Here is a 115343-nt window from a genome sequence, read left to right as displayed (position 1 = left end):
TCCAGAATCAGCTCGCCGGTCTCCTGGTTATCACGGAAGATGGCGCAGCTATGAAGGATTTTATCAACCAAAGTAGTTTTACCGTGGTCAACGTGTGCTATAATAGCAATATTACGAATTTGATTTTGCATGAAATATGCCTCTTGAATTTTGCGCAAAGATACGTTTAATTTATGGCAATTAAAAGCATTCTCAGCTTTTTACAATACTTTGAATATTAGCTATAAATGAGCATGTTAAAGTATCATTATCATATAATAAACAGTTGTAAACTTACCCGCTAAATGCCCAGCACAAAAACTTAGGCATTGCCTTAGCCCAGGTAGCTGCATTGTGTTCGCCGCCCACCATTTCGAGGTATTGAATATCGCTGGGGCGCATGTACCCCTTAGCCTCCAATTCTTTTACGAAATCTATAGTATCGTCAATCGAGTCAATAATGCCGTTTTTGTTGCGGTCGGCTGTTTCATCAAGCGTACCGGTCTGTAACCAAAATTTAAGCTCAGGCTTATTTGCTGATTCGCGGACCATTTGATGCGCTATGCGGTCCATATCGGTATAACCGTCAGCCAGATCCTTACTGCGCCACCAGAACGAGCCGGAGAATACGCCCACTTTATTAAAAACATCTGCACGGTTCCAGGCAATATCAAATGCAGATAACCCGCCAAGCGAAAAACCCGCATAAGCCGTTGTTTTAAACGCCTGCAGGCCAGTTTCCAGGTAAATAGCCGGCAAAAGCTCTTCCACAATAAACCGGGCATATAAACCCGCTTTTGAGCCTCGCATTTTAAAATCAGGCTGGTCTGCCACACCATATTCTTGAATGCGCTCTTCGCCGGCATGTATGGCTACTACCAGTAAGGGATCAATGCCACTGCGTTCGTATTGAAATTCAAGGATTTCTTTCAGCTTTAAATTCCCAGCATCCTGTCCGTCATTCAACAAGAGCAGGCTTTGCGGCGCAATATCATCAGTTGAGTAAAGGGTGCATTTCACTTCGCGGTTAAGCAAAGCCGAGGCTATATGGAGGCTGGTTTCGGTAACGGTCATGGTTTCGGGCCAGGCAGTATACATATTCAATTAATTAATGGGGTTACAAAAGTACGTGCTTTTAACACTTATACACAATTATTACGCTTATTGTTGCCCAAATCAAACAATCGGCCTATCTTACAACTTAAATAATTATAGCTTAACTAAAATTGACTGAACAATATCACCGCTGGTACTCACAAACCCTTAATCAGGACATGGAAATGCTGGTGTTTGGCACCCGTGGCTATCCGGTTATCCTGTTTCCAACCTCAATGGGCCGCTATTATCAGAACAAAGATTATGGCCTGATTGACAGCGCACGCTGGTTTATAGACAATGGCCTGGTGAAAATTTACTGCCCCGACGCTATAGACCTGCAAAGCTGGTACAATAAGGGCATTCATCCGGCCGACCGCGCCCGCAACCATGCCCGGTACGACCAGATGTTACACAACGAAGTAGTGCCCTGGGCTATGCACGAAACCGGTATAGGCAAGGTGTGCGTAGCGGGTTGCAGCTTTGGTGGCTACCACGCAGCCAATTATGCCTTTAAACACCCTGAACGAGTTGACCACATGTTTAGCATGGGTGGTGCTTTCGACATCAGGATGTTTACCGATGGGTATTATGACGATAACATCTTTTACAATAATCCGGTAGATTACCTGCCAGGCAGTAACCATCAAGACCTATGGCGTATGAACATTATTCTGGGTACGTCAGACCGTGATATCTGCAAAGAGTATAACTACCAGCTTTCAAATATTCTAAATCAAAAACACATTAATCACTGGCTGGATGTAAGACCATTTGCCGAGCACGACTGGCCCATCTGGAAAGAAATGTTTCCGCATTATTTATCAACCATAAGTTAATAGCGATACTAGAATAAGAGCCAGCGTCAAGATTTAAAACAGGTTTAAAAAACAGAAAGCTTACAGCATAAAACCTACAACTAAATATTAACAACAACTAAACACAACCTACACTTATGAAAAAAATAGGCATTTTATTTGGACAGGAGAACACCTTTCCACAGGCTTTTGTAGATCGCATAAATGAAAAAGGCATAAAAGATATCAGCGCCGAGTTTGTGCGCATTGATAAGGTAATGCAAGGCGAGCCGCTTGATTATGCGGTAATAATTGACCGCATATCGCAAGATGTGCCGTTTTACCGGGCGGCGCTTAAAAATGCGGCTATATCAGGCACTGCCGTTATCAATAACCCGTTCTGGTGGAGCGCTGATGAAAAGTTTTTTAATAATGCACTGGCGGTAAAGCTGGGCATTCCTGTTCCTAAAACCGTATTACTCCCTTCGCGCGATCATCCTAAAGGAACTAATGATCAATCCTTCCGTAACCTGGCCTACCCGTTAGACTGGGATGCCATATTTAACTATGTAGGCTTCCCGGCATACATGAAACCGTTTGACGGTGGCGGCTGGCGCGATGTTTACAAGATTAGTGACAAAGAAGACCTATGGACTAAGTTTGAAGGTACCGGCGAACTGGTGATGCTGTTACAGGAAGAGATTATTTTTGATGATTATTTCCGTTGCTACTGCATTGGCGGTAAGCACGTACGTATTATGCAATATGAGCCACGCAACCCGCATCACCTGCGTTATGAGCATGGCAAAGCCCCGGCTGATAAAAAACTGCTGGCCACTATTGAAGAGTACGTGCTAAAACTAAATCAATATTTAGGCTACGATTTTAATACCGTGGAGTTTGCCGTACGCGATGGCATCCCCTACGCTATTGATTTTTGCAACCCGGCGCCAGATGCCGACGTGAACAGTGTAGGCCAGGAAAACTTTGACTGGGTGGTTGAAACGGCTGCCACTTATGCTATTGAGCGTGCACAACAACAGAAAAACGGTGTAGACAATTTAACTTGGGGCCAATATTTAAAAGGAGCCGTGAACCAAACACCTTTAGTAGCGGCTTCAGCAACAAAAACTAAAACAGCAAAAGCGGCAGCCGCAGCCCCGGCAGCGCCAAGTTTAGGCACTATTGACCATGCTATAACTGATGAAGGCGCAATAACCGAAGCGGCTAAACCTAAAAAAGCCAAAGCTGCTGCCGCGCCTAAAGCAGCTGTACAAACTGCAAAGCCGGCTGCACCTGCCAAGGAAGCAGCAACTAAGGTAAAAGCAATTAAGGAACCGGTTACAAAGGCAGAGCCTGTAAAGGAAAAGGGCAAAAAGGCCAAGAAAAAAGATTAAATGGATACTGCATTAACCGACGGTGATAAAAAGTTAATAAGTGACGTAGAGCAATATGGGTTCCATATTGTTCACGTCCTTGCTGATAACGGCCTGCCTGGCTTTGGCTTTTCTGTCGGTTTGTTTCACAACTTTAAACACCCGGAGATCATCATTATAGGCCTGCAGCAAGAATTAATTCATTCGCTCATTAACGATATGGGAGAAGCCATTAAAAGTGGAAAAGTTTTTGATGCGTACTCCTATTCGCCGGATATACTGGAAGGCTTTGAGTGCTATTTTATCCCTATTGATCAATGTAATTACCGAGACTATTTAGGTTATGCACACTGGTTTTATAAAAACGATGAGTTTCCGGTGTTACAGTGTATTTATCCAACAGTAAAGGGCATTTACCCTTGGCAAAGTGATTGGCCTCAGAGAATAAAGCATATACAACCCATATTAGGACCACTAAATTTTTAAGCTATGAATGAGTTTACCATTGGGGTTGAGGAAGAGTTTATGGTGATAGACCCGGTTAGTCGGGAACTAAAATCGCATGAACAAAAGATTGTAGACGGTGCCCAGCGCATTCACGAAGACCAGGTAAAGGCAGAAATGCACCAGGCTGTAGTGGAAGTAGGCACGCATATTTGCCGCAACACCGAGGAGGCACGTAAAGAGGTGAGCAAACTACGTCTTACGGTGGCCCAACTGGCAGGTGATATGGGTTTGCGTATAGGTGCGGCCGGCACGCATCCTTTTTCGCACTGGGCGGGCCAGCTTATTACTGAACATCCAAGATATAACGAAATTGTAGACGAACTGCAGGATGCCGCCCGCTCGAACCTTATTTTTGGTTTACATGTGCATGTGGGCATCCAATCGCGGGAGATGGCCATACATATTGCCAACCAGGTACGCTACTTTTTGCCACACGTTTTCGCCATGAGCGCCAATTCACCCTTTTGGGAAGGGCGTAATACCGGTTATAAATCATACCGTACCAAGGTGTTTGATAAGTTTCCGCGTACCGGCATACCCGACGCTTTTAGCAGTATTGAGGAGTACGACAATTACATTAAGCTGCTGGTAAAAACCAACTGCATTGATAACGCCAAAAAGATCTGGTGGGATATCCGGGTACATCCATTCTATGAAACTATTGAGTTCAGGATATGTGATTGTCCTATGCTGGTTGATGAGACAATTGCCTTTACCGCAATTTTTCAGGCATTGTGTGCCAAGCTGTACAAGCTGCGGTTGCAAAACATGAAGTTTATCACCTATCCTCGTGCCCTCATTAATGAAAATAAATGGCGCGCCGCACGTTATGGCATTGATGGCAAACTGATAGATTTTGGCAAGCAACAAGAAGTAAACACCCGTGCACTGATACTGGAACTGTTAGATTTTGTGGATGATGTAGTGGATGATTTAGGATGCCGCGATGATTTGCAATACATACACCAGATACTGGAACACGGTACCGGAGCCGACCGCCAGTTGGCTGTTTATCAGCAAAAAGGTAACTTTGTAGACGTGGTAGATTATATTACCTCGCAAACATTAAAAGGGATTTGAGCAACGTGATGACAGATACAACATCCATAAAAGTAGCTATACTCGATTTATATGCAGGTCACCCTAACCAGGGCATGCGCTGTTTTCAGGATATATTAGTACGGTATAAGACCGACGGTCAGTTAAACCTGAGCTACCAGGTATTTGACGTCCGCGGAGCTAATGAGGTACCTGGTACCGAGTTTGATATCTATATATCAAGCGGCGGTCCGGGTAGCCCTATTGATAGCGAAGGGTCTGACTGGGAAAACAACTATTTTAAATTGATTGATGCTATTGACAAGCACAATCAAACTACCGATGGAGCCAAAAAGCATGTGCTTTTCGTTTGTCACTCGTTCCAGTTAATGTGCCGCCGCTGGCAACTGGGCGAGGTGAATTTGCGCCATTCACCATCATTTGGCGCATTACCAGTGCATTTAACACCCAGCGGACATAGCGAAGCTATTTTCGAAGACCTGAGCGACCCATTCTATGCAGTTGATTCCCGCTCATGGCAGGTAATTAACCCTGATGAAAACCGTTTTAAAGAGACTGGAGCAACGCTCATTGCTATTGAAAAAGAACGGCCTTATGTAGAATATCCGCGTGCTATGATGGCTATACGTTTCAACGAATACTTTGTAGGCACGCAATTTCACCCCGAGGCTGATGCCATAGGCATGAAAGAGTATTTAATTACCGACGAGAAAAAGAAAGAGGTAATAGATGAACACGGCGAAACCAAGTATCATGAGATGATTGAACGCCTGGAAGACCCGGACAAGATCATGCACACGCAAAATACCATTATACCTAACTTTTTACATGAGGCCATACTGAGTTTGCAGGAAGCATAGGCGGATAAGGAGTATGATTCACAAATGTAAGTCTGAACTTGCTTGAAAACTTTAAGTGCTAAGTCGTCGAACTACTTTTAAAAAACATCTCTATGGAAAAATCCGCCCGCAGCAAATTCAACGCTAACTTCAGCACCGAAAAATATCAGCAGTTTTTACAGCTGCTCAATAAAGACCTGCCTGCTGATGTGGCATTCCGCGTGGCAGAAACGCCTATCTTTTTAACGACCGAATTTAAAGAGAAGCTGCTAGCCGCTGGTAACAATATCCTGCAAACTATATTGCAACCAGGTTTTAAAGAACTAACCGAGCGTGCAATTCCGCAAAAATGGAAAGTAGCTAATGAGAATGATCATCCTCATTTCATTGCCTTAGATTTTGGCGTTTGTAAAGATGAAGCCGGCAACATCGTACCTAAGCTTATAGAATTGCAAGGCTTTCCATCTCTATACGGTTTCCAGGTTAAGCTGGGTGATACTTACAGCCAGGCTTATGATATTGCCGATGACTGGACAATCTACTTCAACAACCTGGGTAAACAGGATTATACAGACTTATTGAGAGAAACCATATTGGGGCCCTACCAGCCTCACGAAGTTGTATTGATGGATGTGAATGCTCTCGAACAAAAAACATCGGTCGACTTTTATATTACGCAGCAATACCTGGGCATTCCCATCGTATCGTTAGGCGATATAAAGCAAAAAGGCAATCAGTTATTTTATGAGGCCAACGGTGAAGATAAATTAATTAAGCGCATATACAATCGCCTTATATTTGACGAGATTGAAACAGAAGGTACGCCTTTTGATGGGTATGTTGATTTGCGACAAACGCTCGATGTGGAATGGGTAACCCACCCTAACTGGTTCTATCGCATTAGTAAGTTTACCATGCCCTACTTAAAAGGAGATGCGATACCTAAAACGTTCTTTTTGCATGAGTTAGCGGCCATACCCGCCGATTTGGAAAACTATGTTCTTAAACCCTTATTCTCCTTTGCCGGCCAGGGCGTAATTATTGATGTTACCGCTACGGACGTTGAAAGCATTAAGGACCCGGAGAACTGGATATTGCAAGAAAAAGTACACTATAAACCTGTGGTTGAAGCGCCCGACGGTGGCGTAAAGGCCGAGATTCGGCTGCTATACCTTTGGCCAGACGGTGATGATGAACCAACTCTGGCTATAAACCTTGCACGCTTAAGCCGTGGCAAAATGATTGGTGTACGCTACAATAAAGATTTCGACTGGGTGGGCGGTACTACTGCTTTCTTTCCTAAATAAGCATTACTTATTAGGTGCGGCTAATACTATTGCATTGGTTTTTACGTGTATATGATATAACAATCTGTATTTTTGCACTATGAGTTTTCAAACCATCATCATTATATTACTTTTTGCGGCCGCTGTGGTTTATGTGGGCCGTATGGTATATAAAAGTCTTTATACTAAAAAAGGCTGTGGTTCAAACTGTAAATGCGGGGTCGATTTTTCGAACGTTAATCCCGACAAACTGGGTTCTTAAACGCTAAAGCTCCTTTTAACAAGTTTATTCATTAAAACCGTTAGTTTTGTTCTGCGAAACGTACTAACTGCTGATGGCTCATAAACAAATTTTTCAAGCTGATAATCCTAAACGTTGGAATAGCTTTAAATGGCTTAGCCGAGTGCTGCTGTTTATTTTAGTAAGCGGCGTAGTAGGCGCTGCAATTACTGTTACGTCAAAGCAGTATCCCGAGCTTCCCAACCTTACGCCAACACCTAAAAAGCTAACCAAAGCCGAGTTAAACAAGCTCAAGCGATCAACCGAATACCGCGATTTTACGGTTCAGAAAGCTCAGATACAGGAGATCAGGCGGGCATTACACTTGCATCAGCTTAAACATCCAAATAACGCTTTCCGGATTAACGTAGGCTTTTATCACGCCTGGGAACCACAGGCCTATACCTCGCTGGTTGATAACATAGGCAAACTGGACATGGTAGTGAGCGAAGGCTTTGCCATTACTCCTGGTGAAGACACCATTACCGTGCGTATGGACACCGGCCTGGTAAACCTGAATAAACGCCATCATAAACCCGTTGTCATAACACTTACCAATTATATTAATTACAACAATGTAAGCGGCGGTTTCGATAGTAAGGACGTTAACCGCATAGTTGGCAACCCTAAGCTGCGTACAGCATTCATTAACAACATTGCCGAAAGCTTAACCAAATACAAGCTTAAAGGCCTTAACTTGAGCTTTGACGACATAAAAGATCGTAACCGGCCGGCATACCGTGCATTTCAGCAGGAGCTTTACAGCACATTGCACACCCAGGGCTTTCTGTTAACCCAAAATGTGGTGCCCGAAGATGACGAGTTTGACTTGAAGTTTTTACAAAAAGTGAACGATTACCTTTTTGTAATGGCTATTGACCAGCATAACGATGCCAGTAACGCAGGCGATATTTCGCACCAGCATTGGGTGGAGCAAATACTGGATAAAGTATGTGAGCAGGTACCCAGCGAGAAGGTTATTTTGACGGTGGCAGGCGGCGGTTTTGACTGGGCCGAACATAATTACGGCACCTCAGTAGGCTACCAGGAGGCTGTAAGTACCGCTCAGGAACACAACAGCAAAATTAATTACAACCCCGAGTCTGCCAACTTGAACTTTTCTTACCGTGGGTCAGACTCTTTGATGCACACCGTATACTTTGCCGATGCTGCCACCAATTTCAACATCATCCGCATGGCCGATGATTGGGCTACCGGCGGCGTGGCCTTATGGCGGCTCGGAACTGAAGACCCGCGCTTGTGGTCATTTTTCCAAAAGAACTTATCTACCGATTCTTTACGCAAAACGGGTATCGATATAAAAAAACTCACCAAAGTAGGCTTAAATAAAAAGGTTGATTACACCGGCGAGGGTGAGGTGCTATACCTTATATCTGAACCTAAAACGGGCAAAATTGATGTAAAGTTCGATCCTAAAACTTTCACCATCACCAACCAGACTTATATAGAGCTGCCTACCAAATATGTGATCAGGCGGTATGGCTATGCGCCAAAAAAGGTGGTTCTTACGTTTGATGATGGTCCGGATCCTACCTATACACCGCAAATACTGGACATACTAAAGAAAGAAAAAGTACCGGCTTCGTTTTTTGTGGTGGGTGCTATGGTTGAAAAAAACATGCCTCTGCTGCGTCGCATTTACAATGAAGGCTATGAGATTGGCAACCACACCTTCTTTCACCCCGATATCTCCAAAATCCCTCTCCAACGCGTAAGTCTGGAGTTAAATGCCACCCGCAAGCTTATTGAATCCATAACCGGGCACAGTACCGTGCTTTTCAGGGCGCCGTTTAATGCTGATGCCGAGCCGCAAACACTTGACGAGATCATTCCGGTGGCGCAAAGCAAAAAAGAGAATTACATTAACATAGGCGAGTTTATTGATCCGCACGACTGGGAACCCGGCGTAACAGCCGACAGTATTGTAGCCCGTACCATTAAACAATCTGGAAACGGCTCCATGATATTGCTACACGATGCCGGCGGCGATTCGCGCGAGGAAACGGTTAAGGCATTGCCGCGCATTATCCAATACTTTAAAAGCAAGGGTTATGAGTTTACCACCATTGCCGATGTATTAAACAAGAGCAAGGATGAACTGATGCCGCCTGTAACGGACGATGCCAACAGCGGCATCACCGGCGGATTGTATGATCTGTTTAACTCGGGCTTATTTTATGGCAACTGGTTTTTACTGTACCTGTTCCTTACCGCTATATTTTTAGCGGTAGGCCGAATTATACTTATAGGCATATTGGCCGTTAGGCAGTTTGCCCTGAATAAAAAAGCGCCTGATCATGATGTGGATGTAAGCGCCCTGCCGCCGGTAAGTATTATTGTGCCTGCTTACAATGAGGAGGTAACAGCGGTTAAAACTATACAAAGCCTGATGCAGCTGGAGTATCCGAAAATGGAAATACTTTTTGTGGACGATGGCTCTAAAGACCGGACGTTTGAAGTGGTGAGCACCGCCTATCAAAATCATGATATGGTTAAGATACTAACCAAACCTAACGGCGGCAAAGCATCGGCCCTGAACTTTGGTATTGCTCAGGCAAAGTATAATTATGTAGTGTGTATTGATGCTGATACTTTACTGAAGAACGACGCCATTATACACCTGATGGCTTACTTTACCGATGAGGAGATTGGCGCAGTAGCCGGTACGGTTAAAGTGGGTAACGAGACCAACCTTATTACACGCTGGCAGTCTATTGAATATATTACGGCGCAAAATATGGACCGCCGTGCTTTTGATTTACTCAACAGCATTACGGTGGTACCGGGAGCCATTGGGGCATTCCGGAAAGAGGCTATTTTTGAAGCAGGCGGCTTTACTACCGATACTTTGGCCGAAGATTGCGATTTAACAATGCGCATACTCAAGCTGGGCTATGTTATTCGTAATGCTGGTGAGGCTATTGCTTATACCGAAGCGCCCGAAACAGTGCACATGCTGATGAAACAACGTTTTAGATGGAGTTATGGCGTGATGCAAAGCTTCTGGAAAAACCGCGATGCCTTATTTAACCGCAAGTACAAATTTTTTGGCATGGTGGGTATGCCTAACATCCTTATTTTTCAGATCATACTGCCATTGTTCTCACCACTGGCCGATTTAATGATGATTGGCGGCTTTTTCAGCGACCATCCCGAAAAGATTTTTGCGTTCTACCTGGCGTTTATCGTTATCGATCTTTTAGTAGCGGTTATTGCTTTCCGTATGGAAAAAGAGAGTTACCGCAAATTAATCTACATTATTCCGCAGCGCTTTGCCTGGCGGCAATTGATGTACTACATCTTGTTCAAGTCTCTACGCCACGCCCTCAAAGGCCAGCACAGCGGCTGGGGTAATTTGAAAAGAACGGGCAATGTAAAGGTGTAAAGTAGAAAGTAAAGGGTATCGAATGAGGAGTAAGATTATTGTATTAATTACCTATAAGCAGTCAAATGCATGAGTTTCACATGCAAGTTCAATAAGACGTATTGTTTAAAGATCGATCAATCAAGTGCTTTCATCTTTAATCAACTTAAAGAAAAAATCGAAGCAAGCAAACTAAAGAGTTGGATAAATTTCGACTTGATAGACTATAAGCTCTTTAACATTGAGAACACATCAATAATTATCAATCGTTCTGCAGGCAAGATAAGCGCACTTAATGGCATAGGTTTGATAATAATTTCTATTGAAAATAGGGATAAAACAAACGTTGCTTGTATAGAATTGCAGCCCTATGGCGAAGCGCTAAATGTGATACTCGGTTTTCAATTAACCTTAGCTATTTTATGTTCAATTGTAGCTGCTAGTTGCGCTCCTTCTAAATATATTTAATTATCACACCCGTTGTTGCGCTACTAGTAGGATTTGTTAGCTACTTAAACATTCTGTTTTGCAGATACCGATTGGAATGGTATGCCGAAGATGCATTGTTAGATTTAGATGTAAAAATCAATGCGGTTCATGCACCATAACAAAACGAGCCCACCACCTAGCTCGTTATGTGAACCAATAATCAAGGATCGCAACAAGACGGTCCATATTCTTTACTCAGTGCAAAGCTACTTTTCTATCAAACAAACCGCATAGGCTACTACACCTTCTCCGCGGCCTATGAAACCCATTTGCTCATTAGTGGTAGCTTTAATGGAGATATCATCTTCGCTGATGCCTGCCGCCTGGGCAATGTTTGCTTTCATGGCGGGTATGTGCGGGTTTATTTTAGGCGCTTCGAGGCATATCATGGCATCGATATTACCTACGTTCCAGCCCTTCTCTTGCAAGAGTTTTATAACATGTTGTAGTAAAATAAGGCTGCTTATGCCCCGCCAGCGTTCATCTTTATTACTAAAGTGATACCCGATATCGCGCAGGTTGGCTGCGCCCAGTAAAGCATCACAAATGGCGTGCACCATAACGTCAGCATCAGAATGCCCAAAAGCACCCGAATGGTGCGGCAGGGTAACTCCACCCATCACAAAGGGATGGTCTTCTTTCATCTGGTGTACATCAAAACCAAAGCCTATACGTATCTTACTCATAAGTATTATTTACCGCCAAAGGTAGCACTTAGTGTAAAACGGAGGGTATTAGCCAACGGACTTTTTTGCTGTGTAGCCAGCAGGTATGCTAAGTCGAGGTTAAAAATGTTGTATTTGAAACCGGCGCCCAGCGTAGCATACTGACGATCGCCTTTAGATGGATTCTCGTAAAAATAGCCCGCCCTGAAAAATATTTGCTTATTGTAGCCATATTCAGCACCTGCAGCATAGCTTATCTCTTTCAGTTCTTCGCCAAAACCGCCCGGCGCATCGGCAAACGAGCCAAATATGCCTGCAGGGATGGAGCGGTCGTCGTCATAGCCTTGTATCACATTGCCTTTATTATCGCGTATGGGTGGTGTAGGCACCATTAGCTTATTAATATCAAGCGTAAGTGTAAAGTGACTGTTGTTCTCTAAAAACCAGGTATCGGCCACGCCCAACCTTAAATTGGCGGGCAGAAAATAGCTTTGCCCATTTGTAGAAAAACTCATTTTAGTGCCGAGGTTGGAAGCTGTTGCACCGAATGATAATTGTGCCTGCTTACCAAACTGAATGGTTTGCTTGGTGTAATAAGCCGAAACATCAGCAGCTACCGCATTCCCCGCCTTGGTTTGCTGTCCGTTAACAACCGCGCCGTTGGTTAGCCCCGAATGGATGTACCTGGCAGTTAAAGCTAATGAAAAATTTTGCCCAAACTTGCGTGCAAACGAACCATCTATAGAAAACTCATTTGGGCTGTAAGTTCCCTGATCGGTTTGGCCGGCATCTATAAGTTGTATGCTGCCTAAATTAAAGTAGCGTAATGAAAGGCCGATTGCATTACGGTCGTCCAGTTTGCGGGCATAACTCAGGTAAGCTAAATTAACGTCAGATACGAGTCTGCGTAACCATGGACTATAAGAAAGCGCAACATTATCCCGGCCTTCAATAAAGGCCAGTTTTGAGGGGTTCCAGTAGTTGGCATTAACATCGGGAGATAAAGCTACGCCGGCATCTCCCATGGCACCAGAGCGCGAATCTGGCGCTATGGTTAAAAAAGGAACAGCTGTGATGAGTCCATTTGTACTGCTGCCATTTGTTGTTGTGCTGTTATTTACCGTTCCCTGTGCCATTACAGCCGCGGGCACTATGCAACAGGACAGTAATAAAGTGTAAAACTTTAAAAATTTCATTACTACAAATAAGCTGTTAATTTTTCTAAAAAACTACGATTTATACTCTACCATGGTATAAAAGTTTTAATTTAGCACACCGCCACTTTTTTCATATTAAGTGTAACTTATAGAACTTGTTAGCCGTTAAACAGGCTAAACTACAACTTAACGTTATCGGCAGTTTTTCGAATTAAATTACTGTTTAAAGAAATTTTGTATTTTTATATTCAAATTTTTAAATATGATTAAGCATTTTACTAAATCTGCTTTACTATTGGGATGTGTGGGATTGTTATTAGGCAGTTGCAGTAAACCAATGCGTTCGCAAAAAACCGGCGTTGTTTACAATAACAAAGACAATGGCGGTTACATGCGTTTCCAACAAACGCATCCGGCTCCCGGACCAGGGCTGATAGCTATTGAAGGCGGTACGTTCGTATTAGGTGGCAGCGCCGATCAGGATGTAACTTTCGATTACAATAACACACGTCGTCGTGTAACTATCGCTTCGTTTTATATGGACGAAAGCGAAGTATCTAACCAAGACTGGCTGGATTATCTTCATTACATTAGCATTACCTACTCTGGTGACAGAGAGCTATATTATAATGCGGTACCTGATACGCTGGTATGGCGCAGACCTTTGTCATATAACGAACCTTACGTAGATAATTACCTGAGGCACCCGGCTTTTCAGGACTACCCGGTTGTGGGCGTTACCTGGGAGCAAGCTCAAGAGTATTGTGTTTTCCGGACTAACCAGATAAACGAAAACATTTTACGCGAGACTGGTCGCTTAGCATCATGGAAAGATGCCGCTACAGGCGGCAAAGGCGACCAGCCATTTGATACAGACATTTACCTGAACAACCAATACAATGGCAAAGACGGTAAAAATGCCATGAAAAACCTTAACCCGAGTGCTAAAGCTGGTGGTACTGGCAAAGCTACCCGACCTGTACGTATGGAAGATGGTATTTTGAAACCAGCTTACCGTTTACCTACAGAAGCGGAATGGGAATATGCTGCATTGGGTTTAGCTGGCAACACTGAGTTTGAAAACATTGAAGACGGCAAAATATATCCGTGGAATGGCATGGGTGTACGCTCGGCAAAAAAACGCACCCGTGGTATGATTATGGCTAACTTTAAACGTGGCGAGGGTGACAACATGGGTGTAGGCGGTTCCTTGAATGATAAAGCCGACATTACTGCTCCGGTACGTTCTTATCAGCCTAATGATTTTGGTTTGTATAACATGGCCGGTAATGTTAACGAATGGACTAACGATACTTACCGCCAAATGACGTTTGAGGACGTTGAAGATTTTAACCCGTTCCGTGGTAACGAGTATACTAACAAACGCCTTGCCGATGCCGAAAAAGGTATTTATGCAAAAGACAAATATGGCCGCGTAATTAAGGATGCTGCTAAATCGAACAAAAAACTACCTTGGAACGAGTTTATTGCTCAGCAACAAGGACAAAAACCAGCAACTACTGTTGGCACACCAAGCGGTGTACCTGTTGGCGCTGCTACCGCTTCAATAGCCGGCAAGCCATTTAAAGCAGATCAACGCGGCTTTGCCGACTCAACTGATAACAGTTTGTATGGTGTAACTACTTTGGTGAACGATCACTCTAAGGTTTACAAAGGTGGTTCATGGAATGACCGCGCTATGTGGTTAAACCCAGCTACCCGCCGCTTTATGGACCAAGGCGATGCCAGCGCCGAAGTTGGTTTCCGCTGCGCCATGAGCATGGTTGGCGCTCCAGAAATTAACCCTAATGGTAAAACACACTTCAGTGTTAAAAAACCTAAAAACTATAATCCAAAGAAATAAGGATGTAATAAAATGAAAAAGCCCGTTGCCAAAAGCAACGGGCTTTTTTTGTGGGTGAAAAACAAAGTTGACTTAAATGTTTCTTTCATACACCAACTCGCTCCAAATAAAATGCTATAAATTAGTACCTAAGCAAGCTCTTCAACCCCCTTTTACGCTATACCAACTTGCAATATGCAAGCATCTGCCGCTGCACCACTTTGGTGTCCTTAATAGCATCGTATTGTTAGGCAATGTTAGATGGGTTATTGCGATGAATAATACTTGTAAGAGCGCTCAAACAACAAAAGCGGGATGCTACGTAATAACATCCCGCTTTTGCCATTCATATAAGTGTGTATTTACTTATTTACTGTAGTGTGGCTAAATAGAATCCTAAAATCGTTTCCACTATCATTATACAACTGTAGCGAAACATCTGTGCTATCCCAGGGCACATCAACCATAGCTTTAGCAAACGGGCCAAAGGCATTGGTATTTGCATTAAACCCTTTAAATTCTGCAGCTTTTAATGTTATGTTACCATACTGTATAACCGTCGGGCTATTATCTATAGTCTTGTAAACATAGCGCTCAATGTATATATTCTTATAATTTATTAAGGTTTGAGGCAAGAACAGCTCATAATAAGGATCGGAAGGCAGTACAGCTACTGCAAATTTAACACCGTAATTCTGGCTTATAAAAAACAGGTTGGGCTTCCATGTATCGGCAAGCTTACCGGTTGGCGCAACCAGGCTGGTGCTTACTGCTGTATTCAAGTTAGTTTCATAACGGTACATGCGGGCAGGGTCTGTTGCCGATGTTGGTGCCATGTAAACCTTAAAGTTAGTTTGCCAGGTACCGGCGTAAACACCGTTTAAAGGCAAAATATAAAAGGTACCGCCTTTGGTAGCCTTTTTACGTATAATAGTGGTGCCGTTTGTAAATACAGCTACAACCGAATCGGTTGTATTAATATCAAGGCTGGTTTTAGGGAATGCAATGGTAACCTGGTTAGAATTTTCGGTGCTGCCACCTGTGCCGGGTTTAGTACCGGTGCCGGTTGTATCCGGCGTAATGTCATTATCTTCATAAGTACGGCATGATGACACAGCCATCACACTCAACACCAACAGCAAAAAAAGAGGGCGGGTAAAAATCTTCATATCAATACATTACAGCAAATTATGCAAATTTAAGCATTGCATTTTACTGTAGCACAATTAATTACATTTAACTATTGGGTTAATGCATATTGCACTAAGTTGGCACCCATCTTTAAAGCTTTTAAGCGTACTTCCTGGCTATCACCAGCATAAGTACCCAGGTCTTCCCACCCATTGCCTAAATCGCACTCCACATCATAAAAGCAAACCAAACGCCCCTTGTAAATCAGGCCGAAACCTTGCGGGCGCTTACTGTCATGCTCATGTATTTTAGGCAAGCCGGCAGGAAAATCAAATTTCTGATGGTATATAGGATGATTGAATGGTAATTCTACAAAATTAAGTTCAGGAAAAACCTTCTTCATTTCGGGGCGAATAAACTTATCTAACCCATAATTATCGCATATGTGCAAAAACCCGCCACCGGTTAAATACTGCCGCAAGTTACGCACATCATGTTCAGAAAAGATAACATTACCGTGGCCGGTCATAAACACAAAGGGGTAATTAAACAGCTCGGCGCTCCCTGCTTCTACGGTTTCATCCTCAACCTTAAAATTGGTTTTTAAATTTTGGTTACAAAACCTAATGAGGTTGGGTAATGCTGTACGGTCGCCGTACCAATCACCGCCGCCATTGTATTTAAGGCGCGCCAAGGTGTAAGTAGGCACCTGCCTGTAACTGCTTAGCAACAGGGGTATAAACAGTAGAAACAGTGCTTTAATTTTCATCAATTGACAGCTTTGAAACACCGCTATAAGTATAATACGCTACCACGTAACATTACTTGTTAGCGTACCTTACCAATTGTTTACCTGTTCAAAAAATTAACCTCAAAACAGGCTTCCAGCGCAGCTGTTTCGGTACGCAGGCGGCTTTCGCCTAAAGTTATGGGTTTGAAGCCGCTTTGCAAAGCATCGGCAATTTCTTTTTCGGTAAAATCGCCCTCCGGTCCAATCAGTATGAGGCAATGGCCCTGTAGCTGCAATTGAGCAGCCAGGCTTACCTTATCCTCGCCGGGCAGGCAGTGTGCTATAAACTTTTGTCCGTTGAAGGGGATACTCAATAACTTAGCCAGCGGCTGTATAGGATATAATTTGGGGTGGTAAGCTTTAATAGATTGCTTTACAGCGGAGGTAATGATCTTGTCTAACCGTTCAACTTTAGCTTCCTTACGTTCTGAGCGCTGGCATAGAATGAGCGACACTTCATCAATACCTATCTCGGTAGCTTTTTCCAGAAACCATTCCAGCCGCTCTATATTTTTGGTAGGTGCAACAGCAATATGTAGGTAATGGTTGCGCTTACCAAACGCTTGTTGCGCCTCTGTGATAACCAGTAATGTTTTTTTAGGATGCGGGTCAATAATTCGTGCAGTATAAAAACCGCCCCTACCATCAACCAGTTGAATGCTATCATCTTGTTCCAGCCGCAGCACACGTATACAGTGCTTACTTTCCTCCTCGCTTAAGGTATAATGTGAAGCACCTTCGGGTAAATCAGGCGTGTAAAAGATTTGCATAAGCAGCGAGGCTTAATTAAGGTCTGATACGTCTTCCTCGTTCAGCAGGAGTTCCAGCTTAACCGATTCAATATTTTGGTCAGACTTTTTGAGTACTGTAATGTTGTAACCGTTTGATTCGCGCTGTTCGCCAACCTCAGGTATCTTGCCAAAAATTTCGCTTACCCAGCCCGATACGGTATCAAAATCGCCATCCTCTGGCAAATCATGAGGTAAATGTTCATTTACGTCGTAAATAGAAGCTACAGCGTTAACAATGAACTCACGGTCATTTACTTTGTCAACAATTGGCTTTTCCTCGTCAAACTCGTCCTGAATCTCGCCAACCAGTTCCTCCACAATATCTTCAAGCGTTACCATACCAGCGGTACCGCCAAACTCATCCAGCACAATAGCGATCTGGATACGTTTTTGCTGCAGTTCGGCCATCAGATCGTTGATCTTCTTGGTTTCGGGGATGAAGTACGGCTTGCGGATAATATCCTTCAGCTCAAAATCTATTTTACGGGCCAGTAAAGGCAAAATATCTTTCGCATGTACAATACCGATGATCTTGTCGACCGTATCGTCATATACCGGCATACGCGAGTAGCCTTCGGTGACCAAGCAGTCTAACAAATCCTGCGGCGAAGAGCTGATATCGATACCTGATATTTTGGTACGAGGCACCATGATGTTCTTGACCACACGCTCGTTAAAATCAAATACGTTTTTAATGAGCTCATGCTCGTTCGAATCCAGTGCACCACTTTCTTTGCCCTGTTCCAGCAAGTACTGTAATTCTTCGGAGCTATGGTGTGATTCATCGCCGTGAACGGCGGTAACACCAAAAAGCTTCAGAATAAAGTTAGCAAAGCTGTTCAGCACCCAGATAGCCGGGCGAAATACAACAAAAAAGAATCTTAGGGGATAAGACACCGTCATTGCTGTTCGTACAGAACGCTGTATGGCCAGTGTTTTAGGAGCCAGCTCACCAAATACAATATGCAATATGGTAATGGTGATAAAGGCTACTACGTGGCTAATGTTAATAATAAGGCTTGATTCGATTACTAAACCAAATGCTTTGAATAAATTAAGCATGAGTTTACTAACCACCTCTTCGCCTGCCCAACCTAAGCCAAGTGAAGCAATGGTAATACCCAGCTGCGTAGCAGCCAGGTAACCATCTAAATTATGCATAATACCACGGGCAACTTTAGCCATCCGGCTACCGGCCTTTGCCTGAATTTCAATTTGCGAACCGCGAACACGCACGATGGCAAATTCGGCGGCTACGAAAAAACCGTTCAGCAAAACCAAAAATATGGTTAAGAAGATATGAAAACCGTTTATGTCTAAATCAGGGCCCATGTATTATTTTTGGTCAGGGAACGTCGTCTGGTACAATTCCAAACTTTCGTTAATCACCTTAAGTGCATAAGGCTTACCCATTAAATGCTCAATTGTTACGTTCTTGCCTTCCAGCTTTTTGTAATCCTGAAAGAAACGCACTATTTCTTTCATGGCATGCGGCGGCAACTCATTAAGATCGTTAATGTAATTTACCGACATATCGTTTTTAGCAACAGCAATAATCTTATCGTCTTGCTCGCCATTGTCAACCATGTGCATTACGCCAATAACCTTGGCTTCGATTAATGACATCGGGAACACGTCAACAGAGCACAAAACCAATATATCCAACGGATCTTTATCGTCACAATAAGTTTGCGGGATAAAACCATAATTGGCCGGATACATTACAGATGAAAATAACACGCGATCCAGTCTTAATAAACCTGAATCTTTATCAATTTCATATTTAGCTTTTGAACCTTTTGGGATCTCGATGATGGCATTAACTATGTCCGGAAGATTTTCGCCCGGACTAACCTGATGCCAGGGATGTTGTGTACTCATGTAAAATTGTAAGAATATGTATAAAATTATTGTTCGTCAATTTTGTTTGTTGCTTTACCTCTTTTAAGGAAAGCAATAATAAGCGGCACACTGGTAACTACAATTAATGCAATTACAATATACTGCAAATAATCTTTTAGTCCGGGATATTTCCGACCTAAAAAAAAGCCTGATAATGTTAGTGTTGCAACCCAGGCAATACTGCCCACAAAGTTATATAAACTAAACTTCTTAAAATCAACCTTTACAACACCGGCAAAGATAGGCGCAAAAGTTCTGATTATAGGGAAGAATCTGCCTAAAACGAGGGCCATGCCGCCGTATTTCTGGTAGAACTCCTCGGCCATTACAATATAGCGCTTTTTGAAGAATAAGGATTCCTTACGATTCTCCATCAGCGGACCGGTGCGGTAGCCAAACCAGTAACCAGTGTAATTGCCCAATACGCCAGCTGCCATTAGCGATAATACCAGCGTATAGATATTAACATCAAGCAAGCCGGTTGCACAAAGCAGGCCAGCCATAAACAGCAGGTAGTCGCCCGGAAGGAAGAATCCGAAGAACAACCCGGTCTCAGCATACACTACCACCAGCAATAAGTAAAAGCCTCCTTTACTGATGATGGATTGTGCATCCGTTAAATTCTGCAGATGTTCCCAGAAGTTTTCCATTCACGATATTTGTAAAACTACAAATATTACAGCAATTTGTAATGCGAGATACAAACTATATCAAGTTTGATATAAGTGCAGGGTATATACCAATAATCAATGTAACCACGGCCGAAAAGCCCAAAACTATTTGATAATAGCCCGGAACAACCAGTTCATCGTGTTCGGCTGTACGAAAGTACATGGCAATAATTACCCTGAAATAGTAGTAAATACTAATAATGGCATTGATGACCGCAATAATAACCAGCCATACCTGGTAACGCGCCATAGCACCATAAAACATTAAGAACTTCCCAATAAAACCAGCAGTAAGCGGAATACCCGCCAATGACAGCATAGCAATAGTAAGTACAGCAGCCAGGAAAGGATTGCGTTTACCCAGGCCATTAAAGCACTCAAAGCTATCACTACCTAATTGCTGTTGCACCAGCAACAACACACCAAACGCAATAATGGAAGCAATGGAGTAGGCTGTGGCATACATAAATATAGCGTTGCCCGAGCCTGCACTTAAGGCCACTATGGCAAACAACAGGTAACCTGCATGTGAGATACTCGAAAAGGCAAGCATACGTTTAAAGCTGTGCTGGTACAGCGCTGTAAGGTTGCCAATAAATAACGTTAAAATGGTTATAGCGAGCAAAGTTGGCATCCAGAAATCGGCCAGCGGTGCAAAGCTGGCGGCAAACAAGCGTAGGAATGCGGCGAAGCCGGCAGTTTTTACAACTGTCGACATGAAAGCGGTGATAAGCGTTGGCGATCCTTCGTAAACATCGGGCGTCCAGAAGTGGAAAGGTGCCGCACCTACTTTAAAGCATAGGCCAATAATCATTAAGATAATACCGGTATGAAATAACGGGTTGACACCACGGGGATGCGCTAAGGCCCAGTCGCGAATGGCCTCCAGGTTGAACGAACCTGTAGCACCATAAATTAACGCTATGCCGAACAGTAAAAAGCCGGTTGAAAAGGCACCCATCAAAAAGTATTTCAATGACGCTTCGTTTGAGGCAAAGCTCTTTTTATCGATACCGGCCAGGATGTACAAGCTTACTGACATAATTTCGATACCAATAAACAGCATGCTTAAGTTATAGTATGATACCATAACGATAATACCCGCCAGCGAAAACAGCATAATGGCAAAGTATTCGGCTACATGCTCGCTTATTTTTTCAAAATAGCCTTTTGATAACATCAATATTAGCAGTGTTGATACAATTGCCGTTGCCGAAAATGCTACCGAAAAGTTATCAAACAGCATCATATCATGATAAATAGGCACCGCACCGTTGTTCCACTGCATTACAGCCGATGCCAGCGCCAGCAGTAAACCCACTATAGTAACCGGCAGCAGCAACTTATTGGCTTTATACAAGCCTAAGTACAACAGCACTATGGGTAATACAGCTATGATGATTAACGTAGTCATTATTTCAAGTTTCTTATATCTAAAAAATTCGTTTCAAAAAGCCTGTTAAGACCTTTGAAGTTTATTTTCCTAATTTGTGTAAAAGAGCTTCGCTTATCTTACCGTTAACGGTATTCATCAGGTTGGTAACTGCCGCTTCAGACAGATGCAACACCGGTTGCGGATATACACCAATGGCAATAATTAAAGCGCAAATAATGCCCAGCACAATTTTCTCGCTTAGCGTAATATCGGTAAAGGTGGCGGTTAATGCATTGGTTTCGCCCTGCATTACGTTTTTGTACATCCTTAGCATATAAACGGCACCCAGTATAATGGTTAAGCCGGCTACTATGCCCATCCACATGTTATAGCGGTAAACACCGTTCAATAACAGGAACTCGCCAATAAAACCATTGGTTAAAGGCAGCGCTACAGATGCCAGCACAATAATTAAGAAAGCTATAGCAAACTTAGGGGCCACTTTTGATAAACCACCCAGCTCGGTAACATCGCGGGTTTTTAACTGGCGGCTAATGATGTCCCAAATGAAGAACAAACCTACAACCTCAATACCGTGGTTCAGCATTTGTATCATGGCACCTTGCAAGCCTTGTATGTTCCAGGCCAATAATCCGGCAGCTATCAACCCTACGTGCGCAATAGAAGAGTAAGCAATTAAACGCTTACCATCGCGCTGTCTGAAAGCAATGATGGAAGCATATACAATACCGGCAATAGCTAACCAAAGTGGGTTGTTCTGCCACTCGTAAAAGCCAACCGGCGCAATAGGAATCATCCAGCGAATGGCGCCGTATACGCCCATCTTTAACATAATACCAGATAAAAGCATACTGCCCGCCGATGGTGCCTCGGTATAGGTATCGGGCTGCCAGGTATGCAGCGGAAAAATAGGCATCTTAATAGCGAAGGCCAGTAAAAACGCGCCGAATATCCACGACTGCTGCTCGGCATTCAGTTTAAGCTCGTAAAACTTAAAAATATCAAAAGTGCGGTCAGGCGTTTGCAGGTACAGATAAATAATGGCCAGCAACATAAACAATGAACCGGCAAAAGTATAAATGAAGAATTTAAGTGTAACCTTAATGCGGTTTTCGCCGCCCCACATACCGCATATAAAGTAAATAGGTATTAAAGCAACCTCCCACCCTATGTAAAACATAAAGCCATCAAGCGCGGTAAACACCATGAGCAAGCCAAACTGCATAAACATAATTAAGGCGTAGAATGCAGAGGCGTTTTTATAATCGTGCTTAAAGGTGCTTGTAATAATGAAGGGAACCAGCAACACCGTTAATATAACCGGAATAATATTGATACCATCAATACCCGCGGTAAAGTATATGCCCAGTTTAGGTATCCACGCAAAATCGGTAACAAATTGTAGGCTGGCATCGGGCGTATACTGCGTTACGAAATAGGCACCCAAAGCCAGTTCGGCCACTGAAAAAAACAAGGCAGCATTTTTGGCAGCATTGCCTTTTATAAACAAAAGCGCCAGGGCTGCCAGTAAGGGTAAAAGGAGTAAAAAACTAACCGTCATTGTATGTGCAGTAAACGCTAACTTAAATTTTTATTAAACTGTATATCAGTACGGCAATAATGCCTATTACCATCATAAATAGATAGAACCCAACATTACCGGTTTGCAATAAGCGCAAGCCACGGCCGGCCTCAATTGGCCCTTGCCCTAAACCGTTAACAATACCATCTATACCCAATTTATCAACTACCTTATAAAAGAATACTGATAATGCATCAAGTGGCTTACGGATGATAGCATCATACAGCTCATCAATATAAAACTTGTTATAAGATAATTTCACCAATGCAGGGCGCTCTTGGCTATCCGGAACCGGAATATCGGCTTGTTTAACGTATTTAACGAAAGCGTAAATAAGCGCTAATACAGCAACTCCTACCGATATGGCCATTAACATATACTCTGTATTAGGTGCGATAAAAAGCTTGCCGGTGTGCGTAGCCGATGCGCTCAGCACAGGCTCCAGCCAGTGATCTAACCAGTGATGGCCGCCCAAAGCATGTGGTACACCCATAAATCCACCTACTGTTGAAAGTATGGCCAGCACAATCAGTGGAATTGTCATACTGGGTGGAGATTCATGTAAATGATGCTCCTGCTCGTGCGTACCGCGGAAACTTCCCCAAAATGTAAGGAACATTAAACGGAACATGTAGAAGGAGGTGAGCATAGCGCCTAAAACACCCAGTATATATAATAGCGGACTGTGCATATAAGCCTCAGCCAAAATTTCGTCCTTTGAGAAGAACCCTGCAAACGGTGGAATGCCAGATATAGCCAGCGTTCCAATAAGCATGGTGGTAAAAGTAATGGTAAGCTTGCCTTTTAATCCGCCCATGTTGCGCATATCCTGCTCGCCACTTACCGCGTGGATAACCGAACCGGCACCCAAAAACAATAGGGCCTTAAAAAAGGCATGCGTTAAAACGTGGAAAAAAGCACCTGTATAAGCGCCAACACCGAGCCCTAAAAACATATAGCCCAGCTGCGATACAGTTGAGTAAGCCAGTACCTTTTTAATATCGTTTTGAGTGAGCGCTATTAAAGCAGCCAGTAATATAGTGGCAACACCTATTATCGCAATAACGGTTTGCGTAGCAAGCGCTAAAGTGAACAGGATATTAGAGCGGGCAATCATGTATATACCGGCGGTAACCATGGTAGCTGCGTGTATTAATGCCGATACCGGGGTAGGGCCGGCCATTGCATCGGGCAGCCAGGTAAAAAGGGGTATTTGTGCCGATTTACCGGTAGCGCCTACAAACAGTAACAGGGTAATTAAAACCAGGGTGGTATCGCCGCTTCGCATAGTAGCCGCTTTGCTGAATACGTCGGCATAAGTAATGCTGCCAAAGGTATTCAGGATGATGAACACAGCAATCAGGAAACCCAGATCGCCAATGCGGTTCATTACAAATGCCTTTTTGGCGGCATCGGCATAGCTTGGATTGCTGTACCAAAAACCAATGAGCAGGTAAGAGCAAAGCCCCACGCCTTCCCAACCTATAAACATAATAATGTAATTGGAACCCATTACGAGCAGGAGCATGAAAAACACGAATAGGTTAAGGTAAGCAAAGAATTTACCGAACCCTGCATCATGACTCATATAACCTATAGAATATAAATGAATCAGAAAACCGATACCAGTAATGATGAGCAGCATGATGGAGCTCAACTGATCGATCAGGAATGAAAACGGCACATGCAGGTTACCTACTTTAATCCAGTCGAACAGGGTAACGTTGATTGGTACGCCGGTTGACTTGATTTGTAAAAATGCGCCAACGCTTAAAGCAAATGATAATAGCACCATTAAACTGGCTAAACCGCCAATAATGCTTTTTGATAAGGTATTGCGGCCTAATCCGTTAATTACGAAGCCTGCCAGCGGCAGCAGCGGAATAAGCCAGATGTATTTATCCATATTTTTATCTCTGTGGCCAATGGCCAGTATCCTGTGTTCTGATGAATTATTGGTCTTCTTAATGTTGCAACCGGCATCTCAGTACCGGCTACCGGGCATTACCATTTCAACCTGTTCAATATATCTACGTCGATAGAGTTGGTGTTGCGGTGTATCATAACGATGATGGCCAAACCAATAGCAATTTCGGCAGCGGCCAGCGCCATAATGAAAAACACGAATACCTGCCCGTTAGGATCATTGCTGTAAACCGAAAATACAGTAAGCAACAGGTTAACGGCATTCAGCATCAGCTCAACCGACATAAATACCACAATAGCGTTACGGCGTATTAAAACGCCTACCACACCAATTGAAAATATTATAGCGCTTAACAAAATATAATGATTAAGCGGAACGACCTTCACAGCCTGGAGAAAACTTTCCATTAAACGATAGCTTTAGGTTTAGTGTCTTTAGTGGCCAGCAAAACAGCGCCCACCATAGCCGATAACAGCAGGATAGACGATACCTCAAATGGCAACAGAAATTCGTTGAACAGCACCTTGCCCAGGTTTTGTACCGAGCCCAGGTTTACATTTTGCAATACCACCGGCTGCGATTTGGCGAGCACCTTTATAGCAGCAACCAAAGTAACCAGTAAAGCGCCACCACCTATTACGCCGGCAAGCTTTACGTAAATACTTTTGGTTGGCTCGGTATCCTTGTTAAGGTTAAGCATCATCATTACAAACAGGAATAACACCAGGATGGCGCCCATATAAACAATAAAGTTTACGATAGCCAAAAACTGCGCGTTAAGAATGATGTAATGAATGGTAAATGTAAAAAAGGTAATAATGAGGTACAGCACACTGTGCACCGGGTTTTTTGCAAAAATAACCAGCAGTGAAAACAGTATGGATAAAAATGCGATAAAGTAAAATATACTCATATGGCTTGTAAACAGAAATACCTTTGCCGGTACTGGTTGGTAGCCCGCAAAGGTATCATTCTTTTTTATTGGTTTAAAGGTGGCTCAACTAATTTGTCTTTACCGTATATAAAGTCTTTTCTTAAAAAATCAGTTGGTACAATATCGCCATCGAGGTAAATAGCCTCTTTAGGGCAAGCTTCTTCGCACAGGCCGCAAAAAATACAACGCAGCATATTAATTTCATATACAGCTGCATATTTCTCCTCGCGGTACAAGTGTTCCTCACCTTTTTGGCGTTCACCGGCGGTCATGGTAATGGCTTCGGCCGGGCATGACAGGGCGCATAAACCACAGGCTGTACAGCGTTCCTTACCGTCCTCGTCGCGCTTTAAAGAGTGCAGGCCACGAAAGTTTTCAGAAAATTCCCGCTTTTGTTCGGGGTAACGAATGGTTACATCTTTCTTGAAAAAGTGTTTCATGGTGATGCTAAGCCCCTGGGCTATAGCGGGCAGGTAAGCCCTTTCCCAAAAATTGAGGGGTTTTACCTCCAGTACTTTTCGCTTATTACTTAATGGTTCCATTTATAAGGGTTAAGCAAACTTTTGAATTAATATAGATATAACACCGGTTAATACGATGTTGGCAATAGCCAACGGTATCAGTTTTTTCCAGCCCAGGTGCATTAACTGGTCATAACGGAAACGCGGGATGGTCCAGCGCACCCACATGAAAAAGAAGATAAAGGCAAATATTTTGGCAAATAGTACCACTACACCTAAAATTGGCGCCCAGGTTGGTCCTAACAAATTAGCCATGTAATCCATACCCGGATAGTTGTAGCCGCCAAAATAAAGCGTAGCCATTACAGCTGAGGATACAAACATGTTGATATACTCGGCAAACAGGTAAAAGCCCAATTTCATGGATGAATACTCGGTATGGTACCCCCCCACCAGCTCGGTTTCGCACTCAGGCAAATCAAACGGACTGCGGTTGGTTTCGGCAAAGGCACACACCATAAATATTAAAAAGCCAAGCGGTTGGTAAAGCACATTCCAGTGCCAGCCATGTTGCTGTTCGGCTATTTCTTTTAAGCTTAGTGTACCGGTCAGCATCAGCAGGGCAATTATGGAAAGGCCCATCGAAATTTCGTAGCTGATGTTTTGTGATGCGGCACGGATAGCGCCAAGTAATGAATATTTATTGTTAGATGCCCAGCCACCAATCATGATACCGTACACACCTAAGGATACAACACCGAAAATGTACAGGATACCCACGTTAATATCGGTAACCTGCAAATCGATAGTGCGACCGGCAATAACCATTTGCGGCCCCCACGGAATAACCGCAGAACCGATACAGGCCGTCATAATGGCCAGTGACGGACCAACCACAAACAAAAAGCCACTGGCCCGAGTTGGTATGATCTCTTCTTTCATGAACATTTTGGCACCATCGGCCAAAGGTTGCAGCATACCAAACGGGCCGGCACGGTTAGGGCCTACCCTGTCTTGTAAAAAGGCTGCTATTTTACGCTCGGCATAAGTAGAATACATGGCCACTACCAAACTGATAGCAAATATAACCACTACCAGTACCAGCTTTATAATCAGATCAGTAGTTTCCATTACAGTCTTGTCTCCCGTTCAAATTGTTCTTTGTTAGCTTCCTGCAATACCAGGTTCTTTTTAACCACTGGCAGCGGCTGCATCGTTTCGTAATGATTAGCGCTGATAACCGATTGATTAGACACCTTGCGCGGGCCTTCAATTACCCAATCGCTGGTTTTCTTTTTATCAAAACGGCAGGTGTTGCAAATAAATTCCTCAACCTCACCGTACTGGTCTTTACGGGCCGTTACGCGTAAAACGTCTTCGCCTTTATACCAGAGGGTTACTTTGCCGTTACAATTTTCGTGCTCGCAATTGCGGTGTGCTTCTACCGGCTTGGTAAACCACACACGGTTTTTAAAGCGGAAGGTTTTATCGGTTAAAGCACCAACCGGGCACACATCAATCACATTGCCCGAAAAATCGTTGTCTACAGCTTTATGAATGTAGGTAGAGATTTCCGCATGATCGCCACGGTTTAATACTCCGTGTACACGCTGATTGGTGATCTGATCGGCCGTAAATACGCAACGATAGCATAAAATACAACGGTTCATGTGTAGTTGTATCTTGTCGCCAATATCAATACGTTCAAACGTACGCCGATCAAACTCGTAGCGGGTTTTAGCCGCACCATGCTCATATCCCAAGTCCTGCAGATGGCACTCGCCGGCCTGGTCGCAAATAGGGCAATCCAGCGGGTGATTGATCAATAACATTTCAACCACTCCTTTACGTGCCTCAATCACTTCAGGCGAGGTTATGTTCTGTACCTCCATGCCATCCATTACTGTGGTACGGCATGATGCTACCAGCTTAGGCATAGGCCGCGGATCTTTTTCAGATCCTTTACTTACCTTAACCAGGCAGGTACGGCATTTACCGCCACTGCCTTCCAGTTTAGAGTAATAGCACATAGCGGGCGGCACAATATCCCCTCCTATTTGCCTTGCAGCATTCAGGATGGACGTGCCTGGCTCTACGTCAACACTAATTCCGTCAATAGTTACTTTAACCATTATCAACCTTATTTCTTATATAAGCGAGGTAATCGCCGTCTATTATTTTTATATGATTTGGACCGGGCGTATACTGATATACATATACCCAGCACCTTACTTCTTTTCCGTTGTGCAGCCGTACCCATTGCTGTTGCCTGCTATACTCCGCCCCTTCGTATTCATCCAATGCTGCCAAAACATGGTTAGCATTACTATCTATACTGTAAACCTCTCCTGCAACGGTTTGGCTTAACTCCTTTGCTTTTATTAACGCCGGGTATTCGCCCAGATCGTACAGTTCGCCTTTTAATAAACCCTTACCTGTAAAGGTAAGGAAATCTTCAAGCGGCTTTAATACTTCATTTTCGAAGTGCTTTAGCAAGGTGCCATATGCAAACAAATATTCCATTTGCTGTCTCCTTGTCAAGAGCTGCCTTTACAACTGGTATTCTTTAATGATGGCACTACCATCTGCATTGTGCCCCATTTCTATATCAATTTTAGCCCCTTTCAAAATAGGCGACTCCTGCAGTACTGGCTTTAAATTTCTGAACAATATCTCCGGATCATGTGCTGTTAAAAAGAACAATGCCCGGCTATTTTCCTCATCCAGTTCGTAGCTGTCATAGGCACCAACACCATGATAGGTTACCGCCCGCTCAATCTCATCCTGCAACTCGTCTAAATAATCAAAGTCCTCCGTTTTATAGTTGAACTTGATAACTACTTCGTGATTCTCTGCCATATTTCAATAGTTTAATCAATCGTTATCAATAGCGCACATCAATTAGGCACCCCAGATCAAATTTAAGCTATCACTTCTGGCTTAGGCAGCGGATCAGCATAATGCGCTAACCCAAAATTACGGCTAACTGCCTCCGTTGGGTTAGTTACATGCCATTCAAATTCATCCCTGAAATGACGTATAGCACTGGCCACCGGCCAGGCAGCTGCATCACCCAGCGGACAAATGGTATTTCCTTCAATCTTTTTAGAAACATCTACCAGCAGATCCATGTCGCTCATTTTGCCATGTCCGTTCTCTAAGCGATGTAACACTTTTTCCATCCAGCCAGTACCCTCGCGGCAAGGCGAACATTGCCCGCAACTTTCATGGTGATAAAAGCGTGCGAAGTTCCAGGTGTTGCGTACAATACACTGGTCTTCATCAAACGCAATAAAACCACCTGAACCCATCATGGTACCAGTAGCAAAGCCACCTTCAGAAAGACCTTCATAGCTCATTACACGGGCATCGCCTGCAGCTGTTTTCAGTATCAGGTTAGCAGGTAAAATTGGCACCGATGAACCACCAGCTACCACTGCTTTTAAGCGTTTACCATTAGCTATACCGCCACAATATTCATCCGAAAAAATGAATTCTTCAACAGGTACACCCAACTCAATCTCGTAAACGCCAGGCCTTTTTAAGTTGCCCCCGGCTGATATTAGCTTAGTACCGGTACTGCGACCAATACCTATTTTGGCATATTCATCGCCACCATCACGAATGATTGGCACGGTAGCGGCAATTGATTCGACATTGTTGACCACTGTTGGGCAGCCATACAAACCTGCAATAGCCGGAAATGGCGGCTTAATACGCGGGTTACCACGTTTACCTTCCAACGATTCGATCAAAGCAGTTTCTTCGCCGCAAATGTAGGCACCGCCACCCGGCTGTACGTACAATTCCAGGTCGTAACCGGTACCTAATATGTTTTTGCCTAAAAAGCCTGCAGCTTTAGCTTCGGCAATGGCTTTCTCCAGAATGCGTATCTGCGGCATCATCTCGCCACGTACATATATGTACGAGGTTTTGGAACCCAAAGCAAAGCTGGCTATAATCATACCCTCAATTAGCAAGTGAGGGATGTGTGTCATTAAATAACGGTCTTTAAAAGTACCAGGCTCAGATTCGTCGGCATTACAAACCAGGTAACGTGGCACACCCTCTGGCTTAGCCAAAAAGCTCCACTTCATACCGGTTGGGAAACCTGCACCACCACGGCCACGTAAGCCCGACTTTTTCACCTCTTCCACCACTTCATCGGGTGTTAAAGTTTTCAGGGCTTTTTCAACCGCTGCATAACCACCTTTTGAACGGTAAACGTCAAAAGTGTTGATACCAGGTACGTTAATATGTTCTAGTAATAGTTTGCGTCCCATTAGTTGTTAGCTTTTGCTTTTAAATCACCTAACAATTGGTCAACCGACTCAGTGGTTAGGTTTTCGTAAAACGTATACTCAGGGCCTATTTGCAAAACCGGACCAAAGCCACAGGCAGCGAGACATTCCACGCCGCGCCAGCTAAACAGGCCATCAGGTGTAACTTCGCCTTCCTTAACGCCGAGCTTTTGCTCCAGGTGATCCATTATTTTTTCAGCACCTACCAAGCAGCAAGGCCCGGTGCGGCAAACTTCCAGCATGAACTTGCCTTGCGGACGTAAAAAGTACATGGTATAAAAAGTGGCTACCTCATAAACCTCAATGGCCTCAATACCTAAGTAAGCGGCTACTTTATCCATCGCGGGTACGCTCAGCCAGCCCTGCTCGGCCTGTACGGCATGCAGCATAGGCAATAAGGCCGACTTTTGCTTACCTTCAGGGTAACGACTAACAAAATCGGCAAATTGAGCCATCAATGCCGGCGAAAATTCAACCGGCTGGTGGGTGATATTTTCAACTCTAAGCATCTAATTCTCCGGCTATAACGTTTAAGCTACTCATGTTAATAATCGCATCCGATAACAGCATTCCTCGGCTCATATCGGCATACATACTGTAATTGATAAAGCTCGGCCTGCGGAAATGCAAGCGATAAGGAGATCGGCCACCATCATTTACCAGATAAAAGCCCAACTCGCCGTTGGCACCTTCAACCGAATGATAAACCTCGCCTACTGGTGTTTCAATTTCGCCCATCACAATTTTAAAGTGATAAATGAGCGCTTCCATATTGTTGTACACTTCCTCTTTAGGAGGCAGGTAAAACTCAGGTACATCGGCGTGAAATATGGTCGGATCTTCTTTTTCTATTTTATCCAAAGCCTGCTGTATCATACGCATGCTCTGTTTCATTTCTTCGTTACGTACCAGGAAACGGTCATACACATCGCCGCTGGTACCCACAGGTACTTCAAAATCAAACTCCTCGTATGAGCAATATGGATTCATGGCACGCACATCATAATCCACACCGGTTGCACGCAGTATAGGGCCGCTCCAGCTGTAATCTAAAGCTGTTTCGGCACTTACCGGGGCAACGCCTTTGGTACGATCAATAAATATACGGTTACGGTTAAACAGCGATTCGAACTCGTTGAGCACTTTCGGAAAATCAACCAAAAACTTTTTAATCTTGGCAAAAGCTATATCGTTGAAATTACGCTCAAACCCACCTATACGACCAATGTTGGTTGTTAAGCGTGAGCCGCAAACCTCTTCGTATATTTCATAGATAGCCTCGCGGTATTCCATCATGTACAAAAAGCCGGTGAAAGCGCCTGTATCTACACCTAATACACCGTTGCAGATGATGTGGTCGGATATACGGGCCAGCTCCATTACAATTACACGCAAGTAATCTACGCGTTTTGGTGTATTGATGCCCAGCAGTTTTTCGACAGTCATGTGCCAGCCCATGTTATTAATGGGGGCCGAGCAGTAGTTTAACCTGTCGGTTAACGGGGTAATTTGATAGAACGGCCGGTGCTCGGCAATTTTCTCAAATGCGCGGTGTATGTAACCAATGGTTGATACGCCGCTCACAATACGTTCCCCATCCAGTTGCAACACATTTTGGAACACGCCGTGCGTGGCCGGATGCGTTGGCCCCAGGTTAAGGGTGGATAACTCGCTTTGCAGGTTGGTATCCGTATTGGTATTTATATTTAGTGAAGGAAAATTCTGCATGGGTTATCTTCCAAAATAAAAATCTTTTTTGTCTACACGGTTCGGGTCTTCCAGCGGGTACTCTTTACGCATTGGGAATACGGTCATGTCGTCCACGTTGAGGATACGAACCAGGTTAGGGTGGCCTTCGAAGTTTACGCCAAAGTAGTCGTAAGTTTCGCGCTCCATCCAGTTAGCGCCGTTCCACAGCACCGTTGCTGTCGGGGTGCGCACATCACCTTCAGGTAAAAACACTTTAACCCGAATACGCACATTATACCGCAGGCTGTGCAAGTGGTAAATTACGCCAATGGAATTTTCCTGCTCGGGGTATTGTATAGCCGTAATATCGGTTAAATAAATAAACTGCAAAGCCGCATCCTTTTTGAGGTACGTTAGCAGTTCAATAATATTATCTCTACTGGTTTCAACTGTGAGCAAACCGTATGGTTCACCTTCCAGTTTAATCTGGTCGCCAAACTTTCCGGTTAGGTGCTGCTGCAGTAATTCGTTATTTAATTCACCCATTTACTGGATTCCGTATTTAGCTAATAATTCCTGGTACTCCGGCGTGTCTCTGCGGCGCAGGGATTCGGTTTGCACCAGTTTTTGTATATTCATAAAGCCGTCAATAATAGCTTCGGGGCGGGGCGGACAACCGGGTACATAAACATCAACCGGAATCACCTCATCTATACCTTGCAATACCGAGTAAGTATCAAATATACCACCGCTCGAGGCGCATGCACCTACAGCCATTACCCAACGGGGCTCGGCCATTTGCAGGTAAACCTGCCTTAATACCGGCGCCATTTTTTTTGATATAGTACCCATTACCATCAGTAAATCGGCCTGGCGCGGCGAAAAGCTTAAACGCTCGGCCCCAAAACGCGACAAATCATAATGAGAGCCCATGGTAGCCATAAACTCGATACCACAGCAAGAGGTAGCAAAAGGCAGCGGCCACAACGAGTGCGAACGCGCCAAACCTATGGCTTTATCTAAAGAAGTAGCAAAAAATCCTGAACCTTCAACGCCCGGAGGGGCATTAACTATCTGAACATCACTCATTGATATAAATGCTAAAATCCGTTTATACGGATGACTACAAATTTACCATTATTAACGTGATATTGAATAGTGTAATATGTACAAGGTTGTATTTAGAAAGATTCTAAACTGGCTTAGTTCCAGTCTAATGCGCCCTTTTTGAGCACATAAATGAAGCCCAGCAGTAGTGTAGCCATAAAGATGAACATTTCGATCAGTCCATCAACACCCATGGCTTTAAAATTAACCGCCCAGGGGTACATAAAAATAACCTCCACATCGAACAGTACAAACAGGATGGCTACCAGGAAGTATTTGATGGAAACCGGCGTACGCGCATTACCAACCACCTCGATGCCCGATTCAAACGGACTAAGCTTATCTGCAGTTACCCGTTTTGGACCCAACTTGTGGGTAAAAAACATAGTAGTAACCACAAACCCAACTGCAACCAGCATTTGAATAATTATTGGCAAATAGTTAATAGGTAAACTTTGTGCTTCCATGCAGCAAATATAACCGGAATTGTGTAATAACAAAAAAGGCTACAGATTAATCTGCAGCCTCTTATCAGTTCTTAAAAAACTTATTTTCCTTTGGCAGCGGGTTTAGCCGATCCTGCCTTTTTTTGAAAGAAGTATTGAGCCTGTTTATTGGTCGGATCAAACTCACGGGCTTTAGTATAATTTTCTGTTGCTTTAGCAGCATCCTTTTCGGTGTACTCGTAATAAGCACCTAAATAAGCATAGGCTTCACCTACATCTCTTTTGTCTTTATCAGCAACTGCTGTAGCAGTTATAATTTGCAGATATTGATCGTAGAACGGCTTAGCTAAGCCTTTGCTGGTTTCCCGGCTCGGCTCTCTCAGGTCGTTAATACGGGCACGGTACAGAATGGCCGGTGCAAAAGGTGTGGCTGCTTTTGATTGAACAAATGCAAACGCCGCTTCCGATTTTCCTAAAAGTGAAGTATCGGCAGGCGCTTTAGTTTTTAACTGGTTGTTGTACTGATCAGAAAAAGCATAGTAATAAGCCAATCCTTCAGTATAATGCTCAGTTAGGTTTACCTTACCATTATTTATCTTATCGGTATATTTACGGTAAGCCTCAGCCGCCTTAATGTATTTACGTTGTCTAAAATAAGTTGCTCCAATCTCTTGGTATAAAGCAGCCTGGGTAGTATCCATGCTAACTGCTTTTTCAAAAGAAGCCACTGATAACGAATCCTGACCTGGGGTTTTAGCTTGTAAACGACCCAAATAAAAGTAATCGTAAGGGATAATACGTTTAGGATCGGCTTTGCTCATCCAGGTATTTAAAGCAGTAAGTCCGTTAGCATAATCACCGTTTTCGTAGGCGGCATAAGCCATGTAACGATATACCCTCGAGTTAGCGTCGGGCAACTTGGCAATGGCAGCAGCTTCGGTTTGCAGTTCTTTAAATTTACCAGCTTGGTACAAAAAGTCGGCATAACGCAGGCGTGACTCTACCGACATATCGGTTAAGCCCAAATATTTGCGGTACTGTTCAACAGCTTCATTAATTTTGGCTGATGCCTGGGCAGGAACTTTTTGCGCCCAGCGTACATCTGTTTCAGCCCACTCACGGTAAGCGGGGCCAAAGTTAGGATCGATGGCTAAAGCGCCTTTAAACTCGTCTTCAGATGCTTCCCAGTTATTTGCCTGGCGCCAAACCACACCAGTAGCTACTTTAGCAGCAGCAGCCTTAGGGTTAATTCTCAATGCATCGCCGTAGGCTGACACCGCTTCTGTATTTTTTAATTGCGTACGGTATGCATCGCCTAAAGCGATGTATAACTCAGGATCTTTATTATTTGCGGCTATACCTTTTTGCAGTACTGCTACTGCTGCATTAGCATCCGGGTTAGGATCAAGCAAGTAACCTTCACCTACGTATAAATAGGGCTTGCTGTCTTTACCAGCTAAAGTAATAGCTTGGTTAAAATTGGTTTGTGCACCAGCCTGGTCTTTGTTAACCCTTGCTGCGGCGCCTAAACCGGCAAAATTGATGGCTGATTTAGGGTTTGCAGCCAAACCTTTTTGAAAAGTTGCTTTAGCTGAATCTGGGTAATCTTGTAGCAAGAATACCCAGCCCAGGTGAAAGAAGTTTTCGTCTTTTGTTGGTTGTGTTGTAGTCAGATTTTTAAGCATCGACTTAGCTTTCTGATATTGTTCGGCGTCAATAGCTTTCTTGGCGTCGGCAAGACTCTGCGCAAAAACTGATGAACCTATAAATACCAGGCCAAGCGTTGCTCCCGCTACTTTACTGATGTTGTTCTTCATGGCTTAATTTTATAGTTTTAGTTACGTTACTATTTTAAAATCATTTCCCTTTGTGGGATCGAATCAGGCAATAAACCCGATTTCAAAATGATACGTTGCCCGCGGTCGCTTTTAAGGAAGGCAGCAAAGCCAGCTGCTAATCCCAATTTCCCTGTACTGTTTAAAATGTACAATGAGCGACTAAGCGGATATTGTTTTAGAGCTAATGTTTCTTGTGATGGTTTAAAATACTCTGTCGGTGCTTTGTCATTACTTTCATTCTTCACACCAACTATTTTAACTTTGGCTACCGCGTCTGCAAAATCCTTGTCAGGATCATCCAGCCAACTAAATCCAACTATCCCAATGGATTGCGGATGCTCGCTTACATAACGAATTACATCCTTGTTAGATTTTAAAGCATAAATATTTTTTTGCTTTAATTCCTGATTGCCTGATAGTTCCTTCAAATACCTTACCAAACTCGAATTTGGGTTATCAAATACAATGTTTTTATCGGTCATGACCTTGCCATTTAACATGTCTTTGATCTGCGCAACAGAGATCAGTGTATCTGTAGACTGTTGATTTACAATCAGCACTACAGCGTCAATAGCAAAGCGGTTAACATCGGGCGCAAAATTGCGATTTTTTAGAATTTGGAGTTCACTGGGCTTTAATTCTCTCGATATTATAGCCGCCCGGATGCTGTCATTTAAGAACATCCGCAACACGTCATTCTCTGATTTATAGATAAACTCGGGTTTCGCCTCGGTAAATAAGGCTTTAAAAACGTAGGCTTCCTGATCCAGAATGGGCTGGAATGATTCGTCGGCTAAAATTTGCGCTTTACCCTTTACAAATGTATCATCTCCTTTAACTTCAGGAGCTGATTGTTGCCTGCACATTCCAAATCCAATCAATACGGCAAGGCATACTAATAAAATCTTTATGCTGTTATTCATCTAAGCGTGTCTGTTCTGATAATTCTAATAAAACGTAAAATACCATACAAAATAAACAAACCACCAAATGTGTACCGTTTGGTTTTACTCAGCTCGAGTGGCAGTTTATCCCAGAACATAATCATAAGGCCCAGAACAATGACCAAAATGAAGAAGGCTGCTCCTAAAATAAACAAAAACCGCCTTTGGGGCGATTTTTGTTTATCATTATCAGAATTTAGCATTAATTACTGATCTGCTAACGTGAATACAATTGGCACGGTGTATTGTACACGAACCGGACGGCCGTTCTGACGACCAGGCGTCCATTTTGGAGCTGCTTTCAATACACGTACGGCCTCCTCTTCTAAACCTGAGCCCAATGTACGGCCGATAGGTTTAATGTCAGTTAAGCTACCATCACGTTCAACGACGAACGTCACAGTAACACGGCCTTGAACGCCATTCTCTTGTGCTACGGCTGGGTAACGTAAAGCTTTACCCAAAAACTTACCAAAGTCACCATTGAATTTAGGTAATTCCTCAACTGAGGTAAAAATTTCATTCGGGTTAGACTCTGTTACTGCAGCACTAACTGGTGCATTACCCACAGGTTCGTCAATACGAACTGTTTGTGTAGGGTCACCTTTGATATCCTTAGGGCCCGGGTCTGCTACTTTCAAATCCTCCTGGCTTGGCGGATCTTTTTCGCGAACCTGCTCATCTGGTTTTACTATCGGAGGCGGGAAACGAACCTGATCAACCTTTGGTTTCTGCGGTTCGGCACTTGGTGGCGGTGGCGGCGGTGGTTCTGCCTCGTTCAATGGCGGCGGAGGAGATAACACCACTTCCTCAATTTTAACCTTCTCTTTGGGCTTAGGTATAAAACCTTTGATCTTGTTAATGATAGTTGGCATCGAAACGGCCAATGCAAAAAGACTAACAGTAATAAGTAATGCTACTGATGTATTTTTTGGATTGCTTTTACGTAACTCGTACGCACCGTATGCCTTGTTTCTATCGGCAAAAACAACATCAAGCCACTCAGGTTTCAGTATGTCTAGTTTTGATCCTAAAATAGCCATGACTTATTTTATTTAAAGTGTGTGTAAAATATCAATTAATAAAGACCTACGTCTTTTAACAAGCCAATTTCAACCGGTGTAATATCTACAATTGCATACAGTTTATTGTTGGTAATGTTCAACTCGTCAATAATATCGATCATGTTTCTATAGATTGATTTATCGCTTGGTTTAATAATCACAAACATATCCTTGCCTGTTTTTTGTTTGATTTCTTTACCTTTTTCAATTAATACCTTACGGATACCATCTTTACCGTAATTATCAACTGTTGGGGCCGAAAGCGGCTCGGTAGGAACGCCTACAAACCACTCTAAACGGTTGTCTTTACCTAATAATACAGTTACCGTTCTGGATGCTGCAATTGGTTCCTGATCTTGAGGTTTGTCTTCATTTTTATCCGGCATAGCCAAGTCCATGGCTTTTGGTTTTGACAGGGTAGTGGTAAGCATGAAGAAAGTTACCAGCAAGAAAGCCAAATCCACCATGGCTGTTAAATCCACGCGTGTTGACTGCTTCTTACTTCTTACCTTCCCACCTTTACCTTTACCCCCGCCGGAGGTGTCTAATTCTGCCATCTTGTTACTTTCCTCTTAATGATGTAATTAAACTAAATTTGTTTACTTCTTGCTTTTGCAATATGGCAATTATACGCTGTATTGTCGGGTATTCTTCCTTACTATCACCTTTAATTGTAATACGCAGTTCTTTACCTGATATGTTTTTAGTTACAATACGGGCTTCGTGAATCCAGTTAAACAATTCGTTACTAACAGAATCGGTAGGGATACCAGGCGCTTTAAATTCTTTGCGCTGATCACCTTCCATGTTAATAAACTGTTTTACCTGGGCCATTGGCACACCAATGCTTGGTGTTACTGCGTAGCGATCAAGCTCTTTTGGCGTAAAACCAATTTTATACTTTTCGCCCATACGAAGCAGCAATTGTTTGCGCACTTCAAAGCCTTCTATGCCAAAAAACACTTTTCCTTTACCACCAATGGTAAGGGTGGCAATATCACTTTCAGGTAGTAGCACTTGTGATGCCGATCCGGGGGTATCCACCGGAACCGGATCTTCTACCTTAGGTTTTGCCGTTAATATAAAGAAGGTAAGCAAAAGGAAAGCCACGTCACACATGGCTGTCATGTCAATTGCTGTACTCTTTCTTGGAATTTTTACTCTAGGCATTTTTTATTTTCTTTATAAAAATCAATACTATAAATGGTTAATTATCTAACTGTTACGCTACCGGTTTTATTATCAGCAGCGTAACAGTATTTTAAAAACCAATACTAGTATCTAGCTTTATTTTTGTGTGATGCAGCAAATGTTTGCACAATGCTGAAACCAGTCTCATCAATAGCGTAAGTCAGTTTATCAATTTTAGACGTAAATACGTTGTAAGAGATAATTGACAATGCTGAAGTTAAGATACCCAAAGCTGTATTAATCAAGGCCTCAGAAATGTGAGATGATAACTCAGCCTGGTTAGGAGCACCTGAAGTAGCCAGTGCACGGAATGCACCGATCATACCTACCACCGTACCTAACAAACCGATCAGTGTACCTACTGATACCAGTGTAGCGATGATAGTTAAGTTTTGCTCTAACATTGGCATTTCTAAAGCAGTTGCTTCTTCGATGTCTTTTTGGATAGCTAAAGTTTTTTGATCAACGTCAAGGTTTGGCTCTTCTTCCATTTCACGGTATTTTTTCAGACCTGATTTGATTACGTTAGCTACTGAACCTTTTTGTTTATCGCACTCTGCACTTGCAGCTTCGATGTTACCTTGGTTTAAGAAAGAATTGATTTTTCTAACAAAAGCATCAACGTTACCAGTACCAGAAGCTTTGCCAATTACAACAAAACGCTCAATAGAGAAAACGATCATCATTAAGAAACAAGTCATTAACACGGGTACAATTGGACCGCCTTTGTGTATAGTTCCGAAGTAATCGGTTGGTTCGCCGTGCTCAACGTCGCCGCCTTTATAGTGGCTTGCATCACCCAAAACGAAAATAAACAGCAATACTGCTATTACGAAACAAATAGGAATTACTAAAGAAGCGAAAGCGCTTGAGTTACCAGAGCTTTCTTTTTTAACAGGAGTAGTTGGTTTTGATGGTGCGGTTGCCATTACTTTAAATTTAGTTTTTAGTTTTTGTTTATAATATTTAGTTAATTAAATATGCGTATTTACATAAATAACAAATCTATAATTTTATCAATATAAAATTACGCAAAATGTTATTCTTTACAATTATTTAATGCCAGATTGTTAGGTAGATATTTTTAGCAATGTACTACTTAACGTGAGCGCTGTCATTTATTATGTTTCAACAAACATTTTTGCAATGAAAGCCATTTTTTTTAATAATAACAAGCATCAAACATTAAAAAAATGTAACTAAACTGATATAAGGCGCCCGGCTGAGTGTAAAAATTACCCAATGGGTGCCCCGTTATGTGTTTGTTTAACGTTTATATTGATTATTTAAGATATAAATTTAATAAAAGTTTTTGAGATTTATAAAAATGCGCCAAATAGCGCCTTTTACAATTAAAACTTTTTAAAGATTTATCTATAAATAACTTAAAGCAAAAAAGGCCGGGAGATTATCCACCGGCCTTTTTTGCTTTATAACCATCGCTCAACAGCAGCGCCAGTATCTTGTCTCTAAAATCGCCCTGTATTAGTATTTCATAGTCTTTTACCGAGCCGCCTACTCCACATTTAGTCTTCAACTGTTTGCCCAACGCTTCCAAATCAGCTTCGGCGCCGGCAAAACCGCTTATACGGGTAACCAGTTTGCTACCTCCTTTTCGGTCGAGGTATATTTTGAGGTTTTGCTGCTGTGGCGGTGGCGTAGTTGCGCCTTCACTATTGCCGCTGTTGTAGGTAAAATCAGGATCGGTCGAATAAATCAGTCCGCCGTTGGTATTTTTATTTTTTTTCGACATAGGTTACCGGCTGTATTGTGTGCCAACAATTACATTTAACGATAAAGGCATAATTTTGATTTCGGCATCGGCACCCAAGGTTTGCGGCTCGCCATCTAAATGTGCCGGCCCGGGAGCATTACGCGATACCCGTATTTCTTTCCCTCTTATAATCTCCACAAAGCTGGATGTATCGGCCGTTTTGGTAAACATACGCAATCCCATCTCAGGGAAGCGGTAAAGCGGGAAAGGCTTTATAACGCATACATCCAGCAAACCGTCCTGAACGGATGCCTTGGGCGATACGTGGGCATTATTGCCATATTGCGAGGAATTAGCGAAGCTTAGCATAAAGGCATCGCGGTTGTACGCCTTGCCGTCGATAGTTAATTGATACTGTTGTGATTTATAGCTGATGATTTCTTTAATGGCCGCTTTAAAATAGGTAATAAAACCGCGTGTTGTTTGCCGGGCAAAAACCTGGCTTATGTGCGCATCAAAGCCCATACCTGCCATATTAAAAAACCACTGTCCGTTTATCTGGCCGGCGTCAATCAGTTCTACCTTAAAATTATTGATATTTTGGATGGCTTTTACTGTATCCATAGGGATGCCTAAAAATCGGGAGAGGCCGTTACCCGACCCAAAGGGCAAAATACCAAGCGCCGCCTTACTATTTACCACCGCCGATGCCACCTCGTTTACGGTACCATCGCCACCTACGGCAATAATAGCGTCATAAGTGGCACAGGCCTCTTTGGCCAGCCAATGTGCATGCCCGGCCTCTTCAGTAAATACAATGGTATGGTCAATAGCCTTTTTGTCCAGGTGCTGCTGTATGAGTGGCGGTACATGGTCTTTAGACTTGCCACCCGCTACCGGATTTATAACAAATAAGGCTCTTGTTTTCAATTAAATTTATTTTCGCCATCAAAAGTAACCCTATTTTCGGCTTTTGTAAAATTGTTTTAATTTTGCCCACTGAAAGTGGACTGATTTGATAAACGCTGCTAAGGCAGCGCGGATTGCAACCACGTAAAAAAGTGCTAAAACCAAAATTTTCTTTTTTACTTGTATCCCGCTCATTTCTCTGTACTTTCCTCAAATCATATTAATTGACGAAATTCTATGCCCTATTTATTTACTTCAGAGTCCGTTTCAGAAGGACATCCAGATAAAGTAGCCGACCAGATATCGGACGCACTGATTGATCATTTTTTGGCCTTTGATGCCGACTCAAAAGTGGCTTGCGAAACGCTGGTAACCACCGGGCAGGTCATACTGGCCGGCGAGGTTAAATCTAAAGCCTACCTTGATGTGCAAAAAATTGCGCGTGATGTGATTAACCGCATTGGTTATACCAAAGGCGAATACATGTTTGATGGCAGCTCCTGCGGTGTGTTATCGGCTATTCATGAGCAATCGCCCGATATTAACCAGGGGGTTGACAAGCAGGACAAGCAAGAACAAGGTGCAGGCGACCAGGGTATGATGTTTGGTTATGCCACTGTTGAAACCGACAACTATATGCCTTTGGCGTTAGATATTGCCCATGCTTTATTAATTGAATTGGCCGCCGTTAGGCGTGAAGGTACCGATATTAAATACTTACGCCCCGATGCCAAATCACAAGTAACGCTGGAGTATGACGATAACAACCAGCCGGTTCGTATTGATGCGATCGTTATTTCAACCCAACATGACGATTTTGACGAGGACGAGGCTATGCTGGCTAAAATACGTGAAGACATTATTGGATTTTTGATTCCGCGTGTTAAAGCCCGTTATCCTAAATATGCACACTTTTTTAACGATGATATAAAATACCATATCAACCCAACGGGCAAATTTGTAATTGGCGGCCCGCATGGTGATACCGGCTTAACCGGCCGCAAAATCATTGTGGATACCTATGGCGGTAAAGGCGCACATGGTGGTGGTGCGTTTTCGGGTAAGGATCCCTCAAAAGTAGACCGCTCGGCGGCTTATGCTACCCGCCACATTGCTAAAAACCTGGTAGCTGCAGGTATTTGCGACGAAGTATTGGTACAGGTATCATACGCTATTGGTGTGGCACAGCCTATGGGCATTTACGTAAACACTTACGGCACTGCCAAAGTTGATTTGCACGACGGCGAGATTGCACGCAAGGTAGAAGAGCTATTTGATATGCGCCCTTACGCTATCGAGACCCGCTTTAAACTGCGTAATCCTATTTATAGCGAAACTGCTGCCTATGGCCACTTTGGTAAACCCAGCCAAACCGTTACCAAAAACTTTGTAAGCCCTGAGGGCCGCCAAGTAACCAAAGAGGTTGAGCTATTTACCTGGGAAAAATTAGACTACGTAGAAAAAGTAAAACAGGCTTTTGGCTTGTAATACGATACTATATATTGCTTAAAAAGAGCGGCAGATAGTATCTGCCGCTCTTTTTATTTAAACGTTTTATACGCTATACCTTACCTCAACCATGCAAACTCCTGCCCCACCCTCACGCCTGCTAATTATACTGGCTTTTGCTGCTGTATATTTTATTTGGGGCTCAACCTATTTGGCCGTCCGTTTTGGTCTTACCGGTTTCCCGCCGTTTATATTAGTAGCACTGCGGTATGTGGCTGCAGGTATAGTAATGCTTGCTTATTGCAAAATTAAGGGTGAGCGTTTACCTTCAATACCCTTGTTTGGTAAGCAGGCCGTAAGCGGCATTTTAATGCTGGTTGGCGGCACGGGCATGGTGGCCTGGGCTGAGCAGTATATTAGCTCGGGGCAAGTAGCAGTACTTATTGCCGCACAACCGCTCTGGTTCCTGGTACTCGATAGGGCAAATTGGGTCAAATACTTTTCTGATAAATATATCCTTTCTGGCTTATTGGTAGGTTTTTTAGGCATCTTCCTGTTTATGAAACTGGGTGCTCAGGAAGATGTTAAGCAATCAAACATGGGCTTAATAGCCATGATAGGCGTTCAAATTGGGGCTATGCTTTGGGTGATAGGCTCGCTTATTACCAAAAACAGTAAAGGTAGCAGTACAGTAATCATGAATAGCAGCATCCAACTAATTTCCGCTAGTGTGTTTAGTACAATTGTTGCGTTGGTATCGGGCGAGCTGACTGGATTTACCTTTGCGCATGTGCCAGTTAATGCCTGGCTGGGTGTGCTGTTCCTGGTAACGTTTGGATCGCTGGTGGCATACCTGGCTTACATTTGGCTGTTGGGGCATGTAGCACCGGCGCTTATCAGCACTTATACTTACGTAAACCCTGTAGTGGCCGTTTTTTTAGGATGGGCACTGGGCAATGAGAAATTTTATACCGGCCAGTTTATAGGTCTGGCCGTTATATTAATTGGTATTTTGCTGGTGAACGTGCCTGCGTACAGGAGGAAGAAACAAGAGCCGGGAACCGAGAACCAAGAGTAATCCCAAGCCATACTATTTACTAAAACATACTCCTTAGCTTAATTGTGGTTTTAACAAAGAGCTAAAGAACAGCACATCGAGCAAAATCACCTTCGAATAACTATTTTAGCAAAATAACACTTTACATGCACAACCCCGAACATAACCCCTGGCAAGTAACCTCCGAAACAGAAGTTTACAGTAATCCCTGGATCAGTTTAACGCATTTTGAAGTCATTAATCCATCAGGCAATGCTGGCATTTACGGTAAGGTGCATTATAAAAACCGGGCTATTGGCATATTGCCGCTTGATGAGGAAATGAATACTTATTTAGTTGGCCAGTACCGCTTTACTTTAAATGCCTACAGTTGGGAAATACCCGAAGGAGGTGGCCCCTTAGGTACAGACCCACTTGATGCTGCCAAGCGCGAACTATTAGAAGAAACAGGCCTCAAAGCCAACCGTTGGACTAAGGTAAACGACTTCCACCTATCTAATTCCGTTGGTGACGAATTTGGACACATTTACCTGGCGCAAGACTTGGAGCAACATGAGGCCGAGCCTGAGGAAACCGAACAATTAGTGATACGTAAACTGCCTTTCAGTGAAGTTTACCGCATGGTTTGCAACAGCGAAATAACCGACTCAATAACCGTTGCTGCCGTGCTCCGCGTACAATTATTAATTTTAGAGGGAAAGCTGTAAAGGGAAATGAGCTTATAAATAAGACAAAAGGCTTGGGTTCTATCTTGGCTCTTGTTTCTTGTCTCTGATAAATTATTACCTTTGAGGCTTCTGTTATGAGGAGACTTTTTGGATACATTTTATCGGCCATTCATTACCCGGCTTTTGGACTGCTATTGTTAATTTTTCAGCCCATACAATGGTTTTGCTATACGGTTTTTGGATACAGCGCACACAAGAAATCTGTAGATGTATTAAACTTCTTTTTAACTAAAACCTATTATTTATTAGGCAACCGGGTAAGCTTTACCAACAAACAACAGCTCCCTGTAAACAGGCCCCTTATTTTTATTGCCAATCACCAGAGTATGTATGATGTGCCTCCGCTTATCTATTATTTGCGTAGGCACCATGCCAAGTTTATCTCCAAAGTCGAACTCACTAAAGGCATCCTATCCATTTCCTACAACTTAAAGGTAGGTGGTGGCGCCAATATAGACCGCAAAGATCCGCGACAGTCTATAACCGAGTTGGTAAACCTGGGCAACCGGATGAAGAACAATACCTGGTCTACGGTTATTTTTCCGGAAGGCACCCGCTCTAAAGATGGGCACATGCGCCCGTTCCAATCGGCCGGTATTGCCACCATTCTAAAAAAATGCCCTAATGCGTTACTAGTGCCTATCGTTATCAACAATGCCTGGAAAATGGTGCAATACGGTATCTACCCGCTCAGCACGTTCGAGCATCTGACCTTCGAGGTCCTTCCCCCTATAGAACCCAATGGCCGCCCCGCCGATGAACTGGTAAAAGAAGTGGAGGAAGTGATTAAAGCAGGGGTTATAGTAGAGCCAAGAAACAAAAAGCAAGAGACAAGGTAGACACTCATCAACCGAGTATTTCCTCCTGGCTCTCGTCTCTTTATTTAATATCAAATATTCTTTTCCTCTACCATTCTGAAAAACTCGTCGCGGTAGGTATCACCTATGGGAATAATTTTGTCGCCAATGAAGATGCGGCTACGCTCGATACTGTCTATCTTATTAAGGGCAACAATATACGAGCGGTGCACGCGAATGAAATGGCGCTCGGGCAGGGCATCCTCCACCTTTTTCATATTCTGTAGCGTAATAATACGTTCAGCCGGCGTAAATATGGATATATAATCTTTTAAGCCTTCAATAAAAAGAATATTGTTCAAATATACTTTCTGAATTTTATGCTCAGTTTTCACAAAAATAAAATCGTTCGATATATCAGACTGCGGCTGGGGTGCCTCCTCCTTTTCAACCGGCTTATTGGAGGGAAACATAACAGCATGCACTTTTTGAGCCGCTTTGTAAAAACGATCAAAGGCAATGGGTTTTAACAAGTAGTCGGCAGCATCCAGCTCATAACCTTGCAGGGCATATTGCGGGTAGGCAGTGGTTAAAATAACACGGGCTTTACCGTTTGATATACGCAGAAACTGAATGCCGGTAAGCTCGGGCATCTGCACATCCAAAAAAACCAGATCAATGCCGCCATCCTGCACCAGGGTAAGTGCTTCGATAGCACTGGTGGTAGCCTTAACTAATTGCAAAAACGGAATTTTTGAAATGTAGTCTTCTACAACGTGCAGAGCCAAAGGCTCATCATCAACAACCAGACATCGGATCATGTTATAAAATTAATGATAATTCACAAGTATAGGTGTCGGCAGTATCATTAATATTTAAATGATACTGGTTTGGGTACAGCAATTTTAAACGGCGCTTTACATTGTTTAAGCCAATACCACCGGCTGCATCGCGATTATGCAAATGCTTTTTATTGTGCATATAAAAGTCGAGGTGACCGTCATCTACCGTAATTTTTAGCTGTATGGGTGCTGCCGGATCATTGGCTACGCCGTGTTTAAATGCATTTTCAATAAACGATATAAGCAGCAAAGGCACTATGCGCTGGTTGGTAATAATACCATCTACCTCAAAGTTTACATAAGAGTTGTCGCCGAAACGAATCTTTTGCAGATCGATAAAATTTTGCAGGTACTGCAGCTCATTAGCCAAATCAACCTTGTTATCATTACACTCGTACAGCATGTAACGCATAATTTCCGAAAGCTTCAGGATAGCCTCGGGGGTGTTTTCGGCCCGTTGGTAGGCTAGTGAGTATATACTGTTTAAAGAGTTGAACAAGAAATGCGGGTTGATTTGCGACTTTAGCAATGCCAGTTCGGCCTGAAGGCGTTGGTTTTCCAAATCTCGCTGTATGCGCTCGTTCAAAAACCAATCGACTGTAAAATGCAGCAGCAAGCTTAACAGCACAAATATAACACTGGTAAAACAAGCGCTGATGTAGTAGGATATAAAACTAATGGTTTTGCCGTTCCGGCCTGTAAGTATATGCTCATGAAATATGCGCCCCAAGCCATATTTAATAAACCCAACTGCCAAAACTGTTACAAGCAGCATAAGCAGGTACCTGCCATACCGCTTATTGTTCAGGTAATTGGGTATAAATAACAGGTAATTAGAGTAAAACAGGCCAATATTAATAAGGCCATAACCTACAAACGTAACCAGCAGGTCAACCATCTTTATTTTAGCGTTGGTGTGCGCTATATACATAAAGAATGAGATGACGCTTATCCAAAAAAAGGAATGCCAGAAGATTTGCCAGCTTTTTTTCATTGCCCTAATATATAGTTAAAGCGGTAAAGCTACCTGCTTATTTATATACATGCTGGCAATTTGCCGATAAACAGCCTATAATTATCGATGAACTGGTTGGTAGATAGAAAGGGCAGTTCATCTATAATATTCAGCAGTTGGTCTAAATTAGTTTAGCAGGTTGTTTTTTTGAATTTACTTTGTATCATCAAATCAGTCACAATGAAAAAGTTATTATCAAACCTGAATCCCTTTATACTGTTAATGTTGCCTGTACTATTTGCTTTGGTACTGGGTGTAGGTTACCAGTTTGAGCACGCTAAAAGCTTAAACGGTGATAACAGCATAGCATCAGTTAAACAAACCACTTCTTTATTTACAAAAGGGGTTCGTTTAGTTAAAGTTGTTTGCGCTGTATCAACCGAAAAAGCATGGTAATTCAAACACAGGATTTGAACTTTTACTTTGGCAAACAGCCTGTTGTAAAATCATTATCATTACAAGTACCCGAAGGCAGCATATTTGGCTTCCTAGGCCCTAACGGGGCGGGTAAAACAACAACTATAAAATTGCTGCTCAGCTTGTTACAAATACAAGAGGGCAGCATTCATATTTTTGGGCAGGAGCTGCAAAGCAACCGCATCAAGATACTCTCGCAAGTGGGTTCGCTTATTGAGCAGCCTGCTATATACGCTCATCTTACCGGTAAAGAGAACCTTATTAACCGCGCCCGCCTGCTGCAGGTTCCGGCTAACCGTGCCAATGATATGCTGGCCCTGGTTCATCTTAACGATGCCGCGCATAAAAAGGCCGGCAACTACTCGCTGGGTATGAAACAACGGCTGGGTATTGCCCTGGCTATGCTGGCCGACCCTAAACTACTCATACTGGATGAGCCAACTAACGGACTTGACCCTAACGGCATTATTGAAATACGTGAGCTATTGGTTAAACTAACCAAAGAGCATAACAAAACCGTTTTTGTATCGAGCCACTTACTAGCCGAAATTGAGCGTATGGCTACCCACGTGGGTATTATTAACGATGGCGCCATGATGTTTCAGGGTAGTATACAAGACCTGGAAAACCTAAGCCAGCCGGTTGTGCAGGTCGAAACCACCGAAACCGCTGATGCTGCCAATTACCTCAAGAGCCAAGGCTATGAGATTACTCACGTAACCGATACCTATTTAACGCTACCTTTCTCATCAAAAGAAGATACTGCAGCTATTAATGCCAGCCTGCACCATAATGGCCACAAGGTTTACAGTATTGGTAAAATACAAAAAGACCTGGAAGAACTGTTTTTGAACATAACCCAAAAAGCCTAACCTGAGCCATGAAAGGATTTTTACTATCACTGCAATCTGAATTTTATAAGAGCCGTAAAACGCTGGGCTTTTGGAGCGCCATACTGCTGCCATTTATATTAATGTTTTTAGTTACGATTGGCTTTTACATAAAAGCTGATAAGCTGGCCGCATATACCCCCGAAAAAGTATGGGGCAACTTTGCAGGCATACCTATGGGTGTAATGGGTTCGCTGCTGTTACCCATGTTCATTATATTTTTAGCCTACTCGGTAAATAACATTGAACATCGGTCTGATACCTGGAAAACGCTGTTTACCTTACCTATACAAAAATGGTCAATTTACAGCGCTAAGTTTGTTTATGCTGTTCTGTTGCTGCTGATATCACTTTTGCTCTTCCCGGGGTTTACCATTTTATTTGGCAACCTGCTGGGCGCCATACAGCCAAAGCTTAAGTTTAGCGGCTACCATATGGAAAAAGAGTTGTTCCAGATTTACAGCAAGCTCTTCCTGGCTTCATTGGGCACGCTTTCGCTCCAGTTTTTGATGAGCCTGGTTTGGAAGGACTTTTTAAAACCTATGGGTATTGGCTTTATAGGAGCCATTATGGGTATTATATTGGTAGCTACCGTACACTGGGAGTATGCTTACACTATACCCTACTCACAGCCGCTGCAATCTATAATGGGCCGGAGCAAAACTTTAAACGGCCAGGCCCAATTTGAGCTGCTTACCAAGGAAGTACAGCTAAGCCTGATTACCGCTGCTGTAATATTTGTAGCCGGCTATTTTGTTGTAAAACGCAAAAGCATTAAATAATTTCAACCTTATCATACAACCATAAGAGGCGCCTAAGCAGGCGTCTCTTTTTTTATGTGCAATGCTTTACAGGTACAGTTGCACCATTTGCCGCCAGTAACGGGGCCGATGCCCGTTACCATCCCATATGTAAAACTCGTGCTGTATATCATGTGCCAATAGTTTCCTACTCAGTTCCTGGTTACTGTGTAAAAAAGGATCGGCTTCACCAACAGCTATTATCATATCGAGCTGTTTTATTCTGTTCAGGATATTTTCATCGCTTAAGTTAGCCATAAACTCCTGGGGCATGTTAAAGTAAATGTCTTCGTCCCGGTAACCATCAAACAGATCGTTATAATTTTCCATTTGCACAGTAAGATCATAACGCCCGCTCATGCCCACCACTTTTACAAACTTTTCGGCATGCCGTAAGGCAAGGTTAACTGCATGGTAAGCACCCATGCTACAACCAGCTACTTCAATGGGCCGGCCGCTATTATGCTGGTGCATGAAAGGCAATACCTCGCCCAGTATGTATTCTTCATACTGCAAATGGCGTTCAATGCGCGCTCTGGGCTCAATAGTCTTGTTGTAAAAACTTTCGGCATCGATGCTGTCCACACAAAAAAGCTGGAGCTCACCATTTTCCAGTTTCTCGAACAGAGCACCAACTACGCCCCAGTTTTCATAATCATAAAACCGAGCCATACGCGTTGGAAAAAAAAGCACCGCACGGCCCCCATGGCCAAACACCAAAAGTTCCATGTCGCGCTGCAACACGTTGCTAAACCACTTGTGATACTCCCTGTTCATCTAATAGGGTATTGGTGTATTTGTATTAGCTCTTAAATTCTCATTAAACTATGCTACTGCCTATTACTTCTTTCCAAACACTATATCCCTTTACGCTTAGGTGCAAACCGTCATCAGCAAAATATTCCTTTTTTGGTGCACCGCTACTATCCAGCATTGCTTTGAAAATGTTTACGAAACGCCAATTGTTCTGCTTTTTAATAATCTCGCTCTCAATTAAATTATTAGCATACTTAAACTGATCGGCCATACTCCAGCGGGCCGGGCTTGGTTTCAGCGAAACATAGTAGCAGGGTATATTGCCAAAACGCTCGTTTACCCTAAACATCAGTTGCTGAAAAAATATAAAAACCTCTTCGGGCAACCGGCCATCGCCCAGGTCGTTATCACCAGCGTAAATTACCAATCTTTTAGGGTGAAAAGGCATCATTATACGGTCAAAAAACCAAACGCATGCTGCAATAGTAGAACCTCCAAAACCCAGGTTTATAGGTTTCAAATCTTTAAAATCATCATACAAGCTTGTCCACATACGCATACTCGAACTGCCGTAAAAAAGCGTTTCCGGTGCGTAACCAATCTTTAAACTATCCTTTTCCAGGCGCTTTACCTCATCCTCGTACCAATACATTCCGAAATATATGAAAGTGGCTTGATGTTACAACACCGGCCATGTTTTAAATACAAAGCAGGCTTAAAATGTTTGATGCTTAATGGATTGTTTACTCATTCCTACAGCATAGATTGTAATCTGGCGTTTAATATAAATCCGGCTATCATCTCAGTGCTTCACCGTTATTCTCTTCTTAATACATATCATCAGCACTGCCAGCTAAAATTTAGTCTGATACATTAAGTATGGTTACAGCTTCGGCTTTTTTTTGACATTGCACCAAGTAACACAGCTCCGTTCCCGATTCTAAAATCACCGCTCTTTGCTTATCTTTACAATTGTGATGATACAATCTCCTTCCGAACGTTATAATCAGAAATTTAAAGATATACTGGCCCAACTGAATGCTGAGCAACTTGCCGCCGTGAATAAGGTTGACGGTCCGGTTTTGGTGGTGGCCGGCCCGGGTACAGGCAAAACACAGATACTGGCCGCCCGCATTGGTAAGATACTGCTCGAAACCGATGCCCAGCCCAATGAGATTTTATGTTTAACCTATACGGATGCCGGCGCGGTAGCCATGCGCAAGCGTTTGTTCGATTTTATAGGTCCCGATGCTTATCGCATTAACATTTATACGTTCCACGCTTTTTGTAATGACATTATTCAGGAAAACCTGGACTATTTCGGCAAGCTGAGCCTGGAGCCTCTGAACGACCTGGAATCGGCCATGTTGTTTAGGGAACTGGTGGACGAGTTTGATAAAGACCACCTGCTCAAACGCTTTACCGGCGATATTTACTACGATGTTCCCCGGCTGAAAAGCCTGTTCAGCACCATGAAACGCGAGAACTGGGAACTGGCCATGATTGAGCGCGCCGTGCAGGAATATATTGACGACCTGTCCAACCGCGACGAATTCATCTACAAAAGGCCCAATGCCGCCAAAGGCATACAAAAAGGCGATATAAAACAAAAGGATGTTGATGCCGCCAAAGAAATAATGGCCAAGCTGATTTGTGCCGTAAACGAATTTGCGAATTACGAAGGCAAGCTCAAAACGCGTGGCATGTATGATTATGATGACATGATTATTTGGGTGCTGCGTGCCTTCCGCGAGAATGAAGACTTGCTGCGCCGTTACCAGGAACGCTACCAGTATATTCTGGTGGATGAGTTTCAGGATACCAGCGGTTCACAAAATGAGTTGTTGAAATTTTTGCTTACTTATTGGGATACGCCCAACGTGTTTGTAGTGGGCGATGATGACCAGTCCATCTTCCGTTTCCAGGGTGCTAACATGAAGAACATACTGGATTTTGCCGACGATTATGTAAGCACACTGCATACGGTAGTACTTAAACAAAACTACCGCTCTAACCAAACCATCTTAGACATATCGCGCGTGCTCATTGGCAACAACCGCGAGCGCTTAACCAGTCAGCTGCGGTTAGATAAAAATTTGCTGGCCGCTCATCCCCGCTTTCAGGCAGAGATGGTTGAACCGGTGATTAATGAGTATGCCAACACCGACCAGGAACTGGTTGACGTAGCCCACCAGATAGAGCGGCTTATTGCCCGCGGTACCGATCCGGCCGAAATTGCCGTGATCTACCGCAACCACAACCAGGTGGAGCAGCTCATTCATTACCTCGACGCTAAAAAAGTAGCGGTGAACACCCGGCGAAAGATTGATATTCTGACGCTGCCCTTTGGCGAAAAGATCATCAACATAATGCAGTACCTGGCTATGGAAATGGACTCGCCTTACAGCGGAGATGAATTACTTTTCGAGATCCTGCATTATGATTTTTTTGATATTCCGCCTATTGAGATTGCCAAGGTGAGCATTGCGGTATCCAAAGCCAACTTTAGCATGAATGCCGATGAGCCCAAAACCTCCATACGCCGTTATGTAAGCGAACTAAAGCCTAACCGCCAGGCCAGCTTGTTTGAGCAGCCCGAAAATGTGGAGATGAAGCAAATAGTTGCCGATATAAACTTCCTGCTTAAGGCGTCGGTAAGTTTAAGCCTGCAACAGCTGTTTCAGCAGGTTATTACTGCTTTGGGCATTTTAAAGTATGTAATGCAACAGCCCGATAAGGGCTGGCACATGGAGGTACTCACCAGCCTGTTTAATTTTGTACGCGATGAAGCCCGCAAAAGCCCTGAAATGAAATTAAAGCACATCGTCAATACCATTGATTTGATGAAGCGCAACAACATCAGGCTGGAGCTGCACCAGGTAATACATGCCGAAAATGGCGTAAACTTTGTAACCGCCCACGGCTCAAAAGGACTGGAGTATGAGTATGTATTTTTAGTTGGCTGCACCAAAAGGATATGGGATTCAAAAGGTCGCAATATGGGCTTTAGCTTTCCTGATACGCTCATGCAGGCCTCTGGCGATGAGAACGCCCAGCAGGAAGAATCGCGCCGGTTGTTTTATGTGGCCCTTACCCGTGCTAAGCAATGCCTGCACATCTCCTACCCTATTAAAGACCGTAATGATAAGGACCAGGAAGCATCGCAGTTTGTAGGCGAAATATTGGCCGCAAGCCACCTGCAGGTACAGCACCCACAGGTAAATGAGGATGCGCTGATGGCGTACTTTGCCACCCAGTTTAGCGAGGCCGACAAGCCTGTGGTACAATTGCTGGATAAGAACTACATTAACCAGCTGCTGCAAAACTACGTATTATCGGTTACGCACCTCAACAGCTACCTGGATTGCCCGCTGAAGTTCTATTTCCAGAACCTCATACGCGTTCCGGCGGGTAAAAGTCCGGCTATGGCATTTGGATCGGCAGTGCACCATGCCTTGTATAAGGTGTTTGACAGAATGACCAAAAACGATAACCGCTTTGGGCCGGTAGATGATTTTATGCGCGAGTTTAAATGGTTTATGTACCGCAACCGCGATGCCTTTACCAGCGAAGAATTTAAATTGCGGATGGACTACGGCGAAAAGATACTACCAGCTTTTTACGAGCAAAACGTTTACCAATGGAACAAGATAGTACGCGTGGAACACGCTATGCGCAACTTAACCATTAACGGAGTACCGGTAAAAGGCCACCTGGATAAAATTGAGTTTAATGGCAACCAGGCCACCATTGTAGACTATAAAACCGGCAAGCTTAAATACGCTAAAGAAAAACTGTTGCGCCCAACCACCGATAACCCCAACGGGGGCGACTACTGGCGCCAGGCTGTATTTTATAAAATGCTGGTGGATAACGACCGCAAAGGCTGGGAAGCAACCGGCACCGTTTTTGAATTTATAGAACCTATTGACGGACAATACCACAAAGAAAAAATACTGGTGATGCCACAAGACGTAGAAACCGTAACCCGCCAGCTTACCGAAACCTACCATAAAATTATGGCCCATGATTTTGCCACCGGTTGCGGCAAACCCGATTGCGACTGGTGCCACTTTGTGCGCAGCAACTTTAAACAGCCAGGTAAGATATTAGAGGGTGTTGAGGAGTAGTTTGGAGGATGTAGCAAGTATAAATAAAGAAGCCTTTACAAGGAAGCACTGTTTAAACAAACCTTGTCGAATTACCGTATAAGCTTACGTCGTGCTTTAATTATATAAAGCACCAATTCAATTATTATATTTATACGAAATTACAGCGCATAGAATGAGACACTTAGCCTATACCATAATATTCTTTATTGTAGTTGCCGTTAACGGTTGTTCAGATGATTCGGGGGTTATTGTACCGCAGGTTAGCTCCACACCTATTACCGGAACCATCACGCCTACTACGCCAACAAATCCAACCAACCCAACCACGCCTCCTGCGCCAACAGATCCGACCACACCTACTACGCCAACCAACCCAACTACGCCAACAGATCCATCGGCGGCTCAGTATAGCATTACTTTTAAAGCTAATGGCACAGTTGTTTCATTTACGGATGTTTCTGCAACGCGTGGAACTGCAACCAACCCCAGAACTTTGACCGTTACCGGTAGCGGAAAGAATGGTTCGGTGCCAAAATTTAAATTCTTTATGGAAGAAACATCCATTGGCTTTGAAAAAGGCATAAATATTTGGATGAAAGAATACAGCTATCCCACCACCTATGTTGAATACACTAGTAGCGCTAATGAGGCCTATTCTACCATGAATGCTAAAAATGAGATATATGCCTTTCTTACCGATGTATCTTATACTAATGGAGGAACAATTGCAGGTACATTTAATGGCACTTTTATAAACAATGGTGTGCCTGTTCAAATTACCGAGGGTGTATTCAAAGCTAAGTTTAGCAATTAATCGCAACTACTTTTACTGTTAACAGTCTTCAACTACGATAACATGAAGGCTATATACTTTTATATCACACACAATGCGTTTATAAGAGGCGTATTTCAAATGGAACACTTGTAATAGGTCTAAAATAGTAAGTAAGCTGGCGTGTTCAGCGGTCACATTTATACGGCACTATTTTTTATAACTCCAAACTAAGCTATCCGTCCTGAAGGGTACAGCCGGTAAGCCAGCACCATTTACCAGGTTTGGCCGGGCAATCTCTGTCCATGCAAAGCGTACCTGCGTAGGCTTAGTTACCGCCGGGCTGGATACTATAATCGTGTTACCCGAAATTTCGGCTTGGGCATCTACAAAGTTACCATCGGCTCCGGCTATAGTGAAAAAGGTTGGCGCTTGTCCGTCGTTGGTTTTTAAGCCGTTGGCATCGGTAAAATACAGCACAACTTTGTTGTCTTTAACCTGCATCCGCTGGTAGGCTGGTCCGCTATAGGTGATGTTCTTAACGCCGTAATCTTTAGCCAGCGCCACCAAGGCCAGGCGGCGTCCAACCTCCCATTTATAAGGCGGATGAATGTCGGCAAGGTTATCAACCAAATCCGTAACAGTTATAAATGCGGTATGTGGTATATGGGCAGATTGTACCTGCTGCTCCCAAAAAGCGGGTAAAGTTTGCGGTGTATGGGGCAATTTATCCTTACGTTTGGTGTAGTAGTAAGGCGCTATCAACACCGAGTAAAACGGCAATTTAGCATTACCCCATTGCTTACGCCAGCTATCAACCAAGGCCTGCATTTTATCGGCATAGCGCATACCAGGTTCGTTCAGCATAGCATTACTTTCGCCCTGGTACCATAAAAATCCACGAAGTGCGAAAGGGGCCAGTGGTTTAATCATGCTCTCGTAATACTTACCCGGCGCCATGCTGTCAATCATCATTTTGGGCTGGGCTGCTTCTTTGGTAAAGGCTGGCAAAGCTGCATATCCCGAAGCTGGTGTCCAGGGCTCGATGCGGCTGCCTCCCCATGATGAACTGATGATGCCAACAGGCACCTTCAATTTTGCCTGCAAATTTTTGGCAAAATAATAACCCGCTGCTGATATTTGTTCCAGCGCCTCGCCTCTGCTTTCGTTCCAGCCGGTGGTGGTCACGTCGGGCAGGCTTAGTTTCTTTTCTACCTTAAACAAGCGGATAGCTGGGTTAGCTACCGCTAGTTCCAATTCGGCGCTATCTACGCCTCTGGCCGGCTTGGCATACCCCCGGTTCAGTTTCATGGTATACTCCATGTTGGATTGGCCCGAGCACAACCAAACTTCACCTACCAAAATATTGGTCAACTTTAGGATTGAGGTGTCGGATGTTATGGTTAAATCCTGCGGCTTGCTGTTGGCAGGCATGGGGTTTAAAGTAACTTTCCAGTAGCCGCCAGTATCGGCAGTGGCAGTCTTGATCTGTCCGCCAAACTTTACCTTAACGGCTTTACCGGCTTTAGTCCATCCCCAAACGGGTACAAACTCACTACGTTGTAAAACCATATTACTGCCAAATACTTTAGGCAGTTTAACCTGAGCAAACAACGCTCCTGATCCTAAAAGGAACAGACCAGTAAGCCAAACACATTTTTTAGAAAACATAAAGCAGATTTATAACGGTTGCCGTGAAAGTAGGTGATTATTATGAGAGTTGCAACGGCGGTGTTTTTATGAATGAAAATTATGGAATTAAAGAATTGACAGCATTCCTCTTTCATGCCGGCGGATAATACAAGTAAAAATCTTGTTTCCTTATGCTTGTTCCCTGTGCTATCTGTATCTTGCTGTTGATAAACCGCAAACTGCATGAAGTTTAAACTTTTACTCCCTTTACTATTTGCCGTGCCGGCCATGGCGCAAACAACCGTTAAGCAAGATGCTGCCATTAAGCAAATGAACGACGAGGTATCGGCCCAAAATATTGAAACCATAGTACGCAAGCTGGTAAGCTTTAAAACCCGCCACACCTTAAGCGACACAACCAGTAAAACCACAGGTATTGGCGCTGCCCGCAACTGGATAAAGGCTGAAATGGAACGCTATGCAGCAGCATCCGGTGGGCGTATGAAAGTGGAGTTCGATACATTCACACAACCTGCCGGCGGCCGCATTGGCAAGCCTACTGTTTTAAAGAACGTGCTGGCTATCCTGAAAGGCACCGACCCTAATGATACCCGCGTGTATATGGTATCGGGCCATTATGATTCCAGGGTTAACAATGTGATGGATTCGGCTTCTGTAGCGCCGGGCGCCGTTGATGATGCTTCGGGCACGGCAGTGTCTATGGAAATAGCACGTGTAATGGCTAAGCATTCCTTTCCGGCTACTATAATTTTCATGGCGGTAGCAGGCGAAGAGCAAGGGCTTAACGGTTCCACCAACGTAGCCAAACGCGCCAAGGCCGAAAAATGGAACGTTGATGCTATGCTGAACAATGATATTGTAGGCAATACCTACGGCATGGAAAACGGCATTAAAAACAATACCAGCGTGCGAGTCTTCAGTGAGGGTGTACCTTCAACGGCAGCGGGCGATGCACGGGCTATTATAGCCTTAATAGGCAACGGTGGCGAGAACGACAGCCCGTCAAGACAACTGGCCCGTTACATCAAAGAGGTAGGCGAACGTTATGTAAGCCACCTGGATGTAAAAATGATTTATCGCCGCGACCGCTTTTTGCGAGGCGGTGATCAGACACCTTTTTTGCAGAACGGCTTCACCGCAGTGCGCTTTACCGAAATGAACGAAGATTTTAACCGTCAGCACCAAAATATTCGCAAAGAAAAAGGTGTAGATTATGGCGACCTGCCCGAATTTGCTGATTATGAGTATATTCAGAAAGTGGCCCGCATGAATCTATCGGTATTGGCTAACCTGGCATCAGCTCCTGGTCAGCCGCAAAATGTGGGCGTAAGCACCAGCGGGTTAACGAACAAAACAACACTAAAATGGCAGGAACCGGTGGCAGGTAAAAAGCCGGCCGGCTACTACATATTAATGCGCGAAACCATTAACCCTTATTGGGAAAAGAAAATATTTGTAACCGGTAACGAGTACACATCTGATTACTCCAAAGACAATTACTTTTTTGCCGTGCAGGCGGTAGATGCCGATGGGCATGAAAGCTTACCGGTATATCCAAAACCAATAAGATAATTTGTAACAAGCGGATAAAACAATCATCTAAAACTAAAAATATCACAAATGGATACTTCATTAATTACAACAAGCACCGGTCTGGATGGCTACAAGGTGGTTAAGCACTTAGGTGTGGTACGCGGAATAACGGTACGTAGCCGTAGCGCACTGGGCAACATTGCCGGCGGCTTTCAATCATTGTTTGGCGGCCGCTTATCCATTTACGTTGAGCTTTGCGAACGTACACGCGAGGAAGCTTATCAATTACTCATTCAACACGCCGCAGCTTTGGGTGCCAATGCCATTATTAATATGCGTTATGATGCTAATGAAGTAATGCAGGGTATTACCGAAGTGCTGGCTTATGGCACAGCTGTGATAGTAGAAAAAGAATAAGTAATATATAACTTTTAAAGAGGTAGTCAGGAAGTACTGACTACCTCTTTCTTTTATTCCTGATTATTTTTTAAAGGCAGAGTGAACCAAAAGGTACTGCCTTTATCAGGCTCGCTCTCTACCCATAAATTGCCTTCATGACGGCTTATAATTTCATGTGATATATATAACCCGATTCCTAACCCTGAAATATTGGGGTTTAGTTCCTCAACCCTGTAAAAGCGCGAGAACAACTGCGAAAACTTATCGGGAGCTATACCAATACCAAAATCTTTCACACTCAGCTTAACCTCATTTGCACTGGCAGTTAGCATTAACTCAACCTCATTGGCCATGGGCGAATATTTGATAGCATTGGTAAGCAGGTTAATAACCACCTGCTCAATCCTTTGCGGATCGCCGTATACCTGCAAAGTGTTAACATCAGTATGCACATTGATATGATGTGTGTTATGAGAATGCTGTATCAGTTCAACAGCATCATCAACAATTACCCTGAAATCGAAATTTTCCTTAGTTAATTGCAGCTTGCCTGCCTCAATTTTTGATACATCCAGCAGATCTGATACCAACGCCGAAAGCTTTTTAACCTGTTGCACGGTTTTGCTCACAAACTTTTTACTGCTATCGCTGCCCGGCATCCTTTCCAAAATTTGCAGATAGCCGGTTATGCTGGTTAAAGGTGTTTTTAACTCATGGCTGGCCAAACCTATAAACTCGTCTTTCTTTTCGTTAAGTGTCTTTACCTCTTTGTATAACTTAGCATTATCAAGTCCAATGGCAGCCTGAGCGGCGATAGGGCCAACCAAACTTTCGTGCTCACTGGTAAAAACGCCGGCTTTTGAGTGCCCAAAGAATAACCCTCCTATTACCTCGCCTGACCTTAAAATTACCGGTACGGCTAAATAACTCACCACAGGCAAATGCCCCTCTGGCATACCATTATGCGGCGGGTTATGCCCATAGCGCAGATCTTTGGTAATATCATCTACACGTACCACACCTTCGCCCGAAAAAGTTGCATGAAAAACGGCCGTATTTCGGGGCATTCCAAATCTTTCAAATGCTTCTCTCGGCGCGCCCGATAAAGTATATAATAAGTACGACTCACCGCTTTCATCAACAGCATTATAAAAGAACGCACCAAACTCGGCCCCTGTTAACTCTGTTGTTATATCGGTAACTTTTTGTAAGATCTTATTCAGGTCAAGTTCTTCGGCAATTACCTTAATAACGGTATTAATAATCTCAAGCCGCCTGGTATAACTACGGGTGTTTTCGTCTACCGTCTTCTGGATGCTTATATCGCGGGCAATTTTGGAGGCGCCTATAACCTGCCCGTTATGGTCTAATATCGGTGATACTGAAAGCGAGATTGGAATTTCCCGCCCATATTTGGATATCCGTATAGTTTCAAAATGATCGACCCTTTTATTCTGAGCAATTTGGCCGATAATATATTCCTCTTCCTTTAAACGTGATTGTGGTATCAGTATGGAAATGTGTTTGCCTATCACTTCGTCTGCTGTATAGCCAAACATGGCCTCGGCCGCGTTGTTCCAGCTGGTAATAATACCTTCCAGCGTTTTACTTAATATGGTATCGTCGGATGTATCAACAATAGCCGCCAGCCTGGCCTGGTGTTCATAAGCTTTTTTTCGTTCAGAAACATCACGTGCAATTTTAGAAGCACCAATTACCTCCCCAGCATCGTTTAATACAGGTGATACCGATAGCGAGATAGGAATTTCTTTACCTGCTTTGGTAAGCCTCATGGTTTCAAAGTGGTCAATCCTTTTCCCCTGCCTAACATTTCCAATAATAATATCTTCTTCACCTAGCCTGGCCTTTGGAATTAGTGTAGATATATGTTTGCCTATAATTTCGCTGGGACTGTAGCCAAATAGTTTTTCGGCAGCTTTATTCCAACTGGTGATTATACCATCTAAGGTTTTACTAACAATGGCATCTTCTGATGAATCGACTATTGAAGCCAGCAAGGCCTGCTGGTTATTGTTAATTAAATAATTATTTAAGGGAATAAGCGTAACCATGACGCCTGACGTTGAATCGCCATTAAACAATGGCGTACATGAGGCCTTTATTTTTATTTTTTTGCCGTTGGGCTTTTCAACCATTAGTTCTGCTTCTGTAACTGCAGCGTTTTTAACGCACACAGCCATCGGACTAACGTCTGGCGAGAGGTATTGCTGATTTGTGTCTAACAGCTTAAAAAATGGAAACCATTGGTTTTGATTAACCTGAGGAGCGGCTTCCCAAAAGTTGACAGCAGCTTTATTGTAGGCAGTTATGTAACCCTGTGTGTTGCAGGTGTACACAGCAACCGGTAAGCTGTCAAACAATGCCGACGGTAAACGATAAGCATTTTCGTCCTGACCAAAGTTTGCTGATATCAAGTTGCTATCTAAACTGCCTGTGCCCATTATATATACGAAGTAGATGTATTAGCAAAACATTCTCAATTGTTGTAAATAGACGATTAACGCGAAGTTAAGATATTTTATATATAAACGTAATTTATATAAAATTGATCATACTAGTGGTAAATGTTGCCTAAGGTACTTTGTACTAAACACTCCAAAAACGAAACTTTGGCATCCAAACTGAAAATTTTTCACCAGTTAAACAGCGTTAAAAAAGTAAAAATGTCAGTTGGCACTTTTGAGAGGCGTTTGGCATTCAGGTTGTAAAATAGCTCATGTAAACGTTCTTAATATTAATTAAATTATAGTTCATTCAATTTAAAAACATCTTTTAGGAGGAACAAACTATGAGTTTGGTTAAATGGAATAATGAGAAAAACAACAATGCATTAATGCCAGGCTTTAATGACATTTTTGAATCATTCTTTAACGATGCTTTTGTGTCTGACCGCATGGTATCACGTGTACCAGCCGTAAACATCAGCGAAACACCCGAAAGGTATCACATTGAGCTGGCTGCGCCCGGACTGAAAAAGCAAGATTTTAAAATTTCTACAGAACGCAGCATTTTAACTGTATCGGTAGAACAACGCAACGAGAATTCAGAAAACAATAAAAAGTATAACAAGCGGGAGTTTAGTTACACCTCGTTTGTACGTTCATTCACCCTACCCGAAAGTGCTGATGAAAGCCAGATTGAAGCCGTTTATAATGATGGCGTACTGCAAATTGACATTGCTAAAAAAGAAGAAGCTAAAAGCATAAGCCGTCAGATTGAGATTAAATAAGTTGTTTTTTTAATTCTCCTTTTACAATAAAGGCACTCTCTATTACGGGTGCCTTTATTGTTTAAAAACTTATTTAGAGCTTTACTTTCTTATTACCTTCATCAACACCTTTTATAAACTTGATCAGGCCGGTCATGTAAGTTTGCTGATCGTCATACATGCTCAGGTGGCTGCCTTTAGCGCAATAAAGGTAAGTACCATTAGCAAATTGCGTGGCCATCCATTGCATGTGTTTGGGATCCATGGTATCATACCGCCCGCCAATACTTAGCGCCGGAACCGCAACTTTGGGTAAATCAGCTTTACGGTCCCATTTTAACAATTTACCTGCTACACCAAACTCACTTGGGCCCTGTATGGTTACGTACAGCGATTGGTTCATTTTAGCAAACGATCTGTTCACCGGCTCGGGCCACTGATCGAGTGGAAAGCGGCACAAGTGCTTGGTATAAAAGTTAGGCATTAACAATTGCATATATTCAGGGTTATCAAAGTCTCCTTTAGCTTCAATGGCACGTATTTTGGCCAGCACCTTAGGATCCATTTGCTTACTTAATACATCCTCGGCATATTTGCCATAGTCGGGACAACTCGACATCATGTTCGAAATAATTAAGCCTTTTAAATGCTGCTGATATTTTAAAGCATACTCAAGCGCTAATATGCCGCCCCATGAGTGGCCCAACAAATACAAATTTTCCTTATCCAGCTTAAGCGCCTGACGCACCTGCTCAACCTCCTCTACATAACGCGGCAGGCTCCACATGCTGGTATCTTTAGGGTTGTCTGAGTTGCCGCACCCCAGTTGATCATAGTAAATAAGCTCTACACCTTCTGCAGGTAAAAAGCTTTCCATACACTCAAAGTATTCGTGTGTAGCGCCTGGGCCGCCGTTTAATAACAGCAGTTTCATTTTAGGATTATTGCCAATCCTTTTAGTCCAAACATTGAATTTACCTTTAGACGTTGTAATAGCTACTACTTGTACACCGCCTGTTTTAACGCCCGAGGTAGTATCTTTGAAATAGTTGCTTAAACTGATGTTCGAATGCTGCTCCGCTCCTGTGTTGCGGCACGCATTAATAGAAACAACAGCCAATATAATGACCGCTTTGAAGTAATTGCAAAGGTTAAACATATGAATGGGTTGTTTTACTAAGATAATGTTTTTACCTAATTGTAAAAACCCATTAATTCCATTATTTTACGCTTAATGAAAGCAGTTGTTATTTTATTTAGGGTATGTGCAATTGGTGTACTATTAGTGAGCTGTGCTACCCGTATGCCGCGCGAACGAGGTGACTTTAAGCCAACAGATTTGGTAGAACTTATTAAAGCAGACCCTACGCTTAAGCTGGACATACGCTATGCTACCAAAAACAACCTGGCCGGCCGGCCAGTTTACCGGCAAGCCCGTGCCTTTCTGCAACGTGATGCAGCTATGGCAGTGGCCCAGGTTAACCAGGAACTAAAACCATTAGGCTATGGCTTACTTATTTTTGACGGTTACCGCCCCTGGCAGGTTACTAAGCTATTTTGGGATGTAACTCCGGCCCAGAATAAGAAGTTTGTAGCTAACCCCAAAAACGGCTCGCGCCACAATCGGGGATGCGCGGTTGACTTATCATTATATGACCTTAAAACCGGAAAAGAAATTGAAATGACCGGAGCTTACGATGAGATGAGCGAACGCTCGTACCCCAGCTATACCGGCGGCACTGTACAGCAACGCCAGATGCGCGATTTGCTCCGAAGCAAAATGGAAGCTCATGGCTTTAAAGTTTACAGCGTGGAGTGGTGGCACTTTGATTATAAGGATTGGAAACAATACCGCATTAGTAACGTGCCGTTTGAGAAAATGTAAGGAGTCTATAAAAACTAAGGCATGACCTACTCAGTCATGCCTTAGTTTTTATATTAAGTACCCGATATTAATATCTGTAGTACTCCGGTTTAAACGGACCTTCAACAGCCACGCCAATATAGTCGGCTTGTGATTGATCAAGCACTTCCAGCTCTACACCAATTTTAGCCAGGTGTAAACGGGCAACTTTTTCATCAAGGTGTTTAGGCAGGGTGTATACTTTATTCTCGTAAGCGCTACCGTTAGTCCATAGCTCTAATTGGGCAAGGGTTTGGTTGGTGAACGAGTTAGACATTACAAAGCTCGGGTGACCGGTTGCACAACCTAAGTTAACCAAACGGCCTTCGGCCAATACAATTACGTCTTTACCTTCAATGGTATATTTATCTACCTGTGGTTTAATTTCAATTTTGGTATTGCCATAAGTGCCGTTTAACCAGGCCATATCAATCTCGTTATCAAAGTGGCCAATGTTGCACACAATGGCTTTATCCTTAAGGGCACGGAAGTGTTCTTCGCGTACAATGTTGCAGTTACCTGTAGCGGTTACCACGATATCGGCCTCAGCAATAGCAGTTGCAAGTTTTTTCACTTCAAAGCCTTCCATAGCAGCCTGCAGCGCACAAATAGGGTCAATTTCTGTTACAATAACACGTACACCAGCGTTACGCAGAGAGTCGGCCGAACCTTTTCCCACATCGCCATAACCGCAAACTACGGCTACTTTACCAGCCATCATTACGTCGGTAGCACGGCGGATAGCGTCAACCAGTGATTCGCGGCAGCCGTATTTGTTATCAAATTTAGATTTGGTTACCGAGTCGTTAACGTTGATAGCCGGCATAGGCAGGGTACCATTTTTAACGCGCTCGTACAAACGGTGTACGCCGGTAGTAGTTTCTTCAGATAGACCTTTAATAGCCGAAATCAGTTCAGGATATTGATCTAATACCATGTTGGTTAAATCGCCGCCATCATCCAAAATCATGTTTAACGGTTGGCGATCTTCGCCAAAGAACAAGGTTTGCTCAATACACCAGTTAAACTCTTCTTCGGTTAAACCTTTCCAAGCGTAAACCGAAATACCGGCAGCAGCAATGGCAGCGGCGGCGTGGTCTTGCGTTGAGAAGATGTTACATGATGACCAAGTAACTTCGGCACCCAACTCAACCAGTGTTTCAATTAACACGGCGGTTTGAATGGTCATGTGCAAACAGCCTGCAATACGGGCGCCTGCCAAAGGTTTTGATGCGCCAAACTCGGCACGCAAAGCCATTAAACCAGGCATTTCGGCCTCGGCCAGTTCTATTTCTTTGCGGCCCCACTCGGCCAGCGATAAGTCTTTTACTTTGTATTTAACGTAGGTGGTTTCTACTGATGACATACTTTTTTAATTTGAATACAAAAGTAGGTAATAACCCCGTGTTAAACAAGCCCGTACGCACACGTTGGTACAGACATACACTTCTGTAAATGTTTTAATATCTTAACTTTACAGCCGCACATGAATCTCCATCAAAAAATTGCTTTGGCCAGACACCAAATGGGACTTACCCAGGAGGAGTTAGCCAACCAAGCCAACGTTACGGCCAGAACCATACAGCGTATAGAAAGCGGCGAGAGCATACCGCGTAAATTTACGCTGAAACTGATTGCTGCGGCACTTCACATCCCTTTTGATGAGTTGAATTCTATGGGCGAAGAAATAGTAGTTGCTCCGGAGCCGGGAGCCGTTTCCAATCAAACAGAAGTTTCCGAAGACCTGTGGGTAAAGATGGCATCTAATGAAGACAAGGTAAACTTTTTAAGGTTGCTTTGCTTGTCGTGTTTCAGTTATTTGCTTGTGCCCTACGTACATTTCCTGATCCCTTCTTATCTGCTAAAGAGGCGGCACGAACAAGACCCGGCTGTTCTGCGTTTTGCGCGGAACGTGATCCAAAATCAGGTGTACTGGGTTATTGCAACAGTGGCGGCATTTTTGCTTACACTGGGGTATAACTTTATGCAGGCAGCATACCTTAAAAATCAATATCCGGCTAATTACCTGCTCGTATTTTTTTTAATGTATTTCATCAATCCCTTTCTCATTTTAAAAAGCTTCACCCAGATCAATAAGCGTTTTTTGGGCGAGTAACGGCGTTTTCCAACCCTTTGTGACGTTAACTTCAGGCGAACGTCGGGCTAATGTCGGGCATTTGGCAAGGAGGACAGATATACCTTTGGAACACCAAACCAAATGTAAATGACACACGCACTATTCACCTTTCGCAAACTACTTTTTACCGCTTTAACAATCATTACTTATGCAGACATTTCATCTGCACAGGCGCAAATGATGCCACCGGCTACCCCCAGTCAACTGGTTTTACCGGCTAATGATTTTAAAACAGATTTTATATGGGAAAGCAATACCTTAAACAACCAGTTGGAAACCCATGCAGCGCTACTCATTCCAGTTAAATTACCCAATTGCCTCAAGCAGTTTTACATGCAGTTTGACACCGGAGTACCTCAAAGCATTCTTTACGCCGAAAAGATAAGCGCCATCAGAGCAAAGTACCCTGCCAGTGTTGCAAAAGAAGATTCTACCCAAAAACTGATTAATCAGCAAATTACTATAGCGGGTAAAAATATGCTGGCTAAAGAGATAGGACTTAAAAAATATAGTGGTAAAACTATAGACTGGAAAAACAAGAACAGTATAAATGTTATAGGTACCATTGGTACAGATTTTATAGAGAACAGAACTATTGTTTTTGATTATCCCGGCAAAAAGATTTGGCTAACAAGCGAGATACCCAACCAGTTAAAATCCAAACTAACTTTAAGTAAGTTTATGCTGGTAAGCAATAGTATTTTGCTGCCGGTAGAAATTCAGAAAAAACGCGTAATGCTTTATTTTGATACCGGCTCCAGCGCATACGAGCTTTTAACCAACAAGGCCACGGCCCTGGCTTTAGCTACCGCTGATGCCAAACCGGTTCAACAGCAGGTAAAATCATGGAACAGCACGCTTACAGCCAACATTTATACCACCGGCGATAGTATTACAATAGCCAGCCAAAAGCTTCCGATTAAAAGGGTTACTTATATGGACGGCGTTAGTAACAGCCAGATTGACCAGATGATGAAAATGGGTATGGGCGGCATGACAGGTAATAAGCTTTTCATTAACCATATTCTGGTAATAGATGCCCGTAACAAGCAATTCGGCATCATTACGCCATCTAACTAATAGTTAAACATTTTTAGAGGTATAGAAGTTATTTAAATCAAACTTCATACATCTGATGATGAAAAACGCTTACTTACTTTCTGTGGTTTTCATGGTTGCTCTGCTTTCAGCATGTGGCGGAAACAACACACCCTCAAACGTGGGCACACCAGGTGCCGAAAAGGACGCCAAGAGCAAGACCCTGGAGGCCGGCGCCGATCTCATACAAAGCAAGTCGCCCTTGAAAAAGTTTAACGCTTACCTGGATGGTTTCCACTTTTACAATGGCAACCCTAAAGCCCAGATGGAAGCGCATCATTATGTATCTCAACTCAATGAAGATATGCACCAGGCCATAATTTTTGATGGCAATGGCGATGATGCCAAGATTATGGGCATTGAATATATAATATCTGAACGGCTGTTTAAAACCTTAGATGCGGAAGAAAAGAAGCTCTGGCACTCGCACCACTACGAGGTAAAATCGGGCGAATTAATTGCACCGGGCTTGCCTGAACTTGCAGAGCATGAACTGATGGAAAAGCTGGTATCAACCTACGGCAAAACCATACATACCTGGCATACCGACCAGCAACGCTCTTTACCTGTAGGCTCGCCCATGATTATGATGGGCTTTACAAAAGATGGCCAGCTAAAGCCTGAACTTGTAGCCGCACGAGACAAACGCTTCAACGTATCAATGGCCGAGAAGCGAAAAAGCCGCGAAGATATACCCATGCCCAAAGTTGACCCAATGGCCAATACCTGGGAAAAAGGCGAGATCAGGCAGTTCACTATATCGGCCAATGCCGACAGTGCCATAAAGAAACACCAAGGAATGCCGCAGCATTGAGAAGAGTAACCGAAGAAAGACTATTGTGAATAGTGGCTTCCAGAAATGAAAGAGCAGGCTACTAATGCAACCCGCTCCGCTATATTTTATTCGTTTAAGCTTAAATATTGTTTAGGATTAACTGCCTTGCCGTTACGACGCACTTCATAATGAAGGTGGGGACCAGTTGAACGGCCTGTTGAACCTACTTTGCCAATCAGCTGACCAACATTAACCTTTTGTCCTTCTCTAACTAACATGCGCGATAGGTGACCGTACCAGGTTTCAATACCATCGGTATGACGTATGCGTACGCAGTTGCCGTAACCACCAGCACGACCGGCAAACACAACCTTTCCACTGGCCGTACTTTTAACCGGCTCGCCCATACGTCCTTTAAAATCAAGCCCCGGGTGAAATTCATTGCGGCCAAAATTAAAAGGGTTGCTGCGATAGCCAAAGTACGAAGTAAAGTCGCTTACACGAGGGTAGCCCATAGGCATCATGGCTATGTTATCAACCATTTTATCCAGGTAGCGGTTATACTTTTTATACAAATCTACATAACCATTCTTTTTATCTGCTTTTTTAACGGCTTTAGCCGCTTTAAAAGATATGCCATGCAGGCCACGCTTATTCAGGTAAGTATTAATCTTACCTAACTTGGCTTGTATGCCTTCAATATAGGTTAAGGCTTTGCTGCTGGTACTGTCGCTTTGGGCCGCAACCAGTTCCATTTTGGCTGCTTCATCACTTATTTGGCCCTGCAGTTGTGCAACTTGTGCGTTTAACCGGTTATTCTCAGCAGCCTGTATGTCATGGCGCTTGTTTAGCTGAAACACCGTTACCAGCAATACCACAATCAATAAAAAGGCAACGGCGGTTAAGGCCTTTAAACGGTTTATATAAGCGGCTCTGATTTGCAATGTACGACCACGAAGCTGACGCGCTCCAACAACACTTTCTCTACCTAAATCTGCTTGTTTTAAGTTCATGCAATAATTCTATTTTATAATCAGGGGGGCAACAAAAGCTTGCTGCACGCTTTTATACGGTGCCACGCAACCCAAATGTTACAGGGTAAACGTCAGCTAAGTGTTAATATTTTACCAGTTTAGCAATTTTAAAAGCCGTTTTGGTATTTTTGTAATTAATAAATTAAAACACAACCATGTATCCAGAATATTTAGTGGCTCCTATGCGGGCTGATTTGACTAACGCCGGCTTTGTAGAATTAAAGGACGCGCAAGAAGTTAAAAATGCAGTGGAAAGCGAAGGCACTGTATTTGTAATGGTAAACTCGGTTTGCGGTTGCGCCGCTGGCATGGCTCGTCCTGCTGCTAAAATGGCTGCACAACACACCAAACACCCCGATAAACTGGTGACTGTATTTGCCGGTATGGAAAAAGATGCTGTTGATGAGGCTCGCCGTTACATGCTGCCTTATCCGCCATCATCGCCAGCTATGGCTTTGTTTAAAGACGGCAAACTAGTGCATATGATTGAACGCCACCAAATAGAAGGACGCCCGGCACAAATGATTGCCGATAACCTGATGGACGCTTTTGATCAGTATTGCTAAGCAAATACTTAAGTAATGATAATAAAAATCCGGCTCCAAAATGGGCCGGATTTTTTGTTTATATCTTATAAGTAAAATAATATAAATTCGTGCTTTAAACACCATCAATAAGTATGAGTAAAAATTCTCGCATAGCTTTGTTAAGCACTTTGTTACTAAGTGCCGCTACGCTATCTTCATCAGCGCAACAAGCACCTGCGCCCGAAAACCCCAATTTTAAGATTTACCGGGCTACAACCGAAAAAATTAACGACCTGGTGCATACCAAGCTCGATGTTCGTTTCGATTACAAAAAACGCTACCTGTACGGCAAAGAATGGGTTACATTAAAGCCACACCAATACCCTACCGACAGCCTGCGCCTGGATGCAAAAGGCATGGATATTAAAACGGTGGCCGTAGTAAAAGCGGGCAAAAACACGCCGTTAAAGTTTACTTACGACAGCCTTTCGCTGGCCATTAAACTCGATAAAGTTTATCGTAACAGTGAGAATTATACCATTTACATCGATTATACCTCAAAGCCTGACGAATTGAAAGCTCAAGGCAGCGCGGCAATCAGCGATGCTAAAGGTTTGTACTTTATCAACCCCGATAGCGCTTCAAAGAACAAGCCTGTTCAGGTATGGACACAAGGTGAAACCGAAAGCTCATCGGCATGGTTCCCTACTATTGATAAGCCCAATCAGAAAACTACCGAGGAGATTTACATGACCGTACCATCAAAGTACGTAACGCTTTCCAACGGCAAACTGGTGTCGCAAAAAAACAACGGCAACGGTACCCGTACCGATTACTGGAAAATGGACTTACCGCACTCGCCTTACCTGTTTATGATGGCCGTGGGTAACTTTAAAATTTACAAGGATACCTGGCGCGGTAAAGAGGTGAATTATTACCTGGAACCCAAGTATGCACCGTATGCGAAAACAATATTTGGCTACACGCCGGAGGCAATGGAGTTTTACTCCAAAACTTTAGGTGTGGATTACCCATGGAACAAGTACGCACAAATTGTGGTGCGCGATTATGTGAGCGGTGCCATGGAAAACACTACAGCAACCCTGCATGGCGAGTATGTACAAGGTACTCCACGCCAGTTTTTGGACCGCTATTACAACACCAGCCAGGGCGAAAGCACCGTAGTGCATGAGCTGTTTCACCAGTGGTTTGGCGATTACGTAACTGCCGAAAGCTGGAGCAACTTAACCGTAAACGAATCATTTGCCGATTTTAGCGAAACCCTTTGGGCTGAACACAAATATGGCAAAGACGAAGGTGATGCCCACATTGCCGGCGACAGAAGACAATACCTTGGTTCGGCCGATGCTGCTGCTAAAAACCTAGTACGTTTTCACTACAATGATAAAGAAGATGTATTCGATGTAGTTACCTACCAAAAAGGTGGCGCTATACTTTACATGCTCCGTAACTACTTAGGTAACGAGGCTTTTTACAAAGGCTTAAACATTTACCTGAAAACCAACGGTCTTAAAAACGGCGAGGCGCAACAATTACGCTTGGCTTTAGAGGAAGCCAGCGGTAAAGACCTGAACTGGTTCTTTAACCAATGGTATTACAATTCGGGCCATCCTATCCTGAATATTAATTATAATTGGGACGCGGCCACTAAAACGCAAAGTGTTTACTTACAGCAAACCCAAACCGGCAACGCGTTTGTATTGCCCATGGCAGTTGATATTTATGTAGGCGGCAAAAAAGAGCGCCACATGGTATGGATGCGTAACAAGGCCGATACCTTAACCTTTAAACTGGCCGCCAAGCCAGAGCTGGTTAACGTTGATGGCGATAAAGCATTGCTGGTTCGTAAAACAGATAATAAAACCGCTGCCGAGTTTGTATACCAATACAACAACGCACCGCTTTATCTTGACCGTTATGAGGCCGTAGCTTACGCCGAAGCGCAAGCTCCTGAAAATGCCGATGCACGCAAAATTTTAATTGCCGCATTAAAAGACAAATACTACGGCATCCAGATTAAAGCCATTAAAGCACTGAAGTTAACCAATGATGATTTGCGCAATGCGGCGCAGCCGGTACTGATATCCTTAGCACAAACTGATAAAAACAATCTGGTTAAAGCTGCCGCGCTGAATGCTTTAGCATCCCTAAAAGCTTCCGGAAACAGCAATTTGTTTAAACAAGCGCTAAGCAGCCAATCATACGCGGTACAGGCTGCTGCACTGAGTGGCTTAGGCCAAATTGATCCGGCGGCCAGCTTAGCTACCGCTAAAACATTGGAGAAAGATAGCGAAGGCGAGTTAGCCCAAACCATTCTGGGCATTTATGCCGCCAATGGTACCGATGCCGAGTGGCCTTATGTAAACCGTAAGTTTCAAGAAGCCGAAGCACAAGGTCAGTTTACTGTAATGCGCAGCTATGCTGCTTATGTTGGCCGCTTGCAAAGCTCACAATACGCACAAGAAGGCATTGAGCAAATCAGAGCTGTTGGCGTACGTTACAAACAATATGGCGTTGCACCAACGCTTATTACCTTGCTGGAAAACATCAAGGCACAACGTACAAAATTAAACGACGAGGCTTCGGCAAAAGCTGTAGATGCGGCTATTAAGCAACTCCAATAAAAGCATTTACTTGTAAAAGGCTGCCTAAATAGGCAGCCTTTTTTTTTAACACACAAGCAATCAGCTCCATTAGTTGTTAAATATGTTAAATAGTTTGTACGGTTACAACCTGTTGTTTAACTTGCATTAAACCAACTGCTTTATGAAAAAGATATTGATGTTAAGCCTGCTTGTTTTTGCCTGTGCAATTACGGTTAAAGCCCAATCTAACCGTACCCTACCTAACACTGGCAGCAGTGAGGGCTTAAAGCCTGAAGCGGACACAAGTGTGGCAGCGCTGAGAGGGTTACAGCCTAAAGCAACTGATCTTTTAAAATATCTTGGGGAAACACCATCTGATGCGGTTATTGCTGCCAAGTTAGATAAGCGTTATGGCAGTATTGTTTACAGCACCATGCCTGTAGCCGGCCGTGGTGCCGCGCGTAGTGACAGTATGCCAATAGCAAAGCTTGGCGATCCGAATACACGCTACACTATGCTGGTAAAACGTATTACCATCGCAAACCCGACTAAAACGGAAGTTGCCAAGCCATAAAAGATCATTTACGCAATGCCGAAGCCTTTTTAGCATGGCAACTCAATATTGTTTAATCCGCCTCACTTAGCCATCTCCTGGCTTCTTCAATTTCGGTAAAAAATTGTGCGGTTACTTTGCCCATAGTGATATCAATGCTTTTATGGGCAGACATGCGGCTGAAAGTGCTGAGGGAGTATATCCAGGCAAAATGCTTCAGGCCGGCATCCTGCATAGCCGGAAACCAGTATTCGCCGCCCCAGTCTGCCGCTTCTGACCAATTTCCTACTACATGGGTATTGTCATTCAACACTTTTGAGCAGTTGTTCTTTTGGAGCAGATCAAGCATAATCATGCAGCCTTTCTGCACCGACTCGAGGTTTTGATAGCCCAGCCAGTTTACATCCAGCCACTGCTGTTCGGGCACATACTTCATTTCAATAAAGTTGCCCTTGTAAAACGTTTGGTTATCTGTCTCCAAATCAATCAGCTCATGCTTACCACTAATGGGTAGCAGGAAGAAAAAGGTTGAACCTTTGCCCGGCTCACTCTCAATCCAAAAACTGCCATTATGCCGTTTAATAATTTCTGAAGAAATAAATAGCCCTAATCCAAGTCCTTGAAAGCGCATGGAAGTATTATCTACCCGGTAATAACGATCAAAAAGCCTGGTGAGGTTTTCAGCCGCTATACCTATCCCGAAATCCTGCACGGATACAACAATGTTATTTTGCTGAACTTCTGAACGGACAACTATCTTGTCAGCATCAGGCGAGTATTTTATGGCATTTACCAAAAAGTTGTTGATAACCTGTTCTATCCGCAGCCTATCACCATCGTATACTACGTCATCATTATGCTCAATAATGATCTGGTGCTTTTCGTTAGCCTGCTGCACGCTTTCTACAGCTTCACGCAAGGCGGCACCAAACTCAAATGGCTCCAGGTTATAAACCATTTTGCCAGCGTTAATCTTAGATACATCCAAAAGGTCTGATATCAGGCTTTCTAACCGGATGAGCTGAGAAGAGGCTTTACTCACAAAACTGTAAGCTTTTGTATCAGGCGCAATCATTTTTTGGCCCAGTTGCAAAAATGCCTTAACAGAGGTAAGCGGCGTTTTTAATTCATGGCTGGCAATACTCAAAAACTCATCCTTTTGCTTTTCGGCCACCTTTTGCTCATGGATATCCATGTTGGTACCAAACCATTTAATCACCTTGCCATTACTGTCTTTTAGAGGTATGGCCTTACCAAGGTGCCAGCGGAAAGCACCATCAGAAGCTCGCTTGAAGCGATATTGAATTTCATAAGGTGCGCCTTTTTTGACCGACCTGGTCCAATTTTCAATAGTACGTTGCAAATCATCCGGATGCAGCATAGGCTGCCACCCCCATCCTATTGATTCTTCTGAGGTTAGACCGCTATATTCAAAATAACGTTTGTTGTAATAATCAACGCTACCTTCAGCATCGGCCGTCCATACTTGTGCAGGCACATTGTCGGCAATAAGCTTAAATTGTTCTAAACCAGACAACAGTGTATCGGCATTCGTTTCCAGAATTGCCTTGTGTACCGCAGTTTCGAGTGCAAGTCTCTCCTTTTCTTCTTTTAAACGGGCAACTTCCTGCCTTAGCTTTTCAAGCTCTGCCACTTGCGCGTTGAATTCGGGTAAAGACATTATATATTGGTGTTATTTATTATTACGATAAGTAACTTCAAAGGTAATCTATTGTCGCAACAGTTACATTACGGGCATTAGATCAATTTAAGAAATTACTTCGTAACTTGATTATCTACTCTAGAAACGCTGTACGTTATAACGCAATAATTGAAAAATAAATGCTAAAAGTCTTTATTCAGCAGCTTCTCAAGTTCGGCAAAACTAATGTTCATTTTTACCCTGCCCTGCTTAGCGTAGGATATCTCTCCGGTTTCTTCTGATACAATGATGGCTGTGGCCTCATTAGCCTCCGTAACACCTATACCGGCGCGGTGGCGCAAACCAAATTGCGAAGGCAAATCCGTATTATCAGTAAGCGGTAGAATACAACTTGCCGATTTAATTTTGTTACCCGAAATGATAACGGCCCCATCGTGCAAAGGGCCATTCTTTTGAAAAATGCTTTCAATGAGCCGCTTGGATATGCGGGCATCCATCATTTCGCAGCTGGTTTGGTAAATCTGCTCGTCATAATCCTTTACAAACACAATTAATGCCCCGGTGCGGGTTTGCTTCATACTTTTGCAGGCATCAATAATAGGTTTTATGCGCTTGTAATTGTCTTTCTCTACGTCAGATTTTCCCAAAAAATACTTCCACCAGGCCCGGTTGCGTTGCAGGGATGCGTTACGGCCTACCAATAGCAAAAACCGCCTTATTTCCTGCTGGAAAACAACAATGGCAGCAATAATGCCCACGTTCATGAAATTGCCCAGTATACCGGTAAGCAAACGCATATTTAACGCCCTTACCACAAAGTAGAGCAGGCAGATCATGGCAAAGCCAATAAAAATATTAGCTGCAATGGTACCTCGTATAAGGTTATACAGCTGGTAAATCAGAAAGGCAACCAGTAAAACATCTAAAATATCGAACAGGTTAAACCTAAACAGGTTAAAGTCGATGGACTGCATGAACGAAGTTAGGTAATTTCGGTAAGTATTTTAGTTGCAGGTTACAGATCCCGGATATCAAATGTCCATGATATGTTTTTCAACAAACGATGTTGCGGCAAAAAACCTTCAACTCACAAACATTTTATTGCGCACTTAACTTGGGCACGGTGCGTTTTTCGGGTGGTAATGCCAGCCATTTTTTGTACGAATCGTTTATGTAAACAGCCATTGATTCGGCGGCGTTGCTACGCACAAACTCATAGGTTGGCCTATACAAATTCATAAATATCTCAAGGTCGCGGCCCTTTAGCGGCACAATGCTGCCTACGTATACTTTTGTAAATACAGAGTCGATACGGCGTTCTTTTTCCTCATGCTCAAAGTAGCGTTTTAACCGGCGCGCATCCTTAGCTTCCTTACCAAACCAGGTAGTAGGCGACAGAACATACACTTTACTTTTTTGATATACCTGTGGATATTCAGCCCTTGGATCAAAACGCTGACCGCGTACATTTACCTCGCGCAAGGCAATACCCAGTGGGGTCATGGTAATGCTTTTATAACGCATATCGGCCAGGTACAAGGTATCTGATACATAGCCGGGTGATGAAAATATCAATATATTTCCCAACACAGCCCTAATATCAAAAGTGCCGTTTGCGGTAGTTAGAGCAACCTGATTGTTATTGGTATTGCGCACCAGCACATCGGCCAGCCTGTTGTTGGTGCCAGCTTCAATCACCTGCCCACGTACGGCGTTTTGTTGTGCTTTTACGGTTAAGCTTATCAGGCTTATGCAAAGTATCAGGTAGTATCTTAGTTTCATCATGTAGCCTGTATCTGTTTATATGATAAATAACCGCATTGCAGCGGCTTGGTTTGGTTATGAAGCGTTAAAGTTAAGCATAAAAAAAACCCGGCCAAATTGCCGGGTCTTTTTCGTTATTTTTTGAAAACGTTATTAGCCTCGTTATAATCGGGCAGTACCTTATCGGGGTCGTACGTTACCGTTTCAATTTCGGCTGTTGACGGGTATTTAAACGTCCAGCTGGTGTTACGTTCCCATATCTCAACAGGCAGCTTAATACGGTCAACCTTACCGCCTTTTTGTTTTATTTCCAGTATAACCGGCATAGCCATTTTTTCGAGATTATCCAACGTAATTAAAGCACCTTTGCTGGCATCATTATCTACGTATTTCACATCACGCACGGCCACATCAAGACGCCAGTTGTTGATGAACCAGCCACGCCAGAACCATTGCAGACTCTCGCCACCTGCATTTTCCATTGTACGGAAAAAGTCATCAGGGGTTGGGTGTTTGAATGCCCAGCGCTCTATGTAAGTCCTAAAGGCAAAATCAAAACGTTCCGGACCTAAGATCTGCTCGCGTAACATGGTTAAACCTATACCAGGTTTGTTGTATAATAATAAACCTGTGTTACGTTCCTTTAAACCGGCAGGCGTTGTCATTACGGGTTCAACTTCGGGACGGGTGTAGGCTATACCAACACGGTGCATATCTACCGGGCGTTCTTTGTACTCGCCGTTGTTAAAAGCATCGGTTGATAGGGTATTGATGAAGGTATTGAAGCCTTCATCCATCCAGCCGTATAAACGTTCATTAGATCCTACAATCATTGGGAACCAGGTATGGCCAAATTCGTGGTCGTTTACGCCCCACAGGCCAGCACCACGACTACGGTAGCTACAAAATACAATACCGGGGTATTCCATTCCACCTACATTACCGGCTACCGTTGATGCCACCGGGTAAGGGTACTCGAACCATTTTTGTGAGTTAAACTCGATTGATTTTTTAGTGTACTCGGTTGAACGACCCCAGGCAGCGTTGCCATCGCTCTCAACAGGGTAGGCTGATACAGATATACATTTTTTACCACTTGGCAGGTTAATTTTGGCAGCATCAACAATAAATGAAGCTGATGAACCGAAGGCAGCATCACGTGCATTCTTGATCTTGAATCGCCAGGTTAACTCCTGCTTACCAGCTGGGCGGGACGCCGCATTGGTAACCTCCTCAGCGGTGCGTATCAACACGGTTTTATCACTCTGTGCAGCTTGTGCCCAGCGCTTTTGCTGCTCAGGAGTGTACACCTCCTGCGGATTTTGCAACTCGCCCGATGCTAACACAATGTGGTTAGCCGGTGCAGTAATAGCTAAGTCAAAATCGCCATACTCGAGGTAAAACTCGCCCGGACCGGTATAAGGTACGGTGTTCCATCCTTGCACATCATCAAACACGCACATGCGCGGAAACCACTGCGCTACGTTAAATATTTTACCGTTTTTGGTTTGCTGCACGCCGTTACGGTCTGATCCATAATCGGGTGTGATGAATGAATATTCAATTTTTACCTTTACCTGGCCACCGTTAGGCGTAACCTCTTTAGGTAAATAGATCTGCATGCGGGTGTCACTAATTATATACTTGGCATCCACATCATTTACTTTTACCGATTTAATGTTATACCCGCCGTTAAAACCGCCACGTGTTCCGTTACGGCTACCGCTTAAAGGAATAATGGCGCTACCGCGTGAATCTTGCTTAAACAGATTTTGATCCAACTGCATCCACAAAAAGCCCAACTTCTGCGGGCTGTTGTTGGTGTAGGTTAATATTTCTGTTCCGCTAATTTCGTTGGTTTTGTCGTTTAGGCGGGCGGCTAACTGGTAATCGGCCTTATTTTGCCAGTAACGGGCTCCGGGCTCGCCGCTGGCAGCTCTGAAATCGTTGCCAGTTTTGTTATAAAACAACGGGTTAAAGGCCTCGTAATAGCTGTATTTGCTAACCGGTGCTGCAGGGTCGGCTGGCTGTTGCTGTGCCTTGCTTAAACCGGTAATAGCCATAAAAGCCAGCGAAAAGCCGGCAATCAGATGGTATCTCATCGTTAAGAAAATAGTTGTAGTTAAATTTAAAAAGCAATTATAGGAATAATTGCTTTACCGTGTAATCTAGTAAGCTGATTGTTACCAAATTTTATTTTGCCTGAAAGTGATCTTCATACACTTTTTCATCGAAGCCAAAGTACAAAAAGCCATTATCCTCAATTACCGGCCTCTTAATCATACTGGTTTTTTGCTGCAGTAAAGGGAGGGCTTCTGCAGCGCCTTTTACACTATCTTTTGTTTCGGAGTCCAAGCCTTTCCAGGTAAGTCCCTGCTTGTTTAAAAATTTATCATAACCGGCTTGTTGATTCCATTCATCCAGCTTTTCGGTGCTAACGCCCAGCTTCTTAAAATCATGAAACTCAAAATCTATTTGATGTTGCTTTAACCAATCCAGCGCTTTCTTTACCGTGTTGCAGTTGGTAATACCATATACTTTCATGCAGCAAAGTTATTAATTTCTGCTGCCTCCGCTTACGTCGTCGTTATTAATACCACGCTGGTTCTTTTTAAGCTCGCCGCTTAGCTTACCAAATTTATAATTGAAGCTAATGTTAAACGTACGGGCATACATATCATTTAGCGTTAACTGATATGAAGTTGGCGTACGGATGGTATTATCAATGGTCCTGAACTTCTGGAAAGGCGTATTGGCGTAAAATGATATAGTAGCCTTTTTATCTAACAAATCTTTAGAGGCACTGAAAGCATAGCCTAACCAATAATTGTCACGGCCTTGCAGCATTACATAACGGCTGTCGTAATCAAAGTTAGCACCCAGTCTGTATCCGTTGTCAAACTTGTAGCTTAAGCCTGCAAAAGCATGGCCCTGATAACCTTTGGTATTAAACAAAGTATTATTAACATATCCTTTCAGCCATACGTGCACTATCTGACTATTGATGTTAAAGTTAAGTTTAGTAGTGAAAGGATAATTGGCATTAAAATCAAAACCCAAGCGTTTGTTATTGCCGGCATTTTGAAAGCTACTTACGCTTACACCTGTTGCAGGGTCAAATACAGTTATGTTCTCCACCGTATTGTTAGCAAACTTATAATTAACCCCGAAATTGAATGACCCTTTTTTAAAGTTGCTGTACGTCAATTCCACACTGTGATTAACTACAGGGCGCAGATCAGGATTACCAACGTTTATGAAATTGATATTTGAACGGTTAACAAAGGGGTTCAATTGCCATATACCCGGGCGCTGTATACGGTCGGTATAGCCAATGTTGATACTGCTGGTTTTGAAGCTGCGCTGTAGCGAAATGGATGGAATAAGATTTGAATACCGCTGATCAACATCCTCATTAGCATTAACCGTAGTATGTTCTAAACGAAGGCCACCTTTAGCTACCCATTTGTCATTAAACTTTAACTGGTACGAGTTATACAAACTGTATACGTTTTGTTGATAGTCGAAATTGTTGATCTGATTAGGGTCAATGATATATGCTCCACCTGATACTTGATTTTCAGTATTGGCTTCGCTATAGTTATTACGAAATATAGCTTTGGCACCGGCTTCAATGTTCAGTTTCTTGACTGGCTGCACATAGTCTAATTGCAGTGTATGTTCTTTGTTGCCAGAGTTATTATACTGCCGGTAATTTGGAGCATTATCACTGCTAAAGTTCACCCGTTCAGTAAATAAAACGTCGTTGGCCTGGGTATTTTTTTGTAAATTATACTTGTAAGATGCGGTAAGCAACTGTTCTTTGTTTCGCTTAAAGCCAAGCTGATAGTTTAATCCCGCTCCAAAACCATTCCAACCATTATCAGCTATATTCATTGAACGATACGCATTGTTCCGGCTTGCTGTTGTACTTGCAAAATTTGAAAGCAAACCACGTTCAGAGTTGTTACTACCCTTGTACCATTCAAATGTGCCGGTAAGTAAGTTTAAGCTATCGCCTTCGTAAGTTAACTCAGTACTACCATAACCACTGTAGCCGCTGTTTTTATTAGTTCCCTGCTGGGTTAAGGTTGACTGGCCAATGTTGTCGTTCAGGTTACTAAAACCCGTAGTTAAGTTATTTCGCTTGTTATAACCAGTGTATCCGCCAATACCAAACTTGCCTTGCTTAACTGTTAAGTTTAAGTTGATGCCCGGTCCCCACAAGTTACTGTACCGGCCATTAATACTGCCGTTATAACCTTGGTCAACATCTTTCTTGGTAATGATGTTGATAATACCAGCCAAACCTTCCGCATCGTACTTAGCCGGCGGCGTGGTAATCACTTCAATCTTTTGAATGTTACTGGCCGGCATGGATTTTAAAACATCAGCCGGACTGCGGGCCATTAACGCCGATGGCTTACCATTTATCAGTATCTTGTAATTGGTGTTACCTTGCAGCTTGATGTTGTCACTCGCATCAACCGACAGCAAAGGAACGCGGCGCATCATATCCAGCACAGTAATTACTTTGTTTTCCGGGTCGGCCTGTACATCATAGCTTATGCGGTCAACCTCTCGTTTCATTAATGGCTTAACTGATGTTATGGTTACTTCTTTTAACTGGCTTGTAGATGGGCTTAGTAACAACTTGCCCAAATCGCTTGCCTTATCGGGGTTGCTGATATTGATGGTTTTGCCGTTATAGCCTACATAAACCAGTGCCAGTTTATAGGGCTTTATGGCGAGACCTGTTAGGGTAAACGTACCGTCATCCTTAGTAAAGGTGCTTTTAACCGGCTGGTTGTTCATATCTACCAAGGCTACGGTAACATAACTCAGCGGTTCCTTTTTTACAGAGTCTATAACTGAACCTTTTATGGTTGCAGTTGGTGCGGTTGCAGTTTGCGCGGTTGCAAAAACAAAAAGGCAGAAAGAAAATACGGCGGTCAGTAAAAGTTTTTTCATCAATGCGATAAGAATAGTCGGTTGCAGATCTGCAATTTTTTGTTGTAAACAGTCTACATCACAATAGATGCAGTTTTATAACAAAACGTTACAGCACATTCTAATTATTTCGCAAAATAATACAGCTAACGCAAATACAACTTTTAATTAACAACATTTAACTAAAATTTAACAGATGATACCTTTTCTGCTATTTATTGTAGCGGGTCATGGTAAGCTCAGTACCGGCAGTGGCAAAGCTTTTTATCATTTCAATAGAGCGGTCTATCAGGGCAGGAAGCTCCGGTTTTTCATCCTCATCAAAGCCGCTTAGCACATAGTCAACCTGGCGGCCTTTGGGGTAATTATCGCTTATGCCAAAACGTAAACGGGCATAGTTATTATTGCCTAATACTTGTTCAATATGCTTTAATCCATTGTGACCGGCAGCACTGCCTTTGGGTTTAAGGCGCAGGGTGCCTAATGGCAATGCCAGGTCATCAACCAAAACCAACACATTTTCGACCGGTATTTTTAGTTGCTGCATCCAATAACTAAGCGCTTTGCCGCTTAAGTTCATAAAGGTGGTTGGTTTAATTAAATGCAGCATACGGCCTTTGTGGCTAACCTCGGTATAATAAGCCAGGCGCATGTTATGAAACTGGGCACTCTCCTGCTTGGCCAGTTCATCCAATATCATAAAGCCAATGTTATGACGGGTATCTTTATATTCCGGACCAATATTGCCCAGGCCTACGATGAGGTATTTCATTTTATTGCTTTGTTAACCAACCTAACTTTAATCCCGAACGACAGTAAGAAATACTTTCTATTATACACATGTTTTCATGAACAACACTTCTCATTAGTACCCCAAGTACCGTTTGTTGTGGCAAAACTAACAAACCCTGTTAAACAAATGAAGTTGTTAATTAAATAGTGGATAGCAAAGAAAAGCCGCCTCCCTTTATGGGTGAGGCGGCTTTTCCTTACTTTGATAACTACTAAACAGCTTATTTACCTTTAGCTGCTTCTTGCTCTGCCTGACGCAGGGCACGTGAAGTAGTGATAGATAAGATAGTATCTTCCGGAGTATTAGTAATAGTCAGGTTAGGAACGCTGATGTCGCGTACACGTACTGATTTACCTACTTCTAAACCTTCAATGCTCACTTCGATAGAATCTAAGTGATCTTTAGGTAAAGCTTTAACACGCAGTTTACGTAATTTTTGTACTAGTTTACCACCCATTTTAACACCTGGCGAAGTACCAGTTAAAAGGATAGGAATTTCGATAGTTACCGGTTTGCTTTCATCCAGTAACAAAAAGTCAACGTGCAATAACTCATCAGTTAATGGATGAAACTGCATGTCTTTGATGATAGCTTGGCTGGTAGTACCGGCAACGTCTAAGTCGATGAATTGAACAACTGGTGTATAAATCACCGGTTTCAAATCAGCTGCGGATACTGAAAAATGCGTTTGAGTAGCACCACCGTATAAAACAGCAGGTACTAAACCCTGGTAACGCAGTTCCTTAGCATCACGTTTCCCTACGTTCTCTCTTGGAGAACCGCTAATAGCAATTGATTTCATTTTTTTGTTTTTAAATTGTTTGTTCTACAAAGACCAGAGCTGGCAGCCCGTGGTCCATAGTTCTTATATAATATATCTGTTAGCTTATAACCATGGGCTACCTGCCATGAACTAACAACTATCAATCTATCTTAAACAACTGACTAATTGAACCATGCTCATTTACATTAGCAATGGCCTTACCAAAAAGATCGGCAGTTGATAATACTTTTATTTTACTGCACTCCTGTTTTAAAGGAATGGTATCGGTCACAATCAGCTCTGTTAGGGCCGAGTTTTCGATAGTTTCGTACGCTTTTCCCGATAATACCGGGTGCGTACATACGGCACGCACACTGTTAGCGCCACGCTCCATAATTAAACCGGCTGCTTTAGCTAGTGTACCGGCTGTATCACATATATCGTCAATCAGTACAATGTCCTGTCCGGTTACATCACCTATAATGGTCATGCTTTCTATCTCGTTGGCACGTTTACGACGTTTATCGCAAATTACCACCTCGGCGTTAAAAAACTTGGCAAAGGTACGAGCCCGGTATGAGCCGCCCATATCAGGTGAGGCTATGGTTAAGTTAGGCAAAGCCAAACTTTTAATATAGGGCACAAATATGATTGAAGCATCAAGGTGATCTACCGGTATGTCAAAGAAAGCCTGTATCTGGGCCGCATGTAAATCCATGGTCATTACCCGGTTTGCGCCAGCTGCCGTAAGCAGGTTAGCTACCAGTTTAGCACCAATGGCCACACGTGGCTTATCCTTACGGTCCTGACGGGCCAAACCGAAGTATGGAATTACAGCAGTTACATAATGGGCTGACGCACGGCGGGCGCAGTCAATCATCATGAGCAGCTCCATCAGGTTATCGGTTGGCGGATTAGTACTCTGGATGAAAAACACATCACATCCACGTACCGACTCGTTAATGAATGGCTGAAACTCGCCATCACTAAAGCGCGACAAGGTCATATCACCTAATTCGCGGCCGTAAACCTTGGCAATTTTAGCTGCAAGATCTGTTGAACCTGAGCCCGAAAACAACTTAACCGGATTGAACTGTAAAGGCATCTTCTTTTGATTCGGATTTCGGCGGTTTGATTTCGAACTTCAGCTCGATCTCTCCTTCCGGCTTTAAGACTTCAATAATTTATTTACTTCCTGCTCACCCGCCCAACCATCGTTTTTTAACAATGGTTCCGGCTAAAACGAAAAATTCGAATTTCGATATTCCGAAATTCGAATTTTTCTCTCTGTTGTCCGACCTGGATTCGAACCAAGACAAACGGTACCAAAAACCGTCGTACTACCTTTATACTATCGGACAATCCTCTTTCGGTTTGTTATCCTCTCCGAAATCGAATGCAAATGTAAGGCGAAAAATTGAAGCTGCAAAAATATTTTTCAAAAAAATTAATGCCTACACAATAACGCCATTTGTAACTGTTAATTTATGTTAAAGCACAACTAATTAACCCAACCTATCTATAGATTTATTAATTTCGTCAGCTTTTAGTTTAGCAGAAGACTGTATAACCCAATATGAATTACAACAAGATTAATAACCTTTTTGGCTGGCTTTCTTTTTTAATTGCCGCCATTACGTATACGTTAACCCTTGAGCCCTCTACCAGTTTTTGGGATTGCGGCGAGTTTATTGCCTGTATTTATCGTTTACAGGTAGCCCACCAACCTGGTGCGCCACTGTTTACCATGATAGGCAAAGCTTTCTCGCTCCTGTCGTTCGGTGATGTAACCAAGGTAGCTTACTGGACCAATATGGCGTCGGCTATAGCTAGTGCAGCCACTATTTTGTTTCTTTTTTGGAGCATTACTATGCTGGCTAAAAAAATACTGATTAAAAAAGCTGAGGACTTAAACATCACCAATACGATACTTATTATAGGTGCAGGTTTGGTAGGTGCATTAGCTTATACATTCTCTGATACCTTCTGGTTCTCGGCCGTTGAGTCTGAAGTTTATGCGCAATCATCATTGTGTACGGCTGTAGTTTTTTGGGCTATATTAAAATTTGATGCTCACGCCGATGAGCCAGGAGCAGACCGCTGGATTGTGTTCATTGCTTACATCATGGGCTTATCAATAGGTATACACTTACTTAACTTGCTGGTTATACCGGTAATTGCCCTTATCCTGTATTTCCGCCGCGCTAAAAACGTTACGGCATCAGGTACAATCTGGTCGTTTATAATCGGTGTTGTGGTTTTAGGATTGGTGCTTTGGGGCATTATCCAGTTTACGGTTAAAGGCGCTGCCTATGCCGATTTGTGGTTTGTAAACACCTTGGGCTTCAGCTTTAACAGTGGCGCTATTGTATTTTACCTGCTGGTAGTTGCTGCCCTGGTAGCCGGCGTTTACTATTCGGTTACGTTATCAAAAGGCGCGTTAATTGTGGCGGTGGCCAGTTTTATTATTGCGTTAAGCATAAGCGGCGGCATTGTTGGCTTAATTGCCGCTGTTGCTGTTTTAGCTTTACTGGAATATGTGCTTAAAGTACGTCAAAAGCGCTACTCTTTAAATATGGTATTGCTTTGTACTATGTTCATTCTACTGGGCTATAGCTCATTTGTGATGATTGTGGTACGTGCCAAAGCAGGCACTAACCTTAATAATAGCGACCCTCAGGATGCTTTTGCCCTGAACGGCTACTTAAACCGCGACCAATACGGCGAAACACCTTTGTTATATGGTCAGTACTTTGATTCGAAACCACAAGAATCAAAAGAAGGTGCTACCATATACCGCCGTGGAGCTACTAAATATGAAATAGCCGGTAAAAAATCGAGTACTGTTTATGACCGCAATACGCTGTTCCCGCGTATATATGATACGGATGGTAACAAATCGGCATTTTACCGCGAGTGGCTGCAATTAGGCCCGGAAGAACAGCCTAACATGTCGCACAATCTGGGCTTCTTCTTTAGCTGGCAAGTACACCAAATGTACAACCGTTACTTTTTATGGAACTTTGCCGGCCGTACCAATGATATGGACGGACAAAACAACAGTAAAGGAACTGATGGCAACTGGCTGAGCCCTTTTGATTGGTTTAAAGCTTTCCCAAGCACGGTTACTGAAAGCAATGCATATAACCGCCTTTACTGCCTGCCGCTTATTATTGGCATACTGGGTTTAATATATCATTTCCAGCGCAACAAGCGCGATGCAGGTGTGGTTGCTGTATTATTCTTTTTTACTGGTTTAGCTATCTTACTTTACCTAAACCAAAACCCATTGCAGCCACGTGAGCGTGACTATGCTTACGTAGGTTCTTTTTATGTGTTTGCTATTTGGATTGGTTTGGGCGTGTTATTTATAGCGCAGTTGCTGAGCAAAGTGCTTAGCCCTAAAGTGAGCGCGGCTGTTGCAACTGTAGCCTGTTTGCTTGCAGCACCAGTGCTGATGGGCTTTCAGGAATGGGATGACCACGACCGCTCTACCAAGATGACACCGCATGATATGGCAGCCAACTACCTTAACTCCTGCGCGCCAAACGCTATCTTGTTCACCTATGGCGATAACGACACTTACCCGCTATGGTATGCGCAGGAAGTGGAAAACATACGCCCGGACGTACGTATCGTGAACCTGAGCCTATTGGGTACCGATTGGTACATACGCCAAATGAAGCAAAAGATGAACGAGTCGGTACCGTTACCTATTACCATGCCTAATGAAAAGTTTGCGGCAGGTATACGGGACGTGATCTACTGGAGCGATCAGATGAACGTAAACGATACTACCGAATTGAAAGAGGTTTTCGACTTTATCACCTCTGATAACAAGGAAACCCAGGTGCAGTATGAAAACGGCATGACCATGAATTACCTGCCCACCAAAAACTTTAAGCTATCTGTTAACCCTGATGAGGTTATTAGCACAGGTACTGTACCAGCCAGCCAAAAAAATAACATTGTACCTGCCATTACCTGGAAATATAATTCTAATTATGTAACCAAGGATAACCTGGCTCTGATGGATATCTTATCGCACAACAACTGGAAGCGTCCGGTTTATTTTGCCATAACCGTAGGTAACGAGAACATGATGGGCCTGGATAAGTATATGCATGATGAAGGCTTTGCTTACCGCCTGCAACCTTTAAAAGCCGATACCGCAGCAAATGCACCTGAACCGGTTAACACCATGGTAATGTACAATAACATGATGACCAAGTATAAATGGGGCAACATGAAAACGGCCAAATACCTGGATCATGAGTCAGTTACGATGTTCTACCCTATCATTATTAAGCAGTTTAACTCGCTGGTATCAAATCTGATGAAAGAAGGCCACAACGATTTGGCTGTTAATGCACTAAAACGCTTTGACGAAGTAATGCCATCAACTATTCCGTTTGGTGAGGTTGCTTTGCGCAAGTTCTATTTAAACAATAGCGCTTACGACCTGAACCAAACACAACTCGCCAACAAATGGACTGAGGAGCTGGACAAATACATCGTAAACTCGCTCGACTTCAACTATAATGCTATGCAAAAAGGCGGCGAATTAAACCAGCGCGATATACAGCTCGGCATTTATATGCTGAATGGTTTAGTTGAGTTAACCAATACTCATCACCAAACTGCCTTACACAGCAAGCTAAGTGCTCAATACAAAGGCTACGAAGCCAAGTTTGGCAACGTGCTTGGTGGCGGTGGGCAATAAGGGGATATAATATTTTTATAAGCCGGTGTTTCTTAACACCGGCTTTTTTTATGAGCTTTCAATAAAGAACAACTTGACATTTTGATTGCTAACCAAGACTTTTTCAAATAGTTGGCCTTTTATTTGAAAGTTTCCTCACGATGTTCAGGATGACATGAGAAATTTTAGAAAGAACTACAGGTTTAATGTACTATGAATACAATATCAAACAAAAAAAGCCATGCTTTTTAGCATGGCTTTTTTTGTTTATAGCATATTTTGAAGCTTACTCTGCCGCAGGTGCCGGAGCAGCTGCGGGCTCGTCTTCTATCACAACGCCCATTGAGCAGAACTTGTCAATGCGTTCTTGCACCAGTTCGTCAATATTGCGGTCTTTAAGTGTTTTCAGGTCTTTTGTTAATTGCTTTTTAAGAACGGCAGCCATCACAATCGGATCCTGGTGGGCACCACCAAGCGGCTCTTTAATGATGCCGTCAATCAGCTTGTTCTTAAACATTTCGCTTGAAGTGAGTTTCAACACCTCGGCGGCGCGCTCCTTAAAATCCCAGCTACGCCATAAGATAGACGAGCAAGACTCGGGCGAAATAACCGAATACCAGGTATGCTCCAGCATGTATACTTTATCGCCGATACCGATACCAATGGCGCCGCCTGACGCTCCTTCACCAATAATTACGCAAATAACCGGCACATTAAGTACCGACATTTCCATAATGTTACGGGCAATGGCTTCGCCTTGTCCGCGCTCTTCGGCTTCGAGGCCAGGAAAGGCTCCGGGCGTATCAATCAGGGTAATAATAGGCTTGTTAAACTTTTCCGCCATTTTCATCAGGCGCAGGGCCTTGCGGTAACCTTCGGGGTTGGCCATACCAAAATTACGATATTGCCTGTCTTTAGTGTTGCGCCCTTTTTGGTGACCAATAAACATCGCAGTTTGCCCGCCTATTGAGCCCCAGCCGCCAATAATGGCTTTATCATCGCCAAAATTACGGTCGCCGTGCAATTCAATAAAATCATCACACATCAACTCAATATACTGCAAGGTATATGGCCTGTCGGGGTGGCGTGATATCTGTACCTTTTGCCAGCCGCTCAGGTTGGTGTACACTTGCTTTTTAGCCTGCTCAAACTTCTCCTGCAACTCATTCAACGTGGCCGACATGTCCACCTTGGTCTTTTCCTGCACCTGTTCTATCTTATCGATCTGATGCTGCAAATCGGCTAACGGCTTTTCAAAATCAAACGTAATCTTCATAATCCTCTGTAACGGGGCGCTAAGTTAATTAAATCAAACGTCAAAATGCTAATTATGGTTTTTTCAGCTGCCAAAACTTAGTGGTTTGCTGCGGATTAAGCACATTGTAGGTATTGTAGCAAGCCAGCAGTACAGATGTACGGTATTCACCCTCGTACAAGCCGTAACGGTTAGCATAAAAGGTAATGCTGCCCTCATCCAGCTTTTGGCTGCGGAACATATCATCCAGCTTTTTCTCGTTACGCAGTACCGATTGCCCTATCTCCGTTTTTTTAAGCTGCAGATACTTGCTGATGGCGGTTACTTTAGTTACCTGTTCGGGCGTAAGCTTCAGTTCTTTTTTATACCGCAATACATCATCGGGCATAGGGTAACGGTTCATGGTAGCCGGCAAAGCCATACTTTCGAGCGTAGGGCCTTTCTGGTAATCGGCATACTGTTTTAACGTTAAGGTTTTAATGCTTGATGGCGTAATTGCGCTGTCGGTTTGCGCCTGAGCCACGTTTAAGCCAATACCCGCTAGTAATGTAATGAGGAGAGTTTTATACATAAGTGATGTTTACATTTCAAAAGTGTTAAATTTTTTAATTAATACATCTAACTATGGATAGAAACTTACTGGTTTAGGCCTGCGTTGCGTAAACAGTTCTTGCTTAAGTAACAAATACATGACCGACTAATCTTTGAGCCTCCGCTCCCCTCTAATTCATATTAAATGCAAGAAACATTATGAAAAAGACCATTTTAAGCATAGCGTTAATAGCATCACTGGCTAGTTCATTAACCAGTTGCATGGTAGCACAAGACAGGCGAGGCCGTTATAACCGCGACAATTATCGTGGCCGCGATCATCATCGCGATGGCCACCGCGGACCTTACGATAGTAACGGCTACCGCCACTAAAAAAACAACAAACCCGGGTTTTGACTGATCCCGGGTTTGTTGTTTATGTTATATTGGAATGATATTCCTCAGCTAAGCAATGTCTTCTATTCAGTTGCAATTGGTAAATCCCGGCGCGACCACTCGCTCCATGAGCCTACGTACAACTGAGCGCCCAACAGTCCGGCCTGTTCTAACGCCAGTAATGTATGGCAAGCTGTTACGCCTGAGCCGCAGTGTACAATAACTTGATTGGGTTGTACCTCGCCAAATACGTTCAGGTAATTAGCTTTCAATTCGCTGCCCGGTAAATAGCGAGTAGCCGGACTTAAATTAGTGGTATAAGGTACGTTAATAGCACCCGGTATATGACCGGCAATTAAATCTATAGGCTCGGTTTGGCCAAGATAACGTGGTGTTTCTCTCACATCTATTACTATTTTGCTTGGGTTTTTAGCGGCTTCGGCCACCTCATCAAGCGTAACTGTGCCCGTGTAATTGTGCTTGGTAATGTATTGTGTTACCACGGGCGGTACCGGAATCATGGTTGTTAGGTTTAAGCCTGCATCAACCGCTGCTTGTAAACCACCGCTTAATACTTGTACCTGCTCGTGCCCAACGGCACGCAGCATCCACCACAGGCGTGCAGCCGGGTTGGCGCCGGCTTTATCGTCATAAATAACAACGTGTGTTTGTTCCGTAATACCTAAGCTACCCAACAGCCTGGCAAAGTCTTCCACACCTGGCAATGGATGCCTGCCACCATAGGCGGGATTTTCAGGATGGACGGCCAGGTCTTCCAGGTCTACATACACGGCTCCTTCCAGGTGGCCTTGCTTATACCGCTCGCGGCTGTTACCAAAGCCTCGGGCATCAATCAGCACATAGGTATCTTTATCAAGTTTCTTTAGTTCTTCAGCTTCAATTAAAGGTAGCATAGTGTGTAGACGTTTAAATTCAAATATAAAATTAACTGATTAAAATATTCTCGCCAAACTTGGCAGATACGGTGCTTGGTTCTGCAGCATTTATGCTGATCACCAGCGAACCATCAAAAGCAATCTTTTCTATTAATTTAATGTGCGTACCAATATTTATTTCGAGCTTATGGAGATAAAGCAGAAAATCGCTGCTGGTATCGCGCACAGCAGCTACCCGGTAAGTCGAGCCCGGTTTGGCATCGGCCAGGGTAACCGAAAAAGATTTGGCCATCTTACCATTTGCTTTGGGTATAGGATCACCATGTGGGTCATACTCGGGGTATTCTAAAAACTTCTCCAACCTATCGGCCAGATCATGATGCTTTATGTGTTCCAGCTCTTCGGCAATGTCATGGATTTCGTCCCAGCGGTAACCCAGCTTTTCCAACAAAAAGACTTCCCAAAGGCGGTGCTTACGTACAATTTGTATGGCATCCTGTTGCCCTTGCGGGGTAAGTTTTACACCCTTCTTTTTATCATACTCAATAAGCTGCTTGTCGGTGAGTTTCCGTATCATATCTACCACCGATGCCGGATTATTTCCCAATGATTCGGCAATGGCACTGGTGGAAATCTTTTTGCCGTCAGGCATTTGTGATAACCGGAAAATGGATTTTAGATAATTCTCCTCTGAAAAGGTATTCATGCTGCTGGACTAGTTAGCTCAATCAAACTTATGAAAATAAAACACATAATATATAAAATTAGGCAAACCTAATTTTATATATTTGGTTTAGTTAAATATTATAAATCGATATGCCAAAATCCATTATACTTTTTATCCTGTTTATTACAAAGTCAAGCAGTGTATTAGCTCAAAACGGTACTATAAAAGGCCAGGTTACAGCAGCAACCGACGGGCCATTAAGTCATGCATCGGTAAGCATTTTGAATAAAAGTACAGGTACGCGAACCGGCATTAATGGCCAGTATGAACTGCGCAACATACCTCCAGGCACTTACACGGTTATATTTTCATCGGTAGGTTACCAAAAGCAGCAGCTTGTAACAGAGGTTAAATCTAATGCTGTTGTACTATTAAATGTGGCCCTTATCAAAAGCGAATCGAGGTTGAGTGATGTTATTGTAACCGGCGTTAGCCGAGCTACCGAGGTGCGCAAAAACCCAGTACCTGTTGCCGTGATGAGCAAAAAAGACATGGACAGGCATGTAAATAATAATATTATTGATGCCGTAATTAAAGGTGTGCCGGGCGTAAGTGCGGTAACCACAGGGCCAAACGTATCCAAACCCTTTATTCGTGGGTTAGGGTATAACCGCGTACTTACTTTGTATGATGGTATACGGCAGGAAGGTCAGCAATGGGGTGATGAACACGGCATTGAGATTGACCAGTACGGCATTGCCAGAGCCGAGGTGGTAAAGGGCCCGGCCAGTTTATCTTATGGCTCTGATGCTTTGGCAGGGGTAATTAACATGATCCCTTACCTGCCCAACTTTAACAACAACGCCTTAAAAGGCGATTACACGGTAGATTACCATACCAACAATGGCCTGATAGGTACATCATTAGGCTTGGCATACAAACACAACGATTGGCGTTATACCATACGCGGAACCGGCAAATGGGCTCATAATTACACCAACAATATTGATGGCCGGGTGTACGGCACAGCCTACCGGGAACTTAATTTATCGGCCATGGCAAGGGTGGACAAGAACTGGGGATATACCCAAATGGCTGCTACGTTGTTTAACAATAAACAGGAAATTCCCGATGGCAGCAGGGATTCCCTCACACGACGTTTTACCAGGCAAGTTCTGGACAACGCCGATGATATTAAAAACCGCCCCATTGTACCCGATCATGAACTGAAGACCTTCCGGCTGAATCCGCTTTACCAGCATATTCAGCATTACAGGCTTTACAGCAGCAGCCAGTTTAAGTTGGGCGAGGGCAATATCAATTTGTTAGTGGGCGGTCAGCAGAGTGTTAGGCGGGAGTACAATCACCCTACACAGCCGCAGCAAGCCGGATTGTACGTAGTTTTAAATACCTTAAATTACGATGTTAAATACAACTTGCCGCAATTGGCTGGTATAGAAACATCGGCAGGTGTGAATGGCATGTATCAAACTAATCGCAGTAAAAACGCTACCGACTTTCCCATTCCAGACTATAATCTTTTCGATATAGGCACTTTCCTCTTTGCCAAGAAAACCTTTGGCCGTATAGATATAAGCGGCGGTATACGTTATGATAACCGCAGCATTAAATGGGAGAATTTTTTTGTAACCAACAACCCGCAAAATGGCTTTCAGAAGCGGGTGAGCGGGGCCGACACTATTGGTACTTACCTGCAATTTCCTGCTTTTAACAAACGCTATACCGGACTTTCGGGTAGTTTAGGCTTAACTTACAACGTAAGCGAGCGCCTATTACTAAAAGCTAATATTGCACGCGGGTACCGGGCACCTAGCATAACCGAAATTGGCTCTAACGGCCTTGATCCGGGTGCACACATTGTTTATCTGGGTAACCGTACTTTTAAGCCCGAATTTAACGTACAGCAGGATATTGGTGTAATTGCTTACCTGAAAGACATTGACTTAAGCGCTGAACTATTTAACAACAACATTTACAACTACATTTACCAGGCCCGGTTAAATGATGCTAACGGTGAGCCCGTGGTGATAGTGCCCGGCAACAGCACCTACCAATACCAGCAGTCGGAGGCCAGATTATATGGGGCAGAGTTGACGCTAAATCTGCATCCGGAAAAATTAAAATGGCTGTGCTGGAACAATAGCCTGGCTTACGTAGAGGGGCTTAATAAAAATACTGAATTACTGGCCCGCGTGGGTAATGCAGCTAAATACCTGCCTTTTATACCGCCATTACATGCACGGTCAGAATTTCGCATCAACTTTCAAAAAACATCTAAAATCTTTCAAAAGCCTTATGTAAAGTTAGAGGCCGATGCTTATGCCGCCCAGAACCATTTTTATGCGCTTGATGATACGGAGACTGCTACCCCGGGTTATACACTATGGAATATTGGCTGCGGTACAGGTATCAAAAATAAAAGCGGCCGAACGCTGTTAGACGTTTTTTTGCAGGTAGACAACGTTTTGGATAAAGCCTACCAATCTAACTTAAACCGGCTAAAATACTTTGAGTATTACCAGGCATCGCAAAATGGGTATAGGGGTATTTATAATATAGGCCGTAATATGAGCTTTAAGGTAATTGTGCCTTTGTAGGCTTAGGCTGCTGTTGATTTGGAGAACAGGTTAATGACGAGCACGCCCGCCACAATAAGCGCCATACCTAACATAGCAGGCACATCAAGCTTTTGCTTAAACAGGAAATAACCACTTATGGAAATTAACACAATACCCACCCCCGACCATATGGCGTAAGTTATACCCACCGGGATAGATTTGAGCGTTAAGCTCATAAAGTAAAAAGCAGAGGCATAACCCACCACCACAATAACTGACGGCCATAAACGCGTAAACTGCTCAGAAGCTTTGAGTGCACTGGTGGCCGTTACTTCTGATAGTATGGCAATGAGTAGGTAGATGTATTTCATTAAACTAATATTTATTGCTTTTGCAGCTGTGTGTTAAAATCAACAAGCAGCTTAAAGAGGTCATTATATTCGTTTAAAGGTAGCGTTTTACTGATGTCGAACACGTCATGATAAGCTTTGATGCCGCCCATGGTGTAGATAAAAAACGCGGGAACACCTTTTTCGGTAAACCAATAGTGATCGCTGTTGGCTGCTTTACCACGCGAGTATACTTTAACCAGGTAGTTACCTTGTGCGTTCACTTGTTTCAGTAATTCGAACTGCTTTGGATATACCGATGCATTAACCACTGTAATACCTTCATTACCGGTACCCATAATATCCATATTAACCAGAAACTTGATGCTGGATAAAGGCACCAGCGGATGTTCGGTAAAGTACTTTGACCCCAGTATACCTGCTTCCTCTCCGGCAAAGCACATGAACGCCACAGTATATGGCTGCGGATGTGCAGCATAGTACTTAGCCAGGCTAAGCAGCATGGTTATACCGCTGGCATTATCGTTTGCACCGGGGAAGTATGTATTGCTGCCCATACCGCCCAAGTGATCATAATGACCGGTGAACATTACGATAGAATCGGGCTTGGCAGTTCCTTTAACCAGCGCACAGATATTGCCCGTTTTAAAATTGTTGATGAGCTTATTTTCTATATTTACACTAACGGCTGATGGTTGCCCCTTCAGCGCTTTCTTATCCACTTGAATAACCGTATAATCGCCTAACTCCTGGGCTACAGACCAGGTAAGCTTGTTTTGTAATGACACAATGATGCGGTTTTCCGCATTTACAAACGTTACGCTGTCTTGCTGTACCAGCTTGCCTTGTGCTTTAGCGCCCTGGCTTTCCGGACCCACAATAAAATCTCGACCAGGCAGTAAGGCAAGGCCATTGATAGCCACTTCCATTTTGCCCGGAAAGGTGTTGACGTTAAAGCTGAACTCCTGCATATAATCCTTCCCCTTCATGGGCTGCAAGCCGTAGCTTTTAAATTGCGCAGAGATAAATTTACCGGCTCTACCCATGCCATCGTTAGTATAGCCACGTCCCCAAAAGTAAGGTGAGGTGAGCGTATCCACCATGCGGCGGGCAAAAATGGAGTCCTGGGCTAAGGCGCAGTTTATAAACACGCAGCAGAGTAGGGTTAACTTCAATTTCATGGTGAATAAGGTTAGGATGCAATGTAGTAAAAATAGCGCTATTTGCAGAGATATTGTTGCTGGCATAACGTTCACCAATGCCTCATGACCGGCAGAAATGATATAAACTGGAACGTACTGCCCTACCCCGGCTTGCTGTCTACGCAATGACACCTTTATAACGCTTCCCAATCTCAGAAACGAACATAAAACTCAAACTAACCTTGAATATCGTATCCAAAGACTAAGCGCAGTAGTATCGCCCAATTGAGTTTAAAATGACATGAGACAAAAGTTTATTAATAGCATACTTATCTCTTAACAAACACACAACTGACTTACTTGTAGCAAAACAAGCTTAAATAACAAAACGGCACATGATTTATCATCACATGCCGTTATGGTATTTAAAGATGTAAAAAGCAACTTTTAATCATAATCTTCTATAAGCGGCAGAGTAAACCAGAAGGTACTGCCCTTGCCTATTTTGCTATCCACACCTATTTCTCCTCCATGGCGTTTAATAATTTCGGCGCTAATGTACAGTCCTAAACCTAAACCGGAGGCATGGTAGCCTGAGGAATCAACCCGGTAATACCGGTCAAACAGGTGCGGAATCTTATCTTCGGGCACACCGGGGCCGTTGTCGCTCACCGATACCTTTACCATGTCAAAATCTTTCTCGATGCAAAGCGTAATATACTCCGACTCGGGTGCATACTTAACGGCGTTATTTACCAAGTTTGTAACCACCTGGTCAATACGGTGCTCGTCTGCACATACTTGCAACTCTACCTCGCCATCTATTTTTATCTTTTGCTTACCCATAATGGCAATGGGATTACAACAGGCATTAAGCAACTGCGATACTATAAAGGTGCTTTTATTAAGCTGTACCTCGCCCTGCTGTAAACGGCTTACATTAAGCAGATCTTCAATAAGCACGCTCACGCGCTGTATACTTTTGCGCGATTGTAAGATGAGCCGCGGCATCATATCACTCGTTGGATTGTCTTTTACTTTATCCATTAGCTGCAAAGATGCTTTCAGACTGGTTATTGGCGTTTTTAATTCATGGCTGGCAATGCTGATGAAGTCGTCCTTTTGTTGCTGTAACTGCTTTATGGAGTCAATATCGGTTGCGGTACCAATCCAATGCTCAATGTCGCCAAACTCATTGCGGATAGGCTGTACGCGGATTAAGTGCCAGCGGTATATGCCGTCGGTTCCCTTTTCACGTAGCTCATACTCGCCCGGGCGTTTGGTAGCCACAATGTCACGGTAGGTTCTCACACTATACTCCAAATCATCAGGGTGAATTACGTCCTCCCAGCCGGTTGCCTTACTTTGTTCTACGCTGAGGCCAGTGTACTCATACCAGCGCTGGTTAAAAAAGCTCACTTCACCTTGCAGGGTGGTAGTCCATGCAATTTGCGGCAGCGTATTCAATATGGTTTTGTAACGCCGCTCACTGGCAGTCAGGGCAGCTGTACGTGCGGTGATACGTTCCTCCAGCTCATTGTTAAGCCTCGATAGCCTCTCCTGCGAGTAACTGAGTTCTTCAATAGTTGAGGTTAGCTCCTCATTGGTAGCGGCAAGCTCTTCGTTGATAACCTGCAGTTCCTCATTCAGCTCCTGTTCCTTTTCGCGCGATTCTTCCGCCTGCTTCCTCACCTGTTCCTGCTCGGTAACATTGCGGGTAACGCACATCAGGTATTCTACTTCACCGGCAGTGTCTAAAACAGGAGAAATCTGTATTTGCCACCAGCTTCGCGAGCCTGCCTCTCCGTCTTTAGCAGGTGCATCAAACGATAACGTGGGCAGATTTACTTGCTGTTTATCATAAACGGCTTGCATAAGCCCTTCGCGCAGTAGTTTAAACTGCTCGGCGCTGGCCTCATCCCAGGGTCTGTAAACATCAAAAGATGGCTTGTTTAAGATCTGGTCTTTATTAAGGTGTGATCGCTTAACATAAACATCATTAACAGCTACTATGGTGAATGCAGGGGCGTCAGCCCGTACAACCGAAACCGGGCTGGGCGATTGGTTAAATAACGCTTCAAACATTTGTGCATTCACAACGTCGTTCATCAAATTGCAGGGTTAGATAGATTTGCCAAATATATTAAAATTTGACTTTTATAAATATATGCCGTTAATATGCCTTGTTTGCTGTGGAATTCTCTCTCATAACCCATCGGCTGATTATAATAACACAAGCAGACGGGCTAAATATACTTTCGTAACGGTGTTATTGTAAGCTATTGCCTGTACACCCTTCTACCTGTGAGACAGTACTGCAATACTTAATATGTGATGTAATATTACACCCATCATACACACGTTATGTTTTCAATCTTATTTTAAGATAGCTATATATTCTTACGAACGCTATTTTTGCTTTGATTTATGAGAAGACGAATTAAGGTACACGTAAGGAACGCCAGATATATTGTTTACAAAGAAACCCTTGTTGATTACAAAGAGCATTTATGGACTTTTATAGGCTCTTTTCTCGGTATCGGCATAATCGGACTTTTAAATAGTAAATATTTCACCGCATACGATAACCTGTTTCTGATCGGGTCATTCGGCGCTTCTTCTGTGCTTATTTACGGGGCTATTAACAGCCCACTGGCGCAACCGCGTAATTTAATAGGCGGACATGTTATCAGTGCATTGGTAGGCGTAAGTATTCATAAGCTTATTCCGGGCGAGGTGTGGTTAACGTCGGCGTTGTCGGTATCTGTAGCTATTGTGCTTATGCAAATCACCAAAACACTGCACCCGCCGGGCGGTGCAACTGCGCTTATTGCCAACATTGGGTCGGATAAGATTAGGGCGCTTGGGTACTTTTATGTATTAAGCCCAGTATTTACAGGCGTAGTTATTTTACTGCTGGTAGCGCTGGTTTGCAATAACGCTACTTCGCATCGCAGCTATCCCAAAAACAAAGCTTGGTTTAAAATCTGGAAAAGAAAGTACAGGTAGCTATATTATAACTTGGACGGAAACTTAAACCAAATTAACCGGCAAAGTAAACCAAAATGTACTGCCTTTGCCCAAAACGCTTTCTACGCCAATGTTGCCGTTATGCCGCTCAACAATCTCTGACGACAGATATAAACCTATGCCAAAACCTGCAATTGTTGCGGTACTATTGTTTTCAACACGGTAATAGCGTTCAAACAACTTATCAATATCCTTGGGGGCAATACCCATGCCCTGGTCTTTAACACTTACTAAAGCTTTACCATTTATAGTTATACAAGCAACCTCAATAGTACTACCTGCAGGTGAATACTTTACGGCATTGCTGATAAAATTATTAATAACCTGCCCAATTTTATCTCTATCGGCCTTTACTATGGTTTCCACAACAGGTGCAAACACTACTTTATGGCTTGTAATCGTTGTTATAGACTCCTCTTCTACTTCCTTTACCAGTAAGGCCATGTCAAACACTTGTTTGTCGATTTGGATCTTGCCTGATTCGAGCCGGGAAACATTCAAAAAGCCGTTGATGAGTGTGGTCATCTTACTGACCTGGTTGTTGGCCTTGTCTAATACATCCGAACTGAATTTGTCCTGGTTTTTGTCAGCCTTGCTTTTTAAGATTTGCACATAGCCTTTCATAGATGTTAATGGCGTTTTAAGCTCGTGGCTTACCATACCTATAAAATCATTTTTGCGCTGCTCGTCTCTTCTCAGCTCGGATACGTCCATCACCACACCTGTAAAATTCGAGAACTCACCACTTGGGTCGGCTTTTAAATTGCCAATTGCCCTTAGCCAGCGTATCACCTGGTCATGGTAACCCACCACCTGGTAAGTCACATCAAAATCGTCTCCGTTGTAAATAGCATTCTCAAACTTTTTTGAAACTAAGCCCCGGTATTCATCAGTAATCTGTGCCAAAGTGTCCTCTATGGTAATCTCCTCATCAGCACGGTAGCCAAAAAGCTCCCTCAATCTTGCTGAGGTGATGAACGCTCTCGTTACTGAATTAATATGCCAGGTACCGAAGTTAGCAGCCTCTATAGCCAGTCTTAACGCAATCTCACTTTCTTCCAGCGAATTATAAGCAGCTTGGAGTTGGGTTTGGGCATTATCCAGTTCATTGTTTGAAATAATAAGTTCCTCGTTAATTAGCCGCAACTCTTCGTTTGATGCTTCCAGCTCTTCGGTCAGGGCCTGAGCTTCCTCTTGTTGCTGCGCTATAACCCTTTTGTTGCGCTCCCTTTCGGTTACGTTAGCCGCGGTATGTAAAACACAATAAGGCACGCCGTTATCATCGGGTATGGCGCGGTACTCATATTCATAATAATTAGTTTGAAGCTCACCGTTAATTAAGGTTTCGGCAGAAATTATGCCATTATCGGTAATACCAGTACGCAGCACCTGCTGAAGCATATATTTAAACGGCTGACCTTTAAGTTCAGGCACACCTTCTTCTAAAGGTAAACCAATAACGCTTCTGTCTTTTCCCCAAAAGCCAAGCATTGCATCATTAGCAAATTGAATAACAATATCATCTGTAGTATAAATGGCTGTAGCTTCGTTCGAAACAGCAAGAATATTCAAAAGCAATTTATCATTAAAGGGGGTCGGCTTCTCAATCATTATTTTTGTATAACCGAGCGCAAATTTAAAAGTTTTACAGAATATTAACCGATGGTTAAATATATGGCGTCGTCGTTACAGACAATAATGGAATAAAAAAGGAGCCTTCAATTTCAACTTAAAGGCTCCTTTTTATTAGAAATGCTCACTAAGGAATCAGTTTCCCGGCGCGTAATTGCGCAAATAAGTCATAAAACGACTCGTCCGTCCTCTGAAAAACGGTAAATCCAAGTTTTCGGCTTTTCGACATATCTGTCATGACTTCAATAGGCCGGCCCAGGTCCAGATCGGTGTGCCAGGCTGATGCCAACCGTGCTAAGTTAGGCTCTTTTAAATTATACCGTTCAGCAATTTGCAGCCAAAGCGGTCCGTCGTTAGCAATTTCTACCTCCAACGGGCGGATAGTCCCTTCATAACCCACGGCATCTATTCCAAAATAAGCGGCCAGTTGTTTCCACAACCAGCTCCAACGAAACACGTCGCCATTAACCACATTAAATGCCTCATTACGGGCGGCCTCTGTGGTTGATGCCCAAATGAGATGTTCTGCCAATACCCTGGCGTCGGTAACATCCGACAGGCCGTTCCATTGTGCCGCAGAGCCGGGCCAGATGAATGGGCGGCCAGTTTCTTTACAAATAGTGGCATATACGGCTAAGGTAGTGCCCAAATTCATCATATTGCCTACGGCCTTACCTATAACGGTATGCGGGCGGTGTATGCTCCAGGTAAAACCAGCACGCGCGGCGGCTGCGTAAACCTCGTCTTCCTGGGCGTAATAAAAGTTTTCTATATCCAACCTCGGGTGCTCTTCCCTCAAAGGCGTTTCGGGTAAAAAGCCCTCTTTAGCATAAGCCTCAAACGGCCCGAGGTAATGTTTTAAACCGGTTACCAGCGCTACGTGCTGTACAGACTGCTTTTCGTTTTGGGTAAGCACCTCTAAAAGGTTCCGAACCATCAGGCTGTTCACTCTTATGTTTTCCGCTTCGGTTTCATTACGCATCCAGCTGGTAATATATACATGCGTTGGCGCTACTTCGGCTAAGGCTGATTTGAGGCTGTCTACATTCAGCAGATCGGCTGCAACGGGCTGCAGGTCTTTAATTTCATGGTCGGGGTTACGGGCCAGGCCATAGGTTTTCCAACCTTTTGAGATTAGTTTTTTGGCCAGATTACTGCCTGTGATGCCACTTGCACCAACTACTAATGCTATATTTTCCATAGTAATGATCTTAGATTTTTATGCCAACAAAATTCGTTCATTACGCAGCGAGGAAATAGGACATAGCTCACAAAAATAAAGTGAGGTAAATCACTCAACTATCGGCCATACGGCTCAGTGTTTCACGCGAAATACCCAAATATGAAGCAATTTGAACTTTAGGTAGCCGCTGCGATAGCTGCGGGTACAAATGAACGAACTGATCGTACCGTTCTTTGGCGCTCTGGCTCATTAACGATTGGATACGTTTTTGTAAAGCTATATAGCCAGCCTGGGTTTTCTTCCTAAAGAAATACTCCATCTTTCTGGAATCTGCACAAAGTTTCTCCCGGTTCTCTAAAGAGATGACATAAACCTGGGTGTCCTCCAGGCAGTCGATGTTTAAAGTAGCGGCCTCGCTGTTATGATAAGCCTGCGGATCGGAGATCCACCAGTCTTCCATAGCAAATTGCAAAATGTGCGTTTTGCCCGATTCATCAAGGTAAAAAGACCTTAAAAGTCCTTTTACAACAAAATGGTCATTCGGCGCAGCATACCCTGCCTGTACAACATACTGATGCTTTTTAAAGCTTTTAGCTGAAAAATGAGATAGCACAAAGTGAAACTCATCGTCTGTGAGTTTTACAATCTTTTCTATCTGCTGTCTTAGAATTTCTGCTGTCAAAGCTTTTGTTTACCACAAAATAAGCAGGCACAACGCAAATTGTTTTTAATAAAGCTGCCTGGCACTACTGGCTACTATTAGAATTTTTATAAACCGGGGCTATAGTTGTTAAACAGGCTTTTTTTACCCCAACTCTTTATGTTTCACACCCCACTTTTCAAGTTCCTGAATAACAGGTTTCAGTTCATAACCTATTGGAGTAAGTTCGTATTCTACCCGCGGCGGCACTTCAGCATAAACTGTTCTTTTTACAATTTTATCTTTCTCCAATTTCCGCAATTGCAACGTCAACATCCGTTCGGTTATGTTTGGCAAAAACCTTTTCAATTCGCCAAACCTAAGTTTTCCATTTATTAACCAGGAACAGATAACCAAAGCCCATCGCCCGCCTATAATGTTAGCAGCATGCACTTCGGAACACTCATTGGCTAAGGCTTGTTTGTTGGCAAAATTGGTTGATGTTTCTTTGATCTTGGACATTACTTACATTTTTTATAGTACATTACAATGGGTTGGCAATGTACAAAGTTCAGGTAACGCGCTTTATTTTCGTTACATAATTTTTGAATTATTGCGATGAAAACATTGATAATTGTTATCCACCCCGACATTAAAAGCTCAGCTGTTAACAAGAGATGGGTTGAAGAACTACAAAAATTCCCCGACAAATACGTTATTCATCAATTGTATGAATTATACCCGGATGAGAAAATTAACGTGCCGGCAGAACAAAAGCTGATAGAGCAATACGATAAAATTGTTTTTCAGTTTCCTTTGTACTGGTTCAATTGCCCTGCGCTTTTTAAGAAATGGTTAGACGAGGTTTTAACGCATGGTTGGGCTTATGGCAGTAAAAGCGGTTATAAAGTTTCGGGAAAGAAAATTGCGCTGGCTGTTTCTGCAGGAGTTGATGAACGTGAATATTTACCAGGCGAACGATACAAATATACCCTGGCAGAATTAACCCGACCATTCGAATTGTCTTTTGAGTACGTGAAAGCCAATTACAAGCCCCTGTTTGCTTACTACGGTATTGAATACAATTCTTCTGCTGAATGGATTGAAAAAAGTGTTCCCTTATATCTCGACTACTTAAATTCCTTGTGAAAACACCTTAAATAAGCACCGTAAAGTTGAGCCATACAGGCAAGCAATTTGAGCCGTAAACGTAATCTGCCCCAAGCTATAAAGCCGATCTTTGTATTGTTAAAACAAATCAGCTATGACAAACATCACAAAAATAAACCTTGGCCAAAATGGTCCGCTTGTATCTAAACTTGGCTTAGGCTGTATGCGCATGTCGCCGGTTTTTGGAAGCCCGGTGAGAGACGAAACAGAAAGCATTGCAACCATACAGGCGGCGCTCGACAGTGGAATCAACTTTTTAAATACCGGAGATTTTTACGGTGCCGGACATAACGAACTGCTGGTTGGCAAAGCCATTAAAGGCCGGAGAGACGATGCCTTCATCAGTGTAAAGTTCGGTGCTATTTTTTATAATAGCCAAATGCTGGGGTTAGACCTGCGCCCGGTTGCCATTAAAAACTTCATCAACTACTCATTAGTGCGTTTAGGCATTGATACTATTGACCTTTACCAGCCGTGCCGGATAGACAACAGTGTACCTATGGAAGATGTTATTGGAACAGTGGCCGACCTGATTAAGGAAGGCAAGGTGCGTTACCTGGGCGTTTCTGAAATAACAGCCGACCAGCTGCGAAAGGCCAATGAAATACACCCGGTAACTGCATTAGAAATAGGTTATTCGCTGGCTGATCGGCAGATAGAAAACGACTTGCTGCCTGCCGCTAAAGAATTGGGTATAGGTGTTGTGGCCTTTGCTAACACCGCCGAAGGCTTGCTCAGCGGTGATATGAAAGCCCCTCTTGAACCAGATGCTTATCAAAATCATTTCACCCGTTTTCAGGGCGAGAACCTGGTTAAAAATCTTGAAAAAGTAGAAGTGTTAAAGCAAATAGCCAGAGATAAAGGAATTACACCAACGCAGCTGGCCATAGCCTGGGTAAATGCGCAAGGTAATCACATTATGCCATTGGTGAGTATGAGTCGCAGATCGCGTCTGCCCGAAAATATGCAGGCTATGGAAATTGTTTTTACTCCCGAAGAGATTAATGCCCTTAACACAAACTTTGCGCCAGGCGCTATTCTTGGCGGTACATACCTGCAGCGATAAAAGAGAACGGGCTTTACATAAGGCCCATCTCTTTTATATATTTACCTAATGATAAATCCGACCGAAATAATTCCGGGAGTGCTCTTTTATTCGTACTACGCTTCGGTACGAAAAGATAAGGTTGCTTTTTTAGAACACACCACTCTGGTATTGCAGGTTTCGGGCCGGTTTACAATGGAAACCGCTACCGAACGTTTTTCTATGGAGCAGGGTGAGATGCTACTGATACGAAGAAACCAACTGGGCGAACTGACCAAAACGCCGTTAGATGGCCAGGATTACCAAACTATAGTCATATGCCTGAAAGAAGATTTGCTTAGGCAAATTGCGTTGGAAGGGCAAATACAAGCTGGAAAAAAATATGTTGGCCCGCCAACTATTCTAATTCCGGGAAACGATTTTTTACATGCGTTTTTCCAATCGGTAATGCCATACGTGCGTCATTCTGAAGATAAGGTAACCAACGCTGTGGGTATGTTGAAGGTGAAAGAAGTTGTACTATTGCTTTTGCATATTATGCCCGAACTGAAGGACTTTCTATTCGATTTTTCAGAGCCGTATAAAATAGACCTCGAAAAATTTATGCTTAGCAATTTTCACTTTAACATTCCTGTTGAAAAATTTGCGCAACTCACCGGAAGAAGCCTTGCCGGATTTAAGCGCGATTTTCAAAAGACTTTTGGCATGTCGCCCCGGCACTGGCTACAGGAAAAACGACTAACTGAGGCCCGCCACCTTATTGAAAAAAAGAACATGAGGCCATCTGCATTCTACCTCGACCTCGGATTTGAAAGTATTTCTCACTTTTCGCACTCCTTTAAAAAGAGGTTTGGCAAAGCACCTACTGAGCACATTTGATTAAATTTTTGAACCTGAATTTGATGCAACGCATCTGCTTACTTTTTTACTGCGTTGTATTTTAACCAATGCAATAAATTCAAGCGCGAGGCCTAAACCGGTTAAAAATCCTTTCAGAGAATCGGGTAATGGAAAATAACGGCTAATTAAGGGCGTAAGTGTTGCAATAAGCAAACCTGTAACAAGGTAGGCTATAGCAGGTTTTGAAATGGCGCTATGTTGCATATTATTGAAGTTGTTTGGTTTTACTTTCCAGTCGTTGTTTAATGGCATTTAATTTTTCTCCATCTTTTTTAAAAGCGCGTGGCCGAACAACAAACCACATAACGGCCAGGTAAATAGCCATAACGGTGTAGATACCAACACGCCAAAAGGGATATTTTTGAACAGGCTCATACATGTACAACGCCCAGCCAACTGAGCAAAGCAGAACAATAACTACCATTGTTTTTTTGTAATAGAAGATTTGGTTTTGCCTGGTCTTTTCAATAAATGCCAGAAATTCCAGATTACTACAATCATTCAACTTATTAAAACGCTTTAGGGACCTAATCTCGGTAGCGGCCAGCAAAGCACTGCCTGCAATTATTAATGCTCCGCCAAAATAAGTGGTAAACAACTTGAAGGGAGTTACTACCAACACTGCTAACATTAAGCAGCCAATAAACGCAGCTATTACAATAACCAACCACTTCCTTTTCAGCTTTTGGCCGCGAAACTTCCCAACCAGTTGCATCATCTCTTTTGATGTAGGCAAACTCTCTGTTTTTGCCGTATGCCAAATGGCTTTCAAATCATCTAAATTGTCCATTTGCTTTAAATTTTTGAGCCAGCTTTTCTTTTATCCGATGAACCTTCACCCTTACGTTACCATTACTTAACCCTACCACTTCTGCAATTTGGGCCTGTGGCAACCCCTCCAGCTCCAGCGAGATAATGATGCGCTCTGTTTCGTCCAATTCGGCAATGCACCGGTATAAAAAGTTCAGTTTTTCTTCCGGAGACTCTTCCTTAGTTTCGGCTAAATCAAATGGCAGTTCTGCGGCAGGCATGCGTTTGGCAACTTCCAAGGCACGCAAACAATGATTAGTAGCTATCCGGAATATCCAGGTACTTATCTGCGACTGATTACGAAAGCTGTGCAGATTTTTCCAAACCGATATAAAAGTTTCCTGCACCAGATCTTTAGCCCGATCTGCATCATTGGTATACCCCAAACAAACCCGAAAAATTTGCGGGGCATAACAATCATATATTTCCTCAAACGTGGTCATGGTTAACAGGCCGGTACAAGGCCTTTATTCATTTATGCCGGGTTAGATACGGCACTTCAGGATATGTTACAGGGTGTATAAATATTTCGATCAAAACCGGCAAAAGCATAAAAGTGCTTCAAAGCCAAGGAGCCGCTAACATACCGATGGTCCGAAATATTTTGCACAAAAAAAGCCGCTCTTAAGGCAGCTTCTTTTGTGCTTTTACGCTTCTTATATGGAGAACGTATTTTGCTTAATATAAACTGTCGGCTCTGCCGGTAATGTTAAAGACGCTTCAAATTTAGCTTTACTAAATTTCCTGCATTCAGCCCACTTACGCCTCCACCTGTATAGCTCACCGTATATTTTTTAGCCTTTAATTCATAATTATTAGCCAGGTTGATGGTCGTCTTGACACTTCCATGTGCCGGAACTATCATATAGGCTTCGGGCGGAGGTGGCATTACTCGTCTGGCCATTGCACCTTTAAATGTAGCTTCATTTCCCTGGTTATCCACTATCTCGAAATATTTTCCCAACCTGGGTTCGAACGGGGTTTCCCATTTGCAAAACCGCTGAGCTTTATCTGTATTGTTAACTACGGTGAACAATAAAAAAGCAGATTCTGTACTGGCAGATCTTGCTGCTATTTGCAAACGCGTTACCAGCTTTCCGGCACCCGCATTAACGTTTTCTTTATTTCCTGACTTTTGGGTATAGCAACCGGCAAAGATCAAAGTAACCGGAATAATCCATTTAATAGCTTTATGTATCATCTTTAAATTTAAAACTATGACACATTAAAAATCATAAGGTTTGATTGACGGTGCTATTTTAATAATGCTGCTGTAATTTAAAGTTCAGTTTTTGTGTGGAAGTTCAACGTACATGTTTTACAGTTAAGCTTCTGTAAATATTTTGATGACCAGTTCATGATCATCCAGTCATTTGGTGGTAGCGAAGCTTATTATTTTCCGACTGGGTCAAGGAAAAGATGCAGCGATTTAATTTTTCCTTCTTCAATAACGGCAATGTCCATTCCTGAGGCAACGGGTGTTTGCCCAGGTATGCCAAGCGTCCATGAGATGTGCTGTACCTGGTGATTTGCCAATGACGGACGGTTGAGCTCGAACCTAAATTCAGCAGGCCATTGTTCTTGCAGTTTAGCAATCAAATCGTTAATGTCCTGATGACCCATAATTGCAGGCCCCTCGTTCGACTCGTAAAATATGATGTCGGCAGCGTACACCTCTTGCATTGCCTCTAACCGTCTTTCTGCTTGTCTGTCGTTCCAGATCACTAATAAACTGTCTTCTAAAAGTTTTGCCGAATTTTCCATTTTTGTTGTTTTTATACCCTCAAAAGTATCAGCTTGTGAGCGGCTGCATCTTGCGCTTTATCATTAAATCGCCTTGATTATTATCAACTGCTTTTTAGTGATGTGGTAGAGGGTTAATGCCGGCAAGCCTGGTAACAGTAGCTGAATCATCAAGCGAGAGCAGCTTACTTAAATAACAGATTTTTTCTGATCCTGCTTAAGGTTTCCGGCGAAATGCCTAGATAAGAAGCAATCATACTTTGAGGAAACCTTTTTAGAAAATCCGGATAACTTTTAGATAGCACATCATACCGTTCTTCTGCACTGAGGCTAATTGCTGAATGAATCCGTTTTTGAGTGGCGATGGCTCCCTTCTGGTCAATCTCCTTAATCATCAGGCCTACGGCCTGAACTGCCGCTGCAACTTCCTGTATCTGTTCCCGCATAACCAGTAATACATCAGAATCCTCAGTCATCTCTATATTATAGAGAGATGCAGTCTGTAAATTATAACTTTCATAATCACCCAGCCACCAGGATTCAATGGCAAAGCGTATAACATACTCCTGCCCGTTTTCTTTAACTGCATACATCCTTCCGGCTCCTTTAACAATAAATGCCATGTATTTGCAAACATCCCCCTCCTGTAAAAGATATTGCCGCTTTCTTAAGTGCTTTAATTTAAAAGCAGCTTGTATTAACTGCTTTTCATTATTGCTAAGGGTTAAATGAGATTTGGATTCGATGTAGTGGAAAAGTAATTCATAAGCCATAATAGCGGATCATTATAATGTGGGCGGATAATTAACCGCAAAAATATCTGAAAATTTAATCAATAAGGCTTTTTGTAAGTCAAGCCTCTTTCAATCTGTTGATAAATGTCAACATAAAGTTGCTGCGTTTATCAATGTGCACCGGCAGTAATTGCTGCAACTTTGAATTATCAAACAAACGAATTAAAAAATGAAAACAGACAACGAAACCGGTGTAGTGCTGATAGACAGACAGGGAGCACCTTCAGTGCTAACCTATACTACAACAAATGTGAGTGAGCCAAAAGGCAATGAATTATTAATTGAACATAAAGCCATATCATTAAATTTTGTCGACGTTTTGTTCCGAAACGGAAGCTTTCCGCTAAATACTTTTCCAGCTACGATTGGCGTGGAAGCAGCCGGCGTAGTAAAAACGATAGGTGACAACGTAACTAACTTTACAGTAGGTGACCGAATCGCTTATTTCTTTTCACTGGGTGCTTATGCCGAGCGCCGGCTAATCAGCGCAAATGACCTGATTAAGCTTCCTGAAGACGTTTCCTTTGACCAGGCGGCATCTATCTTGGCAAAAGGATTAACTGCCAGGATGCTTATTAAGCAAGCTTACCTGGTTAAAAGCGGCGATGTTATTCTGGTTCACGCAGCGGCGGGCGGTGTGGGCTCGCTGGTTAGCCGCTGGGCAAAGGCATTGGGAGCCACGGTTATTGGTACAGTAGGTCACACATCCAAAAAAGCAGTGGCAATAAGTCAGGGCATTGATTATGTTGTTGCACTGGATACCGAAGATCTTGAAAGCATCGTAAGGTCGGTAACGCATAACCAGGGGGTGCAGGCCGTTTATGATGGTGTAGGCAAAGCTACCTTCGGCCGGTCTGTGAAACTAACTAAACGCGGCGGTTCCATAATTTTGTACGGAACTGCATCCGGTGAGCCGGAAATAAATACACTTGATCTTAAAGCCAGGGAAGTTAACCTTACTCGTCCATCATTAGGTGATTACCTGCCCAATAAAAATAGTGTAGAACTGGCAACAAGTGAATTATTCCAAGCCTTGCGCAACGGCGTGCTTGGAGAAATAAAGCCAACGATTTATCCATTAGCCCAGGCAGCTCAAGCACATCAGGATCTCGAATTAGGCCAAACAACCGGTTCTATTATCTTCCACGTTTAATAAATCACTTACAATCAATTCAAAACAACATGTCAAAATTAGCCAATAAACTAGCCCTCGTTACCGGTGGTAGCCGCGGCATAGGTGCAGCCATTGTAAAACAATTAGCCGCACAAGGTGCCAACGTTGTGTTTACTTACGTAAACTCTGCAGAAAAAGCAGCAATACTGGTAAAAGAAATAGAAAGCTTTGGGGTTAAGGCCCTAGCGGTAAAGGCCGATACCGGCAACCCGGATGAGATTAACAAGGCTGTTCAGGCGGCAGCAGAAATCGGACAGATAGATATCCTGGTAAACAGCGCCGGCCTTTTTGTGACTGGTGCAGTTGATGACCCTACTGTTGATATGCAGGCGCTTGATCAGCAATGGAAGGTTAATGTGTTGGGCGTAGCCCATACAGTCAGGGCGGTCTTGCCTTTCATGGCTAGCGGCGGAAGAATTATAACCATTGGCTCAACAGGCGCCGGCCGCTCACCCTATCCCGGAGTTGGAGACTACTCAGCCACCAAAGCAGCGCTTGCGGCTTATACACGCAGCTGGGCCCGTGACTTAGGTCCTCGAAACATTACTGTTAACGTTATTCAGCCAGGACTTATCAATACGGACATGAATCCGGCAGACGGCCCTTTTAGTGCACACATGTTGCAAGCTGTTGCGCTGCAACGATATGGCGAACCCAAAGATATCGGAAATGCTGCAGCCTTTTTGGCCAGCGATGATGCCCAGTACATTACTGGCGTAACGTTGAATGTTGATGGCGGACAAAGTGCCTGATGCATTAGGATTGTTGCAGAAGTCCATATAACGCTTAACAGAGGTCTTATAAACAACTGCGTTTCCAGTACCTTTTCGCCTCCAACAGCTCATTTATCAATTGATTAGCTTACTCATTAAAAGTTGCAAACTAACCAGTGCATAACTGAACTAGTACCACTAAAAAGAAATGTGGCTTTATCCTTCTAAACAAACTTGTATTGCCTAAAGCATACTGATACCAGCATTTGCAGTTTAGAAGTACAGTAAACTTCCTATTAGATTAATTATCAAGGCGTACTTAGATTCATCAAACTATCAGTTCTGAAAGAGGACGCAGGAAAGCCTTCAATGTTATACAGTTCACCAACTACCCATTCGTCAAAAGCATAACGTACATTAAGCGGCTCTTTAACTCTTTCGTTCCAAACTTCTATGCCTTCATTTGTGATCTTTGCCTTAGCGGGGTAAAAAATATTGTCATTGCCAGCTATACGAAAGTTGATTAACTCCTTTTCGTACGAGGTAAGCCCTAACGGTGCGTAATCAAAATATAACTGCAAGCGTCCGTTCTTACTCTCTTTCGACCGGTACACCGGACCCGAAAAGGGCAGCGTTTTGAAATGATAGGTGTTAGCCAGTGCCCAAAATGCCAAACGCTTGCCTACTGTTATCTTATCGGGCGGGTGTATAAAGCGCTCTGCACCTATATCCATGGTTACTGCCATGCCACTGTTGGGGATCACTTTCATGGCATTTAACTGTACTTCGCGCAGGCGTTGCGGACCTTTATTGGTACTATCCCGTCCATAATGATAAGGTGCTATTTGCACATAATAAAACGGTAATTCGCCGCCGCCCCACTGCTTGCGCCACGCGGCTACCATCTGCGGAAAAAGGCTTTTATAAAGGTCTGGCGCATCTTTATTGGCCTCGCCCTGGTACCAAATAAACCCTTTGATGGCATAGCTGGTTACGGGGTGCACCATGCCGTTGTACAATGCCGTAGGTGGCTGGCGGTCTACTGTTGGGGGAGGAAGTTGCGCCGGCAGTTCAATCTCCGGGTGCTGGATGATGGATGCTTTATCCATCCAGGTTTCAATCTTAGTGCCACCCCATGATGAAAAAATTAACCCTACTGGTACTTTAAGGCGTTGCTGCAGCATCAACCCAAACTGGTAAGCCACGGCGCTAAAACTGCCTACACTTTCAGTATCCGCCTGTTTCCATTCACCTTCGCAATTGTTTAATGGCGTTAAGGATGGATTTCGGGCTACGGTAAATAACCGCATGTTAGGGTTGTGGGCATTAAGTAATAGCTCTGCCGAGTTCTTAACCGGCTGATTTTTCCACCCCCGCACAGGCATTTCCATATTGGATTGCCCCGAGCAAAACCATACCTCTCCAATCAATACATTATCGAGCGTAAGCTTTTCCCCATCGTTCAGGCTTATGTTGTATGGCCCTCCGGCAGCGGGCGTGGCAATGTTAATATGCCAGGTACTATCCTTGCTTATAATGGTTTTATACTGCCTGTTGGTCCACGAAGTGATGACCTGCACACTTCCCTTTCGTGTACTTTTACCCCAAAGCTTAACAGTAGCCTTTTGTTGCAACACCATGTTAGAATTTACCAGTGCAGGCAATATAATGCGCCCACGACAACACAAGGCGGTAAGCATTAACAACGAAAAGACTGATAAACTTTTCATACAAGACATGTATAGTTTTATTTGCTGACAATGATTACCGTGTGGCATTCAAATTAACCTTGAATAAACCATCTGGAATTTTTACATCTGAATTTTCCATGTGGCTTATCGCAACGTCACGGGTTGTATATTTATCGTCGAGTTTGTTGCGGGTTATTTCTACCTCACGGCAACCATCTAAAAGAAATGCAGACTTTTGCCAGGTATAGGGCGTGTACTTCTCGGTTTTAACAATCCGGTTGTTATCAAAATACAGCCCCCTTACAGATACGGCTCTTACCAGCGGTGAATCAAAAACCTTGAACTGATTGTTGGTGATGCGTATATTTTTATGATAAGGTTCGGTACTTGAATTTTGCGGTTGGTGTGATGGTGTAATAGTGATAACAGCCTCGCCCCACTCGCCGCGATTGCCATTTTTGTTACCGGAGGTAAGACAATTTTCAAACACATTATTTTTTATCTGGAGGTTAGTGGTGGCACCTGCCTCAAACCAAAAGTTCAGGTCACCTTCAATTAAAATAGCCGTACCTGCGGTACGGAAATAGTTATCCTCTATCACTACGCGTTTAGGCGTTGTTACCAACAACCCACGCGCCCGGTTCCGCTTTAATACTTTACACCGTCGAAGCTCTAAGCCTGCTGTCCAGGTTTTGTTCTCGGCAAAGTCGCCAGCATTTACATTGGAAGGTACGGGACTGGTAAAAGTTAACGCGTAGTTGTCCTTGTTTTTTTTAACCGAGCTTACCACGCGTATTTCCCCTCTTTGGGCCGTGGTTTTGTTGATGAACCACACACTATCACCCACAGTGGTCAGCCGGGCATCCTTAAACTCAACGGTACTAGGGCCAGCTATTTTAGTGATAGCCATGTTACGTCCATGAATATTAATAAAGTCGTCGCCCTGCCCTGTATGAGCACAATTTTCAACTTTGATAACACCTTTACAGTTTACAAAATTGGTGGCATCGGCAGTACAGCTAAATACCCGGCCCTTTTGATCATTTACACATATTGAAGCATTTCTCATAGTGATATTTTCGGTCCGTTCGCCTCTTAACCCAAAACCTAACGTATAGTAGATTTTAACATCCTGCAACAATACATCCTTACTGTTTTGAATATATACGCCAACGTTGCCATATCTTATGTGAAATAAGGCTACATAAGTTCCAATCTCGGGTTTTATATTGGGCTTGCCATGAAACCTAACCACGCCGCCTGCAAGTTGCTCAGCTTTATTCTGAAAAATATTACCCAAAGGCGCATCCCAGGTATTGTAGACCACCTCCTTATTTAATTTATCATAAAGCGTTCCGTACATTTTCAACACCGGCAACTTCCAGCCCTCGCCGGTAAACAGTATAGTGTCCTTTTCTATTTGATAAGGGTAAGCTTCGCGGTCAATTTTTACGTCGAGATAGGTATCGGTAACACCAACCACCTGGCATTGCGACGTAAAGGGGCGATCCCAATCAACCGTAAAGTTTCGCAGCGCAATATTGGTGCTGGAGTCTACATTGGCAATCTGCATCTTTCCATGAAAGATAAATTCTGAATCGCCACCATCTATGGTTACGCCGTTTTGCTTATACACGCTCATGCCCACCGTGTTTGAACTTCCCTCCCGCGGGAAGAAATCATACCTGCCTTTAGGAAAATATATGGTAATATTCTTCTTGCCTTTGCAGTAACCAAGAGCCCTGTTTATGGCAGGAATTACATCTGAGTAACTATTAGGGCTGCCGCCAAAAGAGGTTATGTTGATTGTTTCCTGCGAGTAAGCTTCGCAAAACAGGCATAACAATAACAACACTACACATGATTTCTTGAATATTTTATGTGCCATAATATAGGGTTTAATTAATTGGATAAGGTTTAGGCCGGTGTGTTTAGACGGGTGTATTAATTGATTAAAGGGCGCACTATGAATGATTTATTCTTCAATCCATTTTTCAAACAAGCTAGAGCTATCAGTGCCTAAGCCCAGCTCAACGCTTAAATTAGCAGTGGCGTTACGAACCGAAAATGCTTTCCCGATCACGCCATACTCTTTTTCAATATCCTTTGTGCTTGCCGGTTTGGCATCAGCTCGGCAAGGTTTAATTATCAGCAACTTTTTAGGCGCTAAACTTGCGGCAAGGTCAGGCAAATCATATTGCCCTATCGAACCGGCCACCGTACTGTGCAAAAACGATGGTTTGTAATTTTCATTTTCTACAATTGACAGGTAAGATGTGTATGGCTCTATTATGGCAACCCGGTCTATATCATCACTAAAAGCAGCTGCGTGCAGCAACGCCGGTGATAAAGAACTATTAGCTAATCCAAATACCTTTTTAGCCCCGATTTGCGCTTTCAATAAGCGCGACAGCGTTACAATATCGCCAGCATGCACACCTGTGATACTCCGGCCAATGAGCATGGCAGAAAACCAATTGTTATAAGAAACGCTATCGATGTAAGAATCCCCCTGAAACACTCCCGGCCCCAATTCCCCGTTGCCGAGCATATCCGGCACCATTACGGTAACTCCCCGTTTTACAAACCATTCCACGTCGCCCGGTTTTGCGCCGTGTTCCGCTTTGCCCTTAGGATCCAGATAGAGAAGTGCCCGGTCGCCAGGAGTATTTGGCTTAAATAACAGGTATGGTATATTATAGTCGCCCTCACCTTTCACCATAAACTTCTCAATCATGTAGCCATCGCGCTGTATGCGCCCGGTGAAAACGGGTTTAAATGTTTTAACCGGTTCACGAAAGCCTGAAATACGTTTAGCTACAGGCAAAAGGCTTTTTAAATAATCAAGTGAGTTTTTACGCTGATTGTTCAACGCTTTTATTTTGCCGGAGGCATCCTTACTATTCAAACTAAACACAGTTTCTGCCTTGTAAGAGGTAACCACCTGCCCGGTTTTAGTGACCTGAAGCTGTTTAGGTGATAGGAGTGCAATCTCTTCTTCGGTTGGCGAGCCCGGATTATTTAACGCTTTCTGAAAAAAAGCGTACATAGCTTCCCGGTTTTTCTTAGTAGATTCATGTCCGCCATCGTCAGTAACCATTGCAAACTGATCAGACTTGCCATACAACTTATACAAAGAGGCAATTTCTTCTACCGTTTCTATGGTGCCCTGTATAGGGAACATATCTCTGCTGGTGGCTATTACCAACGTAGACCTGGGTGCGCGTACCGCCAATAAATCGGCCATATCAATACCGCTACTAATGCCGTGTAAAAAATTCTGCTCAGCATCCTGTGGTCCTAATGATTGGTACAGCCAGCTAAAGCTTGTTACATAATCTTCGGGTGCTGCGGCCTTTATTCTATCATCAAAAGCAGCTATGAATGCGCTTTGCGTACCTCCGCCCGAGCGGCCGGTAATTCCTATGCGGTTAGGGTCAACCTCTTTGCGGGTAAGCAGGTAATCAACCGCCCTGATGCCATCCCAAATAAAATAATTAGCCAAAGTATTGCCGGTCAAGAACAACTGTGCGCCCGGATACGAATGCTCGCTTGACGGAGATACAAGACGGGAACGCTGAGTGGCCGAATCCAAATACCCCAACCTTTCGCCCTGGCCTAACGGATCATAGGCAAGTACAACAAATCCTTTTTTTACGAGGTTAAGAATGGCGGTTTGATAACCCGCCGAGCGATAGCCTTCCCAAATGTGTCCGCTGCAATAAACTATTGCTGGTGAG

109 protein-coding genes (2 of these 109 only partly in view) are annotated in these 115343 nt (G+C 43.4%); 38 read left to right on the top strand and 71 right to left on the bottom strand.

What is annotated here, in order from left to right:
- Positions 1 to 131: the 5' end (the start) of a translational GTPase TypA gene (typA, locus tag ABDD94_RS04530; protein ID WP_345948723.1), read on the bottom strand. Its footprint begins 1684 nt before the window's first position; 131 of the gene's 1815 nt are visible here — the first part of the coding sequence; it begins with the start codon at positions 129 to 131; the stop codon falls past the left edge of the window.
- A gap of 142 nt (positions 132 to 273) precedes the next feature.
- A complete protein-coding gene (locus tag ABDD94_RS04525) occupies positions 274 to 1077 on the bottom strand; it encodes an alpha/beta hydrolase-fold protein (RefSeq protein ID WP_345954864.1) in 804 nt (267 codons plus the stop codon).
- A gap of 128 nt (positions 1078 to 1205) precedes the next feature.
- Here ABDD94_RS04525 and ABDD94_RS04520 point away from each other — a divergent pair, with 128 nt between their 5' ends.
- The 9 genes from ABDD94_RS04520 to ABDD94_RS04480 all read left to right on the top strand — a co-directional run bounded on the left by ABDD94_RS04520 (position 1206) and on the right by ABDD94_RS04480 (position 11071).
- The gene (locus ABDD94_RS04520; protein ID WP_345954863.1) at positions 1206 to 1913 is read left to right on the top strand and encodes an alpha/beta fold hydrolase; all 708 of its coding nucleotides are present in this window, start codon (positions 1206 to 1208) and stop codon (positions 1911 to 1913) included.
- Between the two features lie 116 nt (positions 1914 to 2029).
- The gene (locus ABDD94_RS04515) at positions 2030 to 3268 is read left to right on the top strand and encodes a hypothetical protein (protein WP_345954862.1); all 1239 of its coding nucleotides are present in this window, start codon (positions 2030 to 2032) and stop codon (positions 3266 to 3268) included.
- The gene (locus tag ABDD94_RS04510) at positions 3269 to 3733 is read left to right on the top strand and encodes a DUF4262 domain-containing protein (protein WP_345954861.1); all 465 of its coding nucleotides are present in this window, start codon (positions 3269 to 3271) and stop codon (positions 3731 to 3733) included.
- Positions 3734 to 3736: 3 nt separating this feature from the next.
- Positions 3737 to 4834, top strand: coding sequence for a carboxylate-amine ligase (locus ABDD94_RS04505; RefSeq protein ID WP_345948728.1), 1098 nt, complete (start codon positions 3737 to 3739; stop codon positions 4832 to 4834).
- Between the two features lie 8 nt (positions 4835 to 4842).
- Positions 4843 to 5673 carry a GMP synthase gene (locus tag ABDD94_RS04500; protein ID WP_345954860.1) on the top strand — a complete coding sequence of 277 codons (831 nt, stop codon included), beginning with the start codon at positions 4843 to 4845 and terminating at the stop codon, positions 5671 to 5673.
- 92 nt (positions 5674 to 5765) lie between these two features.
- Entirely contained in the window at positions 5766 to 6959 is a 1194-nt protein-coding gene (locus tag ABDD94_RS04495) for a hypothetical protein (RefSeq protein WP_345954859.1), read from the top strand.
- A gap of 79 nt (positions 6960 to 7038) precedes the next feature.
- Positions 7039 to 7200: a FeoB-associated Cys-rich membrane protein gene (locus ABDD94_RS04490; RefSeq protein WP_345948731.1), complete on the top strand. Its 162-nt coding sequence runs from the start codon at positions 7039 to 7041 to the stop codon at positions 7198 to 7200.
- Positions 7201 to 7273: 73 nt separating this feature from the next.
- Positions 7274 to 10624 carry a glycosyltransferase gene (locus tag ABDD94_RS04485; protein WP_345954858.1) on the top strand — a complete coding sequence of 1117 codons (3351 nt, stop codon included), beginning with the start codon at positions 7274 to 7276 and terminating at the stop codon, positions 10622 to 10624.
- 69 nt (positions 10625 to 10693) lie between these two features.
- On the top strand, positions 10694 to 11071 hold the full coding sequence (locus ABDD94_RS04480; RefSeq protein ID WP_345954857.1) for a hypothetical protein: 378 nt from the start codon (positions 10694 to 10696) through the stop codon (positions 11069 to 11071).
- Positions 11072 to 11298: 227 nt separating this feature from the next.
- Here ABDD94_RS04480 and ispF read toward each other — a convergent pair whose 3' ends face one another.
- Together ispF and porV are read right to left on the bottom strand one after the other, a co-directional pair.
- Positions 11299 to 11778 carry a 2-C-methyl-D-erythritol 2,4-cyclodiphosphate synthase gene (gene ispF / locus ABDD94_RS04475; protein ID WP_345954856.1) on the bottom strand — a complete coding sequence of 160 codons (480 nt, stop codon included), beginning with the start codon at positions 11776 to 11778 and terminating at the stop codon, positions 11299 to 11301.
- A gap of 5 nt (positions 11779 to 11783) precedes the next feature.
- Positions 11784 to 12953 carry a type IX secretion system outer membrane channel protein PorV gene (gene porV, locus ABDD94_RS04470; RefSeq protein WP_345954855.1) on the bottom strand — a complete coding sequence of 390 codons (1170 nt, stop codon included), beginning with the start codon at positions 12951 to 12953 and terminating at the stop codon, positions 11784 to 11786.
- A gap of 223 nt (positions 12954 to 13176) precedes the next feature.
- Here porV and ABDD94_RS04465 point away from each other — a divergent pair, with 223 nt between their 5' ends.
- Positions 13177 to 14778 carry an SUMF1/EgtB/PvdO family nonheme iron enzyme gene (locus ABDD94_RS04465; protein WP_345948736.1) on the top strand — a complete coding sequence of 534 codons (1602 nt, stop codon included), beginning with the start codon at positions 13177 to 13179 and terminating at the stop codon, positions 14776 to 14778.
- A gap of 341 nt (positions 14779 to 15119) precedes the next feature.
- On the opposite strand, the gene ABDD94_RS04460 is transcribed toward ABDD94_RS04465, so the two are convergent.
- The 30 genes from ABDD94_RS04460 to ABDD94_RS04315 form a co-directional block, all read right to left on the bottom strand.
- Positions 15120 to 15926, bottom strand: a complete 807-nt coding sequence (locus ABDD94_RS04460; RefSeq protein ID WP_345954854.1) for a hypothetical protein — start codon at positions 15924 to 15926, stop codon at positions 15120 to 15122.
- A 71-nt stretch (positions 15927 to 15997) separates the two neighbouring features.
- Entirely contained in the window at positions 15998 to 16657 is a 660-nt protein-coding gene (locus ABDD94_RS04455; protein WP_345954853.1) for a DUF4159 domain-containing protein, read from the bottom strand.
- Positions 16658 to 16737: 80 nt separating this feature from the next.
- On the bottom strand, positions 16738 to 17448 hold the full coding sequence (locus ABDD94_RS04450) for a 16S rRNA (uracil(1498)-N(3))-methyltransferase (RefSeq protein WP_345954852.1): 711 nt from the start codon (positions 17446 to 17448) through the stop codon (positions 16738 to 16740).
- Positions 17449 to 17460: 12 nt separating this feature from the next.
- Positions 17461 to 18801: a hemolysin family protein gene (locus ABDD94_RS04445; RefSeq protein WP_345948740.1), complete on the bottom strand. Its 1341-nt coding sequence runs from the start codon at positions 18799 to 18801 to the stop codon at positions 17461 to 17463.
- 3 nt (positions 18802 to 18804) lie between these two features.
- Entirely contained in the window at positions 18805 to 19350 is a 546-nt protein-coding gene (locus tag ABDD94_RS04440; protein WP_345948741.1) for an inorganic diphosphatase, read from the bottom strand.
- A 26-nt stretch (positions 19351 to 19376) separates the two neighbouring features.
- Complete coding sequence (locus tag ABDD94_RS04435; protein ID WP_345948742.1) at positions 19377 to 20021, bottom strand: DedA family protein; 645 nt, start codon at positions 20019 to 20021, stop codon at positions 19377 to 19379.
- A 55-nt stretch (positions 20022 to 20076) separates the two neighbouring features.
- Positions 20077 to 21456, bottom strand: coding sequence for an NADH-quinone oxidoreductase subunit N (locus ABDD94_RS04430; RefSeq protein ID WP_345954851.1), 1380 nt, complete (start codon positions 21454 to 21456; stop codon positions 20077 to 20079).
- A 61-nt stretch (positions 21457 to 21517) separates the two neighbouring features.
- Positions 21518 to 22999: an NADH-quinone oxidoreductase subunit M gene (locus tag ABDD94_RS04425; RefSeq protein WP_345954850.1), complete on the bottom strand. Its 1482-nt coding sequence runs from the start codon at positions 22997 to 22999 to the stop codon at positions 21518 to 21520.
- 22 nt (positions 23000 to 23021) lie between these two features.
- Positions 23022 to 24926, bottom strand: a complete 1905-nt coding sequence (nuoL, locus tag ABDD94_RS04420) for an NADH-quinone oxidoreductase subunit L (RefSeq protein ID WP_345954849.1) — start codon at positions 24924 to 24926, stop codon at positions 23022 to 23024.
- A 98-nt stretch (positions 24927 to 25024) separates the two neighbouring features.
- Complete coding sequence (gene nuoK / locus ABDD94_RS04415; RefSeq protein WP_345948746.1) at positions 25025 to 25354, bottom strand: NADH-quinone oxidoreductase subunit NuoK; 330 nt, start codon at positions 25352 to 25354, stop codon at positions 25025 to 25027.
- Positions 25354 to 25860: an NADH-quinone oxidoreductase subunit J gene (locus ABDD94_RS04410; protein WP_345948747.1), complete on the bottom strand. Its 507-nt coding sequence runs from the start codon at positions 25858 to 25860 to the stop codon at positions 25354 to 25356. Before ABDD94_RS04410 ends, nuoK begins: the two co-directional genes overlap by 1 nt.
- Before the next feature lie 65 nt (positions 25861 to 25925).
- Positions 25926 to 26423: an NADH-quinone oxidoreductase subunit I gene (locus ABDD94_RS04405; RefSeq protein ID WP_345948748.1), complete on the bottom strand. Its 498-nt coding sequence runs from the start codon at positions 26421 to 26423 to the stop codon at positions 25926 to 25928.
- 9 nt (positions 26424 to 26432) lie between these two features.
- Positions 26433 to 27473 (bottom strand): NADH-quinone oxidoreductase subunit NuoH, encoded by a 1041-nt coding sequence (nuoH, locus tag ABDD94_RS04400; RefSeq protein ID WP_345954848.1) that lies wholly within the window; start codon positions 27471 to 27473, stop codon positions 26433 to 26435.
- Positions 27473 to 28474 carry a 2Fe-2S iron-sulfur cluster-binding protein gene (locus tag ABDD94_RS04395; protein ID WP_345948750.1) on the bottom strand — a complete coding sequence of 334 codons (1002 nt, stop codon included), beginning with the start codon at positions 28472 to 28474 and terminating at the stop codon, positions 27473 to 27475. The genes nuoH and ABDD94_RS04395 overlap by 1 nt, the downstream gene beginning before the upstream one ends.
- The gene (locus tag ABDD94_RS04390) at positions 28467 to 28865 is read right to left on the bottom strand and encodes a gamma-glutamylcyclotransferase family protein (RefSeq protein WP_345954847.1); all 399 of its coding nucleotides are present in this window, start codon (positions 28863 to 28865) and stop codon (positions 28467 to 28469) included. Before ABDD94_RS04390 ends, ABDD94_RS04395 begins: the two co-directional genes overlap by 8 nt.
- A 27-nt stretch (positions 28866 to 28892) precedes the next feature.
- Positions 28893 to 29201, bottom strand: a complete 309-nt coding sequence (locus ABDD94_RS04385; RefSeq protein ID WP_345954846.1) for a hypothetical protein — start codon at positions 29199 to 29201, stop codon at positions 28893 to 28895.
- Positions 29202 to 29263: 62 nt separating this feature from the next.
- Positions 29264 to 30625 carry an NADH-quinone oxidoreductase subunit NuoF gene (nuoF, locus tag ABDD94_RS04380; RefSeq protein ID WP_345954845.1) on the bottom strand — a complete coding sequence of 454 codons (1362 nt, stop codon included), beginning with the start codon at positions 30623 to 30625 and terminating at the stop codon, positions 29264 to 29266.
- On the bottom strand, positions 30625 to 31152 hold the full coding sequence (locus ABDD94_RS04375) for an NAD(P)H-dependent oxidoreductase subunit E (protein WP_345954844.1): 528 nt from the start codon (positions 31150 to 31152) through the stop codon (positions 30625 to 30627). The genes nuoF and ABDD94_RS04375 overlap by 1 nt, the downstream gene beginning before the upstream one ends.
- Positions 31145 to 32371, bottom strand: coding sequence for an NADH-quinone oxidoreductase subunit D (locus ABDD94_RS04370; RefSeq protein WP_345954843.1), 1227 nt, complete (start codon positions 32369 to 32371; stop codon positions 31145 to 31147). The genes ABDD94_RS04375 and ABDD94_RS04370 overlap by 8 nt, the downstream gene beginning before the upstream one ends.
- Positions 32372 to 32374: 3 nt before the next feature.
- A complete protein-coding gene (locus tag ABDD94_RS04365; protein ID WP_345948756.1) occupies positions 32375 to 32878 on the bottom strand; it encodes an NADH-quinone oxidoreductase subunit C in 504 nt (167 codons plus the stop codon).
- Entirely contained in the window at positions 32879 to 33421 is a 543-nt protein-coding gene (locus tag ABDD94_RS04360) for an NADH-quinone oxidoreductase subunit B (RefSeq protein WP_345948757.1), read from the bottom strand. It abuts the gene before it with no gap.
- A 113-nt stretch (positions 33422 to 33534) separates the two neighbouring features.
- The gene (locus ABDD94_RS04355; RefSeq protein ID WP_345948758.1) at positions 33535 to 33906 is read right to left on the bottom strand and encodes an NADH-quinone oxidoreductase subunit A; all 372 of its coding nucleotides are present in this window, start codon (positions 33904 to 33906) and stop codon (positions 33535 to 33537) included.
- 80 nt (positions 33907 to 33986) lie between these two features.
- Complete coding sequence (locus ABDD94_RS04350; protein WP_345954842.1) at positions 33987 to 35702, bottom strand: tetratricopeptide repeat protein; 1716 nt, start codon at positions 35700 to 35702, stop codon at positions 33987 to 33989.
- A 29-nt stretch (positions 35703 to 35731) separates the two neighbouring features.
- Positions 35732 to 36646: a substrate-binding domain-containing protein gene (locus ABDD94_RS04345; protein WP_345954841.1), complete on the bottom strand. Its 915-nt coding sequence runs from the start codon at positions 36644 to 36646 to the stop codon at positions 35732 to 35734.
- Positions 36647 to 36873: 227 nt separating this feature from the next.
- Complete coding sequence (locus ABDD94_RS04340) at positions 36874 to 37710, bottom strand: TonB family protein (RefSeq protein WP_345948761.1); 837 nt, start codon at positions 37708 to 37710, stop codon at positions 36874 to 36876.
- Positions 37711 to 37745: 35 nt separating this feature from the next.
- Positions 37746 to 38288, bottom strand: a complete 543-nt coding sequence (locus tag ABDD94_RS04335; protein ID WP_345948762.1) for a biopolymer transporter ExbD — start codon at positions 38286 to 38288, stop codon at positions 37746 to 37748.
- A 4-nt stretch (positions 38289 to 38292) separates the two neighbouring features.
- Positions 38293 to 38901 carry a biopolymer transporter ExbD gene (locus ABDD94_RS04330; protein ID WP_345948763.1) on the bottom strand — a complete coding sequence of 203 codons (609 nt, stop codon included), beginning with the start codon at positions 38899 to 38901 and terminating at the stop codon, positions 38293 to 38295.
- Positions 38902 to 39005: 104 nt separating this feature from the next.
- The gene (locus ABDD94_RS04325) at positions 39006 to 39851 is read right to left on the bottom strand and encodes a MotA/TolQ/ExbB proton channel family protein (RefSeq protein ID WP_345948764.1); all 846 of its coding nucleotides are present in this window, start codon (positions 39849 to 39851) and stop codon (positions 39006 to 39008) included.
- A gap of 479 nt (positions 39852 to 40330) precedes the next feature.
- On the bottom strand, positions 40331 to 40675 hold the full coding sequence (locus ABDD94_RS04320) for a translation initiation factor (RefSeq protein ID WP_345954840.1): 345 nt from the start codon (positions 40673 to 40675) through the stop codon (positions 40331 to 40333).
- Positions 40676 to 40678: 3 nt separating this feature from the next.
- Positions 40679 to 41566, bottom strand: coding sequence for a diacylglycerol kinase family protein (locus ABDD94_RS04315; RefSeq protein ID WP_345954839.1), 888 nt, complete (start codon positions 41564 to 41566; stop codon positions 40679 to 40681).
- Between the two features lie 216 nt (positions 41567 to 41782).
- Between ABDD94_RS04315 and metK the strand changes: the two genes are divergently transcribed.
- The 4 genes from metK (at position 41783) to ABDD94_RS04295 (ending at position 45618) form a co-directional block, all read left to right on the top strand.
- Complete coding sequence (gene metK / locus ABDD94_RS04310) at positions 41783 to 43033, top strand: methionine adenosyltransferase (protein ID WP_345948767.1); 1251 nt, start codon at positions 41783 to 41785, stop codon at positions 43031 to 43033.
- 91 nt (positions 43034 to 43124) lie between these two features.
- Positions 43125 to 44072 carry an EamA family transporter gene (locus tag ABDD94_RS04305; protein WP_345954838.1) on the top strand — a complete coding sequence of 316 codons (948 nt, stop codon included), beginning with the start codon at positions 43125 to 43127 and terminating at the stop codon, positions 44070 to 44072.
- 125 nt (positions 44073 to 44197) lie between these two features.
- Entirely contained in the window at positions 44198 to 44758 is a 561-nt protein-coding gene (locus ABDD94_RS04300; RefSeq protein WP_345954837.1) for an NUDIX hydrolase, read from the top strand.
- Between the two features lie 95 nt (positions 44759 to 44853).
- Positions 44854 to 45618, top strand: coding sequence for a lysophospholipid acyltransferase family protein (locus ABDD94_RS04295; RefSeq protein WP_345954836.1), 765 nt, complete (start codon positions 44854 to 44856; stop codon positions 45616 to 45618).
- Positions 45619 to 45668: 50 nt separating this feature from the next.
- On the opposite strand, the gene ABDD94_RS04290 is transcribed toward ABDD94_RS04295, so the two are convergent.
- Entirely contained in the window at positions 45669 to 46397 is a 729-nt protein-coding gene (locus ABDD94_RS04290) for a LytTR family DNA-binding domain-containing protein (RefSeq protein WP_345948771.1), read from the bottom strand.
- 1 nt (position 46398) lies between these two features.
- Positions 46399 to 47412, bottom strand: coding sequence for a histidine kinase (locus ABDD94_RS04285; protein ID WP_345954835.1), 1014 nt, complete (start codon positions 47410 to 47412; stop codon positions 46399 to 46401).
- A gap of 201 nt (positions 47413 to 47613) precedes the next feature.
- Here ABDD94_RS04285 and ABDD94_RS04280 point away from each other — a divergent pair, with 201 nt between their 5' ends.
- The 3 genes from ABDD94_RS04280 to ABDD94_RS04270 are packed head-to-tail and all read left to right on the top strand — an operon-like array spanning position 47614 to position 49522.
- Positions 47614 to 47829 (top strand): hypothetical protein, encoded by a 216-nt coding sequence (locus tag ABDD94_RS04280; protein ID WP_345948773.1) that lies wholly within the window; start codon positions 47614 to 47616, stop codon positions 47827 to 47829.
- On the top strand, positions 47823 to 48722 hold the full coding sequence (locus ABDD94_RS04275) for an ABC transporter ATP-binding protein (protein WP_345954834.1): 900 nt from the start codon (positions 47823 to 47825) through the stop codon (positions 48720 to 48722). Before ABDD94_RS04280 ends, ABDD94_RS04275 begins: the two co-directional genes overlap by 7 nt.
- Positions 48723 to 48730: 8 nt before the next feature.
- On the top strand, positions 48731 to 49522 hold the full coding sequence (locus tag ABDD94_RS04270) for an ABC transporter permease (protein WP_345954833.1): 792 nt from the start codon (positions 48731 to 48733) through the stop codon (positions 49520 to 49522).
- A gap of 66 nt (positions 49523 to 49588) precedes the next feature.
- Here the strand turns inward: ABDD94_RS04270 and ABDD94_RS04265 are convergent, their stop codons facing one another.
- Both ABDD94_RS04265 and ABDD94_RS04260 read right to left on the bottom strand, forming a co-directional pair.
- Positions 49589 to 50317, bottom strand: a complete 729-nt coding sequence (locus tag ABDD94_RS04265) for an alpha/beta hydrolase-fold protein (RefSeq protein ID WP_345954832.1) — start codon at positions 50315 to 50317, stop codon at positions 49589 to 49591.
- A 43-nt stretch (positions 50318 to 50360) separates the two neighbouring features.
- Complete coding sequence (locus ABDD94_RS04260; protein WP_345954831.1) at positions 50361 to 50948, bottom strand: GDSL-type esterase/lipase family protein; 588 nt, start codon at positions 50946 to 50948, stop codon at positions 50361 to 50363.
- 325 nt (positions 50949 to 51273) lie between these two features.
- Here ABDD94_RS04260 and ABDD94_RS04255 point away from each other — a divergent pair, with 325 nt between their 5' ends.
- A complete protein-coding gene (locus tag ABDD94_RS04255; RefSeq protein WP_345954830.1) occupies positions 51274 to 54426 on the top strand; it encodes an ATP-dependent DNA helicase in 3153 nt (1050 codons plus the stop codon).
- 154 nt (positions 54427 to 54580) lie between these two features.
- Positions 54581 to 55222, top strand: a complete 642-nt coding sequence (locus tag ABDD94_RS04250; RefSeq protein ID WP_345954829.1) for a hypothetical protein — start codon at positions 54581 to 54583, stop codon at positions 55220 to 55222.
- A 168-nt stretch (positions 55223 to 55390) separates the two neighbouring features.
- Here the strand turns inward: ABDD94_RS04250 and ABDD94_RS04245 are convergent, their stop codons facing one another.
- Positions 55391 to 56851, bottom strand: coding sequence for a sialate O-acetylesterase (locus ABDD94_RS04245; protein WP_345954828.1), 1461 nt, complete (start codon positions 56849 to 56851; stop codon positions 55391 to 55393).
- 204 nt (positions 56852 to 57055) lie between these two features.
- Here ABDD94_RS04245 and ABDD94_RS04240 point away from each other — a divergent pair, with 204 nt between their 5' ends.
- Together ABDD94_RS04240 and ABDD94_RS04235 are read left to right on the top strand one after the other, a co-directional pair.
- The gene (locus ABDD94_RS04240; protein WP_345954827.1) at positions 57056 to 58405 is read left to right on the top strand and encodes a M20/M25/M40 family metallo-hydrolase; all 1350 of its coding nucleotides are present in this window, start codon (positions 57056 to 57058) and stop codon (positions 58403 to 58405) included.
- A 48-nt stretch (positions 58406 to 58453) separates the two neighbouring features.
- The gene (locus ABDD94_RS04235; RefSeq protein WP_345948782.1) at positions 58454 to 58783 is read left to right on the top strand and encodes a heavy metal-binding domain-containing protein; all 330 of its coding nucleotides are present in this window, start codon (positions 58454 to 58456) and stop codon (positions 58781 to 58783) included.
- A gap of 53 nt (positions 58784 to 58836) precedes the next feature.
- Here the strand turns inward: ABDD94_RS04235 and ABDD94_RS04230 are convergent, their stop codons facing one another.
- Complete coding sequence (locus ABDD94_RS04230) at positions 58837 to 61227, bottom strand: PAS domain S-box protein (RefSeq protein WP_345954826.1); 2391 nt, start codon at positions 61225 to 61227, stop codon at positions 58837 to 58839.
- Between the two features lie 347 nt (positions 61228 to 61574).
- Between ABDD94_RS04230 and ABDD94_RS04225 the strand changes: the two genes are divergently transcribed.
- Positions 61575 to 62015, top strand: a complete 441-nt coding sequence (locus ABDD94_RS04225; RefSeq protein ID WP_345948784.1) for an Hsp20/alpha crystallin family protein — start codon at positions 61575 to 61577, stop codon at positions 62013 to 62015.
- Between the two features lie 73 nt (positions 62016 to 62088).
- Here ABDD94_RS04225 and ABDD94_RS04220 read toward each other — a convergent pair whose 3' ends face one another.
- On the bottom strand, positions 62089 to 63153 hold the full coding sequence (locus tag ABDD94_RS04220) for a proline iminopeptidase-family hydrolase (RefSeq protein ID WP_345954825.1): 1065 nt from the start codon (positions 63151 to 63153) through the stop codon (positions 62089 to 62091).
- Positions 63154 to 63228: 75 nt separating this feature from the next.
- On the opposite strand from ABDD94_RS04220, the gene ABDD94_RS04215 reads away from it, so the two are divergent.
- Positions 63229 to 63879, top strand: a complete 651-nt coding sequence (locus ABDD94_RS04215) for a M15 family metallopeptidase (RefSeq protein ID WP_345954824.1) — start codon at positions 63229 to 63231, stop codon at positions 63877 to 63879.
- 67 nt (positions 63880 to 63946) lie between these two features.
- Here the strand turns inward: ABDD94_RS04215 and ahcY are convergent, their stop codons facing one another.
- Positions 63947 to 65263 (bottom strand): adenosylhomocysteinase, encoded by a 1317-nt coding sequence (gene ahcY / locus ABDD94_RS04210; RefSeq protein WP_345954823.1) that lies wholly within the window; start codon positions 65261 to 65263, stop codon positions 63947 to 63949.
- Positions 65264 to 65383: 120 nt separating this feature from the next.
- On the opposite strand from ahcY, the gene ABDD94_RS04205 reads away from it, so the two are divergent.
- The 3 genes from ABDD94_RS04205 to ABDD94_RS04195 all read left to right on the top strand — a co-directional run bounded on the left by ABDD94_RS04205 (position 65384) and on the right by ABDD94_RS04195 (position 67946).
- Positions 65384 to 66013: a helix-turn-helix domain-containing protein gene (locus ABDD94_RS04205; protein ID WP_345954822.1), complete on the top strand. Its 630-nt coding sequence runs from the start codon at positions 65384 to 65386 to the stop codon at positions 66011 to 66013.
- A 108-nt stretch (positions 66014 to 66121) separates the two neighbouring features.
- The gene (locus ABDD94_RS04200; RefSeq protein ID WP_345954821.1) at positions 66122 to 67114 is read left to right on the top strand and encodes a hypothetical protein; all 993 of its coding nucleotides are present in this window, start codon (positions 66122 to 66124) and stop codon (positions 67112 to 67114) included.
- A gap of 55 nt (positions 67115 to 67169) precedes the next feature.
- On the top strand, positions 67170 to 67946 hold the full coding sequence (locus ABDD94_RS04195; protein ID WP_345954820.1) for an OBAP family protein: 777 nt from the start codon (positions 67170 to 67172) through the stop codon (positions 67944 to 67946).
- Between the two features lie 86 nt (positions 67947 to 68032).
- Here the strand turns inward: ABDD94_RS04195 and ABDD94_RS04190 are convergent, their stop codons facing one another.
- A complete protein-coding gene (locus ABDD94_RS04190) occupies positions 68033 to 68920 on the bottom strand; it encodes a M23 family metallopeptidase (RefSeq protein ID WP_345954819.1) in 888 nt (295 codons plus the stop codon).
- A gap of 176 nt (positions 68921 to 69096) precedes the next feature.
- On the opposite strand from ABDD94_RS04190, the gene ABDD94_RS04185 reads away from it, so the two are divergent.
- From ABDD94_RS04185 to ABDD94_RS04175, 3 genes are all read left to right on the top strand, one after another.
- The gene (locus tag ABDD94_RS04185) at positions 69097 to 69507 is read left to right on the top strand and encodes a BrxA/BrxB family bacilliredoxin (RefSeq protein WP_345948792.1); all 411 of its coding nucleotides are present in this window, start codon (positions 69097 to 69099) and stop codon (positions 69505 to 69507) included.
- A gap of 113 nt (positions 69508 to 69620) precedes the next feature.
- On the top strand, positions 69621 to 72113 hold the full coding sequence (locus tag ABDD94_RS04180) for a M1 family metallopeptidase (RefSeq protein ID WP_345954818.1): 2493 nt from the start codon (positions 69621 to 69623) through the stop codon (positions 72111 to 72113).
- A gap of 142 nt (positions 72114 to 72255) precedes the next feature.
- Positions 72256 to 72648 carry a hypothetical protein gene (locus ABDD94_RS04175; protein ID WP_345954817.1) on the top strand — a complete coding sequence of 131 codons (393 nt, stop codon included), beginning with the start codon at positions 72256 to 72258 and terminating at the stop codon, positions 72646 to 72648.
- Between the two features lie 52 nt (positions 72649 to 72700).
- Here the strand turns inward: ABDD94_RS04175 and ABDD94_RS04170 are convergent, their stop codons facing one another.
- The 9 genes from ABDD94_RS04170 to ABDD94_RS04130 all read right to left on the bottom strand — a co-directional run bounded on the left by ABDD94_RS04170 (position 72701) and on the right by ABDD94_RS04130 (position 83665).
- Entirely contained in the window at positions 72701 to 74308 is a 1608-nt protein-coding gene (locus ABDD94_RS04170; RefSeq protein ID WP_345954816.1) for a PAS domain-containing sensor histidine kinase, read from the bottom strand.
- Between the two features lie 164 nt (positions 74309 to 74472).
- Positions 74473 to 75264 (bottom strand): diadenylate cyclase CdaA, encoded by a 792-nt coding sequence (cdaA, locus tag ABDD94_RS04165; protein WP_345948796.1) that lies wholly within the window; start codon positions 75262 to 75264, stop codon positions 74473 to 74475.
- 124 nt (positions 75265 to 75388) lie between these two features.
- On the bottom strand, positions 75389 to 76075 hold the full coding sequence (locus ABDD94_RS04160; RefSeq protein ID WP_345954815.1) for a hypothetical protein: 687 nt from the start codon (positions 76073 to 76075) through the stop codon (positions 75389 to 75391).
- A gap of 113 nt (positions 76076 to 76188) precedes the next feature.
- The gene (locus ABDD94_RS04155; RefSeq protein ID WP_345954814.1) at positions 76189 to 78156 is read right to left on the bottom strand and encodes a M1 family metallopeptidase; all 1968 of its coding nucleotides are present in this window, start codon (positions 78154 to 78156) and stop codon (positions 76189 to 76191) included.
- Positions 78157 to 78247: 91 nt separating this feature from the next.
- Positions 78248 to 78598 (bottom strand): Spx/MgsR family RNA polymerase-binding regulatory protein, encoded by a 351-nt coding sequence (locus ABDD94_RS04150; protein WP_345948799.1) that lies wholly within the window; start codon positions 78596 to 78598, stop codon positions 78248 to 78250.
- Between the two features lie 12 nt (positions 78599 to 78610).
- The gene (locus ABDD94_RS04145) at positions 78611 to 81025 is read right to left on the bottom strand and encodes a TonB-dependent receptor family protein (RefSeq protein WP_345954813.1); all 2415 of its coding nucleotides are present in this window, start codon (positions 81023 to 81025) and stop codon (positions 78611 to 78613) included.
- Positions 81026 to 81215: 190 nt separating this feature from the next.
- Positions 81216 to 81776, bottom strand: a complete 561-nt coding sequence (gene pth, locus ABDD94_RS04140; RefSeq protein WP_345948801.1) for an aminoacyl-tRNA hydrolase — start codon at positions 81774 to 81776, stop codon at positions 81216 to 81218.
- 241 nt (positions 81777 to 82017) lie between these two features.
- Complete coding sequence (locus ABDD94_RS04135) at positions 82018 to 82599, bottom strand: 50S ribosomal protein L25/general stress protein Ctc (RefSeq protein ID WP_345948802.1); 582 nt, start codon at positions 82597 to 82599, stop codon at positions 82018 to 82020.
- A 121-nt stretch (positions 82600 to 82720) separates the two neighbouring features.
- Positions 82721 to 83665, bottom strand: a complete 945-nt coding sequence (locus tag ABDD94_RS04130; RefSeq protein ID WP_345948803.1) for a ribose-phosphate pyrophosphokinase — start codon at positions 83663 to 83665, stop codon at positions 82721 to 82723.
- Between the two features lie 471 nt (positions 83666 to 84136).
- Here ABDD94_RS04130 and ABDD94_RS04125 point away from each other — a divergent pair, with 471 nt between their 5' ends.
- On the top strand, positions 84137 to 87283 hold the full coding sequence (locus ABDD94_RS04125; protein ID WP_345954812.1) for a DUF2723 domain-containing protein: 3147 nt from the start codon (positions 84137 to 84139) through the stop codon (positions 87281 to 87283).
- A 265-nt stretch (positions 87284 to 87548) separates the two neighbouring features.
- Here ABDD94_RS04125 and ABDD94_RS04120 read toward each other — a convergent pair whose 3' ends face one another.
- A complete protein-coding gene (locus ABDD94_RS04120; RefSeq protein ID WP_345954811.1) occupies positions 87549 to 88538 on the bottom strand; it encodes an acetyl-CoA carboxylase carboxyltransferase subunit alpha in 990 nt (329 codons plus the stop codon).
- A gap of 52 nt (positions 88539 to 88590) precedes the next feature.
- Positions 88591 to 89088: a hypothetical protein gene (locus ABDD94_RS04115; RefSeq protein ID WP_345954810.1), complete on the bottom strand. Its 498-nt coding sequence runs from the start codon at positions 89086 to 89088 to the stop codon at positions 88591 to 88593.
- 179 nt (positions 89089 to 89267) lie between these two features.
- On the opposite strand from ABDD94_RS04115, the gene ABDD94_RS04110 reads away from it, so the two are divergent.
- Entirely contained in the window at positions 89268 to 89441 is a 174-nt protein-coding gene (locus tag ABDD94_RS04110) for a hypothetical protein (RefSeq protein ID WP_345948807.1), read from the top strand.
- A gap of 86 nt (positions 89442 to 89527) precedes the next feature.
- Here the strand turns inward: ABDD94_RS04110 and ABDD94_RS04105 are convergent, their stop codons facing one another.
- Positions 89528 to 90358, bottom strand: coding sequence for a sulfurtransferase (locus ABDD94_RS04105; protein WP_345954809.1), 831 nt, complete (start codon positions 90356 to 90358; stop codon positions 89528 to 89530).
- A 31-nt stretch (positions 90359 to 90389) separates the two neighbouring features.
- Positions 90390 to 91046, bottom strand: coding sequence for a metal-dependent transcriptional regulator (locus ABDD94_RS04100; RefSeq protein ID WP_345954808.1), 657 nt, complete (start codon positions 91044 to 91046; stop codon positions 90390 to 90392).
- Between the two features lie 110 nt (positions 91047 to 91156).
- Between ABDD94_RS04100 and ABDD94_RS04095 the strand changes: the two genes are divergently transcribed.
- Positions 91157 to 93625 carry a TonB-dependent receptor gene (locus tag ABDD94_RS04095; RefSeq protein WP_345954807.1) on the top strand — a complete coding sequence of 823 codons (2469 nt, stop codon included), beginning with the start codon at positions 91157 to 91159 and terminating at the stop codon, positions 93623 to 93625.
- A gap of 2 nt (positions 93626 to 93627) precedes the next feature.
- On the opposite strand, the gene ABDD94_RS04090 is transcribed toward ABDD94_RS04095, so the two are convergent.
- The 3 genes from ABDD94_RS04090 to ABDD94_RS04080 form a co-directional block, all read right to left on the bottom strand.
- Positions 93628 to 93957 (bottom strand): SMR family transporter, encoded by a 330-nt coding sequence (locus tag ABDD94_RS04090; RefSeq protein WP_345948811.1) that lies wholly within the window; start codon positions 93955 to 93957, stop codon positions 93628 to 93630.
- A gap of 11 nt (positions 93958 to 93968) precedes the next feature.
- Positions 93969 to 95117: a M28 family peptidase gene (locus tag ABDD94_RS04085; protein WP_345954806.1), complete on the bottom strand. Its 1149-nt coding sequence runs from the start codon at positions 95115 to 95117 to the stop codon at positions 93969 to 93971.
- A gap of 408 nt (positions 95118 to 95525) precedes the next feature.
- Positions 95526 to 97187 (bottom strand): ATP-binding protein, encoded by a 1662-nt coding sequence (locus ABDD94_RS04080; protein ID WP_345954805.1) that lies wholly within the window; start codon positions 97185 to 97187, stop codon positions 95526 to 95528.
- Between the two features lie 318 nt (positions 97188 to 97505).
- Between ABDD94_RS04080 and ABDD94_RS04075 the strand changes: the two genes are divergently transcribed.
- Entirely contained in the window at positions 97506 to 98087 is a 582-nt protein-coding gene (locus tag ABDD94_RS04075; protein WP_345954804.1) for an HPP family protein, read from the top strand.
- 24 nt (positions 98088 to 98111) lie between these two features.
- Here ABDD94_RS04075 and ABDD94_RS04070 read toward each other — a convergent pair whose 3' ends face one another.
- From ABDD94_RS04070 to ABDD94_RS04055, 4 genes are all read right to left on the bottom strand, one after another.
- Positions 98112 to 99719: an ATP-binding protein gene (locus ABDD94_RS04070; RefSeq protein WP_345954803.1), complete on the bottom strand. Its 1608-nt coding sequence runs from the start codon at positions 99717 to 99719 to the stop codon at positions 98112 to 98114.
- 148 nt (positions 99720 to 99867) lie between these two features.
- Positions 99868 to 100941 (bottom strand): SDR family oxidoreductase, encoded by a 1074-nt coding sequence (locus ABDD94_RS04065; RefSeq protein ID WP_345954802.1) that lies wholly within the window; start codon positions 100939 to 100941, stop codon positions 99868 to 99870.
- Positions 100942 to 101035: 94 nt separating this feature from the next.
- On the bottom strand, positions 101036 to 101605 hold the full coding sequence (locus ABDD94_RS04060; protein ID WP_345954801.1) for a Crp/Fnr family transcriptional regulator: 570 nt from the start codon (positions 101603 to 101605) through the stop codon (positions 101036 to 101038).
- 123 nt (positions 101606 to 101728) lie between these two features.
- Complete coding sequence (locus ABDD94_RS04055; protein WP_345954800.1) at positions 101729 to 102085, bottom strand: winged helix-turn-helix transcriptional regulator; 357 nt, start codon at positions 102083 to 102085, stop codon at positions 101729 to 101731.
- Positions 102086 to 102181: 96 nt separating this feature from the next.
- Between ABDD94_RS04055 and ABDD94_RS04050 the strand changes: the two genes are divergently transcribed.
- The 3 genes from ABDD94_RS04050 to ABDD94_RS04040 all read left to right on the top strand — a co-directional run bounded on the left by ABDD94_RS04050 (position 102182) and on the right by ABDD94_RS04040 (position 104657).
- Complete coding sequence (locus tag ABDD94_RS04050; protein ID WP_345948819.1) at positions 102182 to 102712, top strand: NAD(P)H-dependent oxidoreductase; 531 nt, start codon at positions 102182 to 102184, stop codon at positions 102710 to 102712.
- Positions 102713 to 102827: 115 nt separating this feature from the next.
- A complete protein-coding gene (locus ABDD94_RS04045) occupies positions 102828 to 103799 on the top strand; it encodes an aldo/keto reductase (RefSeq protein ID WP_345954799.1) in 972 nt (323 codons plus the stop codon).
- Between the two features lie 48 nt (positions 103800 to 103847).
- Positions 103848 to 104657 (top strand): AraC family transcriptional regulator, encoded by an 810-nt coding sequence (locus ABDD94_RS04040; protein ID WP_345954798.1) that lies wholly within the window; start codon positions 103848 to 103850, stop codon positions 104655 to 104657.
- 226 nt (positions 104658 to 104883) lie between these two features.
- Here ABDD94_RS04040 and ABDD94_RS04035 read toward each other — a convergent pair whose 3' ends face one another.
- The 5 genes from ABDD94_RS04035 to ABDD94_RS04015 all read right to left on the bottom strand — a co-directional run bounded on the left by ABDD94_RS04035 (position 104884) and on the right by ABDD94_RS04015 (position 108004).
- On the bottom strand, positions 104884 to 105468 hold the full coding sequence (locus tag ABDD94_RS04035; RefSeq protein WP_345954797.1) for a hypothetical protein: 585 nt from the start codon (positions 105466 to 105468) through the stop codon (positions 104884 to 104886).
- A complete protein-coding gene (locus tag ABDD94_RS04030; protein ID WP_345954796.1) occupies positions 105452 to 105931 on the bottom strand; it encodes an RNA polymerase sigma factor in 480 nt (159 codons plus the stop codon). Before ABDD94_RS04030 ends, ABDD94_RS04035 begins: the two co-directional genes overlap by 17 nt.
- 266 nt (positions 105932 to 106197) lie before the next feature.
- Positions 106198 to 106689 (bottom strand): protease, encoded by a 492-nt coding sequence (locus tag ABDD94_RS04025; protein ID WP_345954795.1) that lies wholly within the window; start codon positions 106687 to 106689, stop codon positions 106198 to 106200.
- A 191-nt stretch (positions 106690 to 106880) separates the two neighbouring features.
- Positions 106881 to 107252, bottom strand: coding sequence for a nuclear transport factor 2 family protein (locus ABDD94_RS04020; RefSeq protein ID WP_345954794.1), 372 nt, complete (start codon positions 107250 to 107252; stop codon positions 106881 to 106883).
- A gap of 164 nt (positions 107253 to 107416) precedes the next feature.
- Positions 107417 to 108004, bottom strand: a complete 588-nt coding sequence (locus ABDD94_RS04015; RefSeq protein WP_345954793.1) for a Crp/Fnr family transcriptional regulator — start codon at positions 108002 to 108004, stop codon at positions 107417 to 107419.
- Positions 108005 to 108194: 190 nt separating this feature from the next.
- On the opposite strand from ABDD94_RS04015, the gene ABDD94_RS04010 reads away from it, so the two are divergent.
- Positions 108195 to 109178 (top strand): quinone oxidoreductase, encoded by a 984-nt coding sequence (locus tag ABDD94_RS04010; protein ID WP_345954792.1) that lies wholly within the window; start codon positions 108195 to 108197, stop codon positions 109176 to 109178.
- 29 nt (positions 109179 to 109207) lie between these two features.
- Positions 109208 to 109951 (top strand): SDR family oxidoreductase, encoded by a 744-nt coding sequence (locus ABDD94_RS04005; protein ID WP_345954791.1) that lies wholly within the window; start codon positions 109208 to 109210, stop codon positions 109949 to 109951.
- A 269-nt stretch (positions 109952 to 110220) separates the two neighbouring features.
- Here the strand turns inward: ABDD94_RS04005 and ABDD94_RS04000 are convergent, their stop codons facing one another.
- The 3 genes from ABDD94_RS04000 to ABDD94_RS03990 form a co-directional block, all read right to left on the bottom strand.
- On the bottom strand, positions 110221 to 111642 hold the full coding sequence (locus ABDD94_RS04000; RefSeq protein ID WP_345954790.1) for a sialate O-acetylesterase: 1422 nt from the start codon (positions 111640 to 111642) through the stop codon (positions 110221 to 110223).
- A gap of 34 nt (positions 111643 to 111676) precedes the next feature.
- Complete coding sequence (locus ABDD94_RS03995; protein WP_345954789.1) at positions 111677 to 113491, bottom strand: hypothetical protein; 1815 nt, start codon at positions 113489 to 113491, stop codon at positions 111677 to 111679.
- An 87-nt stretch (positions 113492 to 113578) separates the two neighbouring features.
- Positions 113579 to 115343: the 3' portion of an acetylxylan esterase gene (locus ABDD94_RS03990; protein WP_345954788.1), read on the bottom strand. The gene runs 452 nt beyond the window's last position; the window shows 1765 of its 2217 coding nt (coding positions 453-2217); the start codon falls outside the window, past its right edge; it ends in the stop codon at positions 113579 to 113581.

The organism is Mucilaginibacter sp. PAMB04168, from assembly GCF_039634365.2.
In the GTDB taxonomy this organism is placed as follows: domain Bacteria; phylum Bacteroidota; class Bacteroidia; order Sphingobacteriales; family Sphingobacteriaceae; genus Mucilaginibacter.
Note: the sequence above shows the minus strand (reverse complement) of the source record. Positions and strands in the feature narration are given on the sequence as shown.

Excerpts from the sequence above, each read along its gene's own strand:
- ABDD94_RS04525 (WP_345954864.1), bottom strand. The coding sequence starts at position 1,077 with ATGTATACTGCCTGGCCCGAAACCATGACCGTTACCGAAACCAGCCTC.
- ABDD94_RS04515 (WP_345954862.1), top strand. The coding sequence starts at position 2,030 with ATGAAAAAAATAGGCATTTTATTTGGACAGGAGAACACCTTTCCACAG.
- ABDD94_RS04510 (WP_345954861.1), top strand. The coding sequence starts at position 3,269 with ATGGATACTGCATTAACCGACGGTGATAAAAAGTTAATAAGTGACGTA.
- ABDD94_RS04505 (WP_345948728.1), top strand. The coding sequence starts at position 3,737 with ATGAATGAGTTTACCATTGGGGTTGAGGAAGAGTTTATGGTGATAGAC.
- ABDD94_RS04500 (WP_345954860.1), top strand. The coding sequence starts at position 4,843 with ATGACAGATACAACATCCATAAAAGTAGCTATACTCGATTTATATGCA.
- ABDD94_RS04495 (WP_345954859.1), top strand. The coding sequence starts at position 5,766 with ATGGAAAAATCCGCCCGCAGCAAATTCAACGCTAACTTCAGCACCGAA.
- ABDD94_RS04490 (WP_345948731.1), top strand. The coding sequence starts at position 7,039 with ATGAGTTTTCAAACCATCATCATTATATTACTTTTTGCGGCCGCTGTG.
- ABDD94_RS04485 (WP_345954858.1), top strand. The coding sequence starts at position 7,274 with ATGGCTCATAAACAAATTTTTCAAGCTGATAATCCTAAACGTTGGAAT.
- ABDD94_RS04480 (WP_345954857.1), top strand. The coding sequence starts at position 10,694 with ATGAGTTTCACATGCAAGTTCAATAAGACGTATTGTTTAAAGATCGAT.
- ispF (WP_345954856.1), bottom strand. The coding sequence starts at position 11,778 with ATGAGTAAGATACGTATAGGCTTTGGTTTTGATGTACACCAGATGAAA.
- porV (WP_345954855.1), bottom strand. The coding sequence starts at position 12,953 with ATGAAATTTTTAAAGTTTTACACTTTATTACTGTCCTGTTGCATAGTG.
- ABDD94_RS04465 (WP_345948736.1), top strand. The coding sequence starts at position 13,177 with ATGATTAAGCATTTTACTAAATCTGCTTTACTATTGGGATGTGTGGGA.
- ABDD94_RS04460 (WP_345954854.1), bottom strand. The coding sequence starts at position 15,926 with ATGAAGATTTTTACCCGCCCTCTTTTTTTGCTGTTGGTGTTGAGTGTG.
- ABDD94_RS04455 (WP_345954853.1), bottom strand. The coding sequence starts at position 16,657 with ATGAAAATTAAAGCACTGTTTCTACTGTTTATACCCCTGTTGCTAAGC.
- ABDD94_RS04450 (WP_345954852.1), bottom strand. The coding sequence starts at position 17,448 with ATGCAAATCTTTTACACGCCTGATTTACCCGAAGGTGCTTCACATTAT.
- ABDD94_RS04445 (WP_345948740.1), bottom strand. The coding sequence starts at position 18,801 with ATGGGCCCTGATTTAGACATAAACGGTTTTCATATCTTCTTAACCATA.
- ABDD94_RS04440 (WP_345948741.1), bottom strand. The coding sequence starts at position 19,350 with ATGAGTACACAACATCCCTGGCATCAGGTTAGTCCGGGCGAAAATCTT.
- ABDD94_RS04435 (WP_345948742.1), bottom strand. The coding sequence starts at position 20,021 with ATGGAAAACTTCTGGGAACATCTGCAGAATTTAACGGATGCACAATCC.
- ABDD94_RS04430 (WP_345954851.1), bottom strand. The coding sequence starts at position 21,456 with ATGACTACGTTAATCATCATAGCTGTATTACCCATAGTGCTGTTGTAC.
- ABDD94_RS04425 (WP_345954850.1), bottom strand. The coding sequence starts at position 22,999 with ATGACGGTTAGTTTTTTACTCCTTTTACCCTTACTGGCAGCCCTGGCG.
- nuoL (WP_345954849.1), bottom strand. The coding sequence starts at position 24,926 with ATGGATAAATACATCTGGCTTATTCCGCTGCTGCCGCTGGCAGGCTTC.
- nuoK (WP_345948746.1), bottom strand. The coding sequence starts at position 25,354 with ATGGAAAGTTTTCTCCAGGCTGTGAAGGTCGTTCCGCTTAATCATTAT.
- ABDD94_RS04410 (WP_345948747.1), bottom strand. The coding sequence starts at position 25,860 with ATGAGTATATTTTACTTTATCGCATTTTTATCCATACTGTTTTCACTG.
- ABDD94_RS04405 (WP_345948748.1), bottom strand. The coding sequence starts at position 26,423 with ATGGAACCATTAAGTAATAAGCGAAAAGTACTGGAGGTAAAACCCCTC.
- nuoH (WP_345954848.1), bottom strand. The coding sequence starts at position 27,473 with ATGGAAACTACTGATCTGATTATAAAGCTGGTACTGGTAGTGGTTATA.
- ABDD94_RS04395 (WP_345948750.1), bottom strand. The coding sequence starts at position 28,474 with ATGGTTAAAGTAACTATTGACGGAATTAGTGTTGACGTAGAGCCAGGC.
- ABDD94_RS04390 (WP_345954847.1), bottom strand. The coding sequence starts at position 28,865 with ATGGAATATTTGTTTGCATATGGCACCTTGCTAAAGCACTTCGAAAAT.
- ABDD94_RS04385 (WP_345954846.1), bottom strand. The coding sequence starts at position 29,201 with ATGGCAGAGAATCACGAAGTAGTTATCAAGTTCAACTATAAAACGGAG.
- nuoF (WP_345954845.1), bottom strand. The coding sequence starts at position 30,625 with ATGGGACGCAAACTATTACTAGAACATATTAACGTACCTGGTATCAAC.
- ABDD94_RS04375 (WP_345954844.1), bottom strand. The coding sequence starts at position 31,152 with ATGCTTAGAGTTGAAAATATCACCCACCAGCCGGTTGAATTTTCGCCG.
- ABDD94_RS04370 (WP_345954843.1), bottom strand. The coding sequence starts at position 32,371 with ATGCAGAATTTTCCTTCACTAAATATAAATACCAATACGGATACCAAC.
- ABDD94_RS04365 (WP_345948756.1), bottom strand. The coding sequence starts at position 32,878 with ATGGGTGAATTAAATAACGAATTACTGCAGCAGCACCTAACCGGAAAG.
- ABDD94_RS04360 (WP_345948757.1), bottom strand. The coding sequence starts at position 33,421 with ATGAGTGATGTTCAGATAGTTAATGCCCCTCCGGGCGTTGAAGGTTCA.
- ABDD94_RS04355 (WP_345948758.1), bottom strand. The coding sequence starts at position 33,906 with ATGGAAGCACAAAGTTTACCTATTAACTATTTGCCAATAATTATTCAA.
- ABDD94_RS04350 (WP_345954842.1), bottom strand. The coding sequence starts at position 35,702 with ATGAAGAACAACATCAGTAAAGTAGCGGGAGCAACGCTTGGCCTGGTA.
- ABDD94_RS04345 (WP_345954841.1), bottom strand. The coding sequence starts at position 36,646 with ATGAATAACAGCATAAAGATTTTATTAGTATGCCTTGCCGTATTGATT.
- ABDD94_RS04340 (WP_345948761.1), bottom strand. The coding sequence starts at position 37,710 with ATGGCTATTTTAGGATCAAAACTAGACATACTGAAACCTGAGTGGCTT.
- ABDD94_RS04335 (WP_345948762.1), bottom strand. The coding sequence starts at position 38,288 with ATGGCAGAATTAGACACCTCCGGCGGGGGTAAAGGTAAAGGTGGGAAG.
- ABDD94_RS04330 (WP_345948763.1), bottom strand. The coding sequence starts at position 38,901 with ATGCCTAGAGTAAAAATTCCAAGAAAGAGTACAGCAATTGACATGACA.
- ABDD94_RS04325 (WP_345948764.1), bottom strand. The coding sequence starts at position 39,851 with ATGGCAACCGCACCATCAAAACCAACTACTCCTGTTAAAAAAGAAAGC.
- ABDD94_RS04320 (WP_345954840.1), bottom strand. The coding sequence starts at position 40,675 with ATGTCGAAAAAAAATAAAAATACCAACGGCGGACTGATTTATTCGACC.
- metK (WP_345948767.1), top strand. The coding sequence starts at position 41,783 with ATGCCCTATTTATTTACTTCAGAGTCCGTTTCAGAAGGACATCCAGAT.
- ABDD94_RS04305 (WP_345954838.1), top strand. The coding sequence starts at position 43,125 with ATGCAAACTCCTGCCCCACCCTCACGCCTGCTAATTATACTGGCTTTT.
- ABDD94_RS04300 (WP_345954837.1), top strand. The coding sequence starts at position 44,198 with ATGCACAACCCCGAACATAACCCCTGGCAAGTAACCTCCGAAACAGAA.
- ABDD94_RS04295 (WP_345954836.1), top strand. The coding sequence starts at position 44,854 with ATGAGGAGACTTTTTGGATACATTTTATCGGCCATTCATTACCCGGCT.
- ABDD94_RS04290 (WP_345948771.1), bottom strand. The coding sequence starts at position 46,397 with ATGATCCGATGTCTGGTTGTTGATGATGAGCCTTTGGCTCTGCACGTT.
- ABDD94_RS04285 (WP_345954835.1), bottom strand. The coding sequence starts at position 47,412 with ATGAAAAAAAGCTGGCAAATCTTCTGGCATTCCTTTTTTTGGATAAGC.
- ABDD94_RS04280 (WP_345948773.1), top strand. The coding sequence starts at position 47,614 with ATGAAAAAGTTATTATCAAACCTGAATCCCTTTATACTGTTAATGTTG.
- ABDD94_RS04275 (WP_345954834.1), top strand. The coding sequence starts at position 47,823 with ATGGTAATTCAAACACAGGATTTGAACTTTTACTTTGGCAAACAGCCT.
- ABDD94_RS04270 (WP_345954833.1), top strand. The coding sequence starts at position 48,731 with ATGAAAGGATTTTTACTATCACTGCAATCTGAATTTTATAAGAGCCGT.
- ABDD94_RS04265 (WP_345954832.1), bottom strand. The coding sequence starts at position 50,317 with ATGAACAGGGAGTATCACAAGTGGTTTAGCAACGTGTTGCAGCGCGAC.
- ABDD94_RS04260 (WP_345954831.1), bottom strand. The coding sequence starts at position 50,948 with ATGTATTGGTACGAGGATGAGGTAAAGCGCCTGGAAAAGGATAGTTTA.
- ABDD94_RS04255 (WP_345954830.1), top strand. The coding sequence starts at position 51,274 with ATGATACAATCTCCTTCCGAACGTTATAATCAGAAATTTAAAGATATA.
- ABDD94_RS04250 (WP_345954829.1), top strand. The coding sequence starts at position 54,581 with ATGAGACACTTAGCCTATACCATAATATTCTTTATTGTAGTTGCCGTT.
- ABDD94_RS04245 (WP_345954828.1), bottom strand. The coding sequence starts at position 56,851 with ATGTTTTCTAAAAAATGTGTTTGGCTTACTGGTCTGTTCCTTTTAGGA.
- ABDD94_RS04240 (WP_345954827.1), top strand. The coding sequence starts at position 57,056 with ATGAAGTTTAAACTTTTACTCCCTTTACTATTTGCCGTGCCGGCCATG.
- ABDD94_RS04235 (WP_345948782.1), top strand. The coding sequence starts at position 58,454 with ATGGATACTTCATTAATTACAACAAGCACCGGTCTGGATGGCTACAAG.
- ABDD94_RS04230 (WP_345954826.1), bottom strand. The coding sequence starts at position 61,227 with ATGGGCACAGGCAGTTTAGATAGCAACTTGATATCAGCAAACTTTGGT.
- ABDD94_RS04225 (WP_345948784.1), top strand. The coding sequence starts at position 61,575 with ATGAGTTTGGTTAAATGGAATAATGAGAAAAACAACAATGCATTAATG.
- ABDD94_RS04220 (WP_345954825.1), bottom strand. The coding sequence starts at position 63,153 with ATGTTTAACCTTTGCAATTACTTCAAAGCGGTCATTATATTGGCTGTT.
- ABDD94_RS04215 (WP_345954824.1), top strand. The coding sequence starts at position 63,229 with ATGAAAGCAGTTGTTATTTTATTTAGGGTATGTGCAATTGGTGTACTA.
- ahcY (WP_345954823.1), bottom strand. The coding sequence starts at position 65,263 with ATGTCATCAGTAGAAACCACCTACGTTAAATACAAAGTAAAAGACTTA.
- ABDD94_RS04205 (WP_345954822.1), top strand. The coding sequence starts at position 65,384 with ATGAATCTCCATCAAAAAATTGCTTTGGCCAGACACCAAATGGGACTT.
- ABDD94_RS04200 (WP_345954821.1), top strand. The coding sequence starts at position 66,122 with ATGACACACGCACTATTCACCTTTCGCAAACTACTTTTTACCGCTTTA.
- ABDD94_RS04195 (WP_345954820.1), top strand. The coding sequence starts at position 67,170 with ATGATGAAAAACGCTTACTTACTTTCTGTGGTTTTCATGGTTGCTCTG.
- ABDD94_RS04190 (WP_345954819.1), bottom strand. The coding sequence starts at position 68,920 with ATGAACTTAAAACAAGCAGATTTAGGTAGAGAAAGTGTTGTTGGAGCG.
- ABDD94_RS04185 (WP_345948792.1), top strand. The coding sequence starts at position 69,097 with ATGTATCCAGAATATTTAGTGGCTCCTATGCGGGCTGATTTGACTAAC.
- ABDD94_RS04180 (WP_345954818.1), top strand. The coding sequence starts at position 69,621 with ATGAGTAAAAATTCTCGCATAGCTTTGTTAAGCACTTTGTTACTAAGT.
- ABDD94_RS04175 (WP_345954817.1), top strand. The coding sequence starts at position 72,256 with ATGAAAAAGATATTGATGTTAAGCCTGCTTGTTTTTGCCTGTGCAATT.
- ABDD94_RS04170 (WP_345954816.1), bottom strand. The coding sequence starts at position 74,308 with ATGTCTTTACCCGAATTCAACGCGCAAGTGGCAGAGCTTGAAAAGCTA.
- cdaA (WP_345948796.1), bottom strand. The coding sequence starts at position 75,264 with ATGCAGTCCATCGACTTTAACCTGTTTAGGTTTAACCTGTTCGATATT.
- ABDD94_RS04160 (WP_345954815.1), bottom strand. The coding sequence starts at position 76,075 with ATGATGAAACTAAGATACTACCTGATACTTTGCATAAGCCTGATAAGC.
- ABDD94_RS04155 (WP_345954814.1), bottom strand. The coding sequence starts at position 78,156 with ATGAGATACCATCTGATTGCCGGCTTTTCGCTGGCTTTTATGGCTATT.
- ABDD94_RS04150 (WP_345948799.1), bottom strand. The coding sequence starts at position 78,598 with ATGAAAGTATATGGTATTACCAACTGCAACACGGTAAAGAAAGCGCTG.
- ABDD94_RS04145 (WP_345954813.1), bottom strand. The coding sequence starts at position 81,025 with ATGAAAAAACTTTTACTGACCGCCGTATTTTCTTTCTGCCTTTTTGTT.
- pth (WP_345948801.1), bottom strand. The coding sequence starts at position 81,776 with ATGAAATACCTCATCGTAGGCCTGGGCAATATTGGTCCGGAATATAAA.
- ABDD94_RS04135 (WP_345948802.1), bottom strand. The coding sequence starts at position 82,599 with ATGAAATCAATTGCTATTAGCGGTTCTCCAAGAGAGAACGTAGGGAAA.
- ABDD94_RS04130 (WP_345948803.1), bottom strand. The coding sequence starts at position 83,665 with ATGCCTTTACAGTTCAATCCGGTTAAGTTGTTTTCGGGCTCAGGTTCA.
- ABDD94_RS04125 (WP_345954812.1), top strand. The coding sequence starts at position 84,137 with ATGAATTACAACAAGATTAATAACCTTTTTGGCTGGCTTTCTTTTTTA.
- ABDD94_RS04120 (WP_345954811.1), bottom strand. The coding sequence starts at position 88,538 with ATGAAGATTACGTTTGATTTTGAAAAGCCGTTAGCCGATTTGCAGCAT.
- ABDD94_RS04115 (WP_345954810.1), bottom strand. The coding sequence starts at position 89,088 with ATGTATAAAACTCTCCTCATTACATTACTAGCGGGTATTGGCTTAAAC.
- ABDD94_RS04110 (WP_345948807.1), top strand. The coding sequence starts at position 89,268 with ATGAAAAAGACCATTTTAAGCATAGCGTTAATAGCATCACTGGCTAGT.
- ABDD94_RS04105 (WP_345954809.1), bottom strand. The coding sequence starts at position 90,358 with ATGCTACCTTTAATTGAAGCTGAAGAACTAAAGAAACTTGATAAAGAT.
- ABDD94_RS04100 (WP_345954808.1), bottom strand. The coding sequence starts at position 91,046 with ATGAATACCTTTTCAGAGGAGAATTATCTAAAATCCATTTTCCGGTTA.
- ABDD94_RS04095 (WP_345954807.1), top strand. The coding sequence starts at position 91,157 with ATGCCAAAATCCATTATACTTTTTATCCTGTTTATTACAAAGTCAAGC.
- ABDD94_RS04090 (WP_345948811.1), bottom strand. The coding sequence starts at position 93,957 with ATGAAATACATCTACCTACTCATTGCCATACTATCAGAAGTAACGGCC.
- ABDD94_RS04085 (WP_345954806.1), bottom strand. The coding sequence starts at position 95,117 with ATGAAATTGAAGTTAACCCTACTCTGCTGCGTGTTTATAAACTGCGCC.
- ABDD94_RS04080 (WP_345954805.1), bottom strand. The coding sequence starts at position 97,187 with ATGAACGACGTTGTGAATGCACAAATGTTTGAAGCGTTATTTAACCAA.
- ABDD94_RS04075 (WP_345954804.1), top strand. The coding sequence starts at position 97,506 with ATGAGAAGACGAATTAAGGTACACGTAAGGAACGCCAGATATATTGTT.
- ABDD94_RS04070 (WP_345954803.1), bottom strand. The coding sequence starts at position 99,719 with ATGATTGAGAAGCCGACCCCCTTTAATGATAAATTGCTTTTGAATATT.
- ABDD94_RS04065 (WP_345954802.1), bottom strand. The coding sequence starts at position 100,941 with ATGGAAAATATAGCATTAGTAGTTGGTGCAAGTGGCATCACAGGCAGT.
- ABDD94_RS04055 (WP_345954800.1), bottom strand. The coding sequence starts at position 102,085 with ATGTCCAAGATCAAAGAAACATCAACCAATTTTGCCAACAAACAAGCC.
- ABDD94_RS04050 (WP_345948819.1), top strand. The coding sequence starts at position 102,182 with ATGAAAACATTGATAATTGTTATCCACCCCGACATTAAAAGCTCAGCT.
- ABDD94_RS04045 (WP_345954799.1), top strand. The coding sequence starts at position 102,828 with ATGACAAACATCACAAAAATAAACCTTGGCCAAAATGGTCCGCTTGTA.
- ABDD94_RS04040 (WP_345954798.1), top strand. The coding sequence starts at position 103,848 with ATGATAAATCCGACCGAAATAATTCCGGGAGTGCTCTTTTATTCGTAC.
- ABDD94_RS04035 (WP_345954797.1), bottom strand. The coding sequence starts at position 105,468 with ATGGACAATTTAGATGATTTGAAAGCCATTTGGCATACGGCAAAAACA.
- ABDD94_RS04030 (WP_345954796.1), bottom strand. The coding sequence starts at position 105,931 with ATGACCACGTTTGAGGAAATATATGATTGTTATGCCCCGCAAATTTTT.
- ABDD94_RS04025 (WP_345954795.1), bottom strand. The coding sequence starts at position 106,689 with ATGATACATAAAGCTATTAAATGGATTATTCCGGTTACTTTGATCTTT.
- ABDD94_RS04020 (WP_345954794.1), bottom strand. The coding sequence starts at position 107,252 with ATGGAAAATTCGGCAAAACTTTTAGAAGACAGTTTATTAGTGATCTGG.
- ABDD94_RS04015 (WP_345954793.1), bottom strand. The coding sequence starts at position 108,004 with ATGGCTTATGAATTACTTTTCCACTACATCGAATCCAAATCTCATTTA.
- ABDD94_RS04010 (WP_345954792.1), top strand. The coding sequence starts at position 108,195 with ATGAAAACAGACAACGAAACCGGTGTAGTGCTGATAGACAGACAGGGA.
- ABDD94_RS04005 (WP_345954791.1), top strand. The coding sequence starts at position 109,208 with ATGTCAAAATTAGCCAATAAACTAGCCCTCGTTACCGGTGGTAGCCGC.
- ABDD94_RS04000 (WP_345954790.1), bottom strand. The coding sequence starts at position 111,642 with ATGAAAAGTTTATCAGTCTTTTCGTTGTTAATGCTTACCGCCTTGTGT.
- ABDD94_RS03995 (WP_345954789.1), bottom strand. The coding sequence starts at position 113,491 with ATGGCACATAAAATATTCAAGAAATCATGTGTAGTGTTGTTATTGTTA.